Annotated in this window: 111 protein-coding genes and 1 riboswitch (2 of these 112 running past the window's edge); of the genes, 35 read left to right on the top strand and 76 right to left on the bottom strand. The window is 71.8% G+C overall.

Annotated features, from left to right (window positions below; genetic code table 11):
- The 5 genes from AB0N80_RS11220 to AB0N80_RS11200 all read right to left on the bottom strand — a co-directional run.
- On the bottom strand, positions 1–775 hold the 5' portion of the coding sequence (locus tag AB0N80_RS11220; protein ID WP_363578764.1) for a spore photoproduct lyase family protein. The gene continues 296 nt to the left of window position 1, outside the view; 775 of the gene's 1,071 nt are visible here — the first part of the coding sequence; it begins with the start codon at positions 773–775; the stop codon falls past the left edge of the window.
- A 9-nt stretch (positions 776–784) separates the two neighbouring features.
- Positions 785–1,609 (bottom strand): DNA-formamidopyrimidine glycosylase family protein, encoded by an 825-nt coding sequence (locus AB0N80_RS11215; protein ID WP_363578763.1) that lies wholly within the window; start codon positions 1,607–1,609, stop codon positions 785–787.
- 2 nt (positions 1,610–1,611) lie between these two features.
- Positions 1,612–3,093: an NAD(P)/FAD-dependent oxidoreductase gene (locus tag AB0N80_RS11210; RefSeq protein WP_363578762.1), complete on the bottom strand. Its 1,482-nt coding sequence runs from the start codon at positions 3,091–3,093 to the stop codon at positions 1,612–1,614.
- The gene (locus tag AB0N80_RS11205) at positions 3,090–3,593 is read right to left on the bottom strand and encodes an SRPBCC family protein (protein WP_315993212.1); all 504 of its coding nucleotides are present in this window, start codon (positions 3,591–3,593) and stop codon (positions 3,090–3,092) included. Before AB0N80_RS11205 ends, AB0N80_RS11210 begins: the two co-directional genes overlap by 4 nt.
- 139 nt (positions 3,594–3,732) lie before the next feature.
- Complete coding sequence (locus AB0N80_RS11200) at positions 3,733–4,908, bottom strand: GAF domain-containing sensor histidine kinase (protein WP_363392822.1); 1,176 nt, start codon at positions 4,906–4,908, stop codon at positions 3,733–3,735.
- A 110-nt stretch (positions 4,909–5,018) separates the two neighbouring features.
- Here AB0N80_RS11200 and AB0N80_RS11195 point away from each other — a divergent pair, with 110 nt between their 5' ends.
- Entirely contained in the window at positions 5,019–5,297 is a 279-nt protein-coding gene (locus AB0N80_RS11195; protein ID WP_315993214.1) for a hypothetical protein, read from the top strand.
- A 67-nt stretch (positions 5,298–5,364) separates the two neighbouring features.
- Here the strand turns inward: AB0N80_RS11195 and AB0N80_RS11190 are convergent, their stop codons facing one another.
- From AB0N80_RS11190 to AB0N80_RS11170, 5 genes are all read right to left on the bottom strand, one after another.
- The gene (locus AB0N80_RS11190) at positions 5,365–6,681 is read right to left on the bottom strand and encodes a hypothetical protein (protein WP_363392825.1); all 1,317 of its coding nucleotides are present in this window, start codon (positions 6,679–6,681) and stop codon (positions 5,365–5,367) included.
- 129 nt (positions 6,682–6,810) lie between these two features.
- On the bottom strand, positions 6,811–7,134 hold the full coding sequence (locus AB0N80_RS11185; protein WP_363392828.1) for an SMR family transporter: 324 nt from the start codon (positions 7,132–7,134) through the stop codon (positions 6,811–6,813).
- 13 nt (positions 7,135–7,147) lie between these two features.
- Positions 7,148–7,210: riboswitch (guanidine-III (ykkC-III) riboswitch) on the bottom strand.
- Between the two features lie 161 nt (positions 7,211–7,371).
- Entirely contained in the window at positions 7,372–8,232 is an 861-nt protein-coding gene (locus AB0N80_RS11180; RefSeq protein WP_363392831.1) for a CPBP family intramembrane glutamic endopeptidase, read from the bottom strand.
- Complete coding sequence (trmB, locus tag AB0N80_RS11175; RefSeq protein ID WP_363393349.1) at positions 8,229–8,951, bottom strand: tRNA (guanosine(46)-N7)-methyltransferase TrmB; 723 nt, start codon at positions 8,949–8,951, stop codon at positions 8,229–8,231. The genes AB0N80_RS11180 and trmB overlap by 4 nt, the downstream gene beginning before the upstream one ends.
- A 59-nt stretch (positions 8,952–9,010) precedes the next feature.
- Positions 9,011–9,844: a DUF3097 domain-containing protein gene (locus AB0N80_RS11170; protein WP_315993219.1), complete on the bottom strand. Its 834-nt coding sequence runs from the start codon at positions 9,842–9,844 to the stop codon at positions 9,011–9,013.
- A 126-nt stretch (positions 9,845–9,970) separates the two neighbouring features.
- On the opposite strand from AB0N80_RS11170, the gene AB0N80_RS11165 reads away from it, so the two are divergent.
- The 4 genes from AB0N80_RS11165 (at position 9,971) to AB0N80_RS11150 (ending at position 14,251) form a co-directional block, all read left to right on the top strand.
- Positions 9,971–12,079, top strand: a complete 2,109-nt coding sequence (locus AB0N80_RS11165; RefSeq protein WP_363578761.1) for a TPM domain-containing protein — start codon at positions 9,971–9,973, stop codon at positions 12,077–12,079.
- A gap of 89 nt (positions 12,080–12,168) precedes the next feature.
- Positions 12,169–12,924, top strand: coding sequence for a PspA/IM30 family protein (locus tag AB0N80_RS11160; protein ID WP_315993221.1), 756 nt, complete (start codon positions 12,169–12,171; stop codon positions 12,922–12,924).
- A 62-nt stretch (positions 12,925–12,986) separates the two neighbouring features.
- Positions 12,987–13,799 carry an arginase family protein gene (locus AB0N80_RS11155; RefSeq protein ID WP_315993222.1) on the top strand — a complete coding sequence of 271 codons (813 nt, stop codon included), beginning with the start codon at positions 12,987–12,989 and terminating at the stop codon, positions 13,797–13,799.
- Positions 13,796–14,251, top strand: a complete 456-nt coding sequence (locus AB0N80_RS11150; protein WP_315993223.1) for a Fe-S oxidoreductase — start codon at positions 13,796–13,798, stop codon at positions 14,249–14,251. Before AB0N80_RS11155 ends, AB0N80_RS11150 begins: the two co-directional genes overlap by 4 nt.
- A 140-nt stretch (positions 14,252–14,391) precedes the next feature.
- Here AB0N80_RS11150 and AB0N80_RS11145 read toward each other — a convergent pair whose 3' ends face one another.
- The 3 genes from AB0N80_RS11145 to AB0N80_RS11135 all read right to left on the bottom strand — a co-directional run bounded on the left by AB0N80_RS11145 (position 14,392) and on the right by AB0N80_RS11135 (position 16,184).
- Positions 14,392–14,856: an SIP domain-containing protein gene (locus AB0N80_RS11145; RefSeq protein ID WP_315993224.1), complete on the bottom strand. Its 465-nt coding sequence runs from the start codon at positions 14,854–14,856 to the stop codon at positions 14,392–14,394.
- A 69-nt stretch (positions 14,857–14,925) separates the two neighbouring features.
- The gene (locus tag AB0N80_RS11140; protein WP_315993225.1) at positions 14,926–15,636 is read right to left on the bottom strand and encodes a tyrosine-protein phosphatase; all 711 of its coding nucleotides are present in this window, start codon (positions 15,634–15,636) and stop codon (positions 14,926–14,928) included.
- A complete protein-coding gene (locus tag AB0N80_RS11135; protein ID WP_315993226.1) occupies positions 15,633–16,184 on the bottom strand; it encodes a carboxymuconolactone decarboxylase family protein in 552 nt (183 codons plus the stop codon). Before AB0N80_RS11135 ends, AB0N80_RS11140 begins: the two co-directional genes overlap by 4 nt.
- Positions 16,185–16,361: 177 nt before the next feature.
- Here AB0N80_RS11135 and AB0N80_RS11130 point away from each other — a divergent pair, with 177 nt between their 5' ends.
- From AB0N80_RS11130 to AB0N80_RS11095, 8 genes are all read left to right on the top strand, one after another.
- Positions 16,362–17,315: an alpha/beta hydrolase gene (locus AB0N80_RS11130; RefSeq protein ID WP_363578760.1), complete on the top strand. Its 954-nt coding sequence runs from the start codon at positions 16,362–16,364 to the stop codon at positions 17,313–17,315.
- 158 nt (positions 17,316–17,473) lie between these two features.
- Entirely contained in the window at positions 17,474–18,985 is a 1,512-nt protein-coding gene (locus AB0N80_RS11125) for an ABC transporter substrate-binding protein (RefSeq protein ID WP_315993228.1), read from the top strand.
- Positions 18,982–19,932: an ABC transporter permease gene (locus tag AB0N80_RS11120; protein WP_363392854.1), complete on the top strand. Its 951-nt coding sequence runs from the start codon at positions 18,982–18,984 to the stop codon at positions 19,930–19,932. Before AB0N80_RS11125 ends, AB0N80_RS11120 begins: the two co-directional genes overlap by 4 nt.
- Positions 19,929–20,798: an ABC transporter permease gene (locus AB0N80_RS11115; protein ID WP_363578759.1), complete on the top strand. Its 870-nt coding sequence runs from the start codon at positions 19,929–19,931 to the stop codon at positions 20,796–20,798. The genes AB0N80_RS11120 and AB0N80_RS11115 overlap by 4 nt, the downstream gene beginning before the upstream one ends.
- Positions 20,795–21,661 carry an ABC transporter ATP-binding protein gene (locus AB0N80_RS11110; RefSeq protein ID WP_363578758.1) on the top strand — a complete coding sequence of 289 codons (867 nt, stop codon included), beginning with the start codon at positions 20,795–20,797 and terminating at the stop codon, positions 21,659–21,661. Before AB0N80_RS11115 ends, AB0N80_RS11110 begins: the two co-directional genes overlap by 4 nt.
- Positions 21,658–22,449 carry an ATP-binding cassette domain-containing protein gene (locus AB0N80_RS11105; RefSeq protein ID WP_315993232.1) on the top strand — a complete coding sequence of 264 codons (792 nt, stop codon included), beginning with the start codon at positions 21,658–21,660 and terminating at the stop codon, positions 22,447–22,449. Before AB0N80_RS11110 ends, AB0N80_RS11105 begins: the two co-directional genes overlap by 4 nt.
- Before the next feature lie 91 nt (positions 22,450–22,540).
- A complete protein-coding gene (locus AB0N80_RS11100; RefSeq protein ID WP_363392863.1) occupies positions 22,541–23,599 on the top strand; it encodes a M4 family metallopeptidase in 1,059 nt (352 codons plus the stop codon).
- Positions 23,586–23,918: a protealysin inhibitor emfourin gene (locus tag AB0N80_RS11095; RefSeq protein ID WP_363392866.1), complete on the top strand. Its 333-nt coding sequence runs from the start codon at positions 23,586–23,588 to the stop codon at positions 23,916–23,918. The genes AB0N80_RS11100 and AB0N80_RS11095 overlap by 14 nt, the downstream gene beginning before the upstream one ends.
- 303 nt (positions 23,919–24,221) lie before the next feature.
- Here AB0N80_RS11095 and AB0N80_RS11090 read toward each other — a convergent pair whose 3' ends face one another.
- The 4 genes from AB0N80_RS11090 to AB0N80_RS11075 all read right to left on the bottom strand — a co-directional run bounded on the left by AB0N80_RS11090 (position 24,222) and on the right by AB0N80_RS11075 (position 26,701).
- Entirely contained in the window at positions 24,222–24,833 is a 612-nt protein-coding gene (locus AB0N80_RS11090) for an N-acetyltransferase family protein (RefSeq protein WP_315993235.1), read from the bottom strand.
- Positions 24,834–24,901: 68 nt separating this feature from the next.
- Positions 24,902–25,588 (bottom strand): uracil-DNA glycosylase, encoded by a 687-nt coding sequence (locus tag AB0N80_RS11085; protein ID WP_315993236.1) that lies wholly within the window; start codon positions 25,586–25,588, stop codon positions 24,902–24,904.
- Positions 25,585–26,070, bottom strand: a complete 486-nt coding sequence (locus AB0N80_RS11080; RefSeq protein WP_315993237.1) for a phosphoribosyltransferase — start codon at positions 26,068–26,070, stop codon at positions 25,585–25,587. The genes AB0N80_RS11085 and AB0N80_RS11080 overlap by 4 nt, the downstream gene beginning before the upstream one ends.
- Positions 26,071–26,155: 85 nt before the next feature.
- Positions 26,156–26,701 (bottom strand): hypothetical protein, encoded by a 546-nt coding sequence (locus AB0N80_RS11075; protein ID WP_315993238.1) that lies wholly within the window; start codon positions 26,699–26,701, stop codon positions 26,156–26,158.
- 347 nt (positions 26,702–27,048) lie between these two features.
- Between AB0N80_RS11075 and AB0N80_RS11070 the strand changes: the two genes are divergently transcribed.
- Positions 27,049–28,134 (top strand): AAA family ATPase, encoded by a 1,086-nt coding sequence (locus AB0N80_RS11070; protein WP_363578757.1) that lies wholly within the window; start codon positions 27,049–27,051, stop codon positions 28,132–28,134.
- 67 nt (positions 28,135–28,201) lie between these two features.
- Here AB0N80_RS11070 and AB0N80_RS11065 read toward each other — a convergent pair whose 3' ends face one another.
- From AB0N80_RS11065 to AB0N80_RS10895, 35 genes are all read right to left on the bottom strand, one after another.
- On the bottom strand, positions 28,202–28,540 hold the full coding sequence (locus tag AB0N80_RS11065) for an HU family DNA-binding protein (protein ID WP_363392871.1): 339 nt from the start codon (positions 28,538–28,540) through the stop codon (positions 28,202–28,204).
- 429 nt (positions 28,541–28,969) lie between these two features.
- Positions 28,970–29,386: a flagellar assembly protein FliW gene (locus AB0N80_RS11060; protein WP_363578756.1), complete on the bottom strand. Its 417-nt coding sequence runs from the start codon at positions 29,384–29,386 to the stop codon at positions 28,970–28,972.
- Positions 29,383–30,270, bottom strand: coding sequence for a flagellar hook-associated protein FlgL (gene flgL / locus AB0N80_RS11055; protein ID WP_363578755.1), 888 nt, complete (start codon positions 30,268–30,270; stop codon positions 29,383–29,385). Before flgL ends, AB0N80_RS11060 begins: the two co-directional genes overlap by 4 nt.
- 13 nt (positions 30,271–30,283) lie before the next feature.
- Positions 30,284–31,690, bottom strand: a complete 1,407-nt coding sequence (gene flgK, locus AB0N80_RS11050; protein WP_315993243.1) for a flagellar hook-associated protein FlgK — start codon at positions 31,688–31,690, stop codon at positions 30,284–30,286.
- A 4-nt stretch (positions 31,691–31,694) separates the two neighbouring features.
- Positions 31,695–32,177 carry a flagellar protein FlgN gene (locus tag AB0N80_RS11045; RefSeq protein WP_315993244.1) on the bottom strand — a complete coding sequence of 161 codons (483 nt, stop codon included), beginning with the start codon at positions 32,175–32,177 and terminating at the stop codon, positions 31,695–31,697.
- 131 nt (positions 32,178–32,308) lie between these two features.
- The gene (gene csrA / locus AB0N80_RS11040) at positions 32,309–32,557 is read right to left on the bottom strand and encodes a carbon storage regulator CsrA (RefSeq protein WP_315993245.1); all 249 of its coding nucleotides are present in this window, start codon (positions 32,555–32,557) and stop codon (positions 32,309–32,311) included.
- Between the two features lie 92 nt (positions 32,558–32,649).
- Complete coding sequence (locus tag AB0N80_RS11035) at positions 32,650–34,710, bottom strand: flagellar biosynthesis protein FlhA (RefSeq protein WP_363578754.1); 2,061 nt, start codon at positions 34,708–34,710, stop codon at positions 32,650–32,652.
- 88 nt (positions 34,711–34,798) lie between these two features.
- A complete protein-coding gene (locus tag AB0N80_RS11030; protein WP_363392886.1) occupies positions 34,799–35,902 on the bottom strand; it encodes an EscU/YscU/HrcU family type III secretion system export apparatus switch protein in 1,104 nt (367 codons plus the stop codon).
- A complete protein-coding gene (locus AB0N80_RS11025; RefSeq protein WP_315993248.1) occupies positions 35,899–36,660 on the bottom strand; it encodes a flagellar biosynthetic protein FliR in 762 nt (253 codons plus the stop codon). Before AB0N80_RS11025 ends, AB0N80_RS11030 begins: the two co-directional genes overlap by 4 nt.
- The gene (gene fliQ / locus AB0N80_RS11020; RefSeq protein WP_076674472.1) at positions 36,657–36,935 is read right to left on the bottom strand and encodes a flagellar biosynthesis protein FliQ; all 279 of its coding nucleotides are present in this window, start codon (positions 36,933–36,935) and stop codon (positions 36,657–36,659) included. The genes AB0N80_RS11025 and fliQ overlap by 4 nt, the downstream gene beginning before the upstream one ends.
- On the bottom strand, positions 36,932–37,696 hold the full coding sequence (fliP, locus tag AB0N80_RS11015; RefSeq protein WP_363578940.1) for a flagellar type III secretion system pore protein FliP: 765 nt from the start codon (positions 37,694–37,696) through the stop codon (positions 36,932–36,934). Before fliP ends, fliQ begins: the two co-directional genes overlap by 4 nt.
- Before the next feature lie 184 nt (positions 37,697–37,880).
- Positions 37,881–38,342: a flagellar biosynthetic protein FliO gene (locus tag AB0N80_RS11010; RefSeq protein WP_363578753.1), complete on the bottom strand. Its 462-nt coding sequence runs from the start codon at positions 38,340–38,342 to the stop codon at positions 37,881–37,883.
- Positions 38,339–38,995 carry a FliM/FliN family flagellar motor switch protein gene (locus tag AB0N80_RS11005; protein WP_363578752.1) on the bottom strand — a complete coding sequence of 219 codons (657 nt, stop codon included), beginning with the start codon at positions 38,993–38,995 and terminating at the stop codon, positions 38,339–38,341. Before AB0N80_RS11005 ends, AB0N80_RS11010 begins: the two co-directional genes overlap by 4 nt.
- The gene (locus tag AB0N80_RS11000; RefSeq protein WP_315993252.1) at positions 38,992–39,888 is read right to left on the bottom strand and encodes a flagellar motor switch protein FliM; all 897 of its coding nucleotides are present in this window, start codon (positions 39,886–39,888) and stop codon (positions 38,992–38,994) included. Before AB0N80_RS11000 ends, AB0N80_RS11005 begins: the two co-directional genes overlap by 4 nt.
- Before the next feature lie 29 nt (positions 39,889–39,917).
- Positions 39,918–40,730, bottom strand: a complete 813-nt coding sequence (locus AB0N80_RS10995; RefSeq protein ID WP_315993253.1) for a flagellar motor protein MotB — start codon at positions 40,728–40,730, stop codon at positions 39,918–39,920.
- Entirely contained in the window at positions 40,727–41,530 is an 804-nt protein-coding gene (locus AB0N80_RS10990; RefSeq protein ID WP_315993254.1) for a MotA/TolQ/ExbB proton channel family protein, read from the bottom strand. Before AB0N80_RS10990 ends, AB0N80_RS10995 begins: the two co-directional genes overlap by 4 nt.
- 5 nt (positions 41,531–41,535) lie before the next feature.
- Positions 41,536–41,754, bottom strand: coding sequence for a flagellar FlbD family protein (locus tag AB0N80_RS10985; RefSeq protein ID WP_363392904.1), 219 nt, complete (start codon positions 41,752–41,754; stop codon positions 41,536–41,538).
- 105 nt (positions 41,755–41,859) lie between these two features.
- Positions 41,860–43,023 carry a flagellar hook protein FlgE gene (locus tag AB0N80_RS10980; protein WP_363578751.1) on the bottom strand — a complete coding sequence of 388 codons (1,164 nt, stop codon included), beginning with the start codon at positions 43,021–43,023 and terminating at the stop codon, positions 41,860–41,862.
- 66 nt (positions 43,024–43,089) lie between these two features.
- Positions 43,090–43,521, bottom strand: coding sequence for a flagellar hook capping FlgD N-terminal domain-containing protein (locus AB0N80_RS10975; RefSeq protein ID WP_363578750.1), 432 nt, complete (start codon positions 43,519–43,521; stop codon positions 43,090–43,092).
- Positions 43,522–43,533: 12 nt separating this feature from the next.
- Positions 43,534–45,906, bottom strand: a complete 2,373-nt coding sequence (locus AB0N80_RS10970) for a hypothetical protein (protein WP_363578749.1) — start codon at positions 45,904–45,906, stop codon at positions 43,534–43,536.
- Positions 45,903–46,286, bottom strand: a complete 384-nt coding sequence (locus AB0N80_RS10965) for a hypothetical protein (RefSeq protein WP_315993259.1) — start codon at positions 46,284–46,286, stop codon at positions 45,903–45,905. The genes AB0N80_RS10970 and AB0N80_RS10965 overlap by 4 nt, the downstream gene beginning before the upstream one ends.
- A complete protein-coding gene (locus AB0N80_RS10960; RefSeq protein WP_363578748.1) occupies positions 46,283–46,708 on the bottom strand; it encodes a flagellar FliJ family protein in 426 nt (141 codons plus the stop codon). The genes AB0N80_RS10965 and AB0N80_RS10960 overlap by 4 nt, the downstream gene beginning before the upstream one ends.
- Positions 46,705–48,030: a FliI/YscN family ATPase gene (locus AB0N80_RS10955; RefSeq protein ID WP_315993261.1), complete on the bottom strand. Its 1,326-nt coding sequence runs from the start codon at positions 48,028–48,030 to the stop codon at positions 46,705–46,707. The genes AB0N80_RS10960 and AB0N80_RS10955 overlap by 4 nt, the downstream gene beginning before the upstream one ends.
- Positions 48,027–48,653 (bottom strand): FliH/SctL family protein, encoded by a 627-nt coding sequence (locus AB0N80_RS10950; protein WP_363392922.1) that lies wholly within the window; start codon positions 48,651–48,653, stop codon positions 48,027–48,029. The genes AB0N80_RS10955 and AB0N80_RS10950 overlap by 4 nt, the downstream gene beginning before the upstream one ends.
- A gap of 133 nt (positions 48,654–48,786) precedes the next feature.
- Positions 48,787–49,881: a flagellar motor switch protein FliG gene (gene fliG / locus AB0N80_RS10945; protein ID WP_363392925.1), complete on the bottom strand. Its 1,095-nt coding sequence runs from the start codon at positions 49,879–49,881 to the stop codon at positions 48,787–48,789.
- Positions 49,878–51,515, bottom strand: coding sequence for a flagellar basal-body MS-ring/collar protein FliF (fliF, locus tag AB0N80_RS10940; protein ID WP_363392928.1), 1,638 nt, complete (start codon positions 51,513–51,515; stop codon positions 49,878–49,880). Before fliF ends, fliG begins: the two co-directional genes overlap by 4 nt.
- Before the next feature lies 1 nt (position 51,516).
- Positions 51,517–51,843, bottom strand: coding sequence for a flagellar hook-basal body complex protein FliE (locus tag AB0N80_RS10935; RefSeq protein ID WP_315993265.1), 327 nt, complete (start codon positions 51,841–51,843; stop codon positions 51,517–51,519).
- On the bottom strand, positions 51,843–52,235 hold the full coding sequence (gene flgC / locus AB0N80_RS10930) for a flagellar basal body rod protein FlgC (protein ID WP_315993266.1): 393 nt from the start codon (positions 52,233–52,235) through the stop codon (positions 51,843–51,845). Before flgC ends, AB0N80_RS10935 begins: the two co-directional genes overlap by 1 nt.
- On the bottom strand, positions 52,232–52,579 hold the full coding sequence (locus AB0N80_RS10925) for a flagellar biosynthesis protein FlgB (RefSeq protein ID WP_315993267.1): 348 nt from the start codon (positions 52,577–52,579) through the stop codon (positions 52,232–52,234). The genes flgC and AB0N80_RS10925 overlap by 4 nt, the downstream gene beginning before the upstream one ends.
- Before the next feature lie 104 nt (positions 52,580–52,683).
- The gene (locus AB0N80_RS10920; RefSeq protein ID WP_315993268.1) at positions 52,684–52,959 is read right to left on the bottom strand and encodes a hypothetical protein; all 276 of its coding nucleotides are present in this window, start codon (positions 52,957–52,959) and stop codon (positions 52,684–52,686) included.
- Positions 52,960–52,965: 6 nt separating this feature from the next.
- Positions 52,966–53,349: a flagellar export chaperone FliS gene (gene fliS, locus AB0N80_RS10915; RefSeq protein WP_315993269.1), complete on the bottom strand. Its 384-nt coding sequence runs from the start codon at positions 53,347–53,349 to the stop codon at positions 52,966–52,968.
- 36 nt (positions 53,350–53,385) lie between these two features.
- Positions 53,386–54,750, bottom strand: a complete 1,365-nt coding sequence (gene fliD, locus AB0N80_RS10910) for a flagellar filament capping protein FliD (protein ID WP_363578747.1) — start codon at positions 54,748–54,750, stop codon at positions 53,386–53,388.
- Positions 54,751–54,849: 99 nt separating this feature from the next.
- Positions 54,850–55,674, bottom strand: coding sequence for a flagellin (locus AB0N80_RS10905; RefSeq protein WP_315993271.1), 825 nt, complete (start codon positions 55,672–55,674; stop codon positions 54,850–54,852).
- A 143-nt stretch (positions 55,675–55,817) separates the two neighbouring features.
- Positions 55,818–56,645, bottom strand: coding sequence for a sigma-70 family RNA polymerase sigma factor (locus AB0N80_RS10900; RefSeq protein WP_315993272.1), 828 nt, complete (start codon positions 56,643–56,645; stop codon positions 55,818–55,820).
- A 133-nt stretch (positions 56,646–56,778) separates the two neighbouring features.
- On the bottom strand, positions 56,779–57,525 hold the full coding sequence (locus AB0N80_RS10895) for a hypothetical protein (RefSeq protein ID WP_363578746.1): 747 nt from the start codon (positions 57,523–57,525) through the stop codon (positions 56,779–56,781).
- A 105-nt stretch (positions 57,526–57,630) separates the two neighbouring features.
- On the opposite strand from AB0N80_RS10895, the gene AB0N80_RS10890 reads away from it, so the two are divergent.
- Positions 57,631–59,130 carry an MFS transporter gene (locus AB0N80_RS10890; RefSeq protein WP_363578745.1) on the top strand — a complete coding sequence of 500 codons (1,500 nt, stop codon included), beginning with the start codon at positions 57,631–57,633 and terminating at the stop codon, positions 59,128–59,130.
- A 12-nt stretch (positions 59,131–59,142) separates the two neighbouring features.
- On the opposite strand, the gene AB0N80_RS10885 is transcribed toward AB0N80_RS10890, so the two are convergent.
- Together AB0N80_RS10885 and AB0N80_RS10880 are read right to left on the bottom strand one after the other, a co-directional pair.
- Positions 59,143–60,219 (bottom strand): hypothetical protein, encoded by a 1,077-nt coding sequence (locus AB0N80_RS10885; protein ID WP_363578744.1) that lies wholly within the window; start codon positions 60,217–60,219, stop codon positions 59,143–59,145.
- Between the two features lie 16 nt (positions 60,220–60,235).
- A complete protein-coding gene (locus tag AB0N80_RS10880) occupies positions 60,236–61,006 on the bottom strand; it encodes an SDR family oxidoreductase (protein WP_363578743.1) in 771 nt (256 codons plus the stop codon).
- Between the two features lie 170 nt (positions 61,007–61,176).
- On the opposite strand from AB0N80_RS10880, the gene AB0N80_RS10875 reads away from it, so the two are divergent.
- Positions 61,177–62,499 carry a bifunctional o-acetylhomoserine/o-acetylserine sulfhydrylase gene (locus AB0N80_RS10875; protein WP_315993277.1) on the top strand — a complete coding sequence of 441 codons (1,323 nt, stop codon included), beginning with the start codon at positions 61,177–61,179 and terminating at the stop codon, positions 62,497–62,499.
- Between the two features lie 133 nt (positions 62,500–62,632).
- Here the strand turns inward: AB0N80_RS10875 and AB0N80_RS10870 are convergent, their stop codons facing one another.
- Entirely contained in the window at positions 62,633–63,331 is a 699-nt protein-coding gene (locus AB0N80_RS10870; RefSeq protein ID WP_363392950.1) for an SDR family oxidoreductase, read from the bottom strand.
- Between the two features lie 116 nt (positions 63,332–63,447).
- Between AB0N80_RS10870 and AB0N80_RS10865 the strand changes: the two genes are divergently transcribed.
- On the top strand, positions 63,448–64,653 hold the full coding sequence (locus AB0N80_RS10865) for a homoserine O-acetyltransferase (protein WP_363578742.1): 1,206 nt from the start codon (positions 63,448–63,450) through the stop codon (positions 64,651–64,653).
- A 145-nt stretch (positions 64,654–64,798) separates the two neighbouring features.
- Here AB0N80_RS10865 and AB0N80_RS10860 read toward each other — a convergent pair whose 3' ends face one another.
- The gene (locus tag AB0N80_RS10860; protein WP_363578939.1) at positions 64,799–66,046 is read right to left on the bottom strand and encodes an MFS transporter; all 1,248 of its coding nucleotides are present in this window, start codon (positions 66,044–66,046) and stop codon (positions 64,799–64,801) included.
- Positions 66,047–66,284: 238 nt separating this feature from the next.
- Here AB0N80_RS10860 and AB0N80_RS10855 point away from each other — a divergent pair, with 238 nt between their 5' ends.
- The gene (locus AB0N80_RS10855) at positions 66,285–66,656 is read left to right on the top strand and encodes a hypothetical protein (RefSeq protein ID WP_363578741.1); all 372 of its coding nucleotides are present in this window, start codon (positions 66,285–66,287) and stop codon (positions 66,654–66,656) included.
- Between the two features lie 145 nt (positions 66,657–66,801).
- Here the strand turns inward: AB0N80_RS10855 and AB0N80_RS10850 are convergent, their stop codons facing one another.
- From AB0N80_RS10850 to AB0N80_RS10840, 3 genes are all read right to left on the bottom strand, one after another.
- Complete coding sequence (locus AB0N80_RS10850) at positions 66,802–67,137, bottom strand: thiamine-binding protein (protein ID WP_315993281.1); 336 nt, start codon at positions 67,135–67,137, stop codon at positions 66,802–66,804.
- Between the two features lie 75 nt (positions 67,138–67,212).
- Entirely contained in the window at positions 67,213–68,520 is a 1,308-nt protein-coding gene (locus AB0N80_RS10845; RefSeq protein WP_363578740.1) for a glycosyltransferase family 87 protein, read from the bottom strand.
- Between the two features lie 74 nt (positions 68,521–68,594).
- Positions 68,595–69,443, bottom strand: coding sequence for an ADP/ATP-dependent (S)-NAD(P)H-hydrate dehydratase (locus tag AB0N80_RS10840; protein ID WP_363578739.1), 849 nt, complete (start codon positions 69,441–69,443; stop codon positions 68,595–68,597).
- A gap of 29 nt (positions 69,444–69,472) precedes the next feature.
- Here AB0N80_RS10840 and AB0N80_RS10835 point away from each other — a divergent pair, with 29 nt between their 5' ends.
- The gene (locus AB0N80_RS10835) at positions 69,473–70,531 is read left to right on the top strand and encodes an NADH:flavin oxidoreductase/NADH oxidase (RefSeq protein WP_315993284.1); all 1,059 of its coding nucleotides are present in this window, start codon (positions 69,473–69,475) and stop codon (positions 70,529–70,531) included.
- Between the two features lie 211 nt (positions 70,532–70,742).
- On the opposite strand, the gene AB0N80_RS10830 is transcribed toward AB0N80_RS10835, so the two are convergent.
- Both AB0N80_RS10830 and AB0N80_RS10825 read right to left on the bottom strand, forming a co-directional pair.
- On the bottom strand, positions 70,743–71,798 hold the full coding sequence (locus AB0N80_RS10830; protein WP_315993285.1) for a hemolysin family protein: 1,056 nt from the start codon (positions 71,796–71,798) through the stop codon (positions 70,743–70,745).
- Positions 71,795–73,138 (bottom strand): hemolysin family protein, encoded by a 1,344-nt coding sequence (locus tag AB0N80_RS10825; protein ID WP_315993286.1) that lies wholly within the window; start codon positions 73,136–73,138, stop codon positions 71,795–71,797. Before AB0N80_RS10825 ends, AB0N80_RS10830 begins: the two co-directional genes overlap by 4 nt.
- Positions 73,139–73,294: 156 nt before the next feature.
- On the opposite strand from AB0N80_RS10825, the gene AB0N80_RS10820 reads away from it, so the two are divergent.
- Positions 73,295–74,329 (top strand): glycoside hydrolase family 76 protein, encoded by a 1,035-nt coding sequence (locus tag AB0N80_RS10820; RefSeq protein ID WP_363578738.1) that lies wholly within the window; start codon positions 73,295–73,297, stop codon positions 74,327–74,329.
- Here AB0N80_RS10820 and AB0N80_RS10815 read toward each other — a convergent pair.
- Positions 74,319–75,779, bottom strand: a complete 1,461-nt coding sequence (locus tag AB0N80_RS10815) for a GuaB1 family IMP dehydrogenase-related protein (RefSeq protein ID WP_363578737.1) — start codon at positions 75,777–75,779, stop codon at positions 74,319–74,321. The two genes, AB0N80_RS10820 and AB0N80_RS10815, sit on opposite strands and share 11 nt — an antisense overlap.
- Before the next feature lie 163 nt (positions 75,780–75,942).
- Here AB0N80_RS10815 and AB0N80_RS10810 point away from each other — a divergent pair, with 163 nt between their 5' ends.
- Positions 75,943–79,632, top strand: a complete 3,690-nt coding sequence (locus tag AB0N80_RS10810; protein WP_363578938.1) for a multifunctional oxoglutarate decarboxylase/oxoglutarate dehydrogenase thiamine pyrophosphate-binding subunit/dihydrolipoyllysine-residue succinyltransferase subunit — start codon at positions 75,943–75,945, stop codon at positions 79,630–79,632.
- A gap of 222 nt (positions 79,633–79,854) precedes the next feature.
- Here AB0N80_RS10810 and AB0N80_RS10805 read toward each other — a convergent pair whose 3' ends face one another.
- From AB0N80_RS10805 to AB0N80_RS10785, 5 genes are read right to left on the bottom strand one after another with little or no spacing between them, the layout of a single operon-like run.
- Positions 79,855–81,156 (bottom strand): esterase, encoded by a 1,302-nt coding sequence (locus AB0N80_RS10805; RefSeq protein ID WP_363578736.1) that lies wholly within the window; start codon positions 81,154–81,156, stop codon positions 79,855–79,857.
- Complete coding sequence (locus AB0N80_RS10800) at positions 81,153–83,663, bottom strand: DUF2156 domain-containing protein (protein WP_363578735.1); 2,511 nt, start codon at positions 83,661–83,663, stop codon at positions 81,153–81,155. The genes AB0N80_RS10805 and AB0N80_RS10800 overlap by 4 nt, the downstream gene beginning before the upstream one ends.
- A 36-nt stretch (positions 83,664–83,699) precedes the next feature.
- Positions 83,700–85,004: a GNAT family N-acetyltransferase gene (locus AB0N80_RS10795; RefSeq protein ID WP_363578734.1), complete on the bottom strand. Its 1,305-nt coding sequence runs from the start codon at positions 85,002–85,004 to the stop codon at positions 83,700–83,702.
- A 53-nt stretch (positions 85,005–85,057) separates the two neighbouring features.
- Positions 85,058–85,300 (bottom strand): zf-HC2 domain-containing protein, encoded by a 243-nt coding sequence (locus AB0N80_RS10790; RefSeq protein ID WP_315993292.1) that lies wholly within the window; start codon positions 85,298–85,300, stop codon positions 85,058–85,060.
- Complete coding sequence (locus tag AB0N80_RS10785) at positions 85,297–85,902, bottom strand: sigma-70 family RNA polymerase sigma factor (RefSeq protein WP_298875749.1); 606 nt, start codon at positions 85,900–85,902, stop codon at positions 85,297–85,299. The genes AB0N80_RS10790 and AB0N80_RS10785 overlap by 4 nt, the downstream gene beginning before the upstream one ends.
- A gap of 112 nt (positions 85,903–86,014) precedes the next feature.
- On the opposite strand from AB0N80_RS10785, the gene aroA reads away from it, so the two are divergent.
- The 3 genes from aroA to bcp are packed head-to-tail and all read left to right on the top strand — an operon-like array spanning position 86,015 to position 88,893.
- Positions 86,015–87,361, top strand: coding sequence for a 3-phosphoshikimate 1-carboxyvinyltransferase (gene aroA, locus AB0N80_RS10780; protein ID WP_363578733.1), 1,347 nt, complete (start codon positions 86,015–86,017; stop codon positions 87,359–87,361).
- 3 nt (positions 87,362–87,364) lie between these two features.
- Complete coding sequence (gene rsgA, locus AB0N80_RS10775) at positions 87,365–88,423, top strand: ribosome small subunit-dependent GTPase A (RefSeq protein ID WP_315993294.1); 1,059 nt, start codon at positions 87,365–87,367, stop codon at positions 88,421–88,423.
- Positions 88,420–88,893 carry a thioredoxin-dependent thiol peroxidase gene (gene bcp / locus AB0N80_RS10770; protein ID WP_315993295.1) on the top strand — a complete coding sequence of 158 codons (474 nt, stop codon included), beginning with the start codon at positions 88,420–88,422 and terminating at the stop codon, positions 88,891–88,893. The genes rsgA and bcp overlap by 4 nt, the downstream gene beginning before the upstream one ends.
- Positions 88,894–88,947: 54 nt before the next feature.
- Here the strand turns inward: bcp and AB0N80_RS10765 are convergent, their stop codons facing one another.
- The gene (locus AB0N80_RS10765; RefSeq protein ID WP_363578732.1) at positions 88,948–89,328 is read right to left on the bottom strand and encodes a histidine kinase; all 381 of its coding nucleotides are present in this window, start codon (positions 89,326–89,328) and stop codon (positions 88,948–88,950) included.
- A 211-nt stretch (positions 89,329–89,539) separates the two neighbouring features.
- On the opposite strand from AB0N80_RS10765, the gene AB0N80_RS10760 reads away from it, so the two are divergent.
- On the top strand, positions 89,540–89,788 hold the full coding sequence (locus AB0N80_RS10760) for a WhiB family transcriptional regulator (RefSeq protein ID WP_013583608.1): 249 nt from the start codon (positions 89,540–89,542) through the stop codon (positions 89,786–89,788).
- A gap of 133 nt (positions 89,789–89,921) precedes the next feature.
- Here AB0N80_RS10760 and AB0N80_RS10755 read toward each other — a convergent pair whose 3' ends face one another.
- Positions 89,922–91,418, bottom strand: coding sequence for a PAS domain-containing sensor histidine kinase (locus AB0N80_RS10755; protein ID WP_056226906.1), 1,497 nt, complete (start codon positions 91,416–91,418; stop codon positions 89,922–89,924).
- A 226-nt stretch (positions 91,419–91,644) separates the two neighbouring features.
- On the opposite strand from AB0N80_RS10755, the gene AB0N80_RS10750 reads away from it, so the two are divergent.
- A complete protein-coding gene (locus AB0N80_RS10750; RefSeq protein WP_315993297.1) occupies positions 91,645–91,926 on the top strand; it encodes an excisionase family DNA-binding protein in 282 nt (93 codons plus the stop codon).
- A 138-nt stretch (positions 91,927–92,064) separates the two neighbouring features.
- Positions 92,065–92,499 (top strand): Rv3235 family protein, encoded by a 435-nt coding sequence (locus AB0N80_RS10745; RefSeq protein ID WP_315993298.1) that lies wholly within the window; start codon positions 92,065–92,067, stop codon positions 92,497–92,499.
- Between the two features lie 238 nt (positions 92,500–92,737).
- Here AB0N80_RS10745 and AB0N80_RS10740 read toward each other — a convergent pair whose 3' ends face one another.
- Complete coding sequence (locus AB0N80_RS10740) at positions 92,738–93,964, bottom strand: pyridoxal phosphate-dependent aminotransferase (RefSeq protein WP_363578731.1); 1,227 nt, start codon at positions 93,962–93,964, stop codon at positions 92,738–92,740.
- Positions 93,965–94,187: 223 nt separating this feature from the next.
- Complete coding sequence (secA, locus tag AB0N80_RS10735) at positions 94,188–96,986, bottom strand: preprotein translocase subunit SecA (RefSeq protein WP_363393002.1); 2,799 nt, start codon at positions 96,984–96,986, stop codon at positions 94,188–94,190.
- A gap of 184 nt (positions 96,987–97,170) precedes the next feature.
- On the opposite strand from secA, the gene AB0N80_RS10730 reads away from it, so the two are divergent.
- Positions 97,171–98,484 carry a hypothetical protein gene (locus AB0N80_RS10730; RefSeq protein ID WP_363578730.1) on the top strand — a complete coding sequence of 438 codons (1,314 nt, stop codon included), beginning with the start codon at positions 97,171–97,173 and terminating at the stop codon, positions 98,482–98,484.
- Between the two features lie 61 nt (positions 98,485–98,545).
- Here AB0N80_RS10730 and raiA read toward each other — a convergent pair whose 3' ends face one another.
- The 5 genes from raiA to mtrA all read right to left on the bottom strand — a co-directional run bounded on the left by raiA (position 98,546) and on the right by mtrA (position 104,083).
- A complete protein-coding gene (gene raiA, locus AB0N80_RS10725; RefSeq protein ID WP_363393005.1) occupies positions 98,546–99,208 on the bottom strand; it encodes a ribosome-associated translation inhibitor RaiA in 663 nt (220 codons plus the stop codon).
- Positions 99,209–99,328: 120 nt separating this feature from the next.
- Positions 99,329–99,967: a phosphoribosyltransferase family protein gene (locus tag AB0N80_RS10720; RefSeq protein ID WP_363578729.1), complete on the bottom strand. Its 639-nt coding sequence runs from the start codon at positions 99,965–99,967 to the stop codon at positions 99,329–99,331.
- Positions 99,968–100,054: 87 nt separating this feature from the next.
- Complete coding sequence (locus tag AB0N80_RS10715; RefSeq protein ID WP_315993304.1) at positions 100,055–101,713, bottom strand: LpqB family beta-propeller domain-containing protein; 1,659 nt, start codon at positions 101,711–101,713, stop codon at positions 100,055–100,057.
- Positions 101,710–103,395, bottom strand: a complete 1,686-nt coding sequence (mtrB, locus tag AB0N80_RS10710) for an MtrAB system histidine kinase MtrB (protein WP_315993305.1) — start codon at positions 103,393–103,395, stop codon at positions 101,710–101,712. The genes AB0N80_RS10715 and mtrB overlap by 4 nt, the downstream gene beginning before the upstream one ends.
- Before the next feature lie 7 nt (positions 103,396–103,402).
- A complete protein-coding gene (mtrA, locus tag AB0N80_RS10705) occupies positions 103,403–104,083 on the bottom strand; it encodes an MtrAB system response regulator MtrA (RefSeq protein ID WP_315993306.1) in 681 nt (226 codons plus the stop codon).
- Positions 104,084–104,246: 163 nt separating this feature from the next.
- Here mtrA and AB0N80_RS10700 point away from each other — a divergent pair, with 163 nt between their 5' ends.
- The 7 genes from AB0N80_RS10700 to AB0N80_RS10670 all read left to right on the top strand — a co-directional run.
- Positions 104,247–105,632 (top strand): glycerophosphoryl diester phosphodiesterase membrane domain-containing protein, encoded by a 1,386-nt coding sequence (locus AB0N80_RS10700; protein ID WP_363578728.1) that lies wholly within the window; start codon positions 104,247–104,249, stop codon positions 105,630–105,632.
- Positions 105,629–106,285, top strand: coding sequence for a DUF4129 domain-containing protein (locus AB0N80_RS10695; protein ID WP_363578727.1), 657 nt, complete (start codon positions 105,629–105,631; stop codon positions 106,283–106,285). The genes AB0N80_RS10700 and AB0N80_RS10695 overlap by 4 nt, the downstream gene beginning before the upstream one ends.
- A complete protein-coding gene (locus AB0N80_RS10690) occupies positions 106,282–107,448 on the top strand; it encodes a DUF4350 domain-containing protein (protein ID WP_363393021.1) in 1,167 nt (388 codons plus the stop codon). Before AB0N80_RS10695 ends, AB0N80_RS10690 begins: the two co-directional genes overlap by 4 nt.
- 140 nt (positions 107,449–107,588) lie before the next feature.
- Positions 107,589–108,518 (top strand): MoxR family ATPase, encoded by a 930-nt coding sequence (locus AB0N80_RS10685; protein ID WP_315994582.1) that lies wholly within the window; start codon positions 107,589–107,591, stop codon positions 108,516–108,518.
- Positions 108,518–109,819 (top strand): DUF58 domain-containing protein, encoded by a 1,302-nt coding sequence (locus AB0N80_RS10680; protein ID WP_363393024.1) that lies wholly within the window; start codon positions 108,518–108,520, stop codon positions 109,817–109,819. Before AB0N80_RS10685 ends, AB0N80_RS10680 begins: the two co-directional genes overlap by 1 nt.
- Positions 109,820–109,944: 125 nt before the next feature.
- Positions 109,945–110,967 carry a 3-oxoacyl-ACP synthase III gene (locus tag AB0N80_RS10675; protein ID WP_298874550.1) on the top strand — a complete coding sequence of 341 codons (1,023 nt, stop codon included), beginning with the start codon at positions 109,945–109,947 and terminating at the stop codon, positions 110,965–110,967.
- Positions 110,964–111,699, top strand: partial view of an alpha/beta fold hydrolase gene (locus tag AB0N80_RS10670; protein WP_363578726.1) — the 5' portion only. It continues 1,934 nt past the right edge of the window; the window shows 736 of its 2,670 coding nt (coding positions 1–736); the start codon lies at positions 110,964–110,966; its stop codon lies beyond the right edge, outside the window. Before AB0N80_RS10675 ends, AB0N80_RS10670 begins: the two co-directional genes overlap by 4 nt.

Raw genomic sequence — 111,699 nt, 5'->3', positions numbered from 1 at the left:
CGGCGAGCCACGTCGGGGTGAGGATGACCGGCGAGAAGTTGACATGCACCTCGTACCCGGCATCGACGAAGTCGTTGATCGCGGCGATGCGCTCCGCCATCGGCGAGGTGCGCAGATCGGTGACGCGCGCCGTGCCCGCCGGCATGAGCGAGAAGCGGATGCGTGTGCGGCCCGCGGGATCCCACTCGAGCAGATCGCGGTTGACGAACTTCGTCGCGAACGACGCCTTCGCGGTCGGCGTCATGCGGAACAGATCGCACACGTCGCGGACGTTCTCGCTGAGGAGCGCGTCGACGGAGCAGTCGCCGTTCTCGCCGATGTCGTACACCCAGGCGTCGGGGTCGCACTGGTTCGGCTCGGTCTTGGGCCCCCGGGCCGCGACGTGGCGCGCGAGGTGACGCGTGATCTGGTCGATGTTCGCGAACACCGTGATGGGGTTGCTGTAGCCCTTGCGGCGCGGAACGTAGCAGTAGGAGCACGCCATCGCGCAGCCGTTCGACAGCGACGGCGCGATGAAGTCCGCCGAGCGGCCGTTCACGCGCGTGGTGACGCTCTTCTTCACGCCCAAGACGAGCGCTCCGGTCTTGATGCGCACCCAGCGGGCGACGTTGGTCTCATCGCCGTGAACCTCGGGGATCTGCCAGTGCGAGGCGACCGGAACGATGTCGGCGTCGGGCCAGCGCGCGACGATCTCCCGTCCGCGCTCGAGTTCGAGCGCGGCGTCCTCCGCGTAGATGCGCGTGACGCGCAGAAGGTTCTCCCGTTCGACGGCCATCGTTCCGTTCTACTCCGGGGTTCCGACATCGACGTTCGCCGGCATCGGCTGACACCGCGGGCACCACCACGTGCGGCGCTGCTCCGGGTCGTTCGCCACCTCGTCGCGCACGCGGACGCGCGTTCCGCAGCGCAGGCACGGACGCCCCGCGCGGCCGACCACCCAGTGCGAGGCGCCCCGACGACGATCCCCCGTGGTGACCTGGTACATCCCCGGGACCGTCGCCGACACGCGAAGGCATCGAGCCGCGAGCGTCACGAGGGCGTCCAGATCGGTCGCACCGATCGGCGCGAAGGGGTGGATGCCGCGCAGGAAGGCGAGCTCGTTCACCCAGAGGTTGCCGAGCCCCGCCACCCGACGCTGGTCGAGGAGCGCTGCCACGAACGGGCGATCGGGGCGTTCGGTCAGCCGGCGCACGGCCTCCGCGGCATCCCAGTCCGCGCGGAGCGGATCGGGACCGAGGTACCCCACGACGTCGCGTTCGCGCGCGGTCGGCACGAGCTCGACGACCGGCAGATCCAGTCCCCACACCTCCCGCCCGTCGTCGAGTCGCAGGCGCACGCGGGCCTTCTCCCGGACCGCGGTCGGAAGGGATCTGCCGGCTCGCGTGATGGTCCACGATCCCTGCATGCGCAGGTGCGTGTGCAGCGTGTCGCCCTCATCGAAGCGCGTGAGCAGGTGTTTTCCGTGCGTGTCGTAGCCGACGATCGTGCGGCCGGCGAGGGAGAGACCGGCGGCGTTGCCGGAGCGCACCTCCCCATCGGCCACACGGGCGCCGGTCGTCGCGGCATCCAACCACTGACGGAGGCGATAGACGCTGTCGCCCTCCGGCACGGCTAGCGCGCCGCGGGGAGGAGCTGGTCGCCGCGGGGGGCGAGATCGGGACGCAGGCGCGTTCCGAACTCGTGGCGCAGGGCGCTCAGCGCGGCCTGCCACCCGGCAAGACCGTGGACGCCGGGCCCCGGACTCGCCGACGAAGAGCACAGGTACACGCCCTTCATCGGGGTGCGCCAGGGGTCGGGGCTGTACACCGGCCGGCCGAGCAGTTGCGTCAGGGTGGGGGCACCGGCGGAGATGTCACCGCCCGGGAAGTTGGGGTTCCACGTGGCGATGTCGACCGCGGTGCGCGAGCTCGAGGCGAGGATCGTGTCGCGGAAACCCGGCGCGAAACGCTCGATCTGCCGCACGATGGCCTCTTCGCGGTCGGCCGGACTCCCGGACGGCACGTGCGTGTACGCCCACAGCACGTGCTTGCCCGCGGGCGCGCGCGTGGGGTCGAACAATGTCGGCTGAGCGGCGAGGACATAGGGGGCGTCGGGGAGCTCGTCGCGCGCGACCGCGTTCTCGGCCGCGGCGATCTCGGCCCGGGTACCGCCGATGTGGACGGTCCCGGCGCGCGCGACGTCGGGATCGGCCCACGGCACCGGCTCGGACAGCGCGAAGTCGACCTTCGCCACGCCCCCGCCGTACCGGAACCGCTGCAGCGCTCGGCGGTATGCCGCCGGCATCCGGTCTCCGGCGAGGCGGATCAACGCTCGCGGGGTGGTGTCGAGCAGGACCGCACGCGACGGGGGGAGCTCGTCGAGCGAGGTCACCTCGACCCCCGCGTGCAGGACGCCGCCGTGCGCACGGATGTCGGCGATCATCGCATCCGCGATCGCCTGGCTGCCGCCGACCGGGATCGGCCACCCGCGACCGTGCCCGTAGGTGGCCAGCACCAGACCCGCTCCCCCGGCCGCGAGGCTCGGCTGGTGAAGGATCGTGTGCGCGGACACGCCCGTGATCATGCTCGGCACGGCCTCCTCGCGGAAGCGCGCGTTCCACCACGGACCGCCCTGCTCGAGGGCCCGGATGCCGAAGAAGAACGCCGCGAGAGGGTCGCCGGGGATGCGCAGCAGCGCATTCCCCGTGAAGTCGGCGACGCCGCGCAGATGATCGACGAGCGGGCGCATCAGCCGCTCGTAGGCGGGCCCGTCGACGCCGAGACCGTCGGCGGCGCGCGCGAGATCGCGGAACGCCAGCGCGGCGCGCCCCCCGTCGAGCGGGTGCGCGTACGACACCTCGGGCACGATCAGGGGAACGCGACGGTCGAGACCGAACTCGCGGAAGAACCACGACTCGAGGGCGAGGGGGTGCACCGCCGACCCCACGTCGTGGTGGAAGCCCGGGAGCGTCAGCTCCGCGGTGGACGCGGCTCCGCCGAAGGTCGGCGCCTTCTCGTAGACGCCGACCGAGAGCCCGGCGCGTGCGAGGGTGACGGCAGCGGCCAGGCCGTTCGGACCGGAACCGACGATGACGGCGTCGTAGGTCTCGCTCATCGTCGGATCGGCTCCCTCTCGGCGGTCGACTCGTGGCCGATCGCGTCGGCACCGCCCTCGGTGCCGGGTGCGCCGCCCTCCGCGAGGTAGGCGAGACGGTGCAGCGTCTCGGCGTTGCGCCAGCGGGTGATGGCATCGAAGACGGTGTCGGGCAACAGCCGGGTCGGCCCCGTGACGGGCTCCTCCTGGATGCGCACGACGCATCCCTCGCCCCGTCGTTTGACGTCGATGGCGACGCGCGCGACGCCGATCGGGCCGCCGTGCGGTTCCAGGACCGCGCGATGCGGCGGATCCCAGACGCGCATGATCGTGGTGTCGTTCACGAGCAGGGGCCACGACCCGAACGAGTGGTGCAGCGTCGCCCCCACCTGGGGCCAGGACTCCCCCACATCGCGCATCCGCGAGGTGCCGACCACCCACAACGGGTAGAGCCAGCCGTTCTCGAGGACGCGGAAGACGTCTTCCGGGGTGCAGTGCAGCAGACGGACGTTGCGGGCCATGCGTCGCTCCTCCTCGTCGTCTCGGATGCGGACGGATGCCGAGGACTTCCCCGACAGCCCTCACGCTACGGTCCGCCTCCGACATCCGTCGCGGTGGTTGCGCCTCAGCGCCTCGGCCGATATCGGCGCCGCGGTCGGCTCACGCGGCCGCGGGGAGGACGAACCACGCGCGCGTCCCACCCGCCGGGGAGGCGTCGAGACCGATCGTCCCGCCGTGCGCCTCGACGATACGTCGACATGTCGCGAGGCCGATGCCGATGCCCTGCACGTCGGCGCCGTGCCCGCGCTGCATGGGCTCGAAGACGCGCTCGCGCAACTCCGTCGGCACCGCATCGCCGTTGTCGTCGACGCTGATCCGCCAGCCGTCGGGCAGGGTCTCGACGCTCACTCGGACGTCGGGCACCTTCTCGGCCGCGACGGTGAACTTGACGGCATTGGCGATGAGGTTCTGCAGCAGGACGCGCAGCAGGGTGTCGTCGCCCCGGACGAACGTCGAGGCGACCACCGTGACCTCCGCGCCCGTGCGCACCAGCGCGCCGTCGAGGTCTTCGAGCACCGCGTCGACGGTCTCGGCCACGTCGACCTGCGTCATATGGGGGCGGGCGCCGCCTATCCGGGCGAAGTCGAGCAGGTCGGTGACCATCGACGTCATCCGACCGGCCGCGGCTTCGGCGCGGGCGAGGGACTGCGCCGCGCGCGGGGCGTCGGCCATCTCGGGGCTGTCCGCGGCGAGCTCGAGGAAACCCGTCAACGCCGTGAGCGGGTTGCGCAGGTCATGGCTGACCTGGGTCGCGAAGTTCTCCAGCTGCTGGTTCGACTCGACGAGGTCGCGCTGGACGCGGCGCAGCTCCAGCACGTCGATCACCTGATGGGCGAGCAGGTCGAGCGCGTGAGCGCTGGCATCCGAGAGCTCCCCCACCTCGTCGTCGAAGACGCAGAGCGTGCCGATCGCCACTCCCGACGGCGTGATGAGCGGGCTGGAGGCGTAGAAGCGCACGTTCGCGACCTCGCCGGTGACGAAGGCATTGAGGGCGAAGCGGTCATCGAGCCGGGCGTCGGCGACGACGACGCGGCCCGGCTGGGAGATGACGGCCGCGCACATCGAGTCCTCGCGCTCGCATGACGCAGCCCGGATGCCGACGGCGGCGACCTGATGCTGCATCCGGTCGTCGATGATGTTGATGACGGCGGTGGGGACCCCGCACACGGTCGCGGCGAGTTCGACGAGCCCTTGGAGGTCGGGCTCGGACGGCTCGCCCACGAGACGGTACTGAGCGATCGCGTCTCGCCTGGTCACATCGTGCGCAGTCGACACGGCATCCCCCTGGTGTTCTCGCCGACGAGCCTAGCGGCTGCGGGTTACACCGGGACGGCCGGGAGAGGAAGGGGCTCGCGCGCGATGGCCGCGTAGCGCAGAGTCGCGGCATGAGCACCCCGACCTTCCCCCAGACCCCGTCCGAGCCCAGCGCACCGACTCCCGCGGAGCCGACCACGCCGGCGCCGTCCGAACCGACCGTCCCCCTCCCGCCCGAGACGCAGCCCGCCCCGGCGGGCGGGGTCGGCGACGAAGCGAAGGGGTCCGACGCAGCCGGCGCCTTCGCCGAGGACGACGACGAGGCGATCGGCTCGGCCGAGACGGTCGCCGACAACGCGGTCGAGGAGGCCGTGGTCGACGCGGTCGACCCGGGCGGACGGCCCGACTGAATCCGAACACACGCGGAAGGGGGCGATGCCGGATCGGCACCGCCCCCTTCCGCCGTTCAGGCGAGGATCACGGGTTGCCGCGCGTCCACAGCAGGAGGATCGCGACGGCCTGCAGCACGAGGCAGCCGACGAGGATGGCGGTGCGCCGGCGCGGCGTCGACGACCATCGCTCGTCGCCCATGAGCGGCGCCATGGGCATGAGCAGACGGAACGTGCTCTGCTGGGGCAGGAACACCGCGAAGATGTACACGCCGTAGCTGAAGCCGTACGCGACGACCATGAGGCCGAGCTTGCGGACGGGCCGCGACCACATCAGCGCGAGGAACGCCACGATGAGGGCGATCACCAGCACGATGCCGACGACACCCAGGTGCGTACCCGCCTGACGGAACCACGGAGTGAAGGGCGTGAACTCGTCGTTGCCGACGTAGTCGAGCCACCACCCGAGCTCGGTGCGGATGTAGGCGTTGTGCGTTCCCGTGACGAACTGGGCGATGTGGTTCCAGGAGAGCCCCGCCACCGCGATGACCAGCCCGGATGCCATGAGCGACGCCCATTCGCGGACCGGGAACGGGTCGACCCGACGGCGGAAGAAGCGCACGAGGAACACGATGCCCAGGGCCAGGCCCAGGGCGAGCACGCCCGGCCGCGTGTACGCGGTGATGAGGCCGATGGGCAGGATCCACAGATAGCGCCGCTTGATCGCCAGCAGCATGCCGGCGAACATCAGCAGCATGAACAGGCCCTCGCTGTAGCCGATCACGAAGAGGAACGACATCGGCGCGAAGGAGAAGAACACCACGGCCCACCACGCCGGCTGCGGCTTGGCGACGGTGCGCAGCAGGACGAACAGCAGCCACGTGGCGCCGAGACTGGCCCCGAGGCTCAACAGGATGGCGACCGGCTGCCAGCCGAGACCGGTCGTGCCCGAGATGACGCGCACCATCGTGGGGAACACCGGCAGGAACGCCCAGTTGTTGGGGAGGATGTCGCCCGAGACGTTCATCGGCAGCGACATCGGGTAGCCCTGGGCGGCGATCTGGCCGTAGCGATCGGCATCCCACCCGGTGAGGTAGTCGAAGAACGTGCCGAGACGCTCGCTGTCGGGGCCGAAGCCCCAGCGCGCCGCCTTCGCGATCGAGTAGAAGCCCCACAGGAGCCCGAAGTTCACCGTGCGCGCGATCGCCCACAGGATCAGGATGCGAGTGAAGGCCCCGCGCTCGATGGGGACGATGCCCTCGGGCCGGCGCAGGACGTCACTGCCGTACTGCCGCAGCGCGCGACCGACGCGGGATTCGCGCAGACGATCGAGACGTCGCGACGGACGCCCGATGACCCTCGACGGTTGCGTCGGGGTGACAAGCTCGCTCGGCGGTGCGCTCACTCGGAACCTTTCACAGGGGAAGACGAGGGCGAGTGACGACGGTGTCTGGCCCGGAGAAGTGCAATTGGGCGTGATCGTACCGGATCAAACTGACCGTTCCATCCGGTTGACTTCTGCGGAAACCCCAGGTCAGTGGGTGTCGCCCACGAGCTTCAGGCCGACCACGCAGCCGACCAGGCCGAGCACCAGGAGCACCTTCACCACCGAGACCGCCTCGGTGCCGGTCACCATGGCGACCACGACCGTCAGCGCGGCCCCGATCCCGACCCAGACCGCGTAGGCCGTGCCGGTGGGGATCTCGCGCATCGCCACGGCGAGCCCACCCATGGATGCCACCAGGGCCACGCCGAAGATCACGCTCGGCCAGAGCCTGGTGAAGCCCTCCGACCGACCGAGGGCGGTGGCCCAGACGGCTTCGAGGACACCGGAGAGGATGAGGATGATCCACGACATGACGATGCAGCTCCTTGGCCAGTCTTGTCGCTGTCCGGGTACTGATCCCTCGTCCGGGGGCGCGGTGGGCGTCCGGTGCCCAGGCTAGCGTCCGCGCCTGGGCAGGACCCGTGCAGCACGACTCGAGTGAACGCCGCCCCGTGGGGGAAACGCTCCGGCCGGGCGTTTCCCCCACGCCGGAGCGTTCACACCGGGCCGCCCGGGCCTCGGCCGCAGGCGGGCTCCCGGCATCCGGCTTCAGATCAGGAAGATGGATGCCGCGCCGGGGTTGTGGGCGTGGACGAGCACGCCGAAGACCACGGCGTCGAAGAGCAGGTGCACCGTCACGACGTACCAGAGCGAGCGGGTCTTGAGGAAGAGGAAGCCCTGCACGATCGCGAACGGGATCGTGAGCAGAGGTCCCCAGGCCTGGTAGCCGAGTTCCCACAGGAACGAGACGAACACGATGGCCTGCAGCAGGTTCGCCGTCAGGTCGGGGAAGTGCCGGCGCAGCAGCACGAAGACCGTGCAGATGAAGAAGAGCTCGTCCCAGATGCCGACCGCGCCGACGCCGACGAACAGCCGCGCGATGAGCTCCGGCGTCGTCACCTCGGGCCAGTTCATGTAGACACCGGAGGTGATGAAGTAGAACGGCAGGATCAGGTAGCCGAGCACGATGACGCCGGCCAGCCACGCCCACTGCCACCAGGTCCAGCGTCCGCCGCCGCGCCAGGGGAACGCGATCGCGCGATCCCGGTAGACGAAGCGCGAGATCACGTACGGCACGACGGCCGCCCCGCCGAGAGCGAGCGTGAACCGCACGAAGGCCGCGTTGTCGAGCTCGGCGTGCAGCGGGATCAGGCTGACGATGAATTGGCCGATCGCGACGAGCGAGACGTCGCGGGCGATGCTCGGCTCATCGGAGCGGGCGAGGGCGACGCCGTTGCGGCGATCCACGAGAACGGCGGATGCCACGGCGAGAGCGAGCAGGACCCACCCGAGCCACACGACCTGCACGACGAACAGCACCGGGGCGGCGAGGCACACCAACAGCGCCGGGAGGAGCTTCGGCGTCCACGTGGAACGCTCGCGGACCGGCACCGCGGTGTGCGCGGTCACGGCGAGACCCGCGTGTAGGTGAGGTCGCGGATGTCGCGGCCGACCCGCAGCCCCTTCCGCTCGAACGCGGTGAGCACGCGCCCTTCGAAGCGCTCCGCCCACTCCCCCGCGAACGCCCGCTCGAACCCGGGCGCGGCGTCGAGCACCTCGCGCATCTGGTCGGCGTAGTCCTGCCAGTCGGTCGCGAGGCGCAGGGTGCCGCCGGGGCGGAGCGCCTGGGCGGCGATGCGCGCGAAGTCGGGGGCGACGAGGCGGCGCTTCGTGTGCTTGTTCTTGTGCCAGGGGTCGGGGAAGAACACCCAGAGCTCGGAGGCGCTTGCCGCGGGCAACAGATGCTCGAGTGCCTCCGGCGCGTTGGCCTCGACCAGGCGCAGGTTCTTCACGCCCTCGCGGTCGGCGTCGAGCATCGTGCGGGCGAGTCCCGCGGTGAAGACCTCGACGGCCAGGAAGTCCGCGTCGGGATGGGCGGCTGCGGCCGAGACGATCTGGTGTCCCTGCCCCGAGCCGATCTCGACGACCAGGCGCGCCGCGCGACCGTAGACGGCGGCGAGGTCGACCGCGGTGCCGGCCTTCACGCTCGTGGCAGCGGCGGCGCGTTCGACCGGCAGCAGGTAGAACGGCGAGAGCTCGGCCCACGCGCGGTCCTGCGCCTCCGACATGCGGCCGCTGCGGCGCACGAACGACACCGGCTTGTCTCGGAACACGGGGGCGGAGTCCATGGCATCCAGGGTATTCGGCTGCCCCTCGGGGGTGTGGCGCACGGGCACCTTGCGGCCGCTCACGGGACGGTCACGAAATCGATGAGCTCCTCGACGCGGCCGAGCAGGGCCGGTTCGAGGTCGCGGAACGTGGTGACCCTCGACAGGATGTGCTGCCAGGCGCGGGCGGTGTCGGCCTGCTCCTCGGCGGGCCAGCCGAGGGCGCGGCACACGCCCACCTTCCACTCGATCCCGCGGGGCACCTCGGGCCAAGCGGCGATGCCGAGGGCGCGCGGGGTGACGCACTGCCACACATCGACGAAGGGGTGGCCGACGATGCGCACGTGGGCGCCGTGGCGGCCGCGCGCGATCTTCTCGGCGATGCGCGACTCCTTGGAGTTCGGGACGAGGTGGTCCACGAGCACGCCGTAGCGGCGCTCTGCGGTCGGGGGCTCGGCATCCAGCTTCTCTTCGAGCAGATCGACGCCCTCGAGGAACTCGACCACGACGCCCTCGGCGCGCAGGTCTGCGCCCCAGACCTTCTCGACGAGCTCGGCGTCGTGCTTTCCCTCGACGAAGATGCGGCTCGCGCGGGCGGTGCGGGCGCGCTGGTCGTGCGCCGCGAACGAACCGGAGGCGGTGCGCGTGCGCCCCTTGGGTGCCGCGGCGGGCGCGGTGAGCACCACGGGCTTGCCGTCGACGAGGAACCCCCCGCCGAGCGGGAAGAGGCGGCGCTTGCCGAACCGGTCCTCGAGCTCGACGTTCATGCCCTCGACCCGCGTCACCGCGCCGACGTAGCCGTCGCCCGCGACTTCCACGACGAGATCCGCGGATGCCGCGACCTCGGCGGCCTTGACGCGTCCGGCGTCGCGCCATCCGCGGGCGAGCACGTCCGTTCCGTACCGGTCGTCCATGGTGGTGTACCTCCGAGCGTTCGAGCCTAGGCGTCGCGCCTGTCCGCCGGCAGCGGACGCGCCGCGCCTATCCCGGTGTCGGCGGTCGTTTATAGGGTGGATCCGTTGCGCACCGAAGGGGGATGCATGCGGGTGCCGAAAGTGGTCCGGGCGGTCGCCGTCGCCTTCCTGACGCTCGTCGCGATCCTGGGGGTGCCGCTCGCCGCGGTCGCCGTCCCCCCTCCCTCCCTCGGCTCGAGCTACGTCGTCGACCGCATCGACGCGCTCACCGATGCGCAGGAGGCAGAGGTGCAGTCGCGGCTGGTGGCGCTGTCGGAGCAGACCGACCTCGATCTGTGGGTCGTCTTCGTCGACGCCTTCACCGATCCCGCCGACGCGCAGGACTGGGCGAACGACACGGCCAATCAGAACAAGCTCGGACCGCACCAGTACGTGCTCGCGATCGCCATCGACGGTGACACGTTCTCGTTCTACCTCTCCGGCGACGTCGACGACGGGGAGCTCTCGGCCGCCCAGCTGACGTCGATCGAGCAGGAACGCATCCAGCCGGCACTGGAGGCCGGAGACGACGCGGGCGCGGCGATCGCCGCCGCCGACGGCATCCGCACCGCGCACGCGCAAGCCGGGGGCAACATGCCCGTTCCCCCTCCGACTCCCGCCACCGACAGCGGGCCCGCCCTCGGGCCGATCATCCTCGTCGCGGTGCTCCTGCTGGCCATCGCCGGCGTGCTGCTGTGGCTCTTCCTCCGCAAGCACCGGTCGGCGGCCACCGCGACGCCGCCCGCGGAGAGCGTCGACGACCTCGCCCGGCGCGCAGGCTCGGCGCTCGTCGCGACCGACGACGCCGTGAAGACCAGCGAGCAGGAGCTCGGTTTCGCCCGCGCCCAGTTCGGCGACGAGGCCGCGGCCCCGTTCGCCGACACCCTCGCTCAGGCCAAAGCCGACCTCGACCGGGCCTTCGCCCTGCAGCAGCAGCTCGACGACGACACCCCTGAGACCCCCGATCAGCGACGAGCCGGCTACGCCGAGATCCTGCGCCTGTGCCAGAGCGCCGACGAGGCCCTGGATGCCAGAGTCGCGGCCTTCGACGAGCTCCGCGCCCTCGAAGCGGACGCCCCGGCCGCCCTGCAGACCGCCCGCACCCGGCGCGAGGCCGTCGCCTCCGCCCTCGCCGCGGCGGAGCTCGAGCTGCAACGGCTGCGCGCCCGCTTCGCCGACGACGCGCTCAGCCCCGTCGCCGACAATCCCGCCCAGGCCCGCTCGCGTCTCGACCTCGCCGCCGCCCAGGAGACGGAGGCCGACGCCGCCCTCTCCGCGGGACGCGCCGGCGAAGCGGCGGTCGCCATCCGCGCCGCCCAGGCAGCCGTCGCCCAGGCCGACACGCTCGAGAAGGCGATCACCACCCTCGGCACCGCCCTCGATGACGCCGCTCGGCGCGCAGGGGCCCTCGTCGCCGAGATCGAGGGCGACCTCGTCGCCGCCGAGGCCCTGCCCGACCCCGACGGCCGGGTCGCCGCCGCGGCCGCATCGACGCGCTCGCAGCTCGACGCCGCGCGTGCGCTCTTCTCGGCCGAGCGTCCGAGCCCGCTGCGCGCGGTCGACGGACTGCAGCAGGCGAACGCCACCATCGACGGCGTGCTCGACGCGGCGCGCGACGCCGCGGAGCGCCGCCGACGCGCCGAAGGCCAGCTCGACACCGTGCTCGCCCAGGCCCGCGCGCAGGTCAGCGCGACCGAGGACTTCATCGCGGCGCGGCGAGGCGCCGTGGGGCCGACCGCCCGCACCCGCCTCGCCGAGGCCGGTGCCGCGCTGGTGCAGGCCGAGCAGCTGCGGGCGAGTGATCCGGCGTCGGCGCTGACGACGGCCCAGCGTGCGGCGCAGAAAGCCGGCGAAGCCGCCTCGCTCGCCCAGAACGACGTGGGGTCGTTCGGCGGGAGCGGGGGCGGCGGCGACCTCATGGGCGCCATCCTCGGCGGCATCGCCATCAACGCGCTCTCCGGCGGCGGACGACGCCGTGGCGGCTTCGGGGGCGGCGGTCTCGGCACTCTCGGCGGGCTGGGCGGACTGAGCGGCCTGGGCGGCGGCGGATTCTCCGGCGGACGTTCGCGTTCCGGCGGCGGTGGGTTCGGCGGCGGGTTCTCGGGCGGCGGACGATCGCGCAGCGGAGGCGGCCGCGGCTTCTCGAGCGGAGGCGGCCGCGGCCGCGCCGGGGGCGGAGGAGGCCGACGCCGCTGATCCCCTCGCGGCGCAGCCGCCGATCACAGAGAATTCGTAGCATCCGACACCAGACTCGACATCGTCGCCCTCAGGAAGGAACACCCCGCATGGCCAAGCAGTCCATCTTCGGTCGCATCTCGACCCTCGTCCGCGCGAACATCAACGCGCTCCTCGATCAGGCCGAGGACCCGCAGAAGATGATCGACCAGCTCGTGCGCGACTACTCGAACTCGATCGCCGACGCCGAGTCCGCCATCGCCGAGACCATCGGCAACCTGCGTCTGCTCGAGCGGGACCACCAGGAAGACGTCCAGGCCGCGGCCGAGTGGGGCAACAAGGCCCTCGCCGCCAGCCGCAAGGGCGACGAGCTGCGCGCGGCCGGCAACGTCGGCGAGGCCGATAAGTTTGACAACCTCGCGAAGATCGCCCTGCAGCGTCAGATCACCGCCGAGGGCGAGGCCAAGGCCGCCGCTCCCACGATCGCGTCGCAGACCGAGGTCGTCGACAAGCTCAAAGACGGCCTGAACGGCATGAAGACCAAGCTCGAGCAGCTCAAGGCCAAGCGCAACGAGCTCACGGCCCGCGCCAAGGTCGCCGAGGCGCAGAACAAGGTGCACGACGCGGTCAAGTCGATCGACGTCCTCGACCCCACCAGCGAGCTCGGGCGCTTCGAAGACAAGATCCGCCGCGAAGAGGCCCTCGCCGCGGGCAAGCAGGAGCTGGCCGCATCGAGCATCGACGCGCAGTTCAACGCGCTCGAAGACGTCGGCGAGCTGACCGAGGTCGAGGCGCGTCTGGCCGCTCTGAAGGTCGGCGGCCCGCAGCGCGCGGCGATCGACGCCCCCAGCCCCGACCAGCTCTGATCGACCCTCGAGCGCGCCGTCCGTCCACCGGGCGGCGCGCTCCCGTCTCCGGCGAGGACACCATGGCCAGATTCATCGTCGCCCCGCAGTGGCAGGGCTCCTCGTCGTCGCGTGCGATGCAACTCGTCGACGGTGCCGAGGCCATCGCCGGCGACCTCCCCCGCGCCTCGACGACGGTGCTCGACGCACCGACCGAGGCCGGAGACGCACAGGGCACGCGTGTGCACCGTCTCAGTGCTCTCGTCCGCATGCGCGAACGCATCGAAGACGCCGTCCGCGGAGCCGACGGGCCCGCCGTGGTGATCGGCGGCGACTGCGGAGTCGCACTCGGGGCCGTATCGGCCGTCGCGGGCGACGACCTGGCGGTGGTGTGGATCGACGCGCACGCCGACCTGAACACCCCGGAGTCCTCCCCCAGCGGGGCGTTCCACGGCATGGTGCTGCGCGCCATCGCCGGCGAGGGCGAGTCACCCCACCGCCTCGAGCCCGCAATCTCCCCCTCCCGCATCGTCCTCGCCGGAACGCGGGCCCTGGATGCTGAGGAGCAGCGCTACATCTCGGAGCACGGCATGCGTGTCCTCGCCCCTGCCGACCTGGCGGATCCCGATGCCCTCGCCGACGCGGTCCTCGCGACCGGCGCCGCGCGGGTCCACGTGCACGTCGACCTCGACGTGCTCGACCCGGCGGAGATGACGGGCGTCGCCCTGCCCGAGCCGTTCGGTGCGCGCGCGGCCGACGTCGTGGCATCCGTCCGCCGTCTGCGCGAACGCCTGCCGCTCGCGGGGGCCACGCTGACCGAGTTCTCGCCGTCGAGTCCCGCGGCGGCCGTCGACGACCTGGGCACCATCCTCCGTCTGATCGGAGCGCTCGCGTGAGCCCGATCCCCCGCCCGCCGGCCGGCTGGCGCGAGCGCGCCGATCGCGCCGTGGCTCGGGGTCGCCGTCTCGACCGGTTCATCCCCGGCATCCTGCTCGACTCCCCGATCAGCCGCGTCGGCTATTGGTACGGGTGCACCGTGGGATGGGTATGGGGCTCGATCTGGAGCACCGGGCGCATCGAGAGGCGCGGCGGCCTGTGGGTGTTCCGCGGCCTGCCCGCGTGGGCGTTCCCCCGCGGGGGCGTGTGCGTCGGCGGATGCTTCCTGACCGGCGACGACCGGCCCACCGACGTGGTCCTCGGACACGAGGCCGTGCACCGGCGGCAGTGGCAGCGCTACGGCTTCCTCATGCCCCTGCTCTACGCGCTCGCGGGACGGGATCCGCTGCGCAACCGTTTCGAGATCGAGGCCGGGCTCATCGAGGGCAACTACGTGCCCCGCGGCAGCTGACCCGCCGTCCGTTCACCGCCCGCCCCGCTCACCGCGGCCGCTACCGCGGATCGAGTGTCCAGGACACGCCGCCCTCACCCCGAGGATCCGGCGTGTCGTGGACACTCGACCGAGGGCGACGGGATCGCGCGGCGGCAGCGTCAGCGCGCGGTGGCGAGGCCGAAACGCTCGGGCGTGTGGATGGCGAGCGGATCGACGCCGTGGCGCGAGATCAGATCGTCGACGATCTCGGCGGTGCCGAGGTATCCGCCGAGCAGGATGACGCGGGTCGCGTCGTCGTCGCAGCAGAGCATCTCGCCCGCCCAGCCCGAGACCGCACGAGCGAGGGCCTGCCCCGGAGCGCAGCCACGACCCGTACCGGGCGCTCCGCCGCGGCGCGAACGGTCGAGCCACGCGATCGTCATGCGGGCGGGTGCCGCGACGCGACCGATCCACGACTCGTCGGGGACCTCGATGAACACGCGCCCGGTCGAGCAGATGGGCAGCGTCGCCAGGAGCGCCTCGAGCTCGGCGAGAGAGGTCTCGTCGGCGGTCACGAGGTGCTGCACGCGGGTGTGCCGCGACGCACGGCAGGCGGCGTCGTTGTGCTCGGAAGAGGTGGGCATGATGAGGTCGAGTATACCCCCGACAAAGGGTTGCCTAACCTGTGTTCCGGCTGGTGATCCACACGTGGATCACTCCACGAGCACCTCGCGCAGACGGTCGATCTCGGCATCCGTCATGCCGTGCGCACGCAGATACCCGGCGGCGGAGCCGTAGGTGCCGTCGAGATGCGCCAGCAGCGCGCGCATGGCCCGCGCCGGTGAGCGGGTCGCGAGATCCTCGGCGTGCACGTTCTCGGGGTGCAGCGCTCGGATCGCTGAGAGCACCCGCGCGTTGCGACCGGCGGGCAGCAGGCCTTCGGTGCGCGCGTAGTCCGCCACGACGGCCTCGGCGTCGACGCCCGCCGCGGCGAGCGCGATCCCGACCGTCACGCCCGTGCGGTCTTTGCCGATCGTGCAGTGCACGAGCACGGGCTGATCGACCAGGATGCCGCGGATGGCCGCGACGACGCGGTCGGCGGAGGCGTCGGCGATCTCGGTGTAGAGCTGCTCGAGACTGAGGTCGCGCGCGAAGAACGAAGCGACGGATCCCAGGAAGAGGGGCTCGTGCTGCACCTCGACGGGCAGATCGTCGAGCCGGCTGGGGTCGACGGCGAGCTCGCTCTCGTCGCGGAGATCGACGACGCGACGCAGGCCGATCGCGCGCAGGGTGTCGATGCCGTCGTCGTCGACTGCGACCAGGTTGCCCGAGCGGAACAGGACGCCCTCTCTGGTTCGGCCCGCGCCCGCCGGGAGCCCGCCGACGTCGCGGAAATTGACCGCCCCCGAGACCAGCGAGCTCACGCGGTGCCGTCCACGTGCACGTGCGGAGCGCGCGGCGCGGTCGTCGCGGGAGGAGCGGCATCGTCCGCGACGACAGCGCCCGCGGGCGTGCGGGGCGGTACCGGATAACGGCCCGCGATCGCGACGCGGTTGAAGGCGTTGATGGCCACGAGCACCCAGCTGAGGGCGACGTACTCGGCCTCGCTCAGGATGCCGCCCGCCTGGTCGTACACCTCGTCGGGGATGCCGTCCTCGTGGATGAACGTAAAGGACTCCGTCAGCTCCAGCGCCGCCCGCTCGCGGTCGTCGAACACGCCCGACTCGCGCCACGTCGCGATCTGGGCGATGACGTCGGCGTCGAGCCCCGCCTTCACGGCGCCGTCGACGTGGACGCGCACGCAATACGCGCAGCCGTTCAGCTGGGAGGCGTGGATCTGGACGATCTCGCGCAGCCGCGCATCGATGCCCGCGTCGGCGGCGAGCCGGCCCACCGTCGTCGAGAACGCGCGCAGCGCCGCGTACGCCTCCGGAGCCGACTTCGACAGGTGCACACGCCGTTCCTCGCCCATGGCGACAGCCTAGGACGACCGTGGTCGACCGGCGCGGGAACGGTCGGCGACACCTCGGCATCCGCCCGAGCCGCGGGAACCGGGGACGGGCCACCGCGCGCAGGATGCCGCGCACCGCGTGACGCCGCGCGGCACCCCGGTGGCGGCATCCGGGCGACGGGTGACAGGCTGAACCCCATGCCCGAGCTCGACGAGTTCTCGTTCCTCCCCGCCCAAGCCGCCGGTCTCGGCGCCGCCGTCCCCGCCGTCTCCCGCGTCGACCTCGCCCTCGCCGACGGGCGTCGATTGAGCGCGCTGCGGTGGGGCGCCGCTCCCCCGGCGGTGACGCTGCTGCACGGCGCCGGACTGAACGCGCACACGTGGGACACGACCCTGCTGCACCTCGGGGTGCCCGCCCTCGCGCTCGATCTGCCGGGGCACGGCGATTCCTCCTGGCGCGACGACGCCGCCTACGTCGCGCGCGTCCTCGCCCCCGACGTGGTGCGCGCGCTCGAGACCTGGACCGATCGGCCGCAGGTGCTGGTGGGCCACTCGCTCGGCGGTCTCACGGCGGCGGCCGTCGCGGCATCCCGTCCCGACCTGGTCTCACGACTCGTCGTCGTCGACATCACCCCCGGCGTCGATCCGAACGCGGGACCCGCGCAGATCCGCGCGTTCTTCGCCGGCCCGACCGACTGGTCGTCGCGCGAGGAGCTGGTGCAGCGCGCCCTGTCGTTCGGACTCGGCGGCTCACCCGAGGCCGCCGCGCGCGGGGTCTTCCTCAACTCCCGTGTGCGCGAAGACGGACGCGTGGAGTGGAAGCACCACTTCGCCCACCTCGCCGCGGCCGCCGCGAATGCGGCCGCCCGGACCGACCCCGCCGCGGACGCGGGCACCGAGCCCACGACCCCGGATGCCGTGCGCGCGGTGCTCGCGAGCACCGGGTGGGACGACCTGGCCGAGGTCGGCGCGCCGGTGACCCTCGTCCGCGGCGAGCGCGGTTTCGTCACCGAGACGGATGCCGAGGAGCTCCGGCGTCGCGTGCCCGGTGCGGGCGTCCGCGTGCTCGCCACCGGCCACAACGCGCAGGAGGAGGATCCCGCCGCCCTCGCCGCGCTCATCCGCGAGGTCGTCGCCGACGCCTCCGCGTGAGGCGGTCGGCGGAGAACCTCGCGTGCGCGCACCGTCATACACCGTCGCTCATCGTCACACGGGGCGATGAGGGAATGCCGGTGAAAGTAGGCTGTTTCCACCCCTGCACGGCATCCACAGCACTCGGATGCCCTCGGCCTGCGAAAGGACACCCCGCAATGCTGCGCCGCACCGCCCTCGCCTCGAGCGCGCTCCTGATCGGAGCGCTTCTGCTCACCTCGTGCACCGGCACCACCACCTCGCCCGGACCGGTCGGCGACCCCGACCCCAACGCGACCCTCACCGTGCGCCTGTCGCTGGAGCCGTCGAACCTCGACATCCGTCGCACCAGCGGCGCGTCGCTGGAGCAGGCGCTGATCGACAACGTCTACCAGGGTCTCGTGACCCGTGACGGCGACCAGGACAACGCGATCGTCCCCGCCCTCGCCACGGCCTGGGAGGTCTCCCCCGACGGCCTCACCTACACCTTCACCCTCCGCGAGGGCGTGACCTTCCACGACGGGAGCGCGCTGACCGCCGACGACGTCGTGACCTCGCTGCAGACGGCCAAGGACGACGCGACCGTCCAGAACAGCGCCGACCTCGCCGGAGTCGCCTCCATCGCCTCGCCGGACGCGACGACCGTCGTCGTCACGCTGGCGCAGCCGAACATCGACTTCCTCTTCGCGCTCACCGGCCGTGCCGGGTTGATCTTCAAGAACGGCGACACCACGAACTTCCAGACCGCGGCCAACGGCACCGGGCCGTTCCGCGTCGAGAGCTGGAGCACCGGGCAGAGCCTGACCCTCACCCGTTTCGACGACTACTGGGGGGAGAAGGCCGGCGTCGCCGAGGTCGTGCTCGACTACATCCCCGATCAGAGCGCCGCCACGAACGCCGCCGTCAGCGGCGACGTCGACGTCGCGCTCGAGATCGACCCGGAGCTGCAGAGCCAGATCGAGGGCACCGGGAACTTCTCGATCGAGTCGGGCCTGACCACCGACAAGGGCACCCTCGCCTTCAACAACGCCAAGGCCCCGCTCACCGATCAGCGCGTCCGCGAGGCCCTCCGCCTCGCGATCGACCACGACGCCCTCGCCGAGACGCTCGAGACGGCGCAGCCTCTGAACGGACCGATCCCCCCGCTCGACCCGGGGTACGAAGACCTCACCGGCAGCATCTCGTACAACCCCGACCGCGCGCGCGAGCTGCTCGCCGAGGCCGGTGCCGAGAACCTGAACCTGACGCTGACCATCCCCAACGTCTACCCCGGCACCCTCGCGACCTTCCTGGTGTCGTCGTTCGCCGACGTGGGCGTGACGCTGAAGGTCGACCAGGTGGACTTCTCGACCTGGCTGACCGACGTCTACCAGAACCACGACTACGACCTGAGCTTCGTGCGTCACGTCGAGGCGCGCGACTTCGGCAACTGGGCCAACCCCTCGTACTACTTCGGCTACGACAACCCCGAGGTGCAGAGCCTCTACGCCCAGGCGCTCGCGACCACCGACGAGCAGCAGTCCTCCGACCTGCTCGCCGAGGCCGCCCGCATCGTGGATGACGAGGATGCCGCCGACTGGCTGTTCCTGTCGACCCCGCGCACCGCGGTCGCGAACGACGTCGCCGGCTTCCCGAAGAACTCGCTCAATGTGCGTCTGCCGTTGGCGGGCGTGACGGTCGCGGCGGAGTGATCCGCTACACGCTGACACGGCTGGGCCTGCTCGTGCTGGGCCTGGCCGTGGCCAGCGTGCTGATCTTCCTCTCGCTCCGCGTGCTCCCCGGCGACGTCGCGCAGCTGGTCGGGGGCACCCAGGCGAGCCCGGACCAGATCGCGGCGCTGCGCGAGAGCCTGGGTCTGAACGTGCCGCTGTGGCAGCAGTACACGGCGTGGATCGGCGGCCTGTTCCGCGGCGATCTGGGCACCTCGCTGCTCACGGGGACGCCGGTGGCCACCGAGCTGCTCGACAAGGCGCAGGTCACCGTCCCCCTCGCCGCGATGTCGCTCACGGTGGCGCTCGTCGTCGGCATCCCGTTCGGTGTCGTCTCGGCGCTCGGCCGTCGCCGGGCCGGGGGGACCGCGCTGAGCGTCGGTGCTCAGGCCCTCGCCGCGGTCCCGGTGGTGTGGGCCGGGATGATGCTGGTCGTCGTCTTCGCGGTGTGGCTCGGATGGCTGCCGCCGCAGGGCTTCCCGCGCGCCGGGTGGAACGATCCGGGGGCGGCGGTGCGCGCCCTGATCCTGCCCGCCCTGACCATCGGCGTCGTCGAGGGGGCGATGCTGCTGCGCTTCGTGCGGAGCGCGACCCTGCAGGCGCTGGGCGAGGACTACGTCCGCACGGCCGCGGCCAAGGGGCTCACCCGCACGCGCGCGCTGCTGAGCCACGGTCTGCCCAACGTCGGCCTCTCGGTCATCACGGTGCTCGGTCTGCAGATCGCGGGCATCATCGTGGGAGCCGTCGTCATCGAGCAGCTGTTCACGCTGCCCGGGGTGGGCCGCATGCTCGTCTCCGACGTCGCCGGGCGCGATCTGCCCAAGGTGCAGGGCGAGCTGCTCGCCCTGACGGCGGTCGTCCTGATCGTGGGCGCCGTCGTCGACCTCGTGCACCGCCTGATCGACCCCCGCCAACGGGAGGCCGCATGAGCACCCTGAAACGCCTCCTCGCGCTGGGGACCGGCCGGTTCGGCATCCTCGTGGCGGCCCTGGTCGTCGTGGTCGCCCTGATCTCGCTCGTGTGGACCCCGTTCGACCCGGGGGCGGTCGATGCGCGCAACCGGTGGGCCGACCCTTCGTGGCCGCACGTGCTCGGCACCGACAACAGCGGACGCGACATCGCCAGCCTCCTCATGGCCGGAGCCCGCACGACGGTCGTCGTCGCGGCCGGCGCGGGGATCGTGGCGTCCCTGCTCGGCATCGCCCTGGCGGCGCTCGGTGCGCTCACCGCCCGGTGGATCCGCGAGAGCGTCGCGGTTCTGGTCGACATCCTCGTGGCCTTCCCCGTGCTGATCATCGCGATGATGATCTCCGCGGTCTGGGGCGGGTCCCTCGCGGTGGTCATCTGGTCGGTGGGCATCGGGTTCGGCGTCAACGTCGCCCGCGTCACGCGCCCCGAGCTGCGGAGAGTGCTGCACAGCGACTTCGTGCTCGCCGGGCGGGCGAGCGGGCTGTCGACGTGCCAGAACCTCACCCGTCACCTGCTGCCGAACGTGGCCCCGGTGTTCATCGTGCAGTTGTCGTGGGCGATGGCGGTGGCCGTGCTCGCGGAGGCGGGCCTGTCGTACCTCGGCTTCGGCGCCCCCGTGACGCAGCCGTCGTGGGGCGTGCTGCTGAGCGACCTGCAGGCGTACATCGCCGTGCACCCCCTCACGGTCGTGTGGCCGGGAGTGGCGATCACCCTCACCGTGCTCGGACTCAACCTGCTCGGCGACGCTCTGCGCGAGGCCGCCGACCCCACCCTCGCCGAGCGGACCCCGTCGGCGCGGACACCCGTTCCGGGGGTGGTCGCGTGAGCCTCGTGGTGAAAGACCTGCGCGTCGAGATCGGCGGGCATGCCGTCGTGGACGGTGTGTCGTTCGACGTCCCCGACGGCGCCCGCGTGGGTCTCATCGGCGAATCCGGTTCGGGCAAGTCGCTCACCGCCCTCGCGATCCTGGGCCTACTGCCCGAGGGGGCGCGCGCGACGGGCAGCGTGCGCTGGGACGACCGCGAGATCCTGAACCTGCCCGACGCCCGGCTCGCGGCCCTGCGCGGCGACGACATCGGCATCGTGTTCCAGGAGCCGCGCACGGCACTCAACCCGATCCGCACCGTCGGCCGCCAGATCGGCGAGTCCGTCCGCATCCACGAGGGCGTCTCCCGCCGCGAGGCCCTGCGCCGTGCGGTCGTCGAAGCCGAGCGGGTCGCCCTCCCCGACCCGGAGCGGCTCGTCTCGCGCTACCCGCACCAGCTGTCGGGCGGACAGCGCCAGCGCGTCGCGATCGCCATGGCCCTCGCGTGCCGCCCGCGCCTGCTGATCGCCGACGAGCCGACGACCGCGCTTGACGTCACCATCCAGGCCGGGATCCTGTCGCTGCTTCGAACCCTGGTCCAGGATGCCGGCATGTCGCTCGTGTTCATCACGCACGATCTGGCGGTACTGGCCCAGGTCGCCACCCACGCCGTCGTGCTCGAGCGCGGGCGGGTGGCCGAGGAAGGCGCGGTGACCGACCTGCTCCGCGCACCGTCGTCGCCGATCACGCAGGCGCTGCTGCGCGATGCGACGGCGACCCTCTGGCATCCGGAGCGCTCCGTCTCACGCGCTCCGGCGTCGAACGAACCGGATGCCGAGATCCCGGCGGCGGCGGACCGCAGCGACGGCGAGGGGGAACGGTGAGCGACACGGTGATCCGGGCGCGCGGGCTCTCGCGCGACTACCTCGCGCCGCGCACCCGCGGCTTCGGTCGCGCCGAGCGCACCGCGGGACTCGCCGACGTCGATCTGTCGGTCACGGCGGGCTCCGCGGTGGGGATCATCGGCGAGTCGGGCTCGGGCAAGTCGACCCTCGTCCGTCTGCTGCTGGGTCTCGACGTGCCGAGCGCCGGGAGCGTCGAGGTGGAGGGGCGTGTCGTCGACGGCCGCGGCTCCGCGCGCTCGCTGCACTGGCTGCGGCGTGCGACGGGCATCGTCTTCCAAGACCCGTACGCCTCCCTCGACCCCCGCATGAACGTCGGGCGCATCGTGGGCGAGCCGCTGTGGGCGCTCGGCATCGACGGCGACCGTTCGCAGCGCGTTCGCGACGTGCTCGAGCAGGTGGGCCTCGACGCCGACATGTCGGCGCGCTTCCCGCACGAGTTCTCGGGAGGCCAGCGGCAGCGCATCGCCCTCGCGCGGGCGATCGTGCATCGTCCGCGCATCCTCGTGGGCGACGAGCCGCTGTCCGCCCTCGACGTCACCGTGCGCGCGCAGATCCTGCGTCTCATCGCGCGGCTGCGCGCCGAGGAGCAGCTGACGCTCGTGCTCGTCTCGCACGACATCGGCGTGGTGCAGAGCGTCTGCGACCAGGTCGTGGTCATGAAGGACGGGCACATCGTCGAGCAGGGTCCCACCGAGAAGGTGCTGCTGCAGCCGCAGGCGGCCTACACCCGCCAGCTGCTCGCGTCGATCCCGACGCTGCCCGCCTGAGGCTCCTCCCCCGTCCGCGTGAGTGGGAATCCGCTCACAGGTCATGGGCAAGGGATGCCGCGATGTCGGGGGTCGGCGTTAGCCTCGCCCCATGACCCCCGGTATCGTCCCCCCGTTCCTGCTCGACCGCCTCGCGCAGACCGACGACCCCCGCCTCGCGCGGGCGGCGGCCGCCGCGCGCAAGACCCTCGCCCTGCCGCGTCCGTCCCGCCCCACGCGTACGCGCCTGCGCCTGTCCATCGAGGGCGACGCGCTCGTGGCCGAGACCGGCCCCGCCCCCGATCGCGTCATCTCCGACGCCGCCAACACCGAGAACCTGCCGGGGCGTCGCGTGCGCAGCGAAGACGACGCGCCCACCGGTGACAGCGCCGTCGACGAGGCGTACGACGGCCTCGGCGAGACCTACGACTTCTTCTGGGACGCGTTCGCGCGCGACGGCATCGACGCGGCGGGCGGATCCCTGCTGGCCACGGTGCACTACGGCGACGACTACGACAACGCGTTCTGGAACGGCGAGCGCATGGTCTTCGGCGACGGCGACGGCGACGTGTTCGTCGGCTTCACGCGCTCGCTCAGCGTCATCGCCCACGAGCTGGGTCACGGGGTGACGGAGGCCGCCGGAGGACTCGAGTACCAGGGGCAATCGGGGGCCCTGAACGAGTCGCTGTCCGATGTGTTCGGCGCCCTCGCCGAACAGCATCATCGGGGCCAACGCGCCGACGAAGCGTCCTGGCTCATCGGCGCGGGTATCTTCGCCGCCGCGGTGCAGGGCGAAGCCCTGCGATCGATGAAGGCCCCGGGCACCGCATACGACGACGACGTGCTCGGGAAAGACCCGCAGCCGGGCCACATGCGGGATTACGTCGAGACCGAGGACGACAACGGGGGCGTGCACATCAACTCCGGCATCCCCAACCACGCGTTCTACCTCGCCGCAACGGCTCTCGGCGGTTTCGCCTGGGAGCGCGCCGGGCTCATCTGGTATCGCACGCTCACCGGCGGCGCGCTGTCGTCCACGGCCGATTTCCTCGCCTTCGCCTCGGCGACACTGCGCACCGCCGCCACGGAGTACGGTGAGGAGTCCGAGGAGGTCGCCGCCGTCCGAGCCGCATGGGCCGGGGTCGGCGTCGTGAAGGATGCCGCAGCCTGACGCCGACACCGCCGAGCACGAGCGTCTCGTCGTCGTGGTGGTGCGGTCGGGCGGCATCGCCGGACTGTCGAAGCAGTGGCGCGCCGAACCCGCACCGGAACGTGTCCCGCACTGGCGGGACCTCGTGGAGCGTTGTCCGTGGGACGCCGCGGAGGCCCCGTCGACGGGCGCCGACCGGTATCAGTGGCGCATCGACGTCCACCGGGGCGACACCGCCGTGCATCGCGCGCGCCTCGGCGACGGGCAGATCGAGGGACCGTGGCGCGCGCTCGTCGATGAGGTGCGCCAGGCCGCGGCGCCTCCATCGCGAGATTCCTGAACCTCGGCGGCGTGGGCCCGAGCGCAATCGCGCGACACGAGGGCGGACACCGGACACAGACGCGCGAGCGCTCGGCGCGGGCGGACACCGCGAACACGGGCGCACTCGCGCGACGCGAGGGCGGACACCGCGAACACGGGCGCACTCGCGCGACGCGAGGGCGGACACCGCGAACACGGGCGCACTCGCGCGACGCGAGGGCGGGCACCGCGAACCGAGGCGTGCGGGCGCGACGCGATCGTCGCTGCGCTGAGTCCGCCTTCCCGAGGGCACGGCACGCGGCGATCGGGGTATCCCGACCGCTCAGCCGAACAGCTTCCGCCGCTTCTTCTTCGACGGGATGCTCTTCTGCAGGTAGACGACGCCGAGCCAGCGTCCGAACTTGAAGCCCACGCGCCCCATCCGCCCGACCTCGGTGAAGCCGAGCTTCTCGTGCAGGGCGATCGACGCGTCGGCGCCCTTGTCGCTGATGGCCGCGACCATCTCGCGGATGCCGAGGTCCTGGCACGCGGCGATCAGTGCCTCGAGCAGCGCTCGCCCCAGCCCTTTGCCCGCCGCGGCCTGCCCGAGGTAAATCGAGTTCTCGACCGTGTAGCGGTAGGCCGACTTGGACTGCCACGGTTGCACGAGCGCGTAGCCGAGGATCTGGCCGCTGGGCGACTGCGCCACGAGGAAGGGCAGGCCGAGCTTGTGCAGGGTGGCGAACTTGTCGCGCCACTTGGCGATCGTCCAGGCCTTCTCGTCGAAGGTCACGACGGAATTGCGCACGTAGTAGTTGTAGATCTCGCGGATGTCGGGGATGTCGGCCTCGGTGGCCGGGCGGATCTCGAACGAGAACGGCCTCTCCGGCTCGGGCGCGCGGCGCAGGTGCGCGGGCAGACGCCGACGGCTCTTCTCGTACTCCTCTTCCAGCACCCCGCCACTCTACGGGCGCGGCGGTTTCGGGCGTGTGTCCGCCATCCGCCCCGCGGGGCGCGGGGGCGTCAGGCCGGAAGCCGCCAGTCCACGGCATCCGCGCCCTGCTGCTCGAGCAGAGCGTTCACCTGTGAGAACGGGCGCGATCCGAAGAATCCGCGGCTCGCCGACAGCGGTGACGGGTGCGGTGACGACACCGTCGCCGTCGCGCCGAGGAGCGGCGCCAGGTTCATGGCATCCTTCCCCCAGAGCACGGCGACCAGCGGCTGCTCGCGCGCGACGAGCACCCGGATGGCGTGCTCGGTCACGCGCTCCCACCCCCACCCGCGGTGGGATGCCGGCTGCCCGGGCGCCACGGTGAGCACCCTGTTCAACAGCATCACGCCCTGCGCCGACCAGGCGGAGAGGTCGCCGTGCGGCGCGGGGGCGATGCCGAGGTCGTCGTGCAGCTCTCGGTAGATGTTCGCCAGACTCCGCGGGAGCGGCCGCACGTGCGGGTCGACCGCGAACGACAGCCCGATCGGATGGCCGGGCGTCGGGTAGGGGTCCTGCCCCACGATGAGCACCCGCACGGCATCGAGAGGGGTGCGGAAGGCCCGAAGGACGAGCTCACCGGCCGGGAGATAGGGCGCCTTCTCGGCGCGCAGTCGCTCCCCCAGCGCCGCGATGTCGTCGGCGACGGGGGCGAGGGGCTCGACCCACGAGGCGTCGATGAGTCCCGCGTCGGCGAGCTCGGCGAGCGACTTCGCCGTCACGCGGCGTCTTCTTCGTGCACCGATCCCTGGTGCGACCACGGGAAGTCGATCCAGAGCGAGGTGTCTTTCCAGGCGTAATCGGGCTGCACCACGGTCGTCGGCTTGGTGTAGATGACGGCTGAGCGCGCCTCGGCCCCGTGACGATCGAGAAGCTTGATGGCCAGATCGAGGGTGCGGCCGCTGTCGGCGACGTCGTCGACGAGCAGCACACGGCGCCCCGAGAGGTACGACAGATCGAGCGCCGGAGGCAGCACCTCGGGGGCATCCAGCACCGTGCCGACACCGGTGTAGAACTCGACGTTCAGGGCACCGCAGTTCTTCACGCCCAGGCCGTAGGCGATCGCCCCGCCGGGCAGCAGACCTCCGCGCGCGATGGCGACGACCACCTCGGGGTGGAATCCGTCGGCGACGATCGCGCGGGAGATGTCCCTCGTCGCGATCCCGAAATCGTCCCAGCTCAACCGTTCGCGTTCGTCAGCCACCCGCGGGCCCCTCTCATCGTCTCCCCTCACCCTAGGGCGCACGGCCTCCCGCACCCGTCCGGAGACGGAGGTGCGGGGGCGCTGCTCACGGTCGGGAGCCCACGGGCAGCAGCATCGCCGCGGTCCCGGGGATGTCGACGAAGCCGATGCTCGCCCAATGAGCACGGCGGGCGGCGACATCGGCCGGATCGACCACCGGTCCACCCATCGCGGCGGGAAACGCCGCCGTCAGGAGGATCGCTATCGTGTCTCCGTCGAAGACGCGGGCGACGCCGCGGACGAGCGCGTGGCTCACGAGAGAGCCGACCGCGGCGTCGATGTCGACGGAGGAGATCACACACAGGCTGTCGGTGAACAGCGAGGACTCGTCGATCATCGAGATCAGCTCGCGATCGGCGAACGCGGATCCGATCGACGACAGGTCCGGCACGGCCTCGCGCAGTTGTTCGGCCCAGGACGGATCGGCGTAGTGGACGCGGTGGAGCGTCGCGGCCGTCAGGACACGGGCGCCCGCATCCGCCTCTTCGCCGGAGCGGATGACCGCACGCCAGACTTCCGGCTCGGTCCGTCGCTCGTCGATCCGGACGGTGAGATGGAGCGCCATCGCTCCGACGTCGGCGTCATCGTGCATGTGCCCCCCAGGGGTCGTCGCGCGTCATCCGGTCGCCGCCCCTCGTCATTCGATCCATCGTTCTTCGTCTTTCACGGGCACTGCACGCAGGAGTACCGCAGGGCCGTGAGCGGCGCCGGTCGTCGCATTCGGCCCTCTCACACCCCCACCGCGTTTCCTCTCCTTTTCGAGTCGTTTCGCGCCCCCCGCGCTCAGCCGACCCCGCAACGCTCCCGTCTCCCGTTCCTTCACCGCAAATGGTGTTGCGGCACGCCTTCCGGGGCTTACATTAGAAAGTACTCATCTCATTCTTAGGGTATTGACAGCCCTTTCGGAACGCCCCTTCCCCCCTAGAGGAGCACGACCACGTGAGCAGCACCTACATCGAGACCGGCGGTCAGGTCCGCGTCTACGATTCCGCCGTCAAGGCTCACGATCGCCTTCCCCTCGGCACCTATCGCGTGCGCTTCAGCAGTAAAGAGGGCTTCAGCCTCGTGCGCACGGCGGATCTCGCCGTCGGCGCGGAGAAGGTGTACGGACAGCGCGAAGCCAAGGTCGACAAGATCTTCCGCACCTACGCCCGACTCGACCGCAACCTGGGCGTCATGCTGTCGGGGAACAAGGGGCAGGGGAAGTCAATGTTCCTCCGCATGGTGGCGGAACGGGCGATCGCCCAGGAGCTGCCGGTGGTGCTCGTCACCGAGGATGCCGACGGCATCGTCGACTTCCTCGACACCCTCGACGAATGCCTCGTCATCTTCGACGAGTTCGAGAAGGTCTTCGCATCCGGTCGCGGTCACCTCGCGGAGCCGAACCGCCAGAATCAGTTCCTGACGCTCTTCGACGGGATGTCGTCGGTGCGACGCATCTATTGCGTGACGGTCAACGACGTGCAGGACGTCAGCCACTACATCGTCAACCGGCCCGGTCGCTTCCACTACCACATGCGCTTCGACTACCCCGGCCCGGACGAGGTGCGGGAGTACCTCGCCGACCAGGCCCCGCACGCCGCGCCCTCGGAGGTCGAGAACGCCGCACTGTTCTCGCGTCGGGTGAACCTGACGTACGACCACCTGCGGGCGATCGCCTTCGAGATGAATCACCCCGAGGCGAAGTTCTCCGAGATCGTCGAAGACCTCAACATCAAGGCGATCGAACCGAGTACCTATCGCGTCGAGGCGAAGTACCCGGACGGCACGATCCTGGCGGACGAGTCGGTGCTCAACCTGCACGAGCGCAGCGATGTGCAGCGCACCATCGAACTGCGCAGCACCCAGCGCACGCTGTTCTTCTCGTTCGCCCCGCGCGACGTCGTCTTCGAGGACGACGGCAGCATCTCGATCCCCGTCCACACGATCGACGCGATGGTCGAGGACGAGGAGATGCCCGACGAGCTTCCGGCGCGGATCACTCTGACCCTCGTGGGCCAGGTCAGCTACTCGTTCGATCGCTGAAAACGACACCGCGCTTCGCGCGATCCCCCACGCGTCGGCGTGGGGTCGAGGATGCGCGCCGCACGGGCTACGAGTCGTCGCGGGAGCGGGGCGGAACCGTCACCCTCTTGTTGACGTCGCGCGTCGCCGAGAACTTCAGCACCGCGTAATCGTCGACGTGCCCGCGGGTGTGGGCGTCATCGCGGATGTTCAGGACGACGTCGTGCCCCTTGTGCGGCTGTGCGTAGAACTTGCCGAACCCGGTCAGCGTGACGCGGTTGCCCGCGTTGACCAGCTCGAGGATCTCCTCGAAGATCGCGTCGTACGCGAGCTGGGTCGTCCGCAGGGACAGACCCGCGCGCTTGGACACCCGCTGGACGAACTCGCGCTTGCTCACCTTGGGCTCTTCGGACCTCGTGACAGGCATATCTTCACCATCCAATGCTCTTGCTCGTGAACGAGCGTATGTGTCGACCCTCCGACCGGCATCGGGGTTGCCGAACGGGGACGACAGGTGGACCGTGCTGCGACGCGTGAGCGGATCCTTCGGGTGAAGACGCCGGCGGTACGCGTCGTCGCCCGCCGAGGTGGCCCGTCTCCGCGGACGCGACGGACGCTCCGGCGGCGCGTGCGCACTGCCGGTCTCGCCGCCGACGCCCCTCGGAACCGAGGTCACGCACCGCGGGCTGACTCCGACCCGCGCCCCTTCGGGAGGGCGCACACCGCGTTCGGGTTGCGGTGCTCGTCGGTTTCTGCTCGTTTTCGTGACGATCTTAGCGCCTCGCAGCACCTTCCGCGCGAGATGTTTCGCCGCGGATCTCCGCGGTCGCCCGTGCGGCTCGGGGTACGCCGGCGGTCAGGCCGTCCCCAGCTGCGCGCGCAGAGGGTACGACGTGTCCTCGAAGATCAGCTGCGCCGCCGATCCCGTCCGCGCGTTGATGAGGACGGGCGCACGCAGGTTCACGAACACCCCCTCCTCCGAGGGATTGGCCACGACGAACAGGCGGACGGTTTCCTCGTCGGCGCCGACTTCTCCGCGCATCCCGGCGGTGATGCGCGGGCGATAGTCCGCGACCACGGTCGCGGGGTCGACGAGGAACAGCCGCACCTCGTCGCCCCTCGAGCGCAGCGAGTACAGCCCCCGGGCGCCCTCGATGCGCGCGAGACGGAAAGAGGTGAGCGGGCCGAGCCCCGGAAGGGATGCCGCGAACTCCACGTCGAGATCGCCGAGCTCGGCGGTGGTCCCGGGGGCGGTCGTCGGGGAGGTGGTCATCGCAGGAACTCCAGGAGGTTGGTCTGCAGGGTCTTCGCGGTCACCTGCAGGGCGGATTGATACACGAGCTCGGCGGATTGCAGGGCGATGTACACCTCGAGGGTGTCGACGTTCTCGACCTCGGCGCGGCGCGCCTCGAGGTCGACGGCGACGCTGGTGTTCGCCGCCGACGCCCTCTCGATCTGGGCCTGGCGGGCCCCGGCGACACCCCGCGCCGTCGCCAACTCCTTCAGGTGCGCGTCGATCGTGGCCAATCGCGGTCCGACCTCCTCGCCCGCGCGCAGATCGGCGGCGATCGCGCGCAGAGCCGCGAAGACGCTGTCGGTACCCTCGCCGAACACCTGCGCGCCGTCGAGGTCGACACGCACCTGCTCGCCGTCGGAGAGGCGCCGCTGGACCCCCGCACCGCTCGTGCCCGAGAACGCGAAGGTCGCCGGGTCGAAGGCCGAGCCGCTGTCGTCCGTCCCCGCGAAGACCGTACGTCCGAGCACCGTCGTGTTCGCCTGCGACAGCAGCTCGGTGCTGAGACTGTCGAGTTCGGCGGCGATCGATTCCCGGGCCGACGCGCTCAACGCGCCCGAGTTGGCGCCCTGGGCGGTGAGGTCGCGCGCGCGGTTGAGCAGGTCGATGCTCGCTCCCAGCGCCGTGTCGGCGGTGGTCACCCAGGCGAGACCGTCGCTGATGTTGCGAGCGTACTGCGACGTGCGCGCCTGCTCGCCGTGCACCCCCAGAATCGCGGCGGCGGCCGCCGGATCGTCGCTGGAGGTGCGGATGGCGCGCTGCGAGGTCGCCTGATCCTGCAGCCGCGCCCGGTCGGCGAGGCCCGCCTGCAGGGTGCGCAGCGCCTGCTGATTGACGGTGCTGCTGGTGATGCGTCCGATCATGGCCACTCCGGGGTCAGCGGCCCACGAGGCCGACGCGGTTGATGAGCAGGTCGAGGGCCTCGTCCACCGCGGTCAGCACGCGGGCCGCCGCCTGATACGCGGTCTGGTACTTCAGGAGGTTGATGGTCTCTTCGTCGCCGTCGACCGAGGCCTGCGACTGCTGCCCGCTGATCGCCGCGATCGCGCTGCGATCCGCCGTGTCAGCGCGCTGCACGTCTCCCCCGACCGCCACGCCGTACCCCGTCACGAAGCTCGACCACGTCGCCGACGGACCGGTGGGAGAGGTTCCGAGCACCGAGAGGCGATCGGCGATCGAGGTGTCCCGCGCACCCGCTCCCGGTGCCGCGAGGGCGAGCTGGTCGAGCCCCGTCGGCACGACCCGCAGTCCGCGTGCGGCCGGACCCGTGGCATCCACCGAGAAGAAATCCCCACCGGCGGCGCCCGTCGCGGTCTGACCGGAGCGATGGATGCCGTTGACCGCGGTCGCGAGCGAGGTCGCGACCGCGTTGTAGGCGTCGGCGACCGCCGCCAGCGTGCCCCCCTCGGATGCCGGTGCGAGGACGCTCAGCGCACCTCCGACCGACCCGCCGGTCACGGCGACGGGGACGTCGGGACGGTCGGTCCAGGAGATCGAGAGGCGCGCGGGATCGGTCATCTCGCGCGGTCCCGCCACGGCCAGGGCGCGGCTGGAATCGCCCGCGACCAGCGCGTTGCCGTCGAGGCGGAGGGTCATCGTGCCGTCGTCCTCGAGCCGTCCGGTGGCCCCCACGACAGTGGACAGCTGCTGCGCCAGCACGTTGCGCTGGTCGATGAGTTCGTTGGCCGAGCGCCCCGACTGCAGCGCCGTGCGGATCTGCCCGTTCAGGGTCGCGACCTGGGCCGCCGTGACGTTGACGTCGGCGATCTGCCGATCGACCTGAGCGCGCAGGTCGCTCCACTGCCCCACCACGCTGTCGTAGCCCGAGGCGATCTGCGCGGCCAGCACCGAGGCGTTGGTCAGCACCACCTGCGCGGCGGCGGGCTCGGGGGTGTTCGCCAGATCGGCCCAGCCCGCCCAGAATCGGTTGAGGTTCGCGGCGAGACCGTCTTTCGTCGGCTCGGCGAGCACGGCCTCCGCCGCGCTCGCAGCGGCGGCGCGCGTCGACCAGAACCCGGATGCCGACAGCGCATCGCGCACGCGTGCGTCCAGCACCTCGTCGCCCAGCCGCGCCACGCCCGTCACCGCGACGCCGCCGCCGACGTTCAGGCCCGATCCCCACGCCGCGACGGTGCCGGCGGGCGCGACCGAGGTCTGCTCGAGGCGCTGGCGGGTGTACCCGGTGGTGGTCTCGTTGGCGATGTTCTGCCCGGTGACGGTCATGCCGGCGCGCGCGGCGGCGAGGCCCGACGCGGCGACCTGGAGTCCGGCGAAGGTCGACATGCGCTCAGACCTGCACGTCGAGGAGACGCGATCCGCCACCGCCGACGAGCGCCCCGCTCGCGGCGTACTCGCCGGTGGGCTCGCCCAGCCCGGCGATCGTCTCCTGCGTCACGCGCAGTGCCGTGCGCAGGTGCTGATTGACGGTGTTCCTCTTCTGGGCGATCTCGTCGGCGAGTCCGGTCATCACCGCGTGGTGGGAGCCCATGACCTCGCGCCACGCCTCGGTCGGCGCGATCTCGACGAGCTCGCGCAGCGTGGTCGCCTCCGGAGCGCCCCACTCCGTCGCGACGTCGACGAACATCGTGTCGCGCAGGATCGCCCCCGAGGCGAGGGCCTTCGCGACGCGCTCGACCTCGGTCGTGGCGTGCTGGACCCAGCGCGTGCGCCCGGTCGTCACGAGCATCTCGAGCTCCTCGAGCTTGAACAGCATGAGCTCGAGCAGCTCACGCTGACGCAGCAGCTGCATGCTCAGGTCGGTGGCGGCCACGGGGTCTCCTCGTTCGGGTCGAGTCGTCGTGACAGGTCCACCCGTCACGACAGCCACTATCGCGACGCGGCGACGCCCCAGTAACCCGCCCCGGCCGGGGCCCGTGCTGCGACGGCCCGCCGGAGCGCGGCCTACTCGGCCGGCGTCGACGCGCGAAGCGCCGTCAGCAGGGCGTTCTGCGCCTCGTCGGAACGGGCCGCCCTCAGGGCGTCGTGGTTCTCGGTGCCGACGGCGACCACGATCTCGCTGCGGTGGATGCGGGTGTCGCGGGGAGCGTCGATGCCGATGCGCACGCCCGTCGCCGTCACCCCCAGCACGGTGACCGTCACGTCGTCGCCGATCATGATGCTCTCGTTGGGTCGTCGCGTGAGTACGAGCATGTCGGAGTGACCGCCTTCCCTGGCTTCTGCGCGGAGCGCCGTCCTGCCGACGAATATACCTTTTCCGTTCGATGACGAGCGGATTCAGCACCTCATACGGAGCCGATGGCGACCTGCTCGAGGCGCACGACGCCGACGACGTCGGTCGCGAAACCGCCGATCGCGGCTTCGTCGTACGACAGGATCGGCATCCCCGCGACCTGACCCGACACGAGGGCGCGCACCCCCTGGCGCAGCGACGGCGCGCACACCAGGATCGGCTCCGCGCCCGCGGGGTCGAGCTCGCCGACGGTGCGGCGGATGCCCTCGAGCAGCTGCATCGTCGCCTCGGCGCTCAGCACGATCTGCGGACGCCCCTCGACCTGCCGGAGCCCTTCGAGCATCTGCTGCTCGAGCACGGGGTCGAACATGACGACGCGCAGGCGCCCCTCGCGGGCGAACCGCGCGGCGATCGCCGGGCCGAGGGCGCTGCGGGCGGCCTCGACGAGGGAGGGGATCTCGGTCGACGACTTCGCGCGGAGGGCGAGGGCCTCGTAGATGCGTCCGAGGTCGTTGATCGACACGCGCTCGGCGAGGAGGCTCGCGAGCACCCGCTGCACCACGGCGAGGGGAAGGAGGGTCGGGGTGAGCTCCTCGACGGCTGCGGGGTTCGTCTGCTTCAGGTGCTCGGTGAGCTGACGCACGTCCTCGAGCGAGAGCAGCCGGTGCGCGTGCGCGTGCACGATGTCGGAGAGGTGGGTGATGATGACGCTGGATCGGTCGATGACCGTCGCCCCGGCCAGGTCGGCCGCGTGCGACAACTCCGTGCGCACCCACTTGCCCTCGAGGCCGAACACCGGGTCGACCACCGCCGTCCCGGGGAGGCCCTCCAGCCCCGTCCCGAGGGCCAGCACGTGCCCGCGGGGCACGATCCCCCGGCCCGCCTCGACGCCGGCGACGAGGATCGCGTAGGTCTCGGACGGCAGCTCGACGTTGTCGCGCGTGCGCACCGGCGGCATGAGGGCGCCGAGCTCGAGGGCGACCTTGCGCCGAAGCGCCTTCACCCGGGTGAGCAGGTCGCCCTGCCCTCCCGCGGCCAGGTCGACGATGTCGGGGGCGAGCGAGATCTCCAGCGCGTGGACGCGCATCGTGTCCATGAGGTCGTCCGGCCGCTCCGCCGCGGCCTCGACGGCGAGCTGCGCTTGCGCGTCGGCCTCGTCGGCCGCGGCCCGATCCGCGTTCGCCTTCACGCGCGACGCCGCGAAGAGCAGGACCGCACCGATCGCGAGGAAGGCCAGGAAGGGCATCCCCGGGATGAGCCCCATCCCCAGCGCCGCGATCGCCGTGATGATGAGCGCGTTGCGCGACTGGAGCAGCTGGCGCCCCGCGGCCCGGCCGAGCTCGGCCTCGGCGTTCTCGCGCGTGACGATCATGCCCGTCGACACGGCCATCAGCAGGGCCGGGATCTGGGTGACGAGCCCGTCGCCGATCGTCAGCAGGCTGTACGTCTCGAGCGCCTTGTCGATGCTCATGCCGTGCATGGTCATGCCGATGACGATGCCGCCGGCGAAGTTGATGATCAGGATGACGATGCCGGCGATCGCGTCGCCCTTGACGAACTTGCTGGCTCCGTCCATCGCTCCGTAGAAGTCCGACTCGGCGGCGACCTCGGCGCGCCGGCGGCGGGCCTCCTCGTCGGTGATGAGGCCCGCGTTCAGGTCGGCGTCGATGGCCATCTGCTTGCCCGGCATGGCATCCAGGGTGAAGCGGGCGCCGACCTCCGCGACGCGCTCCGCGCCCTTGGTGACGACGACGAACTGGATGACGGCCAGGATGAGGAAGATGACCGCACCGATGACCAACGAACCGCTGATCGTGATCTGACCGAACGCCGCGATGACCTGGCCGGCGTGCGCCTCGCCCAGGATCAGGCGCGTGGACGCCACGTTCAGACCGAGCCGGAACAGGGTCGCCACCAGCAGCAGGCTCGGGAAGACGGAGAAGTCGAGCGGCTTCTTCACGAACATCGCCGTGAGCAGGATCAGCAGCGCGAAGGCGATGTTCGACACGATGAGCACGTCGAGCAGCGCCGCCGGGATCGGCACGATCAGCAGCAGGATGATCCCCACGACGCCGAGGGGGACGGCGCCCTTCGACAGCACTCCACCGATCATGATTCCCGCTCTCTCGTGGTGTTCCCGTGGCCGGGTCGGTTCGTCGCCGGGCGCGCGGTCGCTCGGCGCGCGGCCTCGGGGCGCACGGTCACAGCTCGCGCCCGACGAGGGCCGCGGGGGGCATGGTGTGCGTTCCCGCCCGCGACCCCCTCTTGTGCAGCTGCTGCACGAAGGCGAGCACCTGCGCGACCGCGGTGTAGAGGTGCTCGGGGATCTCGTGCCCCACGTCCACCGCCGCGTGCAGCGCCCGCGCGAGCGCGACATCGCGCACCATCGGCACCTTCGCGCTCTCGGCGCGCTCGCGGATCTTCTGCGCGATGACCCCGGCGCCCTTCGCAACCACGCGCGGGGCCGACCGGCCCGGCTCGTAGCGCAAGGCCACGGCGATGTGCGTCGGATTCAGAAGGACGACGTCGCTGTCGGCGACGGCCGCGATCATGCGGTTGCGGCTCACCGCCATCTGACGCGCTCGACGCTGCGACTTGATGAGCGGGTCGCCCTCGCTCTTCTTGTGCTCGTCGCGCGCTTCCTGCTTCGTCATGCGCGTGTGCTGGCGGTTGCGCTTCATCACCACGAAGACGTCGATCGCGGCGAGGAGCAGGCCCACGGCCACCGCGACCTGCAACAGGGTCGCCACTCCCCCGCCGGCCAGCTCCAGGAGCCAGCCGACGGTGTGACGGCCGCTGCCCATCAGCACGGGGACGAGGCCGGCGACGACGATCCACAGGGCGGCGCCGATGGCGGCCGTCTTCAGCAGCGCCTTCGCGCCCTCCCACAGGGCTGCTTTGCCCACAGTGCGTTTCAGTCCCGCCACGATGTCGAACTGCTCGACGCGCGTCGGGATGCCGCGCAACCGGATGCCGCCCTGCGCGATGGCCGTGGCGGTCGTGGCCACCAGCACCACGACGAGCAGCGGGGCGAGTACCTCGCCGACCGTGCCGACGGCGTGGCCGATCGCCTCGATCGCCCGCGCGGGATCCGGGTCGCGCGCCACCGCGGCGAGGGCCCCCAGGGGCTGCGACACGGCTCGGGACGCGGCATCCACCGTCGACGGGATCATCACGCCCGCGGCGCCGATGCACACCCACGCCGTGAAGTCCTGGCTCCGGCCGATCTGCCCCTTGCGGATCGCCTTGCGCAGGCGCTCCGGGGTCGCCTTCTCGGTGCGCTCCCCCGTATCGGTCCCGCTCATCGCGTCACCCCGATCAGCACCTGCGCGGCGTCGCCCGCGAGCGAGGAGACGATGGCCGGGAGGGCGGTGAAGACGAATCCGACCAGCAGCAGGGTCAGCGCGATCTTGATGGGGAAGCCGAGGGCGAACGCGTTCAGCGCCGGTGCGACGCGGGAGACGAGCCCGAGGCCCACGTCCGCGAGGAACAGCACGATCAGCAGCGGGCCGGCGATCTGCACGGCGCTGACGAGCATCTGCCCGACCGCGTCGGTGAGCACCTCGGCGGGTCGTCCGAGGTCGAAGGTCCCGGCGACGGAGACGGCGTCGAACGAGCGGAACAGACCGCCGAGCACGAGCTGATAGCCGTTGGAGGCGAAGAGCAGCAGAATCGCCGTCATCTGGAACAGGCGCGTGAACTGGGCGCCGTTGACGTTCATCCCGGGGTCGTAAGCCTGGGCGAGCTGGAAGCCGCCGAAGGTGTCGACGAGGAAGCCGGCGCTCTGCACCGCGCTGAACAGCACGAGCACGAGGAAGCCGAGCAGGCTGCCCACGAGCACCTGACCGGCGAGCGCGAGCAGAAATCCGCCGGTGTCGAGGCGCTGATAGCCGGCGACGACGACGGGTGAGACGGCCAGGCCCAGGCCGACGCCGAGCATGGCGCGGATGCGCAGCGGGATCGCCCCGTGGCTGAAGGGCGGAGCGATGACCAGGAACGCCGTGATGCGCACGATGGCCAGGGCCGTGGCCTCGAGCCACACGAAGTCGATCGCGAGGTTCATCCGCCGCCGTTCAGCAACGAGGGGATTCGCGCGAACAATTCGTTCGTGAACGCGATGCTCTCGGCGATCATCCAGTTGCCGCACACCAGCAGCGCGATGCCCACGGCGATGAGCTTCGGCACGAACGACATCGTCATCTCCTGCACCTGCGTGATCGACTGCAGCAGCGAGATCGCGAAGCCGACGACCAGCGCCGTGATGAGCAGCGGCGCACTCAGCTTCGCCGCGAGCATCAGGGCGCTCAGGCCGATGTCCATGACCGCCTCGGGCTTCATCCGGCACCCCGATACGACTGCACCAGCGAGGTGATCACCAGCCCCCACCCGTCGACGAGGAGGAACAGCAGGATCTTGAACGGCAGCGAGATCATGACCGGCGGGAGCATCATCATGCCCATCGACATCAGGGCGCTCGAGACGACGAGGTCGATGATCAGGAACGGGATGAAAACGATGAAGCCGATCACGAACGCCGCCCGCAGCTCGCTCAGCATGAAGGCCGGGATGAGCGTGTACAGCGGGATGCTGTCGGGCGCCGCCGGGTTGTCCATCTGCGCCGCGCGGTGCATCAGGGCGATGTCCTCCTCGCGCGTGAAGTGCAGCATCCACGTGCGCAGCGGCTGCTGGGCCGCGTCGAAGGCCTGACCGAAGTCGATCTGCCCGGAGGTGAAGGGCGTGACGGCCACCTGATTGATGTCGGCGAGCACCGGCCACATGATGAACAGCGTCAAGAAAAGACTGAGGCCCGCGAGCACCTGGTTGGGCGGGATGGACGGAAGCGACAGCGCGTTCCGGGTGAGCGCGAGCACGACGAAGATCTTCGTGAAGCTGGTCATCATCAGCAGCAGTGCCGGGGCGACGCTGAGCACCGTGATGCCGAGCAGCGTGGTGATGCTGTCGGAGGGCGACCCGTTGATCCCGTTGATGCTGATGCCGCCGGACTCCCCGGTCGCGGCGGACGCGCTGTGCGCCGTGAGCAGGTCGAGCGCGCCGACGAGCGCGAGCGCAGCGACGCCCGCGGCCGCCCACCCCGCCACGCGCGTCCGTCGCCGCGGATCCCGGCGATCCACGCGCACCGCGACGGCGCGGGAGGGGGATGCGGGCACGACGGCACTTTCGCGAGGGTGTCGAGGCCGATCCGTAGCCAGGGGTGCGAGCGATCCGTGCTCGCGACCGACTATCGCGACGGTGGCGGCGGGCGTAACCGACCACGCGGCCCGATCAGGCGGCGGTGCTCGTCCCGGCATCCTCCCCGCGGGCCCCGCCGGCGTCGGCGAGCGAGATCACGTTCTCGGACGCGTCGTCCCCGGACGCGTCCACCTCGGACGCGTCGACCGCGGCCGTCGGGGCCTCCTGGGTGTCGACGACGTCGATGCCCTTCTCGCTCACGCCCAGGACGTAGCGGATGCCGCCGAACTCGGCGACGACGAGCTGCGCCTTGGCGCCGAGGGTGGTGCGGGCGACGAGCGTGATCTTCTCCGCCCTGGCGCGCGGAGCGGCGGCGGCACGCGCGCCGGTGAGCTCGCGCAGACGGCCCAGGCGACGCGGCACGAGCGCTGCGAAGGGGCTGCCGCCCGCGGCCTGCCCCTTCTGCAGCCGACGGCCGAGGAACAGCAGCAGCCCGACGACGGCCGCGAGCGAGACGATCGTGCGCAGCGCCAGGAGCAGCTCGTCGCCGCTCATGCGGTCTCCGCCTGGTCGATGATGCGCTCGACGCGCACCGCGTAATCGCCGTCGGCCACCACGACGGTGCCGTGACCGATCAGGCGTCCGTTGAGGGTGATGTCGGCGGGTGAGCCGGCCGCGCGGTCGAGCTCGACCACCCGACCGGGTTCGAGCGAGAGCACGTCGCGCACCGCCATGCGCGTGCGGCCGATCTCGACGACGAGCTCCATCTCGACGCCGGCGATGCGGCTGATGCGCGTGGGGGCGGCCGGGGCCGCCGCCGCGGCGTCGTCGATGCGGATCGCCGCGCGCGCGACGACCGAGCCGTCCTCGCGCACGAGGTCGAAGACCTGGGCGCCGGGAACCGTGAACACCCCCGCCGCGTCGACCTCCTCGCCGTCGCCGAGCGTGCCGGCGCCCAGCACGGCGACCGCCGCTTCGAACACGGGATGCAGACGGTCGGCGAGGGCGCTCCCGGCGGAGCCGTCGTCGAGCGTCGCGACGTCGGCGACCTGGATCGCGACGGTCGCGCCGGGGGCACCGGCGAAGGCGACGGCCACGGCGCGACCGGTGGCCCCCGGGTCGGTCGAGGGGGCGGGGAGCACCGGGAACGCGAAGGGGAGCTTCGCCGCGATCGCGGCGGCCATGGCGGCGGCGTGGAAGGTGCTCATCGGGTCTTCTCCTCGTGGATGGTGGTGATGGTGCAGGCGAGGCGCGAGCCCTGCGCCCCCGGGACCGCGCGGGCGATCGGGGTGTCGCCGACGACGAGTTCGAACGGTTTCGTCTCGGGGTGGGCGAACCGCAGCAGGTCGCCGGGCGCCAGGTCGAGGACCTCGCCGGCGCCGATCACCCGGGGCGAGATGCGCAATGACACCTCGAGCGGGGTGTCATTCAGCTGGTCGCGCATCGCGCCGTCGCGGTGGGCGTTGGCGGCGTGACGGTCGCTCTCGGCGAGCTGGTCCACGACGATCGCGGCCGGGAGCATCACCGTCGCCGTGCTGCGGGCCTCACCCGCGCTCATCGCGAAGCGCGCCACGATGACGGCCTCCCCCGGCGAGATGACCTGCATGTACTGCGGGTTGTAGTGCAGTCCCGAGAAGGTCACCGCCCCCGGCAGCAGCGGGCCCATGCACGCGCTGAGCAGTTCGAAGGTACCGTCCATCACCTGCAGGATCAGCGCCGTCTCGATCGGCGTGAGCGTGCGCGCTTCGACGCCTCCACCGGGCTTCCCGCCCAGCATCTGCACGACCCAGGCCAGCGCGCTGTCGAGACCGAACTGCACGACGCAGGGCTCCTCGCGCCCCGCGGTGGAGCCGGCCACCATGGCCGTGGTCGTCGGGAGGGTGTCGGCGTACTCCTGGTACGACACCAGCTCGAGCCCCTCCGGGACGAGGTGGGTGCGCAGGCGCACCTTGGCCGTCAGCTGCGAGGCCCACTGGCGCGCGAACGTCTCGAACGCGGCCTCGAGCTGGCGCGTGTGCTCGCGGCCCAGCTGCGCCGGTCGACTGAAGTCGTACGCGGGATAGCGACGAAGGGGGTCGTCGCGAACGGCCGCTGTCGTCATGGCCTGTCCTCCAGGGGATTGTTCACGGGTCAACTCTGCGCGGCGGCCTGCACGAGGCCGGGGATGAGGGAGCGCACCTGCTCGTCGGCGGTGGACAGCACGACGATGTCGACGCGGCGGTTCGCGGCGAGGTCCTCGACGCTGTCGCCGACGACGATCGGACGCTGGTCGGAGAACCCCACCGCCTGGACGCGCGTGCCGGCGATGCTCTTCTGCTCGACGAGGAAGCGCGCCACCTTCGTCGCGCGTCCGCTGCTGAGCTCCCAGTTGCTCTCGAACGGCGGGACGGCGGCGCGGTGATCGGCGTGGCCCTCGATGCTGATCTGGTTGTCGGTGGCCGCGAGCACGTCGCCGATCAGGCTGAGGACGCGATCGGCCTTCTCGCTCAGATCCGCCCGGTTGTCGGCGAAGAACGTCTCGGCCCCCACCAGTCCGATCTTCAAGCCGCGGTCGTCGATGACGAAGTCGACCGTGTCCTGCAGACCCTGGGATGCCAGGGCGTCGGTGATCTGCTGACGCATCTTCTCGAGGCCGTCCAGCTCCTGCGCGGCGCGCGCCGCGACATCGCGCACGCCGTTGTCGTCGAGCAGCTCGGGCGGGATGACCAGCCCCTCGGTGAGATCGCCGCCGCCCTCCACCTGGGACTGGCCGAATGCAGCCGCGAGGCCGTTCTTGAGCTGGTCGTACTTCGTCTCGTCGACGACCGACACGGCGTACAGCACGATGAACAGGCACATCAGCACGGTCACCATGTCGGCGTACGACACGGCCCATCGCTCGTCGGGCTCGTCGTGCGCGGCATCCTCATGCCCCCGTCCGCCCGCGCGCCGGGCGCTCGTCACGCGGCGTCCTCCACCGCGGGGGCGGCGTCGGCGCGCGGTGGCTTCTTCTTCGCCGGGGCGGAGGTCGTCATCGCGAGCAGACGCTCCTCGAGCAACCGAGGCGGACTCCCCGCCTGGATCGCGAGGATGCCCTCGCACACCAGCGTCATCCGCTCCTGCTCGAGGGTGGCCATGCGGTTCAGCCGGCCCGCGATGGGGTTCCAGATGAAGTTGGCCGAGAGCAGACCCCAGAGCGTGGCGACGAAGGCCGCGGCGATCATGTGCCCGAGTTCGTCGGGCTTGCTGAGGTTCTCGAGCACGTGCGTGAGCGAGACGACCGTGCCGACGATGCCGATCGTGGGCGCGTATCCGCCGAGCGAGGCGAAGAATTTCGCCGAGACGCGGTTGCGCGCCGATTCCGAGTCGATCTCGTCGAGCATCAGGGTGCGCAGGTCTTCGGCATCCACCCCGTCGGCGAGGGCCTGCACCGCGCGACGCGTGTAGTCGTCGGGAGCGGAGTCGAGCTCCTCCTCCAGGCGCAGCAGCCCGTCGGTGCGGGCTTTCTCGGCGTAGCCGACGAGGACCGGGATGACGGCGGAAGGGGTGGACCGCGGGCCGCGCACCATACGACCGAGGGAGCCGAAGGCGGCGATCGCGTCACGCAGGGTGTGGCTGGCGATGCCGACGCCGATGGTCGACCCGAGCACAAGGATCATGGGGGCGGGGAGGAACAGCGCGCTCAGCGACGCGCCCTCCATCGTGATCATGGCGTACAGGGCGCCGAAGGCGGCGACCACGCCGATGATGAATGCGATGTCCACGTCGGTCAGTCCTGGGCGGCGGGAGCCGAGAGCGCGGACGCCGCGGCGAGCACGCGCGCCCGGTAGGCCACGATCCGCGCGATCAGCTCGTCGAGGCTCTCCTCGACGTTGTACACCCGGCCGTCGACCATGTGCAGGGTCGTGTCGGGAGACTCGTGCACGCGCTCGATGAGATCGGGGTTCACCGCGAACCGCGTGTGGTCGAGGCGGGTGAGCGTGATCATTCGGGGACGGTCTCGGCTTTCGCTGCGGGAGGGGACGGGGCGGACTATCGCGACGCGGCCCGCCCGGGGTAACTCGGGCGGGCCGCGCGGGTGGCGATCGCGGGATCAGCGCTTGAGGTTGGTCAGCTCCTGCAGCACCTCGTCGCTCGTGGTGATGACGCGCGCGCTCGCCTGGAAGCCGCGCTGCGCGACGATGAGGTTCGTGAACTCCTGCGAGAGGTCGACGTTGCTCATCTCCAGCGCGCCGGACAGCAGCGAGCCGATACCGGCTTGCCCTGCCTCGCCGATCTGCGCCTCTCCGCTGTTGACGCTCGCACGGTAGGCCGTGCCGCCGACCTTCTCGAGCCCCTCGGCGTTGGCGAAGGTCGCCATGGCGATCTTCGCGAGGGTCTCGGTGCGCCCGTTGCTGAAGGTGCCCACGATCGAGCCGTCCGTGGTGATCGCGTAGGACTTCAGCGTGCCCGCGGCGGCGCCGTTCTGGCCGGTGAGGGCGATGGTGCTCATGTCGGCGAAGCCGGTCACCGCGCTGAGGTCGACGGCGATCCCCCCGGCGTTCAGCGTGAGACCGGCGGTCTGACGTCCGTCGGTGAAGGCGAGGGCACCGGTCGCTCCGCTGACGGGCTCGGCGACGTCCCAGCCGGCGGCCGTGCGCGTGAACGTCAGGCTCAGCGAGGTCTTCGTGCCCTGGGCGTCGTAGACCGCGATGTCGCGCACGAGCTGCGTTCCGACCGCGGCGGTGGAGGGCAGGTTTCCGGTCGCGGTCGAGGTGGTGGTCGCCCGGGCGGCCGAGACGAGGTCCTGCGGGATCGAGATGGTACCGGGCACCTGACCGGTGTCGACCGCCCCGTTCTGCGCCGACCAGCCCTGCACGAGCGAGCCGTCGGCGGTGACCATCTTGCCCTGACCGTCGAACGAGAAGCCGCCCGCGCGGGTGTAGAGGGTCTCCCCGCCCGAGCGCACCGCGAAGAACCCGTCGCCCTGGATCATCAGGTCGCTGCCGCGGCCGGTGGTCTGGGCCGCCCCCTGGGCGAAGTTGGTGCGGATGCCGCCGACCTGCACGCCGAGACCCACCTGCGCGGGGTTGCGACCGCCGTTCGCGGCATCCGGGATGCCGGCTTCGCCGACGACCTGCGAGAGCGAGTCCTCGAAGAGGACCGAGGAGCCCTTGAAGCCCGCCGTGTTGACGTTGGCGATGTTGTTGCCGGTGGTGTCGAGCATCGTCTGGTGGGAGCGGAGTCCGGAGATCCCGGAGAAGAGCGAACGGAGCATGAGGGTCTCTTTCGTGTGGGTGGTCGAGCGGTGGAGGTCAGGGGGTGGTCGTCAGGACGGTGGTCGTCAGGGGGTCGCGGAGGTGGCGGGGGTGACCGAGGTGATCGCGTCAAGGGCCACGGTGACGTCGCCGATCGTGACCTGCGGGATGGATCCCTCGAAGGACACCTTCGAGACGATCCCCGAAGCCGGGGCGCCGGCCGCGTCGAGGTAGCCGGCCCGCTGCCCGATCAGGGCGGTGGCCGCCCGCCGCATGTTGAGGGCGAACGCCTCGGAGCTGTTGCGGCTCATCGCGGTGAGCTGCTCCATCATGGCCAGCTGGGTCGTCTGCGAGATCATCTGGTTGGTGTCCATCGGGGTGGACGGGTCCTGGTTCGTCAACTGCGTGACGAGCAGCTTCATGAACACCTCGCTGTCGAGCTCCTTCTTCGGAGCCGCGGCGGTGGGGGAAGCGGTCGCGAACGGGCTCGCTGTCGCGGTGACGGCGTCGACGGTCATGGGGGGGTCCTCTCAGGCGAAGATGTCGAGCCCGCCGGCGCGGGCGACGTCGAGCGACGCGGCCGCGCCGATCGGGGGGATCCGGGGGTCGGAAGCGGGGGACGCAGACGCGCGGGCGCGGTCGCGCGGGTCGGGCCGGGCATCGGATGGCGCACCGCCGGACCCGGCGGACGGGCCGCGATCGCCCGCACCGCTGTCTCCGACCCCCGGCCCCACCGCGAGGTGGGCGTGGGGCACGATCGCGGCGAGGTCCCGCCGCAGATCGGAGACCATGCTCCGCAGGATCTCGCGTGTCGCGTCGGTCGCTCCCGAGAGCTCGACGCGCACGTCTCCGCCCGCGCCGATGCGGGCGCGGACCGTGACCGGGCCGAGGGCGTCGGGGCGCACGGTGAGCACGAGCTCGTGCACCCCCGCCGGACGCTGGGCGAGATGCACGATCGCGGGCGCGACCTGCGCCGCGACCGCGCGCGGGACCGCGGCCTCCGTCGGCGGCGGCGGTGTCGCGGGCGCGACCGGGGTCGCGGCGGGAGCGGAGACCGCCGAAGCAGCGGCGGTACCCGCGGTCTCGGCGCCGCCGACGGCGGGCGTGAGCGGCGCGGGGACGGCGGAGCCCGCGGAGGTGCGCGGGGGCGCGGATGCCGCAGCGGAGACGACGGCGGCGCCCGGTGCGGGGGCGGGCGCGGGTGCCACGGCGGATGCGGGCGCCGACTGGCCGCCGGCGGGGGTGAGCACGGGCGCCGGTGACGGCGCGACCGGGGTGGGCGGCTCGGCATCGCCGACGGGCACGGTCGACGCTCCGTGCGCCTCCGGCGTCTGTTGGGTCGATGCGGGGCGCGGGTCGGCGGTGGGCGGGGCAGAGGGCGAGACCGTTCGCCCCGTCAGCGCGGGAGACCCGGCGGCGGGTGCGGCCCCGGCGGCGGGGGCGGGGGCGGGTGCGTCAGCGGGGGCGGACGGGAGGGGTGCCGGCACGGCGACGGCGGCGGGGGCGGGCACGCCGGCGGGGGCGGGTGCGCCGGCGGGGGCGGGTGCGCCGGCGGGGGCGGGTGCGCCGGCGGGGGCGGGTGCGCCGGCGCGGGCAGCCCCAACGGCGGCGGCGGGTGCGCCGGCGGCGGGGGCGGACCGGAGGGATGCCGGCACGGCGACGGCGGCGGACAGGGCGGCGGATGCAGCGATACCCGACGCACCGAGGCCGGACGCCGGAACCCCCGGCGCGGCGAGACCCGGCACCACGGCCGCGGGCGGAACCGTTGCGACGGGAACCGCTGCGGGCGCGGGAGCCGCTGCGGCGGGCGAGGTCGTAACGCCGACGGGCGAGATGGCGACGCCGACGGGCGAGGTCGCGACGCCTGCGGGCGCGGGTGCGGCGCCGGCAGGCGAGGTCGCGACGCCGACGGGCGAGGTCGCGACGCCGGCGGGCGCGGGTGCGGCGCCGGCAGGCGGGGCGACCCCGACGGCGTGCCCGACGGGCGATGCGGGGGCGGTGGCCGTTGTCGCCGGCAGCTCCGCGGAGGCGATGATCCCGTCCTCCGAACGCCCGCCAAATCGGGCGCCGCCGACGGGAACGCCGTCGATCGGCCATCGAGCGTCCGCGGGCGGGGTCGCCGCCGCATCCCTTCCGGCCCCGGAAGTCCCCGGGGTCGGGCTGAGGGTCGCCTCGGCGGGCATCGTCCGCAGAACGGGGCGGGGTCGCTCCCCCTCCCCCGGCGCACTGCCGGGCAGCGCGCCGTCGATCCACACCGGCATCGTCCGCAGCACCGGCGGCTCGGCGGCATCCGCGGCGACCGTAGGCTTCGCGGCCCGGGGGGTCTTCTCCTGTGCCGTCGTCGCACCAGTCAGCCCGGCCGGCACGGTCCCCGCGGCCGGGACCGCCGCGGGGGCGCCGCCCGTGGTCGACGCCTCCGCGGGCGTCGCTTCCGCGGGTGACACCTGCGCGGGTTCCACTCCGGCGGGCACCGCCCCCTGCGGAAGCGGCATGACCCAGGGCGCCGGCATCGTCATCAGCGGCGGATGATCCCTCGCGGGCGCCGTCGTGTCGGCGTCGCGCGTCGTCGCGGGAGCCGACGGACCGCCGACCGCGGACGTCGTCCGAGCGGATGCCGCCACCCCACTCTCCGCCGACGTCGCTCCCCCGCGGGGCGCCGCCTCACCCGACCGAGCCGGAGATGCGATAGAGGAGGTCTCCGGCGACGCCGGTCCCCCGGCATCCGTCGATGACACCGGCACGACGCGGACGTCGGCGCCCCGCGCGAGCGCGTCGGCCGCACGGGCGAAGGCGTCGCCGAACGCCGACGCCGTGTCGGAACCGGAACCCGACGGGGGCGCGGTCGCCGCCCCGGCGCCGAACGCGTTCGCCGGCGCGGAGACCGGCGGAGGCGTAAGCGTCATGCGCCACGTCCCGTCAGGGTGGACGCGATGCCCGAGACGCCGAGCCCGCCGCTTCCGGTCGTGCCCGCGGCGAACAGCGTCTGCAGCGCCGCTGCGAGATCCCCCTGGCTCGCGGGACGCGTCGCGGTCGATGCGGAGGCGGGGGTCGCCGACGTGGTCGGTGTGCCGAGCTCCCGCGCGGCCGCCGCGGCCTCTTCGAGGAGGTCGGCGAATCGCGTCGCCGCGCTCGACGAGGCCGTCGCCGTGGCCGTGGTCTCCGCGACGCCGCCCGCGGCGGTCGTCTGCGCGGGGGCGGTCTTGGCGGTGGCGGACGACGGGTGCAGCGAGGAGATCTGACCCGTGATCGCCTCGATGCGCCCGAGCACGCCGTCGACGCTCACGCCGCGCTCCCCTCGCTGCGACCGGCGCGCGTGGTGGCGATCTCGTCGAGCGCGTTCTGCTCGGCACGCGCCTCGGTCTCGAGCTCGCGCGCCCGGTGCGCGCCCTCGAGCCGCTCGAGACCCTTCAGTTCGCGGCGGGCCTCGACGTGCGCCGCTTCGGCGGTCGCCGCTTCGTCCCGCCGAAGGCGCGCGAGCACCTGCAGGTCGGCCAGCGACGCCTGCCCGGCCGCGCGCGCGGCGGCCATGGCCCGCAACGTCGCGGGGTCGTCGATCTGCGTCGCGATCGCGCTCAGGCTCGACACCGCCTGCTCCGCGGCTGCTTCGGCCGCCCGCACCTCGGTGCGTGCGCGGGCGACGTCCTCCGCCGCGACACGTTCCTGGACGCCGCGCACGCGAAGCAGACCCGCGAGGGGAAAGGTCATGGGTTCAGGCCTCCGAAGGTCTCGGTGAGGGCGGTCAGATGCCGCCAGGATTCGTCCGTCGTGGAGTGCTCGTCGATCGATTGCGTGAGGAACGCGTCGATTCCGCGCTGGTGGAGCAGAGCGGCATCCACCAGGGGGTTCGCCCCCCGCGTGTACGCGCCGATGTCGATCAGGTCGTTCGCCTGCCGACGCGCGGCGAGGACGCTGCGCAGGATCACTGCCCGCTGCCGTTGATCGGGCGTGGTCACCTTGCCCACCACCCGCGAGACCGATCCGAGCACGTCCACCGCGGGGAAGTGCCCGCGCACCGCGAGGGCGCGGTCGAGCACCACGTGACCGTCCAGGATGCCGCGAGCGGCGTCCGCGATCGGTTCGTTGTGGTCGTCTCCGTCGACGAGCACGGTGTAGAGCCCCGTGATCGAGCCCGCCGGGCCCGTACCGGCGCGCTCCAGAAGGGCCGCGAGCACCGAGAACGTCGAGGGCGGGTAGCCCCGTGTCGCCGGAGGCTCCCCCGCCGACAGGCCGATCTCGCGCTGGGCCATCGCCACCCGCGTGAGCGAGTCCATCATCAGCACGACGTCGCGACCCTCGTCGCGGAACGCCTCGGCGATGCGCGTGGCGAGGAACGCCGAGCGCAGGCGGGCCATCGCCGGCTGATCCGAGGTGGCCACGACCACCACCGAGCGGGCGAGGCCCTCGGGCCCCAGATCGTCTTCGAGGAACTCGCGCACCTCGCGACCGCGCTCGCCCACGAGCGCGATGACGGTGACGTCCGCGGTGGATCCGCGCGCGATCATCGACAGCAGCGACGACTTGCCCACGCCGGAGCCCGCGAACAGACCGAGGCGCTGTCCCACCCCGACCGGCGTCATGGTGTCGAGCACGCGCACCCCGAGGCCGAGCTGACGATCGATGCGGCGGCGGCCGAGCACGCTGGGCGCGTCGTTGCCCAGCGCGACGCGCCGGGCGGCGACGAGCGGTCCCTGATCGTCGATGGGGCGTCCGAGTCCGTCGAGCACCCGCCCGAGCAGCGCGGGTCCGGTGGGCACGAGCGCCGCGGCGCCGACGTGGTGCACCGCCGCACCCGCCGTGATCCCGGCGAGCGGCGCCAGGGGCATGCAATGCGAGCGCGCCCCCTCCACGGCGACGACCTCCGCCTCGACGCCGCGCCCGTTCGCCGCCGCGATGCGCACGCGATCGCCGACGGCGGCCCGGATGCCGAGCACCTCGACCCCGAGACCCACCACGGCCGTGACCGTGCCGGCGCGCTCCGGTCGCGCGGCGGTCAGCACGCGTCGCCACGACGCGGTGGCGGTGCTCACGCGGGCTCACCCCCCTCGGCGCTGCGCAGCGCCGCGCGGGCGCGGGCGAGGGCCGAGGAGACACGGGTGTCCACGCGGGCGTCCGCGAGCTCCACGATCGCCCCGCCCGCGTCGACGGCGTCCGAGGCGACGACCTCCGCCGTCGCCAGGACCGGCGATGCGCTGTCGCGGAGCGTGCGCACGTCTCGCTCGGCGAGGTGCGCGCGCACCCACGTCGAGACGGGGGCCTCGGCCACGGCGCGTCGCATCGCGTGCGCGGCCGAGCGCGCGGCATCCGAGAGCTCCCCGTCGAGGATCGTCTCGGCGAGGTCGATCGCCAATTCCTCGAGCCGCTCGGCGTCGGCGGCGACGAGAGCCGCGAGACGCCCGTCGAGATCGGTGCGGACCGCGTCCACCGCGGCGAGCGCCGTGCGCAGCGTCTCCCGCGCCTCGGCTTCCTGCTGCGCGATGCGCGCCTCGAGCGCGACGCGGGCCTGCGCGAGCTCCTCCGCGGCGCGCCGACGCCCCTCCGCGAACCCGTCGGCGTACCCGCGCACGCGCGCCTTCTCGCTGATCGCGCGAGCGTCCGGCACGCTCCCGCCCAGGCGCGGCGGCACCAGCGGTGTGAAGGTTGCATCGGTCACGGCGGTCACCCTGCGGGTTGTGGCGAAGCCGATCCGTGGCCAGGTCGTCGAGCGATCCGTGCTCGCGCCCCACTATCGCGACGCCTCTCGTCCGCGGTAACCGGTGGTCGCGCTCCGCGCGTCGTCGAGGGCGTCACTCGATGAGTTCGTCGTCGTCTTCGCGCGAGATCGTGATCTCCTCGGCCGCCTCGAGCTCGCGGATGATGCGCACCACCTCGGCGCGCGCCTCGTCGACCTGCCGCATGCGCACCGGCCCGAGCGCCGACGCCTCCTCCGCGAGGTTCTCGCGATTGCGTTCGGTCATGTTGCGCCGGATGACCTCGCCGACTTGCTCGTCGGCGCCCTTCAACGCCAGGGCGAGCACGCGCAGATCGATGCCGCGGAGCACGCGCTGGGCGTCGCGGTCCTCGAGCCGGGAGATGTCGGCGAAGGTCACCATCCGACTGCGCACCTCCTCGGCGAGGTCGTGGTCGCGATCCTCGAGACTGGCCAGCAGGGCCTTCTCGAGCACGGTGTCGGAGCGGTTGATGATGTCGACCAGGGGCTGCACGCCCCCGGTCGCCTCGTGCGCCTCGCGCATGCCGAAGATGCCGGTGCGCGCGCGCAGCGACTCCGCGACGACCGCGATCGCCTCCTGCGAGGCCGCCCCCAGGGTCGCGATGGCCTGCGCGACGTCGGTGCGCAGCGGGTCCTGCAGGGCCGCCAGCACCGCGGCGGCGCGGTCGGCGCGCAGGTTGGCCAGTACGACCGCGACGGTGGTGGGCATCTCCCCGTCGAGGATCGTGGCGAGCTGGGTCGGGTCGGCGCTGTTGAGGAACTCGAACGACACCACCCCCTGCGACATCACCCGTCCGACCATGCCGACGGCCTTCTCCCGGCCGAACGCGGTCTCGAGCAATCCGGTGGCGAATTCCTGGCCGCCGCGGCTGACGGCGGATCCCCCGGATGCGATGCGGCGGAAGTCGGCGAGGGCGGCGGCGATCGCGGCGGTGTCGATGCCGCCCAGCTGCGCAAGCTCCGCCGCGAGCAGTTCCGCGCGGGCCTCGCCGAGGTGCCGCAGCACCTCGGCGCTGACGTCGCGGTCCATGTTGAGCATGACGATCGCGGCCTTGCGCACCCCCGACATCGCCGGCGCGGCGGGAGCGACCGGCATCACCTCGGTGGCCGCCGTGGGGCTGACCGCGGTGGCCGCGTCCTCCGCGGGCACGCGCGTCTGCAACAGGCTCATACCCTCGCCTCGTCCATCATGCTCGCCAGCGCCTTGGCGGCGTTCTGCGGGTCGTTCTTGGCGAGCAGCTCGACGTCACGCCGTCGCTGCTCCACCAGCACCTGCGTGGCCTCGGGCTCCTCCTCGATGTCCAGGACGGTCGGGAGCACCTTGGTCGGCGGGGTGGCCGCGGGCAGGGCGATCGGTTCGGCGAGGCCCTTCAGGCTCTTGAGCTTCTGCTCCTCGGTCTCGGTGATCGTCGAGAAGTACTCGATGGGGCCTTCGTCGGTGTACAGGGTGCGCCGTTTCATCCGGCGCCGCACCAGCAGGGCGACGACGAGGATGATGGCCGCGAGCACGATCGAGCCGCCGATGATCGCCGCCCGCAGCAGGTCGGCCTGCATCTGCGCCGCCTTCTCCGCCTCGGCCGCGTCGAGGGCCGCCTGCGCCGCCGCCGCGCCGGTCTGGCTGAACTCGACCATCTCGACCGTGACGGTGTCTCCGCGCTGGGCGTTGATCCCGGCCGCGGTGGAGACCAGCGCCTGCACCTGCTCCGCGGTCACACCGTTCACCGCGCCCCGGTCCAGGGCGACGCTGATGGTCTGGCGGGTCACCTCGCCGGCGGGGGTCGTGGTCTTCTCGGTGCTCTTGTTCACGGCGTTGTTGCGCGTGGACTCCTCGGCCTGGTAGTTGCCGCCGCCCGCCGCGTTCGGCACCGCGATGTTGTCGGGACCCAGGACACCCGTGCCCGTCCCCTGCCCGCCGGTGTAGGTCTCGGTCTTCGTCTGCTCGTTCGACATCACGCCGCCCTCCGGGGCGGTGTAGGTCTCGTCCATCCGCTCCGACGTCGAGTTCGCGACGTCCGCCGCCACGCTGACGGTGGCGTTGCCCGGGCCGACGATGGTCTCGAGCATCTTCGTCACCGTCGAGGCGACCTTGGCCTCGTACTCGGTGGCCTGCGTGTTCGCGGAACCGGTGAGTCCGGTTCCCACGGCGGCGAGCACCTTGCCCGACTGGTCGGTGACCGCGACGTCCTCGGGCGTCATCCCCGGGATCGAGGCGCTCGTGAGGTGCACGATCGCCGCGACCTGGTCCTCGGTGAGCGATCCGCCGCCCTGCGTCTTGACGAAGACCGAGGCGGTGGGATGCCGTTCCTCGGCGACGAACACGCTCTGCTCGGGGATCGCCAGCTGCACGGATGCCGCGGTGACTCCCGACATCGCCCCGATCGTGCGGGCGAGTTCCCCCTCGATGGCGCGTTTGTAGGTGACGGACTGCTGGAACTCGCTCGCCGTCACGCCCATCTTGTCCAGCAGCGTGTACCCGCCGCTGGTGTCGCTGGGCAGCCCTGCGGCCGCCGCGGTGAGCCGCTGGGGATAGACCTGCGCGTCGGGGACGAGGATCGTCGCTCCGCCCTCGGTCAGCTCGTAGGGCACGCCCGCCGATTTCAGCTGCTCGACCACGGCTGACGCGTCTGTCGCGCTCAGGCCCGTGAACAGCGGGCTCATCTGCGGTTTGGACAGCCAGCTGCCCAGGGCGATCACGCCCATCACCAGCAGCGCCGCGCCGATGACGGCGATGGTGCGCTGCGCGACCGTGAAGCCGCCCGCGATCTGCTTCGCGCGGCCGATGGTCGTCGCAAGGAACGGGGGCATGTCAGGCCTGCATCCTCATGATGTCGTTGAAGGCGGCGACGCCGCGGTCGCGCACCGCCACCATCAGGTCCAGCGTCACTCCCGCGCGCGACGAGGCCAGCGTGGCCTTGTGGATGTCGTCGAGGTCGCCCGTGACCGCCTGCACGGCGAGCTGGTTGGAGGTGGACTGCAGCTGCTGGAGGTTCTCCACCGCCGCCGTGAGCGAGACGGCGAACGGCTGCGCACCCGCGGTGGCGCCCACGCCCGACGGCGCCGGCGTCGTCTCGAAGCTGAGCGGTGCGAGCGGGCTCACGCCCCCTGCGGCGACGGGGTCGATCGGAGTGCTCATCACGACCGCCCGATCTGGAGGGCGGATTCGTAGGTCGTCTTCGCGCGGTCCACCACGGCGGCGTTGGCCTGGTACCCGCGTTGGGCGAGGATCAGCATGCTCATCTGGTCGCCGAGGTCGACGTTGGGGTACTGCACGTACCCGTCCTCGTTCGCGTACGGGTGGTCGGGTTCGTAGACCAGGCGCCCCTCGGCCGTCGATTCCTGCACGCCCGTGACGTACACGCCCGGGCTGCGGGTGCCCTCGGCGACGGTGACGTACTTCTCGCGGAACATGTCCTGCCCCGCCGGGGTGGCGGTGTTGACGTTGGCGATGTTGTCGCTCAGCGCATCCATCCATTTGCGGTGCGCGGTCAGCCCGGTGCCGGCGATGCCGATGGTGTCGAAGGTCATGCCGAGGCCTGCCCGATCGCCTTGGTGATGGATGCCGCCTGGCCGCTCAACGCCTGCGCCGCGAACTGGTAGCGCAGCACGGTGTCGATGTTCGACAGCGTCTCGGTGTCGAGGTTGACGTTGTTGCCGTTGCGGCGGGTGGGCTCGAGCGAGCGTTCCACCGTCGGTGCGACCCCGCCGACCCCGCTCTCGACGGCGCTGCGCAGGCGGTCCTCGAACAGCACGCGCTTGGCCTGGTAGTCGGGGGTGTTGACGTTGGCGATGTTCTCCGCGATCGAGCGCTGGCGCAGGGCGAGCCCGTCCAGCGCGCTGGACAGGGCGGTTGAGGTGACGGAATCGAGCACGCGGCACTCCGGTCGAAAGAACGAGCCGATCCGTGGCTGTGTGGTCGAGCGATCCCTGCTCTGGCGCGACTATCGCGACGCCACGGCGACGGCGTAACCGGGTGTCACCCCTCCACGTCGAGATACACCGGTGCGTCGGGGGCGACCGAGGGGATCCGTCGGATCGCGGCGAGTTCGCGGGCGACGTTCTCGCGCGCCGCCATCAGGCCGCTGATGCTCGCCCGCTGGCGCTCCAGGACGAGGCGGGCGCGCTCGACGACCTCGGGCGGCGGCGGCCCGGGTGGTTCCTCGACCGGACCGTCGGCGGGATCGTCGGGGGCGTCGAGCGATCGTTCGAACGCGTCAAGCAGCCGGTTCCACGCCGCGAGGTTCGTCGACACGGGGCGTCAGACCGGCGTGATGGCGTCGGCAGCCGCGTGCCACGCGTCGCGGAGCGGCGCGATGAGGTCGCGGCACTCGCGGGTGGCGTCGGCGTCGCGCGCGACGTTGGCGACGATGAGGCGCCCGGTGATGTAGGTGTACAGCGCCCGCAGCCCGTCGGAGCCGTCCCACGTGTCGTCGAGCGATCCGCTGAGCTCGGCGATGATGGCCTGCGCGTGGGTGAGGTAGGTGCCGGCGGATGCCGCATCTCCCCCGGCCTGCGCCGCGGCGGCCCGCTCGACGTCGACCAGCAGCCGGTCGTAGAGCATGGTCACCAGTCGCTGCGGGGTGGCGGCGTTGACCTGCTGCTCCAGGTACTCCTGCTTGGCGCGTTCGAGGGCGGTGGGCACGAGGGGTTCTCCTTCTCGGGGGACGGGATGCGGGGACTACTTCGACGACGGCGTCAACGCCGACAGCTGCGAGGTGAGCCAGTCCGACCGCGACTGCAGGCCCGACAGGCGCACCTCCATCGCGGCATACGTGCGCTCGAGGGTCGCCCGCCGCATGTCCAGGCGCAGGTCCATGCGCTCGACCTGTTTCTCGAGGGTCTTGACCTCGCTCTGCTGGCCCGTGATGCGCTGGGTGACGAGGCCGTCGTACTTGTCGGAGTACTGCGCCGTGGTGTCCTGCACGCGGGCCGAGACCGCGGCGAAGACCGCCTGCACCGCCTCCGGATCCTCGGCCATGGCCGCGGCGAAGCGGTCGGCGTCGAAGGAGAGAGCCCCCGCCTTGTCGACGCTGATGCCGATGGTCGAGGGCGAGACCCCGTCGACCGGGCTCTGGACGGCGGAGGCGAGTGCCGCCCGCAGCGACCGCACCGTGCTGTCGCCGGTGAACACGCCGAGAGTGGTCGTCTTCCCGGGAGCGGCGACCGTCGCCTTCGATCCGTTGTCGATGCGGGTCAGCAGCGTCGCGATCTCCTTCACGAACGCCGAGGCGGCATCCGACTGCGCTTTCGCATCGGGCGTCACGGTCACGGTGACCGGGTCGGCCGAGACCGCCTTCACCGTGATGTCGATCCCGTCTCCGATGCCGGTGAAGGTGTTGGACGCGCTCGTCACCACCTGCTCGGCCGCCGTCCCGGCGAACAGGCGGATGACGGCATCCGTCCCCCGCGCGAGCACGGCCGCGCCCGGCTCGGTCGAGACGTCGATCGACGCGGATGCCGCGACCTCGGCCGCGGTGCCGCGGTGCAGGCTGAACGCGCCCTCCGCACCCGTGCGGGTCGAGGTGATCTGGATGCGCGAGAGCGCCGCCCCCTGCGCGTCGCGCCCGCCGGGCACGACCGTGGCGGTCACCCCGGCCTTGGCGGCGTTGATCGCGGCGGCGAGATCGGCGGCCGATCCACCACCCGGCGCGAGCTCGGTGACGGTGCCGTCCGCTCCGACCAGCGAGAAGGGACCGGCGAACGCCGACGCGTCGCCCGCGGCGGTGACCACCGCGTGCGCCCGTGCCAGCGTGTCGACGACGACGTCGGTCGAGAACGCCCGTGCCGTCTCCCCCGCGACGACGGTCACCGCCTCCGATGAGCTCGATGCGGTGTACCGGGCGAGGGAGGTGGAGGATGCCGCGGCCTTGGCCTTGTCGGTCAGGCTCTGCAGCGCGGTGTTGAGCGACTGGAGGTTCGAGATGACGCTGTTGCGATCGGTGATCCGATTGGCGACGAGGGTCTTGGGGATCGCCGCGACGTTGACCAGGGCGTCGATGAGGTCCTTGGTCTTCAGGCCCGAGGCGATGCCGTCGATCTGCATGATCCTGCGTCTTCCTTCTCTCGAGATGGGGGGTTATGCGAAGGCGCCCGGGCGGGAGAACTCCCCCGCCCGGGCGCCCGAGGGCAGCAGTGCTGCGACTCAGCGCAGGAGCTGGAGAACGCCCTGGCCCGACTGGTTCGCCTGCGCGAGCATGGCGGTACCGGCCTGCTGCAGGATGTTCGAGGCGGTGTACTTGACCATCTCGGATGCCATGTCGGTGTCGACGATGCGGCTCTTGGCGGCGGAGAGGTTCTCGGCCGAGACCTGCAGCGAGTTGATGGTCGACTCGAAGCGGTTCTGCACGGCACCGTAGCCCGAGCGAGCGGTCGAGACGTTCACGATCTCGGCGTCGATGGCGGCGATCGAGGTGAGCGCGTTGGCTGCCGAGTCGACGTCGAGGGCCTTGACCGTCGCACCGAGACCCGAGAAGTCGGTCAGGGCGACCGCGATCTGGTCCTCGGCGGCCGTGGAGCCGGCGCCGACCTGGAACGTCAGGGTGTCGCCGCCCGAGAGCAGCTTGATGCCGTTGAAGTTCGTGCTGGCCGCGACACGGGTGAGCTCGTCGCCCAGCGTGTCGAGCTCGGTCTTGATCGAGGTGCGCGAGTCGGCGTTGTTGGAGTCGTTACCCGCCTGCACCGCGAGGTCGCGCACGCGCTGCAGGATCGAGTGCACCTCGGTCAGGGCGCCTTCCGCGGTCTGGATGACCGAGATGCCGTCCTGAGCGTTGCGCGCGGCGACGTTGAGGCCGTTGACCTGCGAGCGCAGGCCCTCGGAGATGGCCAGACCGGCGGCGTCGTCCGCGGCCCGGTTGATGCGCAGACCGCTCGAGAGCTTCTCGAGCGACTTCGAGACGTCGGCCTGGTTGGCCGACAGGTTGCGGTACGCGTTGAGAGCACCGACGTTGGTTGCGATCTGAAGACCCATGTTGTTCCTCCGTGGATGGGATTACCGTGCGGGGGCCGTCCGTGGCCCTCCATCCCCCACCTTCGCGACGGGCCGGCATCGCGGTAACCGGGACCGCGCGATTTCTCCCGCGCGTTCGCCAGTTGCTCCGCGCTCTCTCCGCCTCAGGCGGGGACGGCGACGACGGGAGCCGCGGCGGCGGGCCCGAAGACGCCGTCGAAGAACGCCGCCTTGGCCTTGGTGGAGCGGTCCGGCGCGGTGCCGTTCTCCCAGGAGTCGAGGGCCTCGCGCATGAGGGTCAGTCCGATGCGGCGCAGCTTCGAGACGTAGGCGTGGCTGACGTCGAGGTCGTGGGCGACGTCCTTGACCATGCGCTCTTCGAGGTAGACCCCGCGGATCACCTGCCGCATCTGATCGGGGAGGGCCGCGACGATGCGCTCGAGCATGCGCTGGGTCTCGGCCTGCTCGGCGGCGTGCTCGGGCAGGATGACGCTGTCGGTGAGGTCGGCCGCCTGTCGCCCGTCGTCGCCCTCGAACCGCGCCTCGAAGCTCGTCGCGGTGCGCACCATCTCATCGAGCAGCTGCATGCGCGCGACGGTCTCGGCATCCAGTCCCGATTCCGCGGCCACCTCCGCGAGCGTGGCGGGCCGTCCGGTGCGCACCCGGACGAGCTCCGTCGCCACGCGCACCCGCTCGATCTTGTCGCGGCTGCGCTCGCCGGCCGGGTCGGCGGCGCGCATCTCGCTGAGGATGGCCCACGTGATCTTCGTCCGCGCGTACGCCCCGAAGGGCACCCCCCGCGCCGGGTCGTATTCCAGGGATGCCACGGCCAGGCCCAGGTACGCCGCCGACAGCAGGTCGTCGAGGTCGACGTGCAGCGCGGTCCGCGCCTTCTCGACCGCCAGGTACTTCGCCAGGGGGAGGTTCTCCCGCGCGAGTCGCTCGGCCGAGAGGGGCACGTCGGAAACGGCGGGGAGGACGGTGCTCGACATCACGACTCCTGCTGTTTTTGCTTGTTTATGAGCAGAAACTAACACACATAGGAGTCTCGGCCGTATCCGGATCGACCCCGGCGTTGGCCTCGCACCGGCGGGCCGCCGGCGGCGCCCGTCCGCGATGCGGCGCTCAGCCGCGGACGCGACCGACCACGCGGAGTTCGACGGTCGCCGCGGTCCCGCCCACCAGGGGGATCGCCGCGGCCGTGGGGTTCCAGATGACGAGGGGAACGCCGGGCGTGGGGGCGACCTGATCCTCCTCGAGCCCGAACCGGGCACGGAGGCCGTAGTGGTGCAGCACCGTCGCGAATCGCTCCCACTCGACCCAGCGCCACGGTCGCATCGCGCTCACGTGCACGCCGGCCTGCTGCCAGGGGCGCGCCGGATGCGAGAAGCCGCGCAGACCGTCCCGACGCACAGCCGGAGCACCGGGCGACAGGACGTCCACGCCGAGCGCCTCGCAGCCGCGCCGCAGGTCGTCGTCGAGCCGTACGAGCTCGGCGCGGGTGCGCAACCGCGCGATCGCGGCCAGGGTCAGCACGACCGGGTGGTGACCGAGCGTCCGCACGCGCGTCCACGTCACGCCCCGGTGGGCGACGAGGCCCCGCGCCGCCAGCCACCGGTCGAAGAACGGATCGGCGATCGCCGCGTCGACGGCTCCGCCGGCTGCGCCGCTCTCGGCGGCGAGACGATCGGCGACCAGTCGGGCGCGCAGGAAGGGCGCCGGCGCGGTCGCGTCGGCGATATGCTGCATCGCGTCTCGCGGATCGAGGCCGTTGAGGCGGGCGAACCGCTCGAGCATCTCGGCGGTGCTCATGCCGGCCCGCAGGCCCGCCTCCCCGCCGCGCACGGAGGGCCGTCGCGCTTGGAACGTCACGGTACTCCCTCAGATCTGCACGTTTACGAGTGAAAATAGCACGCCGGCGAGGGCGCCGTGCGCCACCGCCGAACGTGCTCCGAGGGCCGGTGCTACTCTCGCGCCATGTCGCGCGTCTCCGGCGCGGTCGCGAGAGTGCGCTCGTCCGCCCTCGGCGTGACCGCGGGACTCATCGGGTGGTTCGTGCTGGTCGAGCTGGCCAGCGGCATCCTGCAGGGCTTCTACGTGCCGCTGCTGCCCGACATCGTCGTGCACCTGGGCATCCGCGACGCCGACGTCAACTGGTTCGAGGCCGCGCAGCTGCTGCTCTCCGCGCTGGTGCTGCCCGTGCTCGCCAAGCTCGGCGACATGTTCGGGCACAAGCGCATCCTGCTCGCCTCCGCGCTGGCGACGGCCGCCGCGAGCTGGTGGCTCGTCTTCGCCGACTCCTTCGGCACCTTCCTCGCCGCGTGGGCGCTGCAGGGCTTCTACGTCGTGTGGCTGCCGCTCGAGATCGCCCTCGTCTTCGATCGCGGCCGTCGCGCCGCCCACGGGGTCTCGCGCACGCGCCGGGCCGCGGGACTGCTCGTGGTGGGGCTGCAGGTCGGCGCGATCCTGGGCGCCCTCGCGGCCGGGCGTCTGTTCGCCGCGACCGGCGGCGATCTGCGCCTCTCGCTCGCGATCCCCGCGATCGTGGTCACCTTGATCTGCGTCGTCATCTGGCTCGGCGTGCCCGAATCGGAACGAGCCGACGGCGAGCGCCGCCTCGACGTGGGCGGGTTCGCGATCCTCGCCGGCGCGCTCCTGTGCGTGACCGGTGCGCTCTCGTTCGTGCGCCTGCCCGAGGGGCCCGGCCCGCTCGCGATCACCGCCCTGCTCGTCGCCGGGGTGGCCCTCCTCGCGGTGTTCGTGTGGTTCGAGCTGCGCCAGAGCGACCCGGCGGTCGACATCCGCGTGCTCCGTCGCCCCGAGATGTGGCCCGTGCAGACCACCGCCTTCCTCGTGGGAATCAGCCTTCTCGGTGCCCAGGGCCCCCTCGCGACCTACGCCGGCACGGACCGCGCACTCGGATACGGACTGGGACTGGACGCCACCGACCGGTCGAACGTGATCGGGGTGTACCTGGTGTCCCTCATCGTCGGGGCGGTGCTGTTCGCCGTGACCTCGCGGCGCGCGAGTCCCCGCGCGGTGCTGATCGGCGCGGCGGTCCTCGTCGGGGCGGGATACGCGCTGCTGCTCCCCCTCCACGTCGAGCTGTGGCAGGTGCTGCTGTGCCTCGGGATCGCCGGCCTCGGTTCGGGCGCGCTCGTCGCGGCGATGCCCGCGGCCGCCGCGGCCGCGGCTCCGCGGGGGCAGACCGGCGTGGCATCCGCCCTCACGAACACGACCAAGACCGTGGGCGGAACGATGTCGTCCGCGGTGTTCGGGGTGGTTCTCGCGGCGGGCGCGGGATCAGCCGTGGCGGCGACCGCCGCTCCGCTGGCGGGGTACCTGACCGTCTGGTCGATCTGCGCGGCGGGAGGGTTCGCGGCGGCGGTCCTGCTGTTCTTCGTGCCCGAAGTGGCCTTCGCCGATCGTGCGGAGGCCGAGGTCGACGCGCACGCGGCACGCGGCGACGTCAGCTGAGCGCTGTGCCGCTCACGGGCGGCCGAGGGCGAAGAACCCGATGGCGAGCACCACGACGATGCCGAACGACACCCAGGCGGCGAGTCCCCACGACGTCCGCAGACGCCGACCGGCGGGCGCCACCGCGGCGTCTCCCCGGTAGCCCTGCCCGGCGGGCTCCGTTCGCCGCTGCCCCTCGCGCCAGCGCTCCCACTGTTCGAGCTTCGTGACGAATGCATTGGCCGTCCGCATGACGTCGACCCATCGTGCGGGGTCGGTCGTGACGACACCGCGCGGATGCACGAGCAGGAGCAGATCGTCCACGATCTCGATGTCCCACCCGCCCGCGTCGTCGATGGCCTGCGCCATCACGTCGGGAGTGAACAGGTAGAGCGCGTCCGCCTCGTACCCCTCGGGGCAGTACAGGTCGAAGTGCTCGTCGAAGTCGCCCTCCAGCGAGAGCCGCTGCCCGGAATCGGGCACGGCCGCCACCGCGAACGCGCGGGTCCCGCGCCGAGTGGCGCGCACGATGATGTGCGGCAGTGGGCGCCGAAGGCCGATCCTGATCCATCCGCCCACCGGCGGGTAGGTGAACCGACGCGTGGCGTTGCGGATCTCGTAGTCCGCCCACTCGACCGTTCGCCCGTCGCCATTCTCGCGCGTCATCGCGCGGGAGACGGTGTGCCCCGTGATGCTCCACCAGGCGCGCATGGTTCCCGATTTCGGCCCCGGGACGTACGCGAGCCCGTTGTCGTCGGCGAAGCGGGACAGCGCCCAGTGTTCGCGGGGGCGTGTGCGTCCCCTGCCGGTGCGGACGATGCCCCACACGCTGAAGACGAACACCCCCGCGAACAGGAACACGAACAGGGACATGGGTCGCACCTCGTCGGACCCGCCCTCGCGGATCTTCGCCGCGATGGTGGCCCCCATCCCCAGCGCACCGACCGTCGAGGTGATCAGGAGGAAGGTGAAGACAGCCCGTCGCCCCCGCCTCTCCGGATCGCGGACCCGCGGGTACTGCTGCCGGAACCGCGCCCAGAACTCCCGGAGCTCCGCACGGCTCGGGCGGGAGCGAAGCGCCTCGACGTCGAGCGTCGTCGACTCGGTCATTCCGCGAGACTCGGCATCACCGGGTGCGCAGGGGGCCCCGCGCCAGCAGGTGCTGCGCCGACTGCGCGACCGGGCGCATCGTCACCGAGTCGAGGTTGACGTGACCCGGCGCGTCGAGCGCATAGGCGATCACGTCGGCCACGTCGTCGGCCACCAGTGGCGCCTCGACACCCTCGTACAGCTTGTCGGCGGCATCCTGATCTCCGCCCAGACGGTTGAGGGTGAACTCCTCGGTGCGCACCATGCCCGGGGCGATCTCGATCACGCGCAGCGGTTCGCCGTTGAGCTCCTGCCGCAGCGCGTGCACGAGCATTGCCTCGCCCGCCTTCGCCGCGTTGTAGCCGCCGCCACCGGGGTATGCCGTCTGCGCGGCGGTGGAGGTGACGAACAGCAGGTCGGCGTGCCCGCCCGCGTCGGCCGCACGCCGGAGGAGGGGAAGAAGGGATGCCACGAGCCGCTGCCCCGACAGCACGTTCGCCTCGAACATCCAGCGCCAGTCCTCGGGATCGCCGTCTTCGACACGGTCGCTGCCGCGCGCCCCACCGGCCACGTGCACGAGAGCGTCGACTCCCCCGGTCTCGTCGAGCCAGGCGGCGAGCGCCGCGACCGCGTCGGCGTCGGTGAGGTCGGCGGCGTGCGCCACCGCGCCCGTCTCGGTTTCGAGGGCCGCGAGACGCTCCGCGCGGCGGGCCACGCCGACGACGTCCCATCCGCGCGCGCGCAGCAGCCGCGCCGTCGCCTCCCCGATCCCCGAACTGGCCCCGGTCACCACAGCACGTCGCGTCATGGCATCCACGCTACTGCTCTCCTCCGACACACGAGGGCCTCGCGTCGGGAGTCGGCGCGACCGCCGTGTGACGGCGCGTTTCCTCCGCGGTTGCCCGCGATTTCACCCGTGTCTACGCTCGCAGCAGGCCAGGGCGACCGCTCGGCCCCCCCAGAACCTGAGGAGCAGCCATGTCGGCACCCGAGAACTGGCGTTTCGAGACGAAGCAGATCCACACGGGCGCTCAGCCCGACCCGGTCACCAAGGCGCGCGCCACGCCGATCTACCAGACCACCTCGTACGTCTTCGACAACGCCGACCACGCCGCGAACCTCTTCGCGCTCGCCGAGTTCGGCAACATCTACACGCGCATCCAGAACCCCACGCAAGACGTCGTCGAGCAGCGTGTCGCGGGCCTCGAGGGCGGCACCGGCGCCCTCCTCGTCGCCAGCGGCCAGGCGGCCGAGACGTTCGCGGTGCTCAACATCGCCCAGGCGGGCGATCACATCGTGTCGTCGAGCTCCATCTACGGCGGCACGTACAACCTGTTCAAGTACACGCTCGCCAAGCTCGGCATCGAGACCACCTTCGTCGAGAACCAGGACGACCCCGAGGCCTGGCGCGCGGCGGTCCGACCGAACACCAAGCTCTTCTTCGCCGAGACCATCGGCAACCCGAAGATCAACGTGCTCGACATCCGCTCCGTCGCCGACGTCGCGCACGAGGCGGGCGTGCCGCTCATCGTCGACAACACGATCGCGACGCCGTACCTCATCCGGCCCTTCGAGCACGGCGCCGACATCATCGTCCACTCGGCGACGAAGTTCCTCGGCGGTCACGGCACCACGATCGGCGGCGTCATCGTCGACGGCGGTACCTTCGCGTGGTCCGAGCACTCCGAGCGCTTCCCGGGTCTCACCACGCCCGACCCCTCGTACCACGGTGCGGTCTACACGCAGGCGGTCGGCGACGGCCTGGCCTACATCATCAAGGCGCGCGTGCAGCTGCTGCGCGACCTCGGCGCCTCCATCGCCCCGCAGAGCGCGTGGCAGCTCATCCAGGGCATCGAGACGCTCTCGCTGCGCGTCGAGCGTCACGTGCAGAACGCGCAGGAGATCGCGGAGTGGCTCGAGTCGCACCCCGATGTCGCAAGCGTGAACTACTCCGGCCTCCCCAGCTCACCCTGGTACGCCGCCGCCAACAACTACGCCCCGAAGGGCGTCGGCGCGGTGCTGTCGTTCGAGCTCAAGGGCGGCGTCGAGGCGGGCCGCGAGTTCGTCAACGCGCTGAGCCTGTTCAGCCACCTCGCCAACATCGGCGACGTGCGCTCCCTCGTCATCCACCCGGCATCCACGACGCACTCGCAGCTCACCCCCGAGCAGCAGCTGACCGCCGGGGTCACGCCCGGGCTGGTGCGCCTGTCGGTCGGCCTCGAGAACATCGCCGACCTGAAGGCCGACCTCGACCAGGCCCTCGCCGCCGCGCGCCGCCTGTCGGAGGCCGCCCGCGCCTGAGCGATCCCCGCAGCGACGCCCCGCCCCGGTCGACCCGGGGCGGGGCGTTCGCGTCCCACCCGCGCGAGTCGCCGAGACTCGTCGCTTCGGGGTGCCGAGAAGCGACGAATCCCGGCGACTCGCGCGGCGGGAGTCAGATCTTCTGCCGCGGACGCAGGTTGCCGAGGCCGCCGTCCACCCCGAGCACCTGCCCCGTCATCCAGGCGTTCTCGGGGGCGAGCAGGAACTCCACCGCGCGCGCGACGTCGTCGGGCTCGCCGAGGCGACCGAGCGGGTGCATCGCCTCCGACACCTTCCGCGACATGTCGCTCGAGGTGAGCTTCTCGGTCAGCCGCGTCTGCACGAGCCCCGGGGCCACCGCGTTCACGCGCAGCCCGTGCGCGGCGTAGCTCGCGGCGGCCGACAGGGTCAGACCGATCACGCCGGCCTTGGCCGCGGCGATCCCGTCGTGGTTGGGCAGGCCCGCCAGCGCCGCCGCCGACGACACGAGCACCACCGCCCCACCGTCGCGCATGTGCGCGCCGGCCGCCCGCACCGCGGCGAACGCGGTGGTGAGCGAGGCCGCGATGAGCTCGTCGAACTGGGCACGCGAGGTCAGATGCGCAGGCTTCAGCAGCATCGACCCCGCGAAGACCGCGATCCCGTCGAGCTCCCCCGCCTCGGCGACGACCTTGTCGACCGCATCGAAGTCGGTGGCGTCGAGGGTGAAGTCGGGGTCGATGCGCGAGGAGTCCCGCGCGGTGGTCACGACGTGGTGTCCCGCGTCGCTCAGTCGTGTCGCCGTCGCCTGGCCGATGTCGCTCGAGGCCGCGATGAGAAGGAAGTTCGCCATGCCGGGATCATGACCACCCCACCCGGGTGCCGACGGGGGCTGGACAAGCGGCATCCGCGTCATCCGTCGTCGTAACAGACCGTGCCCGTCCGCGCGCACCGGAGAGAATGGATGCCATGGACTGGCAGATCTCCGAAGACACCGTGCCCTCGGCACCGGTGACGGAGGCCGATGCGCGGTCTCTGCTGGGTCGGCCCCCGGCGACGGGCGCCTGGCGCGACGGAGACCCGGTCGGCGATCGACGGTTCGTCTCGTTCGGCCCCTTCACGACCGAGAACGGCGAATCGCTGCCGCACGTGCGCCTCGCCTACGAGACGTGGGGCGAGCTCTCCCCCGCGCGCGACAACGCCGTCCTGATCCTGCACGCCCTGACGGGCGACAGCCACGTCCGCGGCGCCGCGGGCCCCGGCCACGCCACGGCGGGCTGGTGGAGCGACCTCGTAGGCCCGGGAGCCGCGATCGACACCGACCGGTGGTTCGTCGTCGCCCCCAACATGCTCGGCGGATGCCAGGGCTCGACGGGTCCGGCCAGCATCGCCCCCGACGGGTACGAGTGGGCCTCGCGCTTCCCCTACCTCACCATCCGCGACCAGGTCGCCGCGCAGGCGGCGCTCGCCGACGCGCTCGGCGTCGACCGGTGGTTCGCCGTCGTGGGCGGATCGATGGGCGGCATGCACGCCCTGGAGTGGGCGGTGGGCCACCCCGACCGCGTCGAGCGCTCGGCGATCCTGTCGGCCCCGCCGATCACGACGGCCGACCAGATCGCCCTGAACTCCGTGCAGCTCGACACCGTCCGCGTCGATCCGCGCTTCGCGGGCGGCGAGTACTACGACGCCGGCGACGGCGACGGACCCCACCGCGGCCTCGCCCTCGCGCGACGCATGGCGTTGCTGAACTACCGGAGCCCGACCGAGCTGAATCAGCGCTTCCAGCGCTCCTGGCAGTCGGGGGTCAGCCCGCTCGGGCGCGGCGGGCGCTTCGCGGTGGAGTCGTACCTCGACTTCCACGGCAACAAGTTCACGCGACGCTTCGACGCGAACAGCTACCTGACCCTGGTCGAGGCCATGAACTCGCACGACGTCGGACGCGACCGCGACGGTGTCGAAGACGCCCTCGCCCGCGTCACCGCCACGACCCTCGTCCTGGGCATCGACAGCGACCGCCTGTTCCCCATCGACGGGCAGCACCGCATCGCCCGCGGCATCCCGAACACCCTCGACGGCGATGCCGCCGTCGTGCTCTCGAGCGACTTCGGGCACGACGGCTTCCTCATCGAGACCGCCGCCGTCGCGACGCACCTGCGCCGCCTGTTCGCGACCTGAGCACCGCGGATGCCGCGCCCCCGGCATCCGCCCCACCCCGCCGCACGCCCCCGCCGCACGCCCCGTCGAGCGTCCAGGACACGCCGCGTCGGGTCGGCCGTTGCGGCGTGTCTTGGACACTCGGCCCCGCCCGGGGGCGCCGGACTCAGCGCTGCGTCGGGATCGAGCCCGTGACGGCGGTCTGCGCGGCTTCGGCGGCCGGCATCCGATGCGCGGGATGACGCCCGGACCGGTCCTCGACGCGGTACGACACGAACGCGACCGCGAGCCCGCCCAGGGCCAGTAGCGCCCCGACCCACGCGGGGGCCACGAGGCCGAGCCCCGCGGCGATCGCGAGACCGCCGAGGAACGCGCCGAGGCTGTTGCCGATGTTCAGCGCGGAGTGGTTGAGGGCGGCCGCGATGGACTGGTTGTCCTCCGCGACGTCCATGAGCCGCGTCTGGATCGACGGGCTCAACGCGGAGCCGCAGAAGGCGACGAGGAAGGCGAAGAAGACGAGGCTGACGATCCAGGTCGCCGTGAGCGCCAGACCCACGGATGCCGCACCCAGAGCGATCAGCCCCACGGACAACCAGAAGCGGAGGTCTTTGTCGGCGAGTGCACCGCCGACGATGTTGCCGACCGTCATCCCCACGCCCACGAGGACGAGCACGAGGGAGACCGCCCACTCCGGCTGGCCGGCCACATCGGTGATCATGGGCGCGATGTAGCTGTACATCGCGAAGAAGCCGCCGAAACCGACCGCTCCGATGCCGAGCGCGAACCAGACCTGACCGATCCGGAACACGCGCAGCTCGTCGCGCAGACGTCTCCCGGGCGAGCCCGGGTGCGACGGCACGAAGAGGGCGATGCAGACCGCCGCGAGGGCGAAGATCGCGGTCACCACGGCGAAGGCCGCGCGCCAGCCGACCTGCTGCCCGAGGAGCGTGCCCAGCGGCACGCCCACGACGTTGGCGATGGTCAGTCCGGTGAGCACGAACGCGACGCCCTTAGCGCGGTTGCCCGGTCCGAGGGCATCGGCGGCGACCAGCGCGCCGATGCCGAAGTAGGCGCCGTGCGGCAATCCCGCGAGGAAGCGCGACGCCGCCACCAGCTCGAACGTCGGGGCGATCACCGTCAGCAGCGTGAAGAACGCCAGCGCCGCCGCCAGAACGATCATGACGCGGTGACGAGGGAACCGGGCCACGGACCCCGCGATGGTCGGCGCGCCCACGACGACCCCGAGGGCGTACAGCGAGATGAGCCACCCGGCTTGAGCGATCGCGTCGTCGGGAGAGGCCGCCCAGGCACCGGGCAGGAGTTCACGGGCGATGTTGGGCAGCAGGCCCATCACGACGAACTCGGTCATGCCGATGCCGAAACTGCCGATGGCGAGAGAAAGGAGCGCCCGCATCGCCGCACCTCTCGAGGGAGTCGAAGAGGTCACTCGACGATGCTAGTCGGGTTCCGCGACCCGGCCGAATCGTTTCGAGAGTCGATCGCGCGTCCCCGACGTCACCGCGTGCCGACCACCCTTCCTCCCCGGATGACGGATCGGCCCCTCTCTCCCCCGTCACGGCGGCGACGGGATTTCACCCGCCTCGACCGTGGCACTCTCGAACCCCTCACCGCACAACGAGAGGATGCCGGAGATGACCGAACCACAGGTCTCGGTGCTGATCGGGACCTTCGCCGCCGCCGTCCTCGGCGGCATGACCTTGAGCACGAACCTCATCATGGGCTCGCTGACGAAGGTCATCGCCGCGAACACCGACCGCCTCGAGGCGCGCATCGATTCCCTGCGGCACGACACCGTCGCCGAGTCGCGCGTCACGCGCATCGAGCTCACCGCCAGGATCGACAGCATCGAGGCCGGACTCACCGCCAAGATCGACAGCGTCGAATCCGGACTCACCGCCAAGATCGACAGCGTCGAGAGCCGCCTGCGCGGCGACCGCGCGCGCATCGACGCCGACGTCGCCGCCATCACCAAGCGCATCGGGACCGACCCGCCCGCGATCTGAGGCAGGTCCCCCGAGACGGGCGAAGCCGACGGGGCCTGACGACGCGATCTCGTCGGCCGCGACGCTCCTCCGTCGCCGGGCGTCTGCGCACCGGGCGGGAGCATGCGCCGTTCCGTGCACGTCGGCGCGACCGGCGCGCCGCGGCTCAGTCCGCGCGGTCCTCCCGGCGCTCCAGGGCCTGTTCGAGCCGCTCGACCTTGCCCTCGATCTCGCCCGTGCGCCCCGGGCGGATATCGGCCTTGAGCACGAGCGACACCCGTGATCCGTAGGGCATCACGGCATCCGTCGCCGCTTTGACGACCGCGAACACCTCGTCCCACTCGCCCTCGACCTCGGTGAACATCGAGGTCGTGCGGTGCGGCAGACCGGACGCGCGCACCACGGCGACCGCTGCGGCCACGGCGTCGTGCACCGAGGCGTCGGGGTTCTCGGCGGCGGCGGTGCCGACACCGGAAGGGGCGACGGAGAAGGCGATGAGCATGCGTCGAGACTACGGCGCACCCCGACCGAGCGGAACCGGCGTGCTCCGGCCGGCCGCTCCGCCGTCTCCCGTGCCTCAGCGTCCCGTGGGCACCCGGGGCGGAACGGGGCGGCGACCCGTCACGATCTCCCGCAGGCCGGCGGGCGGCCGGACGCGACCGACGGGGACGCGCGCGACGCGCACGATGGCCCACACCAGCAGCACCAGGGCGAGGAGGTTGCGCACCTCGAGGACCACGACCGGGAAGGGGTTGGGGTGCGTCGCCATCAGCCCGTCGTAGAGCAGCGGGTACATCCACTGGGTCAGGCCGGCGATGACCAGGGTCAGGCCCGCGAAGCCGAACCACCGTCGGCGGTCGATCATGAGACCGAGCACGACCGGGGCGAACAGCCACACGTAGTACTGGGGCGAGCCGACCTTGTTCAGCGCGATGAAGGCCGTCACCAACGCCAGCGACAGCGGCGGGAAGAGCGTGAGGAACGTGGCGCCGTGACGCAGCTTCCAGACGCCCACGGCGGCCACGCCCACCATGGTCAGCAGCATGACCGGGGTCATGGCGGCGATGACCGCGTCGGCGCCCGGGCCGGTCACCTGGAAGGTCAACACGTCGCCGTCGTAGTAGACCTCGCTACCCGGGACGTAGAACGCCGAGAGGAACATGTAGAGCCCGCCGACGGGCGCCTCCATCTGGATGCCGCGCGAGGTCTGGTCTCCCACGAAGCCGAAGACGAAGGGGGCTCCGCCGAGCGCGACCACCGGGACGATGGTCGCCAGCGACACCGCCACCGCGCCCCAGACGAGGGCCAGGCGGCGGCGCACCACGACGAGACCCGCGGCGAGGATGGCCGCCGGCCACACCTTCATCCACACCGAGACCGACAGCAGGACGGAGGCCAGGAACGGGCGCCGCAGCATCCAGATCCCCCCGAGGATGGCGAAGGGCACGGTGATGCCGTCGATGCGGTAGATGCCGACGGGGCCGATGAGCAGGATCGCCGCCAGCCAGAACCACGCGGCCAGCACGCGACCGCGGGAGCGAACCGAACCGACGAGGACGACGAAGGCGATGAGGTTGAAGAGGGCGACGGTGATCGCCCAGGCCGGGGTGTAGCCGACCGCCCAGGCGAAGAGCCAGGCGAACGTCATCGGGAGGAAGGCGAGCTGCGGGTAGATCCACTTCTCGGTGATCCCGGGCCACTGCCAGGTGTCGCTGCGGGTGCAGGAGGTCACGTCGATCCCCCCGAACAGCGCGCAGCGCGACCACGGCTCGTACACCAGGTACACGTCGCCCATGGGTTCGTTGGGCTGCTGGTAGCCCAGCACCCCCACCACGACGTGCACGGCGACGAACGCGATCAACAGGGGAACGACACGCCTCAGCACCCCCCGATCCTAAGCGGGCGTCCCCACCGGCCCTGCCCCGCTCCTGCGCCCGCGCAGCGGGAGGGGGTCAACCGTTACGCGATCGAGTCCCGCAGCAGCTCAGAGATGACCCGCGGCACGGCCTCGGCGACGTCGAGCGCCGTGATCGGACCGCCCTCGCCGCCGATCGAGAGGGAGGCCAGCGCCCCGGCCCGCCCGTGCACCCAGGCGGCGGTCGCCGAGCACGCCGCGAGGTCGTCGATGCCGGTGCGCCCGGCCGCCACCGCGGACGCGGTGAGGGCGCCCAGCACTCCCCCCAGCACATCGCCGGTGCCCGCGGTCGCGAGCCACGGCGTCCCGGCCGACACCCGACGGGTCCAGCCTCCCGCCGCCGCGACCACGGTGACGGCGCCCTTCGACAGCACCACCCCGCCGAAGGCGTCGGCCGTCTCGCGAGCGACGCGCTCGCGGTCGTCGGTCGCGGCCTGCGGCAGCCCCAGCGCCTCCCGCAGCCGGTCGAGTTCGCGGGAATGGGGAGTCACGATCACCGGAGCGGTGGCGTCCGGCACCAGGTCGAGGGCGCCCGCGTCGACCACCACCGGCACCTCGCCGCGGAGGATGCCGCGCAACGCCGCGGTCTCGGCGGCGTCGCGCTCCGCGGCATCCGTCCCCGACCCCATCAGCCACGCCTGCACGCGACCATCGGCGGTCACGGTCTCGGGGCGACGCTGCAGGACGAGGTCCTGCGCGCGCTGCGGTCCGAGGTAGCGCACCATCCCGGTGCCCGTGCGCCAGGCCGCCTCGACCCCCAGCACCGCCGCTCCGGGATAGCGGGTCGACCCCGTGCGCACGCCGATGACTCCGCGGGAATACTTGTCGTCGTCCGCCGTTGGCCTCCGCAGTACGCGGGCGGCATCGTGTCCGTCCCAATCCTTCGCCGTCATGGCGTCACCCTAGAACGCAAAGGTCTTCCATGAGCGCCCTCTTCACTCCCCTGGCCATTCGCGGTATCGAGATGCGCAATCGCCTGTGGGTCTCGCCGATGTGCCAGTACAGCGCGGTGGAGGGCGTCCCGAACGACTGGCATCACGTTCACCTCGCGCAGTTCGCCGCGGGCGGGGCGGGGCTGGTGATCGCGGAGGCGACCGCGGTCTCCCCCGAGGGGCGAATCTCCCCCCAGGACGCCGGCCTGTGGACCGACGCTCAGGCCGAGGCGTGGCGGCCCATCGTCACGGCCCTCCGCGCCCGCGGAGCCGTCGCGGGCGTGCAGCTCGGCCATGCCGGTCGCAAGGCGTCGACGTCGGCGCCGCTCTCCGGCGCGCGCGGCTCGGTCTCGGTCGCCGACGGCGGATGGCGCACCGTCGCCCCCTCCGCCCTGGCCTACGCCGATTTCGCCGAGCCCGCGGCGCTCGATGCGGAGGGGGTCGAGAAGGTCGTGACCGACTTCGCGGATGCCGCCCGCCGGGCCGTCCACGCGGGATTCCAGGTGCTCGAGCTGCACGCGGCCCACGGCTACCTGCTGCACCAGTTCCTCTCGCCCCTCACCAACCACCGCGACGACGCCTACGGCGGCTCGTTCGAGAACCGCGCACGCCTGCTCGTCCGCGTGACCGAGGCCGTCCGCCGCGCCGCGCCCGAGGCCGCGGTCTTCGTGCGCTTCTCCGCCACCGACGCCGCCGAGGGCGGGTGGAGCGTCGACGACACCATCGCCGCGTCCCGACTCGTCGCCGCGGCCGGCGCCGATCTCATCGACGTCTCGAGCGGTGGGCTCGTCCCGCACCAGCACATCGTGCCCGGGCCCGGTTATCAGGTCGAGTACGCCGCGACCGTGCGCCGCGAAACGGGCCTGCTCGTCAGCGCGGTCGGCATGATCGACGATCCGGCCCTCGCCGAGAACGTCGTCGCCGACGGACGCGCCGACGCCGTGATGTCGGGCCGTGAGTGGCTGCGCGACCCGCACTACGCCCTGCGCGCGGCCGCCGCCCTGGGCGCGGACTCCCCCGCCCCCGCGCAGTACCTGCGCGCGTACTGAGCCGCATCCCGGTCCAGGTCACGGTTCTCGCCCGGATCACACGTCGCAACGGGTGCTCGCGGGATCTCGCGCCACGCCGCCCACTCGTTGCGACGGTTGCGCCGCAGCGCGTGATCTCGGTCGGTTCGTGCGCGTCGACTCCACCCGCCCTCACGCGAAGACACCGGATGCCACGCGGCCGCGGCCCGTGGCATCCGGTGTTCCGATGGGGTCAGACGAAGCGGCGACGCTCGGTGGCGTCCTGCACCTCGCCCACGAGCTCCTCGATGACGTCCTCGAGGAAGAGGACCGCCCGCACGTCTCCGGCCTCGTCGCGCACCTGGGCGAGGTGGCGCCCCGAGCGGCGCATGAGCGCCAGGGCGTCCTCGAGGTCGGTGGTCTCCAGCACCGACACCATGTGGTGCACGCGCTTGTTCGGGATCGGCCGTGCCATGTCGGCATCCGACCCCTCCGCCGCGCGCAGTACGTCCTTCAGATGCACGTAACCGGTGGGGATGCCGGACGCGTCGACGATCACATACCGGGAGTACCCGTGCTGCGCGACGGCCCGTTCGATCTCGGCGGGGGTCGTCGTCTCGGGAAGGGTCACCAGATCGGCCATCGGCACCGCGATGTCGGCTGCCTTCTTCTCCGTGAACTCGACCACCGCGGTCACCGTTCCGGCGGCGTCGTCGAGCACCCCCTCGCGACGCGACTGCGTCACGATCGTGGCGACCTCATCCAGCGTGTAGGTCGAGGCGGCCTCGTCCTTCGGCTCCACGCGGAACAGACGCAGCACGTGATTGGCCGTCCAGTTCAAGGCCACGATGATCGGGTGGAACGCCTTCGACACCGCCACCAGCGGCGGGGCGAGCATGAGCACCGCGCGGTCGGGCAGCGAGAACGCCAGGTTCTTCGGGACCATCTCGCCGAACACCACGTGCAGGTACGACACCAGCAGCAGCGCGACCACGAACCCGGCCACGTCGACCGCGGCCTCGGGAAGTCCGGTGAGACCAAGCGGACCCGCCAGCAGGTGGTGGATCGCCGGCTCCGACACGTTCAGGATCAACAGCGAGCAGATCGTGATGCCGAGCTGGCACGTCGCCAGCATCATGGTGGCGTGCTCCATGGCGTACAGCGCGGTCTTGGCCGCGCGCGACCCGCGGTCGGCGTGCGGCTCGATCTGCGAGCGGCGCGCGGAGATGACGGCGAACTCCGCGCCGACGAAGAAGGCGTTGGCCGCGAGGAGCACGACCAGCCAGGCGATTCCGGCCCAGTCGTTCATCGCTGATCACCGCCCTTCGCCGCTCGGACGAGATCGTCGATGTCGTGCTCCTCCGGCGTCGGCGTGAACTGCACCCTGTCGACCCGGCGACCGTCCATTCGCTGCACGGCGAGCACGCCGTCGTCGAGGTCGACCGTGTCGCCGACCGCGGGGATGCGCTCGAGGGCCGCCATGATGAATCCGCCCACGGTGTCGTAGACCTCGCCCTCGGGAACGCGGACGCCCGCGCGGTCGAGCACCTCGTCGGGCCGCAGGTCGCCGGGGAAGGTGACCGACGCGGCCGATCGCACGACGCCGGCGCGGGAGCGGTCGTGCTCGTCGAGCACCTCGCCGACGATCTCCTCCACGAGGTCCTCGAGGGTCACGACCCCCGCCGTCCCGCCGTACTCGTCGACGACGATCGCCATCTGGTAGCCGCGCGAGCGCAGCTCGGACACGAGCGTATCCAGGTGCACGGTCTCGGGCACGCGCAGCGGCTCGGTGGCGAGGGCGGCCACCGGCACGTCGGCGCGGCGGTCGCGCGGCACGCCGATCGCGGCTTTGAGGTGCACGACCCCGACGATGTCGTCCATCGACTCCCCGTAGACCGGGAATCGGCTGTGTCCCGTGCGTCGGGCGAGCTGCACGACGTCGTCGGCGGGGTCGCCCGCGGCGAGCGCGTGCACACTCGGCCGCGGCGTCATGACGTCGGCGGCGCTCAGGCGCGCGAAGGTGAGGCTGCGGTCGAGCAGCGAGGCGGTGTCCTTCTCGAGCATGCCCGCGCTGGCGGAACGCTTCACGAGGCTCGACAGTTCCTCGGCCGAACGGGCTCCCGACAGCTCCTCCTTCGGCTCGACGCCCATCGCGCGCAGCACGCCGTTCGCGCTGCCGTTGAGCACGAGGATCGCGGGCTTGAACACCGCGGTGAAGGCGACCTGGAACGGGATCACGAGCTTCGCCGTCTGCCGCGGGATCGCGAGGGCGAAGTTCTTGGGGACGAGCTCGCCCAGGATCATCGACAGCACGGTCGCGAAGCCGACGCCGATGACCGCGGCGAGCCCGACGACGAGCGCCTCGGGCAGACCCCACGTCTGGAAGGCCGGTCGGAGCAGGTTGGAGATGGCCGGTTCCATCGTGTAACCGGTGAGCAGCGTCGTCAGGGTGATCCCCAGCTGGGCGCTCGAGAGGTGGGTCGAGGTGATGCGCAACGCATCGATCGTGAGCGACAGGCGCGTCTCCCCGGCCGCGCGACGGGCCTCGAGGTCGGCGCGGTCGAGATTGACGAGGGCGAACTCGCTCGCGACGAAGAGTCCGGTCCCCACGGTGAGCAGGAGCCCCACGGCCAGCATGACGTAATCCATCAGGCATCACCCCCGCGCGGGCGTTCGGCGGGAGAGGGTCGTCGGGGCCTGGGTCTACAACTGGGAGGGTCGTCCATCGTGCCGTCGATTCTATGGCAGCGGGAGACCGACGGTACCCGTCTGCGCGAGACGGCCGACCTGGGGAGGATGGGAGACATGGATGCCACCTCCCCGGCGCAGTCGCGCGCCATGGCGGCCGAGTCCGCCGTCGTCCGCCGCTACGTCCACCGCTACGGCCCGCTGGCGTGGGCGCACGCCGCAACGCCGGGCGTGGACGGCGCGCGCACCTGGCACTACTGGTGGCACGCGCATCTGCTCGACGTCCTCCGCGACGCGCAGGAGCACCGCCCGGATCCGCGCCGGGCGCGCCTGCTGCGGGCGCTCCACCGCGGCGTCACCGTGCGCACGCTCGGTCGCTGGACGACGCCGTTCTACGACGATGTGGCGTGGATGACGCTCGCCCTGCAGCGCTACGACGCGCACGATCGGCGCCTCGACCGCCTCACCCGGCGGCTCGACGAGGCGATCGACCCGGCGGTGGGCGCCCTGCCCTGGGCCGTCGACAGCGCGCTGTACAACGCCCCCGCGAACGGTCCCGCGGCGATCGCGCTGGCGTCGTCCGCGCATCGCGGGTCGGCCGTCGATCTCGACGCGTGGGTCGCGGCGACCCTCGACGACCCCGCGACGGGGCTCGTGCGCGACGGGGTCGAGCACGGCGTCGTCCGCCCCGACCTGTGGACGTACAACCAGGGCGTCGCGATCGGAAGCGCCCTCGCCCTCGCCGAGGCGGCGCCCGACGCCGACGCCCGGGAGGCGCACGAGGCCCGGGCGGCCTCCCTCGTGCGTGCCGTCGCCCGGTGGTGCGCTCCCGATGACGACCTCTTCCCCGCGGCCGGGGGTGGCGACGGCGGCCTGTTCGCCGGCATCCTGGCCCGTTATCTCGCCGAGGCCGCGCTCTGGTTCGCCGACGACGCCTCGAGCGAGGCCCACCGGCCGGTCGCGGACGTCGCCCGCCGGCTCGTGCACCGCAACGCGGCGGCGTTGTGGGACGGCCGTCGGGGCGGGTCGTTCCCCGCCGACCCCCGACGGCCCGCGCGCGCGGCCGGCGACGATCTCGATCTGTCGGTCCAGGTCGGCGCCTGGATCACGCTCGAGGCCGAGGTCGCCCTCGAGCGGGCGCTCACCAGCTGACCGGGAGCGCCTTGCCCTCCTCGTAGCCGGCGGCCGACTGCAGGCCCACCCGGGCGCGCTCGTGGAACTGGGCGACCGTGGCCGCGCCCGCGTAGGTGAAGGAGGAGCGCACGCCGGAGGTGATCATGTCGAGGAGGTCCTCCAGGCCCGGCCGCTGCGGGTCGAGGTAGATGCGCGACGACGAGATGCCCTCGGCGAACAGCTCCTTGCGCGCCCGTTCGAACGGGTCGAGACGACCGAAGCGCCCCTGCACCGCCTTGGTGGAGGCCATGCCCCACGACTCCTTGTAGAGCAGGCCCGCGTCGTCGGTGCGGAGAAGTCCCGGGGCTTCGATCGTGCCGGCGAACCACGACCCGATCATGACCGACGCCGCACCCGCGGCCAGCGCGAGGGCCACGTCACGGGGGTAGCGCACGCCGCCGTCGGCCCACACGTGCGCGCCCGCGCTGCGGGCCGCCTCCGCGGTCTCGAGCACGGCGGAGAACTGCGGGCGGCCGACCGCGGTCATCATGCGGGTCGTGCACATCGCCCCGGGGCCGACGCCGACCTTGAGGATGGTGGCCCCGGCGTCGGTCAGGTCGCGCACGCCCTCGGCGGTCACGACGTTGCCCGCGGCGATGGGGATGCCGAGCTCCAGCGCCGCGACCTCGCGCAACGCGCGGAGCATCTGCGCCTGGTGGCCGTGCGCGGTGTCGACCACGAGCACGTCGACGCCCGCGGCGGCCAGCGCCCGGGCTTTCGACGCGACGTCGCCGTTGACGCCGACGGCGGCCGCGACGATCAGGCGACCGGCGGCGTCCACCGCGGGACGGTAGACCGAGTCGCGGAGGGCGCTGCGACCCGACAGCGTGCCGACGACCCGATCGCCGTCCACGACGGGGACGATGTCGACGCCGGCGTGCTCGATCAGCGCGAAGACCTCGCGCGGGTCGCCGATGCGCTCGACCTCGACCACCGGTGCGTCGCTGCGGGCGATGTCGCCGAGCGTGGCATCCGGGAGCGCCGTCGCCAGACGCGGGGCCGGGACGATCCCGCGGAAGGCGGCGACGTCGACGACACCGTCCTCGCGCGCGTCGGCGACGACGATGCCCCGGCCGGGCACCGGGGGCAGCACGAGACGCGCATCGGCGACGGTCGCGGTCGGAGGCAGCACGAGGGGCGCGTCCCAGGCGACGGGCTGCGCCTTGACCCACTCGACCGCCTCGACCAGCTGCGGCAGCGCGAGGTCCTGCGGGAGCACGCCCAGACCGCCGCGACGCGCCAGGGTCGCGGCGAGGCGAGTTCCCGTCACGGAGTTCATGTTGGCCGACACGAGGGGGATCGTCGCGCCGCTGCCGTCACCCGGGGCCAGGTCGACGTCGAGGCGGCTGCGCACCTCCGAATGGCGGGGGACGAGGAAGACGTCCGAGTACGTCAGGTCGACATCGGGCTGCGCGCCGGAGAACTCCATGGCATCCACTCCATCACACGATCCGAAAGTAAAGGCCTCATCCAGGCCGAGGTCGTTCTCCCAACCTCGGCTAGGCTGGCAGATGCGTTGGACGCTCGGCGTCTTCGACGGCGACGTCGGCGCATCCACAGGAATCTTCATCGAGGAAAGCAGGCGATCGACTGTGTCGAGCCAGGTGACGGGCGTCGGTACTTCGAGCGAGGGCGAGTTCGGCGCGAACGAGTGGCTCGTAGACGAACTCTACGAACAGTTCAAAGTCGACAAGCACTCCGTAGACAAGGCCTGGTGGCCGATCCTGGAGGCGTACCACCCGGTCGTCGACGGATCCTCGGCCGCCGCTCCCCCGCCCGCCGCGCCGACTTCGGTGCCGGCGTCCGAGCCCAAGCCGGTGACGGCGCCGATCCCCGTGGTGGGACAGGCGCCCGTCGCCCGCACCACGGCCAAGCCGGCCAAGCCGCAGCCGATCCCGGCGCAGGCCCCGAACGCCGTTCCCTCGGCGGGCTCCGAGAGCACCGAGGAAGACCGCGTGACGGTGCTGAAGGGGATGCCGAAGGCGCTGGCATCCAACATGGACGACTCGCTCACGGTCCCCACCGCGACGAGCGTGCGCACCATCCCCGCGAAGCTGATGATCGACAACCGCATCGTCATCAACAACCACATGTCGCGCACGCGCGGCGGCAAGGTCAGCTTCACGCACCTCATCGGCTGGGCGCTCATCCAGGCGCTCAAGGAGTTCCCGAGCCAGAACGTCTACTACGCCGAGATCGACGGCAAGCCGTCCGTCGTGGCACCCGCGCACGTCAACCTGGGCATCGCCATCGACATGCCCAAGCCCGACGGATCCCGCGCGCTCCTGGTGCCGAGCATCAAGCGCGCCGACACCCTGACGTTCGGGGAGTTCCTCGCGTCCTACGAAGACCTCGTGCGCCGCGCCCGCGGCAACAAGCTGACCCCGGCCGACTTCCAGGGCACCACGGTCTCGCTGACCAACCCCGGCGGTATCGGCACTGTCCACTCGGTCCCGCGCCTCATGCGCGGACAGGGCGCGATCATCGGCGCCGGCGCCCTCGACTACCCCGCGGAGTTCCAGGGCGCGAGCGAGAAGACGCTCAACGAGCTGGCGATCGGCAAGACGATCACCCTCACCAGCACCTACGACCACCGTGTCATCCAGGGTGCGGGCTCGGGCGAATTCCTCAAGAAGGTGCACGAGCTGCTGATCGGCCAGCGCGGCTTCTACGACGACATCTTCGCCGCCCTGCGCATCCCGTACGCGCCCATCCACTGGGCCGCCGACATCAGCGTCGACATCTCCGAGCGCATCGACAAGAGCGCCCGCGTGCAGGAGCTCATCAACTCCTACCGCGTGCGCGGCCACCTCATGGCCGACATCGACCCGCTCGAGTACGTCCAGCGCACCCACCCCGACCTCGAGATCGAGTCGCACGGGCTGACCTTCTGGGACCTCGACCGCGAGTTCGTCACCGGCGGCCTCGGCAACAAGCGGGTCGCGAAGCTGCGCGACATCCTCGGCGTGCTGCGCGACTCCTACTGCCGCACCATGGGCGTGGAGTACATGCACATCCAGGACCCGGCGCAGCGCCAGTGGTTCCAGCGCAACATCGAGGTCAAGTACACCAAGCCCGGTCACGACGAGCAGCTGCGCATCCTCTCCAAGCTCAACCAGGCCGAGGCCTTCGAGACCTTCCTGCAGACGAAGTACGTCGGCCAGAAGCGCTTCAGCCTCGAGGGCGGCGAGTCGCTCATCCCCCTGCTCGACCAGATCCTGCAGGGCGCCGCCTCGGCCGGTCTCGACGGCGCCGCCATAGGCATGGCGCACCGCGGTCGCCTCAACGTTCTCACCAACATCGCGGGCAAGACCTACGGTCATGTGTTCCGCGAGTTCGAGGGCGCCGTGGCCGTGGGCAGCAAGCGCGGCTCGGGCGACGTGAAATACCACCTCGGCACCGAGGGCACCTTCGTCGGCGACGCCGGCGACGAGCTCCCCGTGTACCTGGCGGCCAACCCCTCCCACCTCGAGACCGTCGACGGCGTGCTCGAGGGCATCGTGCGCGCCAAGCAGGACCGCAAGCCCATCGGCACCTTCTCGTGGCTGCCCATCCTCGTGCACGGCGACGCCGCGTTCGCGGGTCAGGGCGTCGTGGTCGAGACGCTGCAGATGTCTCAGCTGCGCGGCTACCGCACGGGCGGCACGATCCACGTCGTCGTCAACAACCAGGTCGGCTTCACCACCACGCCCACCGATGCGCGCACCTCCGTGTACGCCACCGACGTCGCCAAGACCATCCAGGCCCCGATCCTGCACGTCAACGGCGACGACCCCGAGGCCGTCGTGCGCGCCGCGGAACTGGCGTTCCTGTACCGCGAGGAGTTCCACCGCGACATCGTCATCGACCTCGTCTGCTACCGCCGACGCGGTCACAACGAGGGCGACGACCCCTCGATGACGCAGCCGCTGATGACGAACCTCATCGAGGCCAAGCGCTCGGTGCGCCGTCTGTACACCGAGTCGCTCGTCGGCCGCGGTGACATCACCGAAGACGAGTACGAGCAGGCGAAGCAGGACTTCCAGAGCCGTCTCGAGGTCGCTTTCGCGGACACGCACGAGGCCGAGACCGGGACCAACCCGGTCGTCACCACCGACGCGGCCGACGAGCCCGCCGTCGGCGCCCCCGAGACCACCGGCGTCTCGCGTGAGGTCGTGCAGCACATCGGCGACGCCTTCGTGAACAAGCCCGACGGCTTCACCGTGCACACGAAGCTCCAGCAGCTGCTCGACAAGCGCCTCGACATGAGCCGCAACGGCAACATCGACTGGGCCTTCGGCGAGCTGCTCGCCTTCGGCTCCGTGCTGATGGAGGGCACCCCGGTGCGTCTCGCCGGTCAGGACTCGCGCCGCGGCACGTTCGTGCAGCGTCACTCGGTGCTGCACGATCGCGACAACGGCCAGGAATGGCTGCCGCTCGCAAACCTCAGCGAGAACCAGGGGCGCTTCTGGGTCTACGACTCGCTTCTGAGCGAGTACGCCGCCATGGCGTTCGAGTACGGCTACTCGGTCGAGCGCTCCGACGCACTGGTGCTGTGGGAAGCCCAGTTCGGCGACTTCGCCAACGGCGCGCAGTCGGTCATCGACGAGTTCATCTCGTCGGCCGACCAGAAGTGGGCGCAGCAGTCGAGCGTCGTGCTGCTGCTCCCCCACGGCTACGAGGGACAGGGCCCCGACCACTCCTCGGCCCGCATCGAGCGGTACCTGCAGATGTGCGCGCAGGACAACATGATCGTCGCGCGTCCCTCCACCCCGGCGTCGTACTTCCACCTGCTGCGCCGCCAGGCCTACCAGCGTCCGCGTCGCCCGCTCGTGGTGTTCACGCCCAAGGCGATGCTGCGTCTGCGCGGGGCGACCAGCCCGGTCGAGGACTTCCTCGAGGGCCGGTTCGAGCCCGTGCTCGACGACGACCGCGGCATCGACCGCGGCGCCGTGAAGCGTGTGCTCCTGCACGCCGGCAAGATCCACTGGGACCTGCGCGCGGAACTCGACAAGAACCCGAACCCGGAGATCGCCCTGGTGCGTCTCGAGCAGTACTACCCGGCACCGATCGAGGAGCTGACGCGTGTGGTCGCGCAGTACCCGAACGCCGAGCTGGTCTGGGTCCAGGACGAGCCCGAGAACCAGGGCGCGTGGCCGTTCATCGCGCTCGAGGTGGCCGACCAGCTCGACCGCCCCGTTCGTCGCATCTCGCGCGCCTCGGCGGCATCGACGGCGACCGGCTCGCCAAAGGTGCACGCCAGCGAGCACGCCGCGATCATGAAGGACGCGCTCTCGCGCTGACCTCCCGCCGAGAAGGGGCCCGGACGACGGAAGTCGGCCGGGCCCCTTCCTCGTCCTCCCCGGAGCGCAGGAACGATCTCGTATGGCGCGCATGCGGCGACGTCGACCCTGAGGACCATCGCCGCAACGCCGATTGTGGAAACGGGAGCTGCCGGACGGACGCCAGGATGCCGGCACCGCCCATCGCGGGCGGGCACGGAACCGCTCCCGTCGCCCCGCCTGTCAGGATGCCGGGGCCGCGAGCCCGAGGGTCGGCGCCATGGCCGGGATGGCGTACGCCAGGCTCCCATCGAGCGCTTCGCCGGTGTGGCCCGCGCCCTCGACGATGTGCGTCAGCACCGTGAAGCCTGCGGCGGTGGCCGCGTCGGCATTGTTCTGCTGTCCGGGGCCGTAGGTCGTATCCGCACTGCCCCAGGTGAACACGGCCAGGTGACCGGAGTACGTGCCGGCCGGCGCCGCGGCCATGATGACCGAGGGCTTGTTCGCCTGGAAGGCGGCGGCATCGCCGCCGTAGACGTCCGCGACGGTCTGCGCCACGTGCTCCGACCCGGGGAACTCGTTACCCATGACGTCCAGCAGCTGCCCCCAGGTGTCGGGGTACTTGGTGCCGTAGAGCGCCGCGCACGAACCGCCGTTGGAGAAGCCGCCGATCGTCCAGTACCGATGATCCGTGATGATGTTGAGATTCTGTTCGGCCCATTTCGGCACGAGCTCGTTGATGTACGTCGACACGGCGCCGAACTTCGCCGAGTCCACGCAGGCGGGATCGTCGTCGGGCGCGGTGAGCTGATCGACGACGATCGCGATGGGCGCGAGGCCCTTGTTCGCCGCGGCGAAGGCGTCGAGCGCCTTCGCCAGGGCGGTCGGATCGGGCGAGCCGGGTTGCCCCATCATGAAGACCAACAGCGGCAGCGCGGGTGGGTTCGCGACCTGCGCGGCGGGCGGCAGATAGAGCGAGGCATCCCGCGCCGCGTACTGTCCGGTCGGGATCTTGCTGCTGCCGGTCAGCGCGCTCACGGATCCCTTCGTCGGCATCCCGGCCGGCGGCTCCCACGTCTGGTAGAGCGTCGACGGGTCGCCGGCGGTGTCGCCGCGCTGCGGCAGGGACGCCGGGTCGAGTGCCTGCACGCCCAGGATCGCGGCGAGATTGTGCGTGACGCCGTACGACGCGTTGACGCCGAGGGCCCCCGCCAGCAGCGCGGCGATGACCGTGATCGCGCCGATGAGCCGCCGCGGCCAGGGTCGGCGGAGGAGGCCGACGACGCCGACGGCGACCGCCGCCGCCGCTCCCGTCGCCCACCAGATCGCGCCCGACGGCAGCGGTCCTTGGAAGGTGTCCATCGCCTCGAGGATCTTCGCCACGACGAACATCGCGATCGCCGCGGCGACGGCCACGACGCCGGTCAGCACGAGACGTCGCCGCCGCCACAGCAGCACGGCCACGACGCCGAGACCCGCGATCACCGCCGCGATCGGGAGCAACGGCGAGTCGATCAACTCGAACGACAGGATGAATCTGTTCATCGGCGCCCCTCCCACGCGGTCCTCGCCAAGGCGACCATCTCACGGCGAGAGGCGTCGGGCAGGTACGCGCGGCCGACGGCCGCCCCGATCGCGGGAAGCTGCAGCGGATCGCGGTAGGCCAGAGCCAGCGGGCGGTAGCGCGGGCGGAACTTGCCCTTGAAGCGGAACAGGGAGGCGAACCCGTACGCCGGCTCGAGCACTTCCGCGAGCCAGCGCAGCAGCGACCGCAGCGGAGCGGGGTCGCCGTCGACGGGCTCGTCGGGATCATCAGCCAGCGGTGCGCCCGACAGGCTGAGCACCACCGCGCCCTCCGCCTGCAGCTCCAGCGCCGCCTTGGCGATGAGGAACTCCATCATCCCGTTGGGACCGTCCGTGCGCCGACGCATGAAGTCGAGCGTCCACCCGGTGATCTCGCCGTCGGTCCAGCTCGGCATCCAACTGGTGACCGCCTCGATGCGCTCGTCGGGGCCGACGGCCAGCAGCAGACGCACGTCGCGGTCGCGCAACTCGTCGAGGGAACCGAGGGTGAACCCCATCTCTGGAAGAGCGCGGTCGGCGACCCACTCCTCGTCGATCGCCACGACCTGCGACGCCTGCGCGACGGAGAGCTCGTGCCACCGCGACCACACGGCGGTGTAGCCCTCGCGCTCGGCGCGGGTGAGCGGTTGGCGCACCTTCTGCCACGTCTTGCCCGCGAAGCTGAGCCCGGGCAGGTCCATCACGGTCTCGACGCCCACGGGCACGTGTCGCCAGCCCAGCTCGACCAGGTCGTCGAGCGTCTCGGAGTGCACGCTGTAGAACGCGGGTGTCCACCCGTGCTCCACGCAGTAGTCGGAGAATCCGCTCAACGCCTCGGGCCTCCGCCCCACTGGAGCCAGCGGATCCGCGACGGCCAGGGCCACGTCGCCCGCCAGGCGGTACGCCACGGCGCACTCGCCGTCATCCGAGTACCAGTGACGGTTGCCCTCCCAGGTGCCGAGGAACCCGAGGGTGTCGCTGCCGCGGCGCAGCAGGTCGCGATAGTGGGCCTCGCCGCCGGCGTCGGGTCGTCGCACGCGGCGGTACAGCCACAGGATGGCCGCCACCACGATCGCCCAGAACAGCACGCCGATCCATTGATAGGCGAACAACGCCGGACCGTGGTGCGGGAACGCCGTCCCCCCGCCGGGGTTGGTGAACGCGGGAGGGAAGAATCGGCGCAACGTCAGACCGATAAGGTCGAGCACCGTCAACTCGCGGTCGAAGCTGCGACGTCCGACGGCCTCGACGATGAAGAGCGTCGCCGCGCACGCGAGGAACGCGAGTCCGATCACGGCGGCGACCGTTCGCGCCGCGGTGCGCGTGGCCCGCAGGGTGAAGCGCGCCCTGGCCACCACCAGGGCTGCGGCGAGGGCGAGCGGGATGAGGATGGATGCCACGGCCCACAGCACGTACTCCGCCCCGCTGCCGTCGACCCAGGGGTCGATGCGCAGTCGACCGTCGAGCAGCGAGACGACCGGGAGGACCGCCGATGCGGTCAGCACGAACAATGCGACGATCCACGCGGAGCGGCGTCCCTGACGCAGGCCCCACGCGGCGACCAGCAGCAGAACGAGCGGCGTGATCGCCAACAGCGCGGGCCCCGCGCCACGGGTCATGAGCAGCGCGACCTGTTCGTCGCACACCGACTGCGCCACCGAGCCGCACCGGCTGAGCAACTCGTCGTCGTATTGCGTGTAGGCGTCGACCACGAGCGACAGCGGCCCGCGACCGCCACCGCTGACGAGCGCGACGATCGGGCCGCTGCCGACCACGGCGACCAACAGCGCGAGCAGCGTCCGCGTCTCGCGCGTGGAGCTGCGGTGCCACGAGCGGCGCTCGCGACCGCGGGCGAGGACCGACCCCACCCCCAGGCCGATGACGGCGGCGGTCAGGCGGTACCAGGAGTCGGCATCGCCCGCGTAGAGGGCGAAGAGGGCCAGCAGGGCGAAGCCCACCAGCCGCAGACGACGGCGCCACAGCGTGGGCGCGAGCGCCGACGCCGCCATCACGACGCCCGCGATGGGCGTCGTGGGATCGAGCACCGGGACCTCGGCGGCCACCACCGGGCGCAGGTCGGTCAACGTCCAGGCCGCCGCGTGCAGACCGATGCCGACCGCCAGTCCGGCGACGCCCAGCACCACGAGCAGCACCCCCGTGCGCCGGGAACCGAGCAGACGCTCGGCGTACGCGAGCACGGTGAGGGCGAGCAGCAGCGACGACACGGCATCCACCGTGGAATCGGGGATGGCGAGAGCGGTCAGCAGGGTCCACCAGCGGCCGCTCGCGACGGTGGCGAGCGGTCCCGCGCCCCACGCGGAGGCATCCTCGCCCCACAGGGTGCCCGTCGCCGCCGCCGACGCCACGATGAGCACGCTCGCGATGAGGGCGACGGGGTTCTCGCGCGCGTATCGGCGGAGGATCGCCCGCAGCGCGTCGAGCCGCGCCGATGCGCGCGTGACGGGCGGGGAGGGAGGGGCTTCGGACATCGGCGGAATCGTACGGCGGGATCCTATGAACGAGCGTCAGTACCAGATGTCCAGCAGCGGGGTCGCCGCGGGAGCGAACGCGGCGTCGAGCGCGGCGAGCGTCCGGGCCTCACCCCGGACGAGCCCGGCGGACGCCAGCTCGGTGGCCCGGACCCCGCCCAGCAGCAGGGAGCCGAGGGCGCCGACCGAGAGGTCGACGTCGACCGGCGACCCCGCGGCCACCGCCTCGACGGCCGCCTCCCCCGCCTCATCGATGCGCACGGCCCAGGCCCCGTCGGCGAAGCCGAGCGGGTCGTCGACCCGCGCGACCACCTCGAGCGGCGCCGCGTAGACCCGCGACGTCAGGGCACCCGGGACATCGAGCACGCGCAACCAGTGGTGGTCGGTGAGCGTCGCCGTCACTGCGCGGCGATCGGACACCATCCACTGCACCGGCGGCGCGGGGGCCTGCAGCCACGCCTTGACCTTGCCGACGAGATCGTGCTCGATCGCGAACCGCCACAACGCGGCGTAGGCGTCGTCGCCGTCGGCGAAGAGCGCCCGTACCGACAGGTCGTGCGCGGAGTAGTCGTCGGTCTCTTCGAGGGTGTAGACGAGGATGCCCCGCTCGGCGCCGTCGACGTCGCGGTAGACGACGGCCCGGACCTTGTCGGCCTCCTTGTCGCCGGGCGCCACCCCGGCCATCCCGCGCCACCGCCCGTCCCACCCCGGGACGGAGCCCGGCCGCTGGACGCGGACGCGCTCATGGATCGTGTGCAGCCGCTCCGCGATGCCGTCGCGCGGGATGAAGTCGAGCCGCCCCGGCGCCGTGGGCCCCGTCCATCGGGCACGCCGCGCGTCGACGACGACGTCGGAGGCCCACGCGGCGGGCGAGAATCCCCACCGACCGTAGATGGTCGCCTCGGTGACCGTCAGCCCGGCGAGCGCGAAGCCGGCCGCGGCCGCCGTCCGCAGCTCGCCGCCGATCATCGCGCGGGCGATCCCGCGCCGGCGATGCGTGGGTGCCACGGTCACCGCACTGATCGACCACAGATCGACGGCGCGACCGGGCGAGGTGGTCAACGTCGACGCCCACGAGTCGATCGTGCCGACGGGGACCTCGGGCTCGCTGCCCGAGCGGTCGAACACCCCGGTCAGTCGGCGCGTGCGGAGCGTCTTGCGGGAGTTCGCGGCCTCGTCGTCGGTCGACTCCCCGCCGAGGAACCCTCGGGCCACCGCGCGCTGGAAGGGGCGGAAACCCTCGCCGTCGGCGTCGATCCGGGCGTATTCCAGACCGACGGCCGCCACCTCGGCGGCGGAGGTCTCGTCGAGGGGCAGCGTCAGCGTGTCGATGGATGCCATGACCCCAGCCTAGGGACCGCCTCCGACACGCGCCGCGTGCGTGCGAGAAGCGGTCAGTGGGTCGACTGGATCGCGCGCAGTCGCGAGAGCACCTGGTCGCGGAGCTCCTCGGGAGCGGTCTCCTTGCAGGCCCGCGCCACCACCTCGGTCAGCGTCCGGGCGATGTGCGCCTCGTCCTGGCATCCGGGGCAGTTCTGCAGGTGCTCGCGGATGTCCTGCGCCTCGGTCTTGCAGACCTCGTTGCGCAGGTACTCCTCGAGGTCACGTCGCGCCTTGTCGCAGCCGCAGTCGCTCATTTCGTCTCTCCCGTCGCGGCCTGGATGCCGCGCTCCTTGGCGTAGTCCGACAGCAGGTCACGCAGAAGGCGTCGTCCGCGGTGCAGACGGCTCATGACCGTGCCGATCGGGGTTTTCATGATGTCGGCGATCTCCTGGTAGGCGAAGCCCTCGACGTCGGCGAGGTACACCGCCATCCGGAAATCCTCGGGGATCGACTGCAGGGCGTCTTTGACGACGGATGCCGGCATGTGGTCGATCGCTTCGGCCTCGGCCGAGCGGGCGCTGCTGGCGGTGGTCGACTCGGCCCCGCCGAGCTGCCAGTCCTCCAGGTCGTCGATCGCGCTCTGGTAGGGCTCGCGCTGCTTCTTGCGATACGTGTTGATGTACGTGTTCGTCAGGATGCGGTAGAGCCACGCCTTGAGGTTGGTGCCCTGCGTGAAGCTGGCCCACGAGCCGAAGGCCTTCACGAAGGTCTCCTGCACGAGGTCGGCTGCGTCGGCGGGGTTGCGCGTCATGCGCATGGCCGCGGCGTACAGCTGATCCATGAAGGGCAGAGCCTGCTCCTCGAACTGTGCGCGGGGCTCCACCTCGAGCGGGCCGGCGTCTGCGGTGTCGTTCATCGCGCGCCAGTCTACGTCGCGTGCCGCGACGGCCACCGGGACGGTCGTCGCGGTGCGGTCGCGCTCCAGAAGTGCGGTCACGTGTCGTCCCCTTTCAGTAGAGTTGGAACCGATGACTCCCCTCGGGTATTCCCCTTCCGCCGCCACTCCCCGCGGTGCGTGGGACGCGCCCGTCGCCGACCACCCCGTGGATGCCACGGTCACCGTGCCGGGCTCGAAGTCGCTGACCAACCGCGAACTCGTGCTCGCTGCGATCGCGGACGGCCCGGGCACGCTGCACGCCCCGTTGCACTCCGACGACTCCGCCCGCATGATCGACGCGCTGCGCGCTCTCGGTGTGGGCATCGAGGAGGTCGACACGGGGTCCCCCTTCGGCCCCGATTTGCTCGTCACCCCGCCTGCGACCTTCCGCGGCGACAGCGAGATCGACTGCGGCCAGGCCGGCACCGTCATGCGCTTCGTCGCCCCGCTGGCCGGTCTCGCCCGGGGCGACGTGCACGTCACGGCGCACGAGAGCGCCCTGCACCGGCCCATGGGGGCGATGATCCACGCGCTGCGCGACGTCGGGGTCGACATCGACGACGGCGGACACTGGGCGCTGCCGTTCTCGGTTCGCGGTCACGGTCACGTGCGCGGCGGCGAGGTCGAGATCGACGCGAGTCAGTCGAGCCAGTTCGTCTCGGGACTCCTTCTCGCGGCGGCGCGCTTCGACGTGGGTCTGCACCTGCGCCACGTGGGCTCGCGCCTGCCGAGCGTCCCCCACATCGACATGACCGTCGAGTCCCTCGCCCACCGCGCCGTGCACGTCGAGCGTCCCGCCCCCGGCGAATGGATCGTGCCGGCCGGGCCCGTTCGCGCGAAAGACGTGCACATCGAACCCGACCTCTCCAACGCCTCGCCGTTCCTCGCGGCGGCGATGGTCACCGGCGGATCGGTCACGATGTCGGGCTGGCCGCTGCACAGCACGCAGCCCGGCGCCCTCCTCGTCGACATCCTCGCCGAGATGGGAGCCCACGTCAGTCGCCGCGGCGGTGCCCTCACCGTCGCGGCGGGCGACGACGGCATCCTGGGGGTCGATCTCGACCTGTCCGCCGCCGGTGAGCTCGCGCCCACCCTCTTCGGACTGGCGGCGTTCGCCGACGGCCCGACCACCCTGCACGGCATCGGGCACATCCGCGGGCACGAGACCGACCGCATCGCCGCCCTCGTGGGAAACCTCCGTTCGCTCGGCGGCGAGGCGCACGAGCTCGACGACGGCATCCGCATCGTGCCTCAGCCGCTGCACGGCGGCGAGTGGAAGGCCCACCACGACCACCGCCTCGCGACCACCGGTGCCCTCATCGGGCTCCGTGTCCCGGGCGTGCAGATCGACGACATCGGCACCACCGCCAAGACGCTTCCCCAGTTCGCGGGTCTCTGGCGCGCGATGCTGGGCCCGGATGCGGATGCCGGGGACTGACGCGTGAGCTGGCTCGACGACGCGGACGACGACGACCTGGAGTTCGACGAGTCGTCGATCCGGGTGCGTCCCAACCCCAAGGCCAACCGCCCGCGCACGAAGCGGCGCCCGGCGCACGCCGACGCGCAGATCGCGCGCGTGCTCGGAGTCGATCGCGGGCGCTACACGGTCCTGGTCGATGAGGACGGCCCCGACGAACGGCGCGTGCTCGCCACCCGGGCGCGCGAGCTGCGCAAGCAGCCCATCGTCAACGGCGATCGGGCGCGCGTCGTGGGCGACCTCTCGGGCGACGAGGGCACGCTCGGGCGCATCGTCGGCATCGAGGAGCGCACGTCGCTACTGCGCCGGAGCGCCGACGATACCGATCAGGTGGAGCGGGTCATCGTCGCCAACGCCGACCAGATGCTCATCGTCGTGGCGGCGGCCGATCCCGAACCGCGGGAGCGCCTCGTCGACCGCTACCTGGTCGCGGCGCTCGATGCCGGCATCCGCCCGCTCCTCGTCGTCACCAAGACCGACCTGGCCGACCCGAGCGAGTTCCTCTCGCACTTCGCCGGCCTCGATCTCCGCGTCTTCACGAGCGCGCAGGGCGACATGCCGCTCGACGAGATCGGCGAGGCCATCGCCGGCCACGCGACGGTGTTCGTCGGGCACTCGGGCGTGGGCAAGTCCACCCTGGTGAATGCGCTCACCGGCTCCGAGCGCGCCACCGGACACGTCAACACCGTCACCGGTCGAGGCCGCCACACGTCGTCTTCGGCCGTATCGCTGCGCTATCGCGGCCCCGCCGGTTCGGGATGGGTCATCGACACACCCGGCGTCCGCTCCTTCGGGCTGGGCCACGTCGACCCGGCGCACGTGCTGGGTGCCTTCACCGACCTCGCGGAGGTCGCCGAGGAGTGCCCCCGCGGGTGCACCCACCTGCCCGACGCCCCCGACTGCGCGATCGTGGAGGCGGTCGAATCCGGGCGCCTGGGTCCGGGGGCCGCCGCGAGACTCGATTCCCTGCAGCGCCTGCTGACGACGTTCCAGGGCATCGAGCGCTCTAGGCTGGACGGGTGACGAACCTCGATAAGGGCGACACCGCGCCCGATTTCACCCTTCTCGACCAGGATGAGCACCCCGTCTCGCTGGGCGACTTCCGCGGACGCCGCGTGATCCTGTACTTCTACCCCGCCGCGCAGACGCCCGGGTGCACGACGCAGGCATGCGACTTCCGCGACAGCCTGGCTTCGCTGCAGGGCGCCGGGTACACCGTGCTCGGCATCTCGCGCGACACCCCCGAGAAGCTGCGCGCGTTCCGCGACAGCGACGGGCTCACCTTCCCGCTGCTGAGCGACCCCGACCACGCGATCCACGAGGCGTACGGCGCGTGGGGCGAGAAGCAGAACTACGGCAAGACGATCACCGGCGTCCTGCGCTCGACCTTCGTCGTCGACGAGGACGGCAAGATCGTCGAGGCCCTGTACAACGTCAAGGCGACCGGCCATGTCGCGCGTCTGCGCAAGACGCTCGGTCTCGACGCCGCCTGACTCCGAGCTCCGAAGGCCCCGCCCCGCTCTCGCGGCCGGCGGGGTCTTCTCACGTCAGTCGTCGTCTCGACGCCGCGGGGCTGCGGCGCGGACCGCGAGGACCAGCAGAATCAGTCCGATCACCGCCGGGACGGCGATGAGGAGCGCGATGCCCGGCGCGGCCCACTCCCCCGTGATGGCACCGATCGCAACCGACAGCACGAGAAGCTGGGTGACGATGCCGCCCGACCGACCGGCCGACACGTCGCGCGCGGTGGCCACCCCGAAGGCGGCGACGATCGCGCCCCCGATCACCGTCAGGACGATCAGGGCGATGGAGCTCACCACCGAGTCGGTGTCGCCGCCGATGAGGGCGACGGTCTGCCATCCGGCGAGCGCCAGGATGCCGACGGCCTCGAGTCCGAGGAGGGCGGCGGCCGCCAGGCGAATGGGCATCCGAGAGCCTCCCCGACGGGCGCGGCTGCGCCGTTACGATCCGGAAACCTGCCGGTTACCTCTTGATCAGGCGGAATCGCTATGGGAGCATGGAACAAGCCGTGTGCTCCCACAGCGAAGTGGGGCGAGCAATCGCTCGCGTTCCCACCAGGGTACCGGACCCGAATCCCGGTGCCGAATCGTCGAAATTTCTGTTACAAGGAGCACCCCTATGGATTGGCGCGACAAAGCAGCCTGCCTGACCGTCGACCCCGAACTGTTCTTCCCCGTCGGCAACACCGGCCCCGCGGTCGACCAGATCGAGAAGGCCAAGTCGGTCTGCGCGCGCTGCACCGTCACCGAGGTCTGCCTGCAGTACGCCCTCGAGTCCGGTCAGGACTCGGGCGTCTGGGGCGGTCTGAGCGAAGACGAGCGTCGCGCGCTCAAGCGCCGCGCCGCTCGCGCCCGCCGCGCCTCCTGACCTCACGGCATCCGCCGTTCGACGAAGCCCGTCCCTCCGGGGGCGGGCTTCGTCGTGCCGCGGGAGGGAGAGGCGCGCAGACCTCGCCCCGAGAACGGCGGGACTCCCGCGTACCCGCGAGCAACGCGATGCCTCAGGCGGACGAGCCGCCGATGTAGCGCAGCGGGATCTCGATGGTGACCTCGGTTCCGCTGCCCATCAGCGTGTGCCAATCGATGGTTCCTCCGAGCTCGCCCTGGATGAGGGTGCGCACGATCTGCGTGCCCAGGCCGCGGCCCACCTGGCCCTCGGGCAGGCCGACGCCCGTGTCGCGGACGCTGACCTCGAGCATCTCGCCGGTGCGTTCGGCGGCGATCTCGACGTCGCCCTCCTGACCGGCGAGCCCGTGCTCGACCGCGTTGGTCACCAGCTCGGTGAGCGCGAGCGCGAGGGGCGTGGCGAACTGGCTGGGCAGCGTGCCGAACTTGCCCGTGCTGCGCGTGCGCGCGCGGGTGTTGGGGGCCGCCGCGACCTCGGCGACGAGCTTGAGCACGCGCGCGAAGACGTCGTCGAAGTCGACGTTCTGCGCGAGGCCCTCCGACAGCGTGTCGTGCACGACGGCGATGGCCGAGACCCGTCGCATGGCCTGCGTGAGCGCGTCTCGCGCCTCGTCGGAGTGCGTGCGCCGCGCCTGAATGCGCAGGAGCGACGCCACGGTCTGCAAGTTATTCTTCACCCGGTGGTGGATCTCACGGATCGTCGCGTCCTTGGTGATGAGCTCCTGCTCCTGGTGGCGGATCTCGGTGACGTCGCGGCTGAGCACGATCGCGCCGATGCGGTTGCCGCGATCGCGCAGGGGGATCGTCCGCAGCGAGACCTGCACGCCGCGCGCCTCCATGTCGGCGCGCCACGGTGCGCGCCCGCTCACCACGACCGGGAGCGACTCGTCGACGTCCTGTCGCTTCGCCGGCAGGATGCGAGCGGTGACCTCGGCCAGCGACTCGCCCTCGAGCTCGTCGTCGAAGCCCATGCGATTGAACGCCGACAGCGCATTGGGGCTCGCGAAGGTCGTGATCCCGTCGACGTCGAGACGGATCAGTCCGTCCGACGCGCGCGGGGCTCCACGACGAGGTGCGGTCGGCGCGGACAGGTCGGGGAACTCCGCCGAAGAGATCATGCCGAACAGGTCGTCGGCGCAGTCGTTGAAGGTGATCTGCTGACGCGACGGCGTGCGCGTCTCGCCGAGGTTCGTGTGCCGGGTCAGCACGCCGACCGTCGTGACGGCGTTGCCCTCGCGCGAGAGCTCACGCACGATCGGCACCGCACGCACGCGCGTGGGGGTCTCCTCGAACCAGTCGGGGGATGCCGAGTCGACGATGCGTCCGCTCTGGAACGCCTCGCGCACCTGGGTGCGCCACTGCGGACGTACCCGGTCGCCCACGATGTCGCGGTAGAACAGCGTCGCCGCTCCCCCGGGCCGGGTGTGCGCGACGGCGACGAAGGAGTCGTCGGGGGTCGGGACCCAGATGACGATGTCGGCAAAGGCGAGGTCGGCGAGCAACTGCCCGTCGCCGGCGAGGCGGTGCAGCCACTCGACATCCGCCTCGCTGGAGCGACCTTGGGCGTAGACGAGTTCACTGAGTGTCGACACCCCTCCACCCTAGGGGCCGCTCCCGCGTCGTCGCGCGCCGCGCGACGCGGCGGACGCGTCGCGGGTGATGCGACGGGTGAAGGTCCTGTGTGTCCGGCGCCCTGGGGTGGCGAAAGCCGATCACGGAGGATTCCTGGGACCACCGCCGTTCCCCCGGTCGACCGCCCTTCCCGCACGGGCGCGGGTGAACCCCGCACTCCCCCGGAAAGGGGGACATAATGACGGGATGCCGGTTGATCCCTCACCCGAAGAGAGATTCGTCGCACTCGAGCACGCCGCCGCCGCCCTCGCGCTCACGCCCGACGAGATCGTCGCCCTCGTGCACGAGGGGCACCTGCGAGGAGCCGCCCTCGGCTCACCCGCACGGTGGCGCATCGACCGCGACAGCGTCGACGCCTACGTCGAGGCCCGGATCGAGGACGCCCGCCGCGCGGCGCTCTGGCGGCAGTCGCAGGCCGCGAGCTTCCCCGAGCTCTGGGGCCGGGGCGAGCTGCGGCACGACGACTGACCGCGCCTCCTCCCCACCTCACCCCTCGCATCGGTCATCCACAGGTGGCGCATAAGCGCGGTGTCGTACGCCCACGCTCCCCTACGCTCGGCCGCACGTTCATCCGCACTCGCCGAATCCGCACGACGGAGGGGACCCATGTCACTCGCACCCGAACCCGACCCCGAACGTGCCCGCTCATCGCGACCGCGCGGCGAGGAGTTCTTCGCCCGGCAGAGGACCTCGACCGATCAGCTCCCCGCACCCGAGGTCTTCGTGCGAAACATCGTCCGCGGCATCCTCGAGGTCCTCGCCGGGGTGCGCGAGGTCGAGCAGCTCGCGCGCTGGCTGTCGGAAGAGGTCTACCGCTCGCTCGTGACGCGCGCCAATCTCGCCACCCGCGCCCGCAGCGCCCGTCGCGTGCCCGCCCGTCGAGACGTCCATGAGATCCGCAGCGTCCACATCTCCTCCCCCGCGGACGGGGTCGTCGAGGCGACCGTCACCGCGTCCGCGCGCGTCCGCACGCGTGCCATCGCCGTGCGCCTGGAGGGAATGGACGGACGCTGGCGCGTGACGGCACTGGGCCTGCTCTGAGCACTGTCGCCGCGCGGCATCCGTCGCGACCGGCGACGCCTCCGCAGGGCCGCCGAACGCCCGCCCCCTTCGGGGCGCGCCGACGCTCGCCGTGGCTCGGAGCTCGCCGTCACGGCGCGGGGCCCACGCCGTGGCGCGGCCGGCCGCACATCGAGCACCTCCGGCGCACGGTGGCCGCCGACGCCTGGTGCCACCGGCGGGCGCGTCGGGATCCGTGCGCCTCGCGGTTGCCGCCGCCTTACGGGCGCCAGGACGAGAGGAAGTTGCCGAGCCGCTCGATCGCGTCGCTGATGACGCGGGCCTCGGGCAGGGTGACGATGCGCACGTGGTCGGTCGCGGGCCAGTTGAAGCCCGACCCCTGCACGAGCAGCACGTGCTCGGCAACCAGGAAGTCGCGCACGAACTTCGCGTCGTCCGGGATCTCGTACACCTCGGGGTCGAACCGCGGGAACGCATAGAGCGCACCGCGGGGCAGCACGCACGACACCCCGGGGATGGCCTCGAGGCCCTGCCACGCGGCATCCCTCTGCTCGTGCAGACGACCCGAGGGCGCGATCAGCGCGTCGATGGACTGCACCCCCGACAGCGCCGCCTGCACGGCGAACTGCGCCGGCACGTTCGGGCACAGTCGCGTGGATGCCAGCAGGTTGATGCCGTGCAGGAAGCCCTGCGCGTGCTCCTTGGGACCCGTGATCGCGAGCCACCCCGAGCGGTAGCCCGCGACGCGGTACGTCTTGGACAGGCCGTTGAAGGTCAGCACGAGCAGGTCGGGCGCGATCGTGGCCATCGGGATGTGCACGGCGTCGTCGAAGAGGATGCGGTCGTAGATCTCGTCGGCGAGCACGAGGAGCGAGTTCTCGCGGGCGATGTCGGCGATGCCTTCGAGGATCTCGCGCGAGTACACCGCGCCGGTGGGGTTGTTGGGGTTGATGACGACGATCGCCTTGGTCCGCGGTGTGATCTTCGACCGGATGTCCTCCAGGTCGGGCTGCCACTCGCGCTGCTCGTCGCACAGGTAGTGCACGGGCGTACCGCCGCCGAGGCTCGTCATCGCCGTCCACAGCGGGTAGTCGGGCGCGGGGATGAGCACCTCGTCGCCCTCGTCGAGCAGGGCCTGCATCGTCATCGTGATGAGCTCGGAGACCCCGTTGCCGAGGAACACGTGATCGGGGTCGAGGTGCGGGAACCCGGGCTCCTGCTCGTAGCGCGACACGACAGCGCGCCGCGCCGACAGGATGCCGCGGCTGTCGCTGTACCCGTGCGCGTTCGGCACCGAGGCGATCATGTCGCGAACGATCTGGTGCGGCGCCTCGAACCCGAAGATCGCCGGGTTGCCGGTGTTGAGCTTGAGGATCGCGTGCCCGTCGGCCTCCAGTCGATCGGCCTCGACGAGGGCCTCCCCGCGGATCTCGTAGAGGACGTCTTTCAGCTTGGACGACTGGTCGAGAGGGCGAAGCGGGCTCATCGGTTCAGGATATCCCCGGGCCGATCCGGCCAATCGACACCGGGTGGACCGCATGCGGTCGTCCCCGCCGGCGGCGGAGATCGTCGCGCGGATCCCGCGGGCGAGGGACCGTGACGACGGCGACCGCTGCGAAGCGGCGCCGAACGGGACCACTGCGCGTGCGGGGGTGAACGACGGATGCCGTGCCCCGGCAGCGGGACACGGCATCCGTTCTTCGAGGGCCTTACTTCTTCTTCGCGGCGCGACGATCGGCGCGGTTGCCGGGTGCGGCGTCCGCGGGAGCGTCGGTGCGCTGGCCGAAGGCGCCGCGCGCGCCTGCCGGAGCGGCCTCGGCGGCCGGAGCCGCCGGCTGGGCCTGGCGGAGGCGGTTGGTCGCCGCCTGCTGCACCTGGCCGCGGTCGTTGCGCACCTCGACCTCGCCGGCATCGTTGGCCGCGGAGTACTCCAGGCGCTGCGTCTCGACCGGGGTGGGCGTCAGGCCCTTGGCCTCGACCTGCGCCGCGGGCTCGCCCTCGACGCTGCGCACCTCGACCTCGAGGTTGTACAGGAAGCCGACCGACTCCTCCTTGATCTGCCCCATCATCGACTGGAACATCTGGTAGCCCTCGCGCTGGTACTCGATGAGCGGGTCGCGCTGGGCCATGGCGCGCAGGCCGATGCCGTCTTTGAGGTAGTCCATCTCGTAGAGGTGCTCGCGCCAGCGACGGTCGAGCACCTGCAGCACCACGCGGCGCTCGAGCTCGCGCAGAGCCTGCTCACCCAGGGCCTTCTCGCGGTTGTCGTAGGCGATGCGCGCGTCGGAGATGATCTCGCGCTTGAGCCCCTCGGGCGTGATCCGCCCCTTGTTGCCGCCGGCCTCGGCCACGACCTCGTCGATCGTGACACTCACCGGGTAGAGGGTCTTGAGCTCGGTCCACAGGGCGTCGAAGTCCCACGACTCGGTGTGACCCGATCCGGTGTGGTCGTCGATGACGGCCGTGATGGCGTCTTCGATGAAGTGCTGCACGCGGTCGGCGATGTCGTCGCCCTGGAGCATGTGACGGCGGTCGGCGTAGATGGCCTCGCGCTGGCGGTTGAGCACGTCGTCATACTTCAGCACGTTCTTGCGCATCTCGGCGTTGCGCGCCTCGACCTGCGACTGCGCGCTCTTGATCGCCCGCGACACCAGGCCCGACTCGATCGCGACGTCGTCGGGGAAGTTGGTGCGCGCGAGGATCGCCTCGGCGGCGCCCGACTGGAACAGGCGCATGAGGTCGTCGGTGAGCGACAGGTAGAACCGGCTCTCGCCGGGGTCGCCCTGTCGGCCGGAGCGACCGCGGAGCTGGTTGTCGATACGTCGGGACTCGTGCCGCTCGGTCCCGAGCACGTACAGACCGCCGGCCGCGGTGACCTTCGCCGCCTCTTCGGCGACGGTGTCGCGCATCGTCGTATAGACGCCGTCCCATTCCGCCTCGTAGGCCTCGGGCGTCTCGACCGGGTCGAGGTTCTTCGCCTTCATCTCCTGGACGGCGAGGAACTCGGCGTTGCCGCCGAGCATGATGTCGGTACCGCGACCGGCCATGTTGGTGGCGACGGTGACGGCGCCGAGGCGACCGGCGCGGGCGACGATCTCGGCCTCACGGGCGTGGTTCTTGGCGTTCAGCACCTCGTGGCGGACGCCCTTCTTCGCCAGCAGGCGGGAGAGGTACTCGCTCTTCTCGACGCTCGTGGTGCCGACAAGGACCGGCTGGCCCTTCTCGTGGCGCTCGACGATGTCTTCGACGACCTGGGCGAATTTCGCCGTCTCGTTCTTGTAGACGAGGTCGGCCTGATCCTTCCGGATCATCGGCTTGTTCGTCGGGATCGGGACGACGCCCAGCTTGTAGGTCGACATGAACTCGGCGGCCTCGGTCTCGGCGGTACCGGTCATGCCCGAGAGCTTGTCGTACAGGCGGAAGTAGTTCTGCAGCGTGACGGTGGCCAGCGTCTGGTTCTCGGCCTTGACCGGTACGCCCTCCTTCGCCTCGATCGCCTGGTGGATGCCCTCGTTGTACCGGCGACCGACGAGGATGCGGCCGGTGTGCTCGTCGACGATCATGACCTCGTCGTTCATGACGACGTAGTCGGTGTCGCGCTTGAAGAGGGCGATCGCCTTGATCGAGTTGTTGAGGAACGAGATGAGCGGGGTGTTCGCCGACTCGTACAGGTTGTCGATGCCGAGGTAGTCCTCGACCTTCTCGATGCCGGGCTCGAGCACGCCGATGGTGCGCTTCTTCTCGTCGACCTCGTAGTCGACGCCGGCCTCGAGGGTGCGGGCGAGCTTGGCGAACTCGGCGAACCAGCGGTTGGCCTCACCCGATGCCGGACCCGAGATGATCAGCGGCGTGCGCGCTTCGTCGATGAGGATCGAGTCGACCTCGTCGACGATGGCGAAGAAGTGCCCCCGCTGCACGAGGTCTTCCTTGCGCCACGCCATGTTGTCGCGCAGGTAGTCGAAGCCGAACTCGTTGTTCGTGCCGTAGCTGATGTCGGCCTCGTACTGCTCGCGGCGCACCTCGGGGGTCTGGCCCGCCACGACGGTGCCCGTGGTCATACCGAGCGCGCGGTAGACGCGGCCCATCAGCTCGGACTGATAACTGGCGAGGAAGTCGTTCACCGTGATGACGTGGACGCCCTTGCCCGCGATGGCGTTGAGATACGCCGGGAGGGCCGCGGTCAGGGTCTTGCCCTCACCGGTCTTCATCTCGGCGATGTTGCCCAGGTGCAGGGCAGCGCCGCCCATGATCTGCACGTCGTAGGGACGCTGTCCGAGCGTGCGCTTGGCCGCCTCGCGGACGGCGGCGAAGGCCTCGGGCATGAGCTGGTCGAGCGTCTCACCCGCGTCGTAGCGGGCACGCAGCTCGATGGTCTCGTTGCGCAGTTCGTCGTCGGTGAGCTGCTCGTAGTCCTCTTCGAGGGCGCCGGTCGCCTTCACGACGCCCTGCAGGCGGCGCAGGATGCGGCCTTCGCCGGCGCGCAGCAGTTTCTCGAGCGGATTTGCCACGAAGAATCTCCATCTGTCGGGTGCGGCGCCCGCGCGGACGCCGGCCTGCGAACAGGCATACGCCCCTCATGCTATCCGTGTTACCCGTTCGTGACCTGCGAGGAGGCCGCAATCCGGACGTCTCTCTGCGCGCCCGTAGCGAACACACGGCGACGGCCGGGAACCCGCCGCTTAGGATCGAGCCATGGCCGGTTTCTGGGGCAAGAGGAAGCGCGAAGAGCAGGACGCGGCGGATGCCGATCTGGCACGTCGAGCCGAGCTCGCGATCGTCGCGGCCGACGAACGGGTCCGGCTCACCTCCGACGAGCTCGACTTCGCCCGCGCGGAACTCGGCGACAAGGCCACGGAGGATCTCGCGGCGGCCCTCGACTCCGTTCGCACGCACCTCGCCGAGGCGTTCCAGCTGCACCAGCTGAACCACGACGAGATCCCCGACACCAAAGAGGAGCTGCGCACGCGCAACGCCCGCATCATCCAGCTCTCGGAGTGGGCTGAAGACCTCCTCGAGGAGCGCACGCAGGTCCTGCAGCCGAAGATCGACGCCGTGCGTCGCGCGCCCGAGACCCTGGCGCGCGTGCGCGCCGACCGCGGCCGCCTCGCCGCACGGATCCCCGGCGCGCGGGAGGTCGTCGAGCGCCTGTCCCGCCGGTACAGCGAGTCCGCTCTCGCCCAGATCGGCGGCAACCCCGATGAGATCGAGCAGCTCCTCGACTTCGCGGTGCACACCGCGGGCGTCTCGGAGCGACGCCGCGAAGCCGGCCAACGGGAGCAGGCCTCCGTCGCCCTCGAGGCCGCGACCGAGGCGGTCCGACGCGCGGAATCGCTTCTGGATGCCGTCGACACGTTCGAGATCGAGGCGCTGCGCGCCGAGTCCACCCTCGCCGCTGTCGTCGACGACTCGCGCACCGACCTGGTCGAGGCACGCCAAGGCGCGCAGACGCCCGCGGTGACCGCGGCGATGGCGACCCTTCAGCAGGCGCTCACCGCCCTTCCCGCGTCGGGGACGCGCAGCGACCCCTTCGCCGCGCTGTCGTCGCTGCGCCAGGCCAACGCCGCCCTCGATCTCGCCCGTGAACGTGCCGCGCGTCCGGTGCCGTCGCAGGAGCAGGTGGAGCACGCGATCGACGACGCCGATCGTCAGCTGGCGGTCGCGCGGGGCCTCATCACCGGGCACCGGGGATGGATCGGCGCCGATGCGCGCACGCGCTTCGTCGAGGCGGAGCGCCTGCGCGCCGGCCTCCCGCTCGGGCCGATCGCGGAGGACCAGCGCGAGACGGCTCTCGCCACCGCACGACGCGCCGGGTCGCTGGCATCCGAGGCTCTTCAGATCGCCCAGCGCGACATCGAGCAGTCCCGCCCGAACGACTGGGGCGGGGACGGCTACGGGCGCGGCGGCGGCTACGGACGCGGAGGCGGCATGGGCGGCGGCAACATGGTCGGCGGCATGCTCGGCGGTCTCGTCATCGGCTCGCTGCTCGGCGACATCTTCGACGGCTGAGCTCTCGCCCGTCACGACGACGCCCCCGGCCATCCGGCCGGGGGCGTCGTTCATGCCTGCGTCAGGATGCCACGGAGACCATCGGCGACGCCTGCGTCGTCAGCTCGATCACGCCGTAGTCCCACCCCTTGCGGCGGTACACGACGCTCGGGTGGTCGGTGCGGGCGTCGATGAACAGGAAGAAGTCGTGGCCGACGAGCTCCATCCGGTCGACCGCCTCTTCGACCGTCATCCACTCGGCCTCGAACTCCTTCTGGCGGATGACGACGGGGCAGTAGTCCTCTTCTTCGACGCTGTCGTCCTGCACCGGCACGGACCCGGTGGCGACGGCGCGCAGAACATCGACGGAGGCGGGCTCGACATCGATTCCGGAGAGTTCCCCGGTGCCCTTCTCGAACTTTGCACCGCGGGGGTGGTTGCGGGCGTCGACGCGCTTGTCCTTCGCGCGGCGGACCTGCTCCGAGATCTTGTCGACCGCGAGGTCGAGAGCGGCGAATTTATCGGCGTCCGTGGCCTCGGCCCGCACGACGGGGCCCTTGCCGTCGAGGGTGAGCTCGACCGTATCGTCTTCCATTCGACCGTTGCGATAGGAGCGATGCGTGACCTTGACTTCGAGGGTGTTCGCCCGGGGAGCCAGGTGCTCGATGCGGCTGACCTTCTCTTCGACCACCGAGCGGAATCGATCGGTGATTCCGACTCCCACGCCGACGATGTTGGTGTCCATCCGTGACCTCCTTGTTCCGGGTTCCGCCCGGTCTAAGGGCGGAACGTCCGTCGCCTTCAGTCATCCCTACGCTAGTGCTGCGGCACCGCGCTGTCACGTGTCAATCACCTCCGGTTCACCTCAGAGACCCCCGCGTCGCGGCGTGTGCGCCAGCGTTACGGCGACCACCGTGGCAGCCCCCGCGTCGCGCAATGCCCTCGCCGCCTCGAGCAGGGTGGCTCCCGTCGTCACGACGTCGTCGACCACGACGACGGGCAGCCCCGTGACACCACGGGCGACGAACGCTCCCCCGACGTTGAGGCGACGCGCGTCGCGATCGAGACCGCGCTGATCGCGGGGGGCGCGCCGCAGACGCAGCACCCGCTGGTCGCGGTGCCCCGCTCGACGCAGGATGAGCTCGACCGGGCGATACCCCCGTCGGCGGAAAGCGGCACGCGTCGAGGGCACGGTGGTGATCACGGCCTCGGGCGGGATCGCGCCCAGGACGGCGCGCAGGGCGGGGGCGAGAGCGCTCGCGAGGGCGGTGCGGCCGTCTTCCTTCAGGCCCCGGATGATCCGGGCCGTGGGTCCTGCGAAGACGAGGGCGCTCGTGACGGTCAGCTCCGGCGCGAGGACGCGGCGCACCGGCTGCGGAGCGAGGGCGCGGCGGCATCCCTCGCACAGCGCCGTATCGAGAGCGTCGCATCCCGCGCACGCGACGGGGAGCCAGAACGTCAGCGCGTCGCGCGCCGCGTCGGCGAGGAGGGACCGGGGATCCATTCCTCGAGCCTGGAGGAGCCGATCGCCGTCCGGGGGCCCGATTCCCGCACGGTGGAGGGATCGCCGCCTGGGGAGGAGCGGATCACCTCAGGAGGTGGTGCCCTGTTGCGCCGCCAGGACGCGGATGCCGGAGGCCACGAGCGTCCACGAACTGCCGCGCCGGCTGTAGAGCCGTCCCTGGTCGTCCAGGACGCGCACGCTCGTACTGCCGGCGGCCAGCGTACGGGCCCCGTCGGGGGCGGTCGCCTCGGTGCCGCGTCCGCCGACGTTGAGCTCGCGCAGACGGTCGACGCCGTCGACGTCGACCAGGACGCCCAGCGTCGTGTCGTCGAGCCATGCCAGGTCGAAGGCGCCCTGCTGGCTGAACGACAGCACGTGCGGCGGGCCGAGGTTGACCTCGGTGCCCTCGCGCTCGATACCGGCCACCCACACCTCGCGCACGCCCGACACCGTGACGACGGCCGCGATGCGCGTCCCGTCGCGGGAGACCTGCATCGACACGATCTCGGAGGCGTCGGGCCAGGCGTTGCCCACCTCCCGGGGGACCCCCTCGGCGGTGATCGCGCGCACCTGCGTGGGGGCGTTGGCAGGAACGCTCCAGATCTCGCCCTGGCCGTCGATGGAGGGGGCGATGAGCCCGGCCCGGTCGTCGAGTAGGAACGTGCGGCCGTCACTCAGGGCGCTCGCGACCGTCCCCTGCTGGGTGCGGACGGCGGCGAGGCTGCGGTCGGCCTCCAGCTCGACGGCGACGGGGTTCAACGACTCGACGGCATCGGAAAGGCCGTCGATCGGCTCCACCGCGTCTCCGGCGAGCGCGCCGAACACCCCGGCCGTGGTGAGCACGGCCGGCGACGGGTCCACGCGCGTGACGCGCACCGCGACCTCGGACGCGGCGATCGGCGTGCCCTCCACGGTCATCTGCACCTCGTTGATGCCCGCGGTGGCGAGACTGCGCACGAGCTGCGTCTGCATGCGGTCGAGCGTCGTGCGGTCGAGGCTGAGCGCCGCCCGCGGGAGCTGGACCTGCGCGATGCCGTCGGAGGACAGGGTCACGGATCGTCCCACCAGCGAGAGCTCGTCGGGGAAGGCGCTGCGCACGGCGCCGGCCAGCCACGCACTGGGCTGACCGTCGACGAGGGCGGTCGCGACCCGGCTCGCCACGAGGGGCCGCGGGAACCAGCGGACGTCGGGGACGATGAAACTGTAGGTCGGGTCGAAGTACGCCACGGATGCCGACTGGTAGACGGTCGGGAAGACCTCCTCGTACAGCACCACGCCGTCGGGCGCGGAGGTGATGCGCCACTGGTCGTCGACGCGCGCGAGCGTGTAGCTCAGGGTCTCCGCGGCGCCGGCGGCCGTCGGGGCGTACGCACCGTCGGCATCCACCGCCGCGACCGTGGTGAGGGCCACGGCGACCGACGTGCCGTCGGCGCTCGGAGTCGCGCGCCGATCGGCGAGGCGGTCGATCGTCACGCGCGAGCGGGGGTCCCACTGCGTGCCGGGCGCGAGGAAGAGCTTCGCGGTGGCCCAGTCGTCGGCGGGACCGGAACCCGCGCGCAGGAACCCCTCCACGATCTCGGCGGGGGTGGCGTCGTCCTGGGGACCGTCGGGCACGAAGGCGAACGCCTGCGTGTCATCGACCTGCGGCCCGCGCCCCGGGTTGACGTATCCCGAAGTCGGCAATCCCGTGCACGCGGTGAGGGCGAGCACGAGCATCAGGGTCACCAGCGAGAGGGCGCGTCTCATGTCGTCCTCCGGACGCCGGGGCGGGTCGAGATCGGCTGCGTGAGCCCGAGCGCTTCGAGCGCTCCCCCCTGCTCGTCGTCGGGCACGAGCGGGAGGGGCGAACCGGTGACCGGTCTGCCGTCGCGCGGGAGCGTGAGCACGAAGTTCGACCCGCGCCCCGGCTCCGACCACACCGCGAGGGTCCCGCCGTGCAGGCGCGCGTCGCCGAGGGCGATCGACAGCCCCAGCCCCGTTCCGCCGATGGTCCGCACGCGCGAGGGGTCCGCGCGCCAGAAGCGGTCGAAGACGCGCTCGACGTCTTCGCTCTTCATGCCCAGACCGAAGTCGCGCACACCCAGGGCCACGGCATCCCGGTCGCTGTCGACCGAGACGACGATCGGCCGCCCCTCACCGTGCTCGATCGCGTTGCCGAGCAGGTTGCGCACGATGCGCCGCACCCGGCGCGCGTCCATGTCGACGGGCGTGTAGCCGCCGGGGGCGACCAGCCGCACGTCGGAGCCGTGCCCGTCGGCCAGCTGCTCCATCGACTCGATGACGTCTTCGGCGAGGTGCGCCAGACTCGTCGCCTCGCGCTCCAACTGCACGGATCCGGCGTCGTAGCGGCTGATCTCGAGCAGGTCGGTCAGCAGCACCTCGAAGCGCTGCACCTGCGCGTGCAGCAGCTCGGCGGCCCGACCGGTCACGGGATCGAACTCCTCGCGCTGGTCGTTGATCATGTCGGCCGCGAGCTTGATCGTCGTCAGCGGGGTGCGGAGTTCGTGCGAGACGTCGGAGACGAACCGCTGCTGCACGAGTGAGAGGTCGGCGAGCTCCTTGATCTGCGACTCGATGCTGTCGGCCATGGCGTTGAACGAGCGGTTCAGCGTCGCCAGCTCGTCCTCGCCGCGGACGGGGAGACGCACCCCCAGGTCGCCCGCGGCGAGCTTCGCGCTGGTCTCGGCGGCATCCGCGATGGGGGTCGTCACCGACCTCAGCACGAACCAGGCGATCGCGCCGATGAGCACCACGAGCACGAGGCCGACGACCCACAGCAGCACCTGCACGAAGGCGAGGGTCTGCGAGGCGCTCGTGAGGTCGTATCCCATGTACAGCTCGTAGGAGTCGACACCGTCCTCGGCGGGGAAGCGCAACTGGTGGCCGACCAGGATGCCGGGCACATCGCGCCCGTTGTCGGAGGGCAGGGACACGGACTGCCACCACTGCAGATCGGGACTCGACTGCACCTGCGTCCGCAGGGCCTCGGTGACGAGGTTCGACTCGAACGCGGGTGAGATGAACGGCTGGGGAGCGAGCGGCGACGGCGGGCCGATGCGGTAGAGCGCGATCAGATCGCTCGAGGACTGCTGCGACAGCCGGGTGGCGATGCCGTTCATCAGCGTCTGCGCGGCGGCGGGGTCGGTGGAGTCGACCGCGGCGTCGAGGGTCGCCTGCGCGGCCGCCGTGGCGCGCTGCGCTTCGAGGAGCACCTGGTCCTTGCGCGCGGTGAAGAGCTCGTTCTGGATGACGAGGGCCATCGCGACGCAGGTGACGAGGATCGTGGCCGCGGTGAGGGTCACCGTGATGACGATCGTGCGGAACCGCAGGGAGCGCCGCCACAGCGTCGCGAGGCGGTCGCGGATACCCCGCCAGTCGCGCCATCCGTCGATCCGCGGCGAGGAGACGGTGCGCACGGCGCCCGTCATGGAGACCTCAGGCCACCGCGCCGGCGCGGTAGCCCACGCCGCGCACGGTGGTCACGATCCGCGGGTTGTCGGGGTCGGCCTCGATCTTGGCGCGCAGACGCTGCACGTGCACGTTCACCAGTCGCGTGTCGGCCTTGTAGTGGTAGCCCCAGACCTGCTCCAGCAGCATCTCGCGCGAGAACACCTGCTGCGGCTTCTCGGCGAGCGCGACGAGCAGCTCGAACTCGAGCGGGGTCAGGGCGATCGGCGCGTCGCCGCGGCGCACCTCGTGAGCGGCGACGTCGACGACCAGGTCGCCGATGCGCAGCGTCTCGTCGGCCGGAGCCTGGGCGGGCCGCAGGCGCGTGCGGATGCGCGCGACCAGCTCCTTCGGGTTGAACGGCTTGACGATGTAGTCGTCGGCCCCCGACTCGAGCCCCTTGACCACGTCGGCCGTGTCGGTGCGGGCGGTGAGCATGATGATCGGGATGCCGGACTCGGCGCGCACGCGCGTGCAGATCTCGATGCCGTCGACGCCGGGGAGCATGAGGTCGAGGAGGATGAGGTCGGGCCGCTCCGAGCGCCACGCGTCGACGGCCTGGGCACCGTCGGCGCAGAACACGGTGTCGAATCCCTCGGTGCGCAGCACGATGCCGATCATCTCGGCCAGCGCGGTGTCGTCGTCGACAACCAGGATCCGTGAAGTCATTCGGGTGTACGTCTTCCGTCTCGAACCCGCGCGGGGACGGGCATCAGGCCCGGGGTCGGGGCATGTCTCATCGAGAGTAGTCGACCTGCCTGCACGCCAGGCGTGCGTGTCGGAGGTCTGTGACACGATGAGGGCACCGCCATGTGACGAGGAGGGGCCCCACATGACCGCGTACCCGGCTTGGACTCCGGCATCACGACCGGGGATCGTCCCGCTGCACCCGTACGGGTTCGGCACCATCCTGGGCCGCTCCTTCGTGGCGCTGCGACACAACCCCAAAGTGCTGCTGGGCTTCGCCCTCATCGTGCAGGCCGCCGCGTACATCGTGCTCACCGCCGCCGTCGGCGGCGTCGCCATCGCGAGCTTCTCCCGTCTCGACACGGTGCCCATCGGCAGCGACGACTACGACGCGATCCTCGCCGGGTCCGCCGTGATCACGGCGGCGACCGCACTGGTCCTGGGTCTCGCGACCGGAGCGCTCAGCGTGATCGTCCAGGGCGTCGTGGTGTCGGAGGTCGCTCACGCGGTCGTCGCCGAGAAGCCGAGCCTGAAGGCCGTGTGGGCGCGCGTGAAGCCGGTCGTGTGGCGTCTCATCGGGTACAGCGCGCTCTATCTCGTCGCGACGATCGTGGTCATCGGCGTCCTGGCGGGGATCGTCACGCTCCTCGTGATCAACGTGCTGTGGCTCGGCGTCGCGGTGGGCGTGCTGTTCGTGCTGGGGCTCATCGTCGTCTCCCTCTGGCTCACGCCCAAGCTCTTCCTCGTGCCGTCGGTGATCATCCTCGAGCGGGCACCGATCTTCCGCGCGATCGCACGATCGTGGCAGCTCACGCGGGGCCGCTTCTGGTCGACGCTCGGTGTCGTCGTCATCATCTCGGTCGCCTTCAGCATCGTCGCGCAGATCATCTCCGTGCCCTTCAGCCTCGTCGCGGGCATCGTCCCCGGCATCCTCGCCCCCACCGGGGAAGATGCCGTGGGCGCCCTCGTCGGGGTCATCGCCCTCCAGGTCGTCGGGCAGTTCGGCATCCTCCTCGTGCAGTGCATCGCGTTGGTGGTGCAGTCCACCTCCGCCGTGCTCGTGTACGTCGACGCGCGCATGCGGGTGGAGGCGCTCGACCACGACCTGAACACCTACGTCGAACAGCGCGACGCCGGCGGAACCGACCTCGTCGACCCGTACCTGGTCGGCGTCGGGCGCATCGTCGAGCGCCCGGCTCCGACGCCCGTGGGTGCTCCCCCGGCCTTCGCGGGCTATGCCGCGCCGACGGGTTCGCCCGCATATGGTGCACCGCAGGGCTACGGGGCACCGCAGCCGTATGGGGCGGCGCCGGCGTACGGGGCACCGTCGCAGGACGCAGCGACCCCGGCCCATGGGGCACCGCAGCCCTCCGGGGCGGCCTCGGCTGATCCGACCCCGCCGGCTCCCCCGGTCCCGCCCGCGGCGGACGGCGCGTCGGACGACGCCCCGCCTGCCCACCGTGCCCCGGACGCCGCGCCGGGAGCCGCACCGACCACCTGGGCCGCGCCGGGATCGAGCGGCGACGCGTGAGCCCCGCCGCGCTCGCCGCCGCTTTCGCACCCCTGCTGCCCGACCCGGATCAGGCGCAGGAGTGGGCGGAGCGTGAGCTGGCCGACCCCTCCTACCAGGCGGCCGAGCCGAGCATCATCGATCGAGCGGCACAGGCGGTCACCCGCTTCCTCGACGATCTGCTGCGCATCCCGAACACCGACGGGTGGGGACCGGCGGCGCTCATCGTGCTCGCGGTGCTGCTCGTGGCGGCGATCGTGGTCGGCATCCTGATCTGGGGGCGACCGCGTCGGAGCGTGCGCGCGGCTCCGGCCGCTCGGGCACTCTTCGACGACGACGACACCCGGTCGGCCGAGCAGTTGCGGGCAGAGGCCGAGGCGGCCGCGCGGCGCGGAGCCTGGGACGACGCCGTCGTCCTGCGATTCCGCGCCGTCGCGCGGGGCCTGTCGGAGCGCGGGCTGGTGGACCCGCCACCCGGGGCCACGGTACGCGCGTTCGCCCGCGAGGCCGCGCGCGCCCTCCCCGCCCTCGCGGAGGGGCTGGAGACGGCCGCGACGACCTTCGACGACGTGCGCTACCTGCGGCGCCCGGGAACGGCGCAGAGCTACCGCCTCATCGTCGATCTCGACGACACCGCCGTGCGGACGCGTCCGACGCCGATGGGCACCCTGTGAGCGCGGTGACGGCGGCACGACCGCGGTCCCGCGGCCGCGCCGCCCTCGGGTGGATCGCCCTCGCGGTGGGGTTGCTGCTCGTGTCGCTCGTCGGCGGATTGTTCGTCTACGGCGGCTACACGGAGCGCGCACTGCTCGACCCCGACTCCGCCGGCCCCGACGGCACGCGAGCCGTGGTGCGGGTCATCGAGCAGCAGGGCGTGCGGGTGATCGTCGCGCGCGACCGCCCGGCCGCCGAACGCGCGCTGGCCGGAGCGGACGCGACGCTCGTGATGCGGGACGCACCGATGCTCTCCGACGACGCGCTGCGCGAGCTGTCGTCGCGCGCCCGGCACGTCGTGCTCGTCGAGCCGCGCTCCCGCGCCCTCGACGTGCTGATGAACGGGTCGTCGCTCGGAGGATTCGTCGATGACACGGCGGCCGCCGACTGCGCGGTGGCGGCGCCCGACAACGCCCGGACCGCGCGTGTCGGTGAACTTCTCGTCGCCGGCGACGGCGTCACCGGGTGCTTCCCCGTCGGGAGCGAGTTCGGACTGCTGTCCCTCGAGGACGGGGGTCGCTCGGTGACCGCTCTCGACGGCCTCTCGACGTTGACCAACTCCACGCTCCCGCGCGAGGGCGACGCGGCCCTCGCCCTCGGTGTGCTGGGGAAGACCGACACCCTCGTCTGGTACGTGCCCGCGCCCGCCGACGCCGACCCCGGCGCCGCTCCCCCGACCCTCAGCGACCTGACGCCGCCATGGGTCACCCCCGCCATCGCGCTGCTGCTGCTGTCCGCTCTCACGGCCGCGATCTGGCGGGGTCGGCGCTTCGGCCCTCTCGTCACCGAGCGCCTGCCCGTGACGGTGCGCGCCACCGAGACCACGGAGGGCCGCGCGCGCCTCTACGCCACGGCGCGCGACGCCCCGCACGCTCTCGACGAGCTCCGCCGCGCGAGCCGCACGCGTCTCGTGCGTCTCCTGGGGCTCGCGGCACGGACCTCGCCGCCCGACGTCGCCGACGCCGTCGCCGAGCGCCTGGGAGCGGATCGCTCCCGCGTGCGCGGCATCCTGGTCGACGACGTGCCCCGCACCGACCGCGACCTCGTCGCCGCCGCCGACCGACTGCGCGACCTCGAAGAGAGCGTGCGCGTCGCCGTCCGAACCGAAGGGACACCCCGATGACCGAGAGCCCCGAGACCCCCGGCGCCGAGCCGGCCGCCGACGGCCGTGCGACCGGCACCGCCGACACGAGCCCCGCGGCCGGCTCCGCTCGCCCCGATCCGTCCGGCCCGTCCGACGACCACGCGACCCTCCGCGAGGCGATGCACCGCGTGCGCCTCGAGGTGGGCAAAGCGGTCGTCGGCCAGGACGGCACGGTGACCGGGCTGCTCATCGCCCTTCTCTCGCGCGGACACGTGCTGCTGGAGGGCGTGCCGGGCGTCGCCAAGACGCTGCTCGTGCGCTCGTTCAGCCGCGCCCTCGGTCTCGACACGCACCGCGTGCAGTTCACGCCCGACCTCATGCCGGGCGATGTGACCGGATCGCTGGTGTACGACGCCCGCGCGGGCGGATTCGAGTTCCGACCGGGTCCGGTGTTCACCCACGTGCTGCTCGCCGATGAGATCAACCGCACGCCCCCCAAGACGCAGGCGGCCTTGCTCGAGGCGATGGAGGAGCGGCAGGTGTCGAGCGACGGGGTGAGTCGCGCCCTGCCCGATCCCTTCCTGGTGGCCGCGACGCAGAACCCCATCGAGCACGAGGGCACCTACACGCTGCCCGAGGCGCAGCTCGACCGCTTCCTGCTCAAGCTCGTCGTCGATCTGCCCGGCCGCGACGCCGAGGTCGACGTCCTCCGCCGTCACGCGCAGGGCTTCGACCCGCGGCGCCTCGACGAGGCGGGGGTCACCCCTGCCGTCACGGCGGACGAGATCCTCGCCGCGCAGCGGGCGGCGGCATCCGTCGCCGTCGCCGACGACGTGCTCGGCTACGTCGTCGACCTCGCGCGGGCCACGCGGCAGAGCCCGTCCGTGCAGCTCGGGGTGAGCCCGCGCGCGACGACCGGCCTGCTCGCCGCCGCCAAGGCGTGGGCGTGGCTCGGCGGGTACCCCGCGATCACCCCCGACCACGTGCAGACGATGCTCGTCCCCGTGTGGCGCCACCGCATCCGTCTGCGTCCCGAGGCCGAGATCGAGGGCGTCTCGGTGGATGCCATCCTCACCTCCGTCCTGCAGCAGACCCGCGTCCCGATCTGATGTTCGTCACCGGCCGCCTCGCTCTCCTCGTCGCCCTCGGCGTCGTCCCCCTCGTGCTGCTCAGCACCGCGGGGGTGCCGGCCTGGATCGCGGCGGGCGGTTGGGTGCTGCTGTGCGCCCTCGCGATGGCCGCCGATGCGGCGGCGGCGGCCGATCCGCGCCGGGTCGAGGTCACGCGGACCCTGCCCGAGCGCGCCCTGCGCGACGAACCCGTCTCGGGAGAGCTGCGCGTGCGCAACCTCGGTACGCGCCTGCTGCGCGCGCACGTGCGCGACGCCTGGCAGCCGACGGCGGGCGCGCCCGAGGAGCGTCTGCGCCTCACCGTGCCGCCGGGCGAGAGACGGGCCGCGCCGCTGCCGCTGCTCCCCCGTCGGCGCGGCGAGCTACGCAGCGCCTTCGTCGTGGTGCGCGCCCTCGGACCGCTCGGCCTGGCGGGTCGGCAGGCCCGGGTCGACGCCCCCGCCCGCCTCCGCGTGCTGCCGCCGTTCACATCGCGTCGCCACCTGCCCTCGCGCCTGGCCCGTCTGCGCGAACTCGACGGCAACACCACGCTGCAGGTCCGCGGGCAGGGCACCGAGTTCGACAGCCTGCGGGAGTACGTGCGCGGCGACGACGTGCGCTCGATCGACTGGCGCGCGACCGCGCGCGCGGGCACGACCATGCTGCGCACCTGGCGCCCCGAGCGCGACCGCCACGTCGTCATCGTGATCGACACCGGCCGTACCGCCGCCGCGCGCGTCGGTGACGGGGTGCGGCTGGACGCGGCCATGGAAGCCGCCCTCCTGCTGTCGGTCCTGGCCAGTCGCGCCGGCGACCACGTGCACCTCGTGATGTTCGATCGCGTGCCCCGCGCCCGCGTGACCCGCGTCGACGGCGCGCAGCTGCTCCCCGCCCTCGTGGATGCCATGACCCCGGTCGACCCGCAGTTGATCGACACCGACTGGGACGCCGTCTTCGCCCACGTGCGCGGCCTGTCGGTGCGCCCGGCCCTCGTGGTGCTGCTGACCGCCGCCGACGATCCCGAGGCCGCCCGCGCCTTCCTCGCGTCGCTGCCCGCGGTCGCCGCGCGGTCGCGCCTGCTGGTGGCGACCGCGACCGACGGCCCCGGCGACGTGCCCGCCCACCGCGACGCCGCCGACGTGTATGCCGCCGCTGCGATCGAGCGCGCGCGCCACGACGCCGACCGCGTGCGCGACGCCGTCGTCCGCGCGGGCGGCGACGCGGTGGCGGCCTCCGCCGACGACCTGCCGCCGCTCGTGGCCGACCGCTACCTCGCCCTGAAGGCGGCGGGGCGGCTGTAGCACACCCAGCCCGCATGCAGCCCGCGACATACGACGCGGCTTATCCTGGGGGGTACCCTTCCGGTCGTCAGCGTGTCCCCTCCGCGCGCGGCCTCGCCGTCTACGCACAGGATGCGGGAGCTCTCTTGCCAGGTAACGCCACCACGCACTTCGACGATGTGGCCCTCGTGTCGGTGGCGAGCGTCTTGCCCAGCCGCGTCACGACGTCGGACGACATCGAGGAGCGTCTGGCTCCCGCGCTGAAGCGACTCAAGCTCAAGCCGGGTCTGCTGCGCCGCGTCGCGGGCGTCAACGAGCGCCGCAACTGGGCGGAGGGCGAGTCGTCGGATGAGGCGACGATCGCCGCCGGCAAGCAGGCCCTCGCCGAGGCCGGGGTCGACGCGAGCGAGATCGGCCTCATCATCAACACGTCGGTCACCCGCAAGCACCTCGAGCCCTCGGTCGCCGTGCGACTGCACCACGGCCTCGGCCTGCCGAGCTCGGCCATCAACTTCGACGTGGCCAACGCGTGCCTCGGCTTCATCAACGGCATGAGCCTCGCAGCCGGCATGATCCAGTCGGGGCAGGTGAAGTACGCCCTCATCGTCAACGGCGAGGATGCCGACGAGATCCAGGTCAACACCATCAACCGGCTCGTGCGCGAAGATCTCGACCGCGACGCCTTCATGCAGGAGTTCGCCTCGCTCACCCTGGGATCGGGCGCCGCCGCGGCCGTCCTGGGACGCGCGAGCGACCACCCCGAGGGACACCGCATCGTGGGCGGCGTCACGCGGGCCGCGACGCAGTTCTACGACCTGTGCGTGGGCAGCGTCGACGGCATGTTCACCGACGCCAAGGCGCTGCTGAAGGGCGGACTCGACCTCGTCGTGTCGGCGTGGAAAGAGGCCAAGGGCGAATTCGACTGGACCGGCATGGACCGCTACGTCACCCACCAGGTCTCGTCGGTGCACACCGGTGCGATCGTTCGCGCCGCGAAGCTCGACCGCGACCGGGTCCCGGTCACGTACCCCGAGCTGGGCAATGTGGGCCCGGCATCCATCCCCATCACCCTCGCCGCCGAGCAGAAGACGCTGCGGCGAGGTGATCGCGTGCTGCTGATGGGAGTGGGCTCCGGCTTGAACACCGGCATGCTGGAGCTGGCCTGGTGAGCCACCCCCGCGTGACCGGACCGCAGGCCACCCTCCCCCCGGCCGGGCTCCCCGGCCTCGACCCGTCTCTGTCGCGGCTCGTCAGCGTCGAGGGCGTCCTCGATGACCGCGGAGCGTCGCGCCTCTGGCACGTGCTCGACACCGGGGGCACCCTCGCCGAGCACGGCGTCGAGCCGCTCGGCACGATCATCGCCGTGCACGGTAACCCGACGTGGTCGTACCTGTGGCGCGCGCTCGTGACCGCCTCGCTCGACCGCGCGCTCGACGGCCGCGCCGCGTGGCGCGTCGTCGCCGTGGACCAGCTCGAGATGGGTTTCTCGGAGCGCTCCTCGCTGCGCCGCACACTCGCTCAGCGCATCGCCGATCTCGACGCGCTCGTCTCCGAGCTCGGCATCCGCGGTCCGGTCGTCACCATCGGACACGACTGGGGCGGGCCCGTCTCCCTCGGCTGGGCCGTCGAGAACCGCGAGCGAGTCGCCGCGGTCATCGCGCTGAACACCGCCGTGCACCACCCCGACGGCGCCGAGCTGCCCTTCGCGCTGCGCGTCGCGACCGCTCGCGGCATGCTCGCGGCGGGCACGACCGGCACGACGGCGTTCCTCGACGTCACCCTCGCCCTCGCCGACCTCGACCCGGCCGTGCGCGCCGCCTTCCGCGCGCCGTACGCGACCGTGGCACGGCGTCGGGGCATCGGCGGATTCGTCGCCGACATCCCGGCGACGCCGGACCACG

The sequence above is a fragment of the Microbacterium sp. NPDC089188 genome, from assembly GCF_040685155.1.
Lineage (GTDB): Bacteria > Actinomycetota > Actinomycetes > Actinomycetales > Microbacteriaceae > Microbacterium > Microbacterium galbum.
The sequence above is the reverse complement of the archived record's forward strand: the minus strand, read 5'-3'. Positions and strand labels throughout refer to the sequence as shown.

What these genes read in the sequence shown, in the direction of transcription:
- AB0N80_RS11115 (WP_363578759.1), top strand. Translation starts at nt 19,929, where the DNA reads ATGAGCACCCTGAAACGCCTCCTCGCGCTGGGGACCGGCCGGTTCGGC.
- AB0N80_RS10700 (WP_363578728.1), top strand. Translation starts at nt 104,247, where the DNA reads ATGACCGCGTACCCGGCTTGGACTCCGGCATCACGACCGGGGATCGTC.
- flgK (WP_315993243.1), bottom strand. Translation starts at nt 31,690, where the DNA reads ATGTCGACCTTCGCCGGACTCCAGGTCGCCGCGTCGGGCCTCGCCGCC.
- AB0N80_RS10865 (WP_363578742.1), top strand. Translation starts at nt 63,448, where the DNA reads ATGGACTGGCAGATCTCCGAAGACACCGTGCCCTCGGCACCGGTGACG.
- AB0N80_RS11025 (WP_315993248.1), bottom strand. Translation starts at nt 36,660, where the DNA reads ATGAACCTCGCGATCGACTTCGTGTGGCTCGAGGCCACGGCCCTGGCC.
- AB0N80_RS10715 (WP_315993304.1), bottom strand. Translation starts at nt 101,713, where the DNA reads ATGAGACGCGCCCTCTCGCTGGTGACCCTGATGCTCGTGCTCGCCCTC.
- AB0N80_RS10730 (WP_363578730.1), top strand. Translation starts at nt 97,171, where the DNA reads ATGGCCGGTTTCTGGGGCAAGAGGAAGCGCGAAGAGCAGGACGCGGCG.
- AB0N80_RS10825 (WP_315993286.1), bottom strand. Translation starts at nt 73,138, where the DNA reads ATGGATTACGTCATGCTGGCCGTGGGGCTCCTGCTCACCGTGGGGACC.
- AB0N80_RS11075 (WP_315993238.1), bottom strand. Translation starts at nt 26,701, where the DNA reads ATGCACGATGACGCCGACGTCGGAGCGATGGCGCTCCATCTCACCGTC.
- mtrA (WP_315993306.1), bottom strand. Translation starts at nt 104,083, where the DNA reads ATGACTTCACGGATCCTGGTTGTCGACGACGACACCGCGCTGGCCGAG.
- AB0N80_RS11095 (WP_363392866.1), top strand. Translation starts at nt 23,586, where the DNA reads ATGCCGCAGCCTGACGCCGACACCGCCGAGCACGAGCGTCTCGTCGTC.
- AB0N80_RS10795 (WP_363578734.1), bottom strand. Translation starts at nt 85,004, where the DNA reads ATGGCATCCATCGACACGCTGACGCTGCCCCTCGACGAGACCTCCGCC.
- AB0N80_RS11060 (WP_363578756.1), bottom strand. Translation starts at nt 29,386, where the DNA reads ATGACCACCTCCCCGACGACCGCCCCCGGGACCACCGCCGAGCTCGGC.
- AB0N80_RS10765 (WP_363578732.1), bottom strand. Translation starts at nt 89,328, where the DNA reads ATGCCCATTCGCCTGGCGGCCGCCGCCCTCCTCGGACTCGAGGCCGTC.
- AB0N80_RS10850 (WP_315993281.1), bottom strand. Translation starts at nt 67,137, where the DNA reads ATGCTCATCGCCTTCTCCGTCGCCCCTTCCGGTGTCGGCACCGCCGCC.
- AB0N80_RS11000 (WP_315993252.1), bottom strand. Translation starts at nt 39,888, where the DNA reads ATGACGACAGCGGCCGTTCGCGACGACCCCCTTCGTCGCTATCCCGCG.
- AB0N80_RS11195 (WP_315993214.1), top strand. Translation starts at nt 5,019, where the DNA reads ATGAGCACCCCGACCTTCCCCCAGACCCCGTCCGAGCCCAGCGCACCG.
- AB0N80_RS10970 (WP_363578749.1), bottom strand. Translation starts at nt 45,906, where the DNA reads ATGACGCTTACGCCTCCGCCGGTCTCCGCGCCGGCGAACGCGTTCGGC.
- AB0N80_RS10720 (WP_363578729.1), bottom strand. Translation starts at nt 99,967, where the DNA reads ATGGATCCCCGGTCCCTCCTCGCCGACGCGGCGCGCGACGCGCTGACG.
- AB0N80_RS11170 (WP_315993219.1), bottom strand. Translation starts at nt 9,844, where the DNA reads ATGGACGACCGGTACGGAACGGACGTGCTCGCCCGCGGATGGCGCGAC.
- AB0N80_RS10860 (WP_363578939.1), bottom strand. Translation starts at nt 66,046, where the DNA reads ATGCGGGCGCTCCTTTCTCTCGCCATCGGCAGTTTCGGCATCGGCATG.
- AB0N80_RS10905 (WP_315993271.1), bottom strand. Translation starts at nt 55,674, where the DNA reads ATGGGTCTTCAGATCGCAACCAACGTCGGTGCTCTCAACGCGTACCGC.
- AB0N80_RS11010 (WP_363578753.1), bottom strand. Translation starts at nt 38,342, where the DNA reads ATGAGCGGCGACGAGCTGCTCCTGGCGCTGCGCACGATCGTCTCGCTC.
- raiA (WP_363393005.1), bottom strand. Translation starts at nt 99,208, where the DNA reads ATGGACACCAACATCGTCGGCGTGGGAGTCGGAATCACCGATCGATTC.
- AB0N80_RS11210 (WP_363578762.1), bottom strand. Translation starts at nt 3,093, where the DNA reads ATGAGCGAGACCTACGACGCCGTCATCGTCGGTTCCGGTCCGAACGGC.
- AB0N80_RS10960 (WP_363578748.1), bottom strand. Translation starts at nt 46,708, where the DNA reads ATGACCTTTCCCCTCGCGGGTCTGCTTCGCGTGCGCGGCGTCCAGGAA.
- AB0N80_RS11205 (WP_315993212.1), bottom strand. Translation starts at nt 3,593, where the DNA reads ATGGCCCGCAACGTCCGTCTGCTGCACTGCACCCCGGAAGACGTCTTC.
- AB0N80_RS11145 (WP_315993224.1), bottom strand. Translation starts at nt 14,856, where the DNA reads ATGCCCACCTCTTCCGAGCACAACGACGCCGCCTGCCGTGCGTCGCGG.
- AB0N80_RS10835 (WP_315993284.1), top strand. Translation starts at nt 69,473, where the DNA reads ATGAGCGCCCTCTTCACTCCCCTGGCCATTCGCGGTATCGAGATGCGC.
- fliQ (WP_076674472.1), bottom strand. Translation starts at nt 36,935, where the DNA reads ATGAAGCCCGAGGCGGTCATGGACATCGGCCTGAGCGCCCTGATGCTC.
- AB0N80_RS10685 (WP_315994582.1), top strand. Translation starts at nt 107,589, where the DNA reads ATGCACCGCGTGCGCCTCGAGGTGGGCAAAGCGGTCGTCGGCCAGGAC.
- AB0N80_RS11100 (WP_363392863.1), top strand. Translation starts at nt 22,541, where the DNA reads ATGACCCCCGGTATCGTCCCCCCGTTCCTGCTCGACCGCCTCGCGCAG.
- AB0N80_RS10815 (WP_363578737.1), bottom strand. Translation starts at nt 75,779, where the DNA reads ATGGAGTTCTCCGGCGCGCAGCCCGATGTCGACCTGACGTACTCGGAC.
- aroA (WP_363578733.1), top strand. Translation starts at nt 86,015, where the DNA reads ATGACTCCCCTCGGGTATTCCCCTTCCGCCGCCACTCCCCGCGGTGCG.
- AB0N80_RS10875 (WP_315993277.1), top strand. Translation starts at nt 61,177, where the DNA reads ATGTCGGCACCCGAGAACTGGCGTTTCGAGACGAAGCAGATCCACACG.
- AB0N80_RS10935 (WP_315993265.1), bottom strand. Translation starts at nt 51,843, where the DNA reads ATGAGCACTCCGATCGACCCCGTCGCCGCAGGGGGCGTGAGCCCGCTC.
- AB0N80_RS11065 (WP_363392871.1), bottom strand. Translation starts at nt 28,540, where the DNA reads ATGCCTGTCACGAGGTCCGAAGAGCCCAAGGTGAGCAAGCGCGAGTTC.
- AB0N80_RS11130 (WP_363578760.1), top strand. Translation starts at nt 16,362, where the DNA reads ATGCCCGAGCTCGACGAGTTCTCGTTCCTCCCCGCCCAAGCCGCCGGT.
- AB0N80_RS10785 (WP_298875749.1), bottom strand. Translation starts at nt 85,902, where the DNA reads ATGAACGACACCGCAGACGCCGGCCCGCTCGAGGTGGAGCCCCGCGCA.
- mtrB (WP_315993305.1), bottom strand. Translation starts at nt 103,395, where the DNA reads ATGACGGGCGCCGTGCGCACCGTCTCCTCGCCGCGGATCGACGGATGG.
- AB0N80_RS10800 (WP_363578735.1), bottom strand. Translation starts at nt 83,663, where the DNA reads ATGTCCGAAGCCCCTCCCTCCCCGCCCGTCACGCGCGCATCGGCGCGG.
- AB0N80_RS10980 (WP_363578751.1), bottom strand. Translation starts at nt 43,023, where the DNA reads ATGCTCCGTTCGCTCTTCTCCGGGATCTCCGGACTCCGCTCCCACCAG.
- AB0N80_RS10900 (WP_315993272.1), bottom strand. Translation starts at nt 56,645, where the DNA reads ATGTCGAGCACCGTCCTCCCCGCCGTTTCCGACGTGCCCCTCTCGGCC.
- csrA (WP_315993245.1), bottom strand. Translation starts at nt 32,557, where the DNA reads ATGCTCGTACTCACGCGACGACCCAACGAGAGCATCATGATCGGCGAC.
- AB0N80_RS11030 (WP_363392886.1), bottom strand. Translation starts at nt 35,902, where the DNA reads ATGAGCGGGACCGATACGGGGGAGCGCACCGAGAAGGCGACCCCGGAG.
- AB0N80_RS10790 (WP_315993292.1), bottom strand. Translation starts at nt 85,300, where the DNA reads ATGAGCGACTGCGGCTGCGACAAGGCGCGACGTGACCTCGAGGAGTAC.
- AB0N80_RS10820 (WP_363578738.1), top strand. Translation starts at nt 73,295, where the DNA reads ATGGATGCCACCTCCCCGGCGCAGTCGCGCGCCATGGCGGCCGAGTCC.
- AB0N80_RS11160 (WP_315993221.1), top strand. Translation starts at nt 12,169, where the DNA reads ATGGCCAAGCAGTCCATCTTCGGTCGCATCTCGACCCTCGTCCGCGCG.
- AB0N80_RS10760 (WP_013583608.1), top strand. Translation starts at nt 89,540, where the DNA reads ATGGATTGGCGCGACAAAGCAGCCTGCCTGACCGTCGACCCCGAACTG.
- AB0N80_RS10740 (WP_363578731.1), bottom strand. Translation starts at nt 93,964, where the DNA reads ATGAGCCCGCTTCGCCCTCTCGACCAGTCGTCCAAGCTGAAAGACGTC.
- trmB (WP_363393349.1), bottom strand. Translation starts at nt 8,951, where the DNA reads ATGGACTCCGCCCCCGTGTTCCGAGACAAGCCGGTGTCGTTCGTGCGC.
- AB0N80_RS10805 (WP_363578736.1), bottom strand. Translation starts at nt 81,156, where the DNA reads ATGAACAGATTCATCCTGTCGTTCGAGTTGATCGACTCGCCGTTGCTC.
- AB0N80_RS11125 (WP_315993228.1), top strand. Translation starts at nt 17,474, where the DNA reads ATGCTGCGCCGCACCGCCCTCGCCTCGAGCGCGCTCCTGATCGGAGCG.
- fliD (WP_363578747.1), bottom strand. Translation starts at nt 54,750, where the DNA reads ATGCAGATCGACGGCATCGCCTCGGGCCTGAAGACCAAGGACCTCATC.
- AB0N80_RS11005 (WP_363578752.1), bottom strand. Translation starts at nt 38,995, where the DNA reads ATGAGCACCTTCCACGCCGCCGCCATGGCCGCCGCGATCGCGGCGAAG.
- fliG (WP_363392925.1), bottom strand. Translation starts at nt 49,881, where the DNA reads ATGAGCCTGTTGCAGACGCGCGTGCCCGCGGAGGACGCGGCCACCGCG.
- AB0N80_RS10855 (WP_363578741.1), top strand. Translation starts at nt 66,285, where the DNA reads ATGACCGAACCACAGGTCTCGGTGCTGATCGGGACCTTCGCCGCCGCC.
- AB0N80_RS10880 (WP_363578743.1), bottom strand. Translation starts at nt 61,006, where the DNA reads ATGACGCGACGTGCTGTGGTGACCGGGGCCAGTTCGGGGATCGGGGAG.
- flgL (WP_363578755.1), bottom strand. Translation starts at nt 30,270, where the DNA reads ATGATCGGACGCATCACCAGCAGCACCGTCAATCAGCAGGCGCTGCGC.
- AB0N80_RS10750 (WP_315993297.1), top strand. Translation starts at nt 91,645, where the DNA reads ATGCCGGTTGATCCCTCACCCGAAGAGAGATTCGTCGCACTCGAGCAC.
- AB0N80_RS11155 (WP_315993222.1), top strand. Translation starts at nt 12,987, where the DNA reads ATGGCCAGATTCATCGTCGCCCCGCAGTGGCAGGGCTCCTCGTCGTCG.
- AB0N80_RS10985 (WP_363392904.1), bottom strand. Translation starts at nt 41,754, where the DNA reads ATGATCACGCTCACCCGCCTCGACCACACGCGGTTCGCGGTGAACCCC.
- AB0N80_RS10890 (WP_363578745.1), top strand. Translation starts at nt 57,631, where the DNA reads ATGTCGCGCGTCTCCGGCGCGGTCGCGAGAGTGCGCTCGTCCGCCCTC.
- AB0N80_RS10975 (WP_363578750.1), bottom strand. Translation starts at nt 43,521, where the DNA reads ATGACCGTCGACGCCGTCACCGCGACAGCGAGCCCGTTCGCGACCGCT.
- AB0N80_RS10680 (WP_363393024.1), top strand. Translation starts at nt 108,518, where the DNA reads ATGTTCGTCACCGGCCGCCTCGCTCTCCTCGTCGCCCTCGGCGTCGTC.
- AB0N80_RS11165 (WP_363578761.1), top strand. Translation starts at nt 9,971, where the DNA reads ATGCGGGTGCCGAAAGTGGTCCGGGCGGTCGCCGTCGCCTTCCTGACG.
- flgC (WP_315993266.1), bottom strand. Translation starts at nt 52,235, where the DNA reads ATGACCTTCGACACCATCGGCATCGCCGGCACCGGGCTGACCGCGCAC.
- AB0N80_RS11035 (WP_363578754.1), bottom strand. Translation starts at nt 34,710, where the DNA reads ATGATCGGTGGAGTGCTGTCGAAGGGCGCCGTCCCCCTCGGCGTCGTG.
- AB0N80_RS10830 (WP_315993285.1), bottom strand. Translation starts at nt 71,798, where the DNA reads ATGAACGACTGGGCCGGAATCGCCTGGCTGGTCGTGCTCCTCGCGGCC.
- AB0N80_RS10745 (WP_315993298.1), top strand. Translation starts at nt 92,065, where the DNA reads ATGTCACTCGCACCCGAACCCGACCCCGAACGTGCCCGCTCATCGCGA.
- AB0N80_RS11135 (WP_315993226.1), bottom strand. Translation starts at nt 16,184, where the DNA reads ATGGGCGAGGAACGGCGTGTGCACCTGTCGAAGTCGGCTCCGGAGGCG.
- AB0N80_RS11185 (WP_363392828.1), bottom strand. Translation starts at nt 7,134, where the DNA reads ATGTCGTGGATCATCCTCATCCTCTCCGGTGTCCTCGAAGCCGTCTGG.
- AB0N80_RS10885 (WP_363578744.1), bottom strand. Translation starts at nt 60,219, where the DNA reads ATGACCGAGTCGACGACGCTCGACGTCGAGGCGCTTCGCTCCCGCCCG.
- AB0N80_RS10870 (WP_363392950.1), bottom strand. Translation starts at nt 63,331, where the DNA reads ATGGCGAACTTCCTTCTCATCGCGGCCTCGAGCGACATCGGCCAGGCG.
- AB0N80_RS10840 (WP_363578739.1), bottom strand. Translation starts at nt 69,443, where the DNA reads ATGACGGCGAAGGATTGGGACGGACACGATGCCGCCCGCGTACTGCGG.
- fliF (WP_363392928.1), bottom strand. Translation starts at nt 51,515, where the DNA reads ATGCCCCCGTTCCTTGCGACGACCATCGGCCGCGCGAAGCAGATCGCG.